93 protein-coding genes, 4 tRNA genes and 1 pseudogene (2 of these 98 only partly in view) are annotated in these 115,343 nt (G+C 70.0%); 55 read left to right on the top strand and 43 right to left on the bottom strand.

The features are described from left to right. Positions 1 to 58, bottom strand: the 5' end (the start) of a protein-coding gene (locus BN1701_RS34295) for a glutamate mutase L (protein ID WP_231949855.1). 251 nt of this gene lie to the left of the window's left edge; only the first 58 of its 309 coding nucleotides appear in the window; the start codon lies at positions 56 to 58; the stop codon falls past the left edge of the window. A 57-nt stretch (positions 59 to 115) separates the two neighbouring features. Here BN1701_RS34295 and BN1701_RS14900 point away from each other — a divergent pair, with 57 nt between their 5' ends. The 3 genes from BN1701_RS14900 to BN1701_RS36445 all read left to right on the top strand — a co-directional run bounded on the left by BN1701_RS14900 (position 116) and on the right by BN1701_RS36445 (position 6,101). Further along, positions 116 to 3,934, top strand: coding sequence for an RHS repeat-associated core domain-containing protein (locus BN1701_RS14900; protein ID WP_054049313.1), 3,819 nt, complete (start codon positions 116 to 118; stop codon positions 3,932 to 3,934). After that, positions 3,931 to 4,785 (top strand): hypothetical protein, encoded by an 855-nt coding sequence (locus BN1701_RS14895; protein ID WP_054049311.1) that lies wholly within the window; start codon positions 3,931 to 3,933, stop codon positions 4,783 to 4,785. Before BN1701_RS14900 ends, BN1701_RS14895 begins: the two co-directional genes overlap by 4 nt. Before the next feature lie 1,040 nt (positions 4,786 to 5,825). Next, entirely contained in the window at positions 5,826 to 6,101 is a 276-nt protein-coding gene (locus BN1701_RS36445) for a pentapeptide repeat-containing protein (RefSeq protein ID WP_172803413.1), read from the top strand. Positions 6,102 to 6,191: 90 nt separating this feature from the next. On the opposite strand, the gene BN1701_RS14880 is transcribed toward BN1701_RS36445, so the two are convergent. Together BN1701_RS14880 and BN1701_RS14875 are read right to left on the bottom strand one after the other, a co-directional pair. Further along, positions 6,192 to 6,992, bottom strand: a complete 801-nt coding sequence (locus tag BN1701_RS14880) for a class I SAM-dependent methyltransferase (protein WP_054049305.1) — start codon at positions 6,990 to 6,992, stop codon at positions 6,192 to 6,194. A 321-nt stretch (positions 6,993 to 7,313) separates the two neighbouring features. Continuing rightward, entirely contained in the window at positions 7,314 to 8,264 is a 951-nt protein-coding gene (locus BN1701_RS14875) for a helicase C-terminal domain-containing protein (RefSeq protein WP_197672094.1), read from the bottom strand. Here BN1701_RS14875 and BN1701_RS35555 point away from each other — a divergent pair. Continuing rightward, positions 8,257 to 8,445: a hypothetical protein gene (locus BN1701_RS35555; protein ID WP_054049301.1), complete on the top strand. Its 189-nt coding sequence runs from the start codon at positions 8,257 to 8,259 to the stop codon at positions 8,443 to 8,445. The two genes, BN1701_RS14875 and BN1701_RS35555, sit on opposite strands and share 8 nt — an antisense overlap. A 230-nt stretch (positions 8,446 to 8,675) precedes the next feature. Here the strand turns inward: BN1701_RS35555 and BN1701_RS14865 are convergent, their stop codons facing one another. Beyond that, entirely contained in the window at positions 8,676 to 9,116 is a 441-nt protein-coding gene (locus BN1701_RS14865; RefSeq protein ID WP_054049299.1) for a hypothetical protein, read from the bottom strand. Between the two features lie 171 nt (positions 9,117 to 9,287). Between BN1701_RS14865 and BN1701_RS14860 the strand changes: the two genes are divergently transcribed. Beyond that, positions 9,288 to 9,689 (top strand): tyrosine-type recombinase/integrase, encoded by a 402-nt coding sequence (locus BN1701_RS14860; protein WP_172803254.1) that lies wholly within the window; start codon positions 9,288 to 9,290, stop codon positions 9,687 to 9,689. 253 nt (positions 9,690 to 9,942) lie between these two features. Here the strand turns inward: BN1701_RS14860 and BN1701_RS14855 are convergent. Beyond that, positions 9,943 to 10,014: transfer RNA gene (locus BN1701_RS14855), tRNA-Val, on the bottom strand. A gap of 49 nt (positions 10,015 to 10,063) precedes the next feature. After that, positions 10,064 to 10,474: a TIGR02611 family protein gene (locus tag BN1701_RS14850; RefSeq protein WP_054049295.1), complete on the bottom strand. Its 411-nt coding sequence runs from the start codon at positions 10,472 to 10,474 to the stop codon at positions 10,064 to 10,066. A 378-nt stretch (positions 10,475 to 10,852) separates the two neighbouring features. Here BN1701_RS14850 and BN1701_RS14845 point away from each other — a divergent pair, with 378 nt between their 5' ends. The 4 genes from BN1701_RS14845 to BN1701_RS14830 all read left to right on the top strand — a co-directional run bounded on the left by BN1701_RS14845 (position 10,853) and on the right by BN1701_RS14830 (position 11,705). Further along, positions 10,853 to 11,278 carry an SsgA family sporulation/cell division regulator gene (locus tag BN1701_RS14845; RefSeq protein WP_018687187.1) on the top strand — a complete coding sequence of 142 codons (426 nt, stop codon included), beginning with the start codon at positions 10,853 to 10,855 and terminating at the stop codon, positions 11,276 to 11,278. A 126-nt stretch (positions 11,279 to 11,404) separates the two neighbouring features. After that, positions 11,405 to 11,477: transfer RNA gene (locus BN1701_RS14840), tRNA-Gly, on the top strand. Between the two features lie 80 nt (positions 11,478 to 11,557). Then, a tRNA-Cys gene (locus BN1701_RS14835) sits at positions 11,558 to 11,629 on the top strand. 1 nt (position 11,630) lies between these two features. Next, a tRNA-Val gene (locus BN1701_RS14830) sits at positions 11,631 to 11,705 on the top strand. A 14-nt stretch (positions 11,706 to 11,719) separates the two neighbouring features. Here the strand turns inward: BN1701_RS14830 and BN1701_RS35550 are convergent. Continuing rightward, on the bottom strand, positions 11,720 to 11,971 hold the full coding sequence (locus tag BN1701_RS35550; RefSeq protein ID WP_157367987.1) for a hypothetical protein: 252 nt from the start codon (positions 11,969 to 11,971) through the stop codon (positions 11,720 to 11,722). Between the two features lie 44 nt (positions 11,972 to 12,015). After that, positions 12,016 to 12,372 carry a hypothetical protein gene (locus BN1701_RS14825; RefSeq protein ID WP_054049293.1) on the bottom strand — a complete coding sequence of 119 codons (357 nt, stop codon included), beginning with the start codon at positions 12,370 to 12,372 and terminating at the stop codon, positions 12,016 to 12,018. Between the two features lie 302 nt (positions 12,373 to 12,674). On the opposite strand from BN1701_RS14825, the gene BN1701_RS14820 reads away from it, so the two are divergent. Continuing rightward, positions 12,675 to 12,962 (top strand): hypothetical protein, encoded by a 288-nt coding sequence (locus BN1701_RS14820; RefSeq protein WP_054049291.1) that lies wholly within the window; start codon positions 12,675 to 12,677, stop codon positions 12,960 to 12,962. Between the two features lie 26 nt (positions 12,963 to 12,988). Beyond that, on the top strand, positions 12,989 to 13,822 hold the full coding sequence (locus BN1701_RS14815) for an MBL fold metallo-hydrolase (protein WP_054049289.1): 834 nt from the start codon (positions 12,989 to 12,991) through the stop codon (positions 13,820 to 13,822). A 27-nt stretch (positions 13,823 to 13,849) separates the two neighbouring features. Here BN1701_RS14815 and BN1701_RS14810 read toward each other — a convergent pair whose 3' ends face one another. From BN1701_RS14810 to BN1701_RS14775, 8 genes are all read right to left on the bottom strand, one after another. After that, positions 13,850 to 15,124 carry a YrhB domain-containing protein gene (locus BN1701_RS14810; protein ID WP_067520728.1) on the bottom strand — a complete coding sequence of 425 codons (1,275 nt, stop codon included), beginning with the start codon at positions 15,122 to 15,124 and terminating at the stop codon, positions 13,850 to 13,852. Continuing rightward, positions 15,121 to 16,452: a toxin glutamine deamidase domain-containing protein gene (locus tag BN1701_RS14805; protein ID WP_054049287.1), complete on the bottom strand. Its 1,332-nt coding sequence runs from the start codon at positions 16,450 to 16,452 to the stop codon at positions 15,121 to 15,123. Before BN1701_RS14805 ends, BN1701_RS14810 begins: the two co-directional genes overlap by 4 nt. Next, entirely contained in the window at positions 16,449 to 16,766 is a 318-nt protein-coding gene (locus BN1701_RS14800; protein WP_054049285.1) for a hypothetical protein, read from the bottom strand. The genes BN1701_RS14805 and BN1701_RS14800 overlap by 4 nt, the downstream gene beginning before the upstream one ends. After that, complete coding sequence (locus BN1701_RS14795) at positions 16,766 to 17,275, bottom strand: YbaB/EbfC family nucleoid-associated protein (RefSeq protein ID WP_054049283.1); 510 nt, start codon at positions 17,273 to 17,275, stop codon at positions 16,766 to 16,768. Before BN1701_RS14795 ends, BN1701_RS14800 begins: the two co-directional genes overlap by 1 nt. A gap of 150 nt (positions 17,276 to 17,425) precedes the next feature. Then, complete coding sequence (locus BN1701_RS14790) at positions 17,426 to 18,388, bottom strand: NAD(P)-dependent alcohol dehydrogenase (protein ID WP_054049281.1); 963 nt, start codon at positions 18,386 to 18,388, stop codon at positions 17,426 to 17,428. Beyond that, positions 18,385 to 18,609: a helix-turn-helix transcriptional regulator gene (locus BN1701_RS14785; RefSeq protein ID WP_054049279.1), complete on the bottom strand. Its 225-nt coding sequence runs from the start codon at positions 18,607 to 18,609 to the stop codon at positions 18,385 to 18,387. The genes BN1701_RS14790 and BN1701_RS14785 overlap by 4 nt, the downstream gene beginning before the upstream one ends. Beyond that, positions 18,603 to 19,031, bottom strand: a complete 429-nt coding sequence (locus tag BN1701_RS14780) for a hypothetical protein (protein WP_172803253.1) — start codon at positions 19,029 to 19,031, stop codon at positions 18,603 to 18,605. Before BN1701_RS14780 ends, BN1701_RS14785 begins: the two co-directional genes overlap by 7 nt. Positions 19,032 to 19,191: 160 nt before the next feature. Further along, on the bottom strand, positions 19,192 to 20,670 hold the full coding sequence (locus tag BN1701_RS14775) for a PLP-dependent aminotransferase family protein (RefSeq protein ID WP_369800544.1): 1,479 nt from the start codon (positions 20,668 to 20,670) through the stop codon (positions 19,192 to 19,194). A gap of 220 nt (positions 20,671 to 20,890) precedes the next feature. Here BN1701_RS14775 and BN1701_RS14770 point away from each other — a divergent pair, with 220 nt between their 5' ends. The 4 genes from BN1701_RS14770 to BN1701_RS14755 all read left to right on the top strand — a co-directional run bounded on the left by BN1701_RS14770 (position 20,891) and on the right by BN1701_RS14755 (position 39,161). After that, the gene (locus tag BN1701_RS14770; RefSeq protein WP_157367986.1) at positions 20,891 to 22,405 is read left to right on the top strand and encodes a M28 family peptidase; all 1,515 of its coding nucleotides are present in this window, start codon (positions 20,891 to 20,893) and stop codon (positions 22,403 to 22,405) included. Beyond that, on the top strand, positions 22,402 to 23,886 hold the full coding sequence (locus BN1701_RS14765) for a M28 family peptidase (RefSeq protein ID WP_054049273.1): 1,485 nt from the start codon (positions 22,402 to 22,404) through the stop codon (positions 23,884 to 23,886). The genes BN1701_RS14770 and BN1701_RS14765 overlap by 4 nt, the downstream gene beginning before the upstream one ends. 236 nt (positions 23,887 to 24,122) lie before the next feature. Further along, positions 24,123 to 37,595 carry a non-ribosomal peptide synthetase gene (locus tag BN1701_RS14760; RefSeq protein ID WP_082859857.1) on the top strand — a complete coding sequence of 4,491 codons (13,473 nt, stop codon included), beginning with the start codon at positions 24,123 to 24,125 and terminating at the stop codon, positions 37,593 to 37,595. A 132-nt stretch (positions 37,596 to 37,727) separates the two neighbouring features. Then, the gene (locus BN1701_RS14755) at positions 37,728 to 39,161 is read left to right on the top strand and encodes an MFS transporter (RefSeq protein ID WP_054049268.1); all 1,434 of its coding nucleotides are present in this window, start codon (positions 37,728 to 37,730) and stop codon (positions 39,159 to 39,161) included. Positions 39,162 to 39,377: 216 nt separating this feature from the next. On the opposite strand, the gene BN1701_RS14750 is transcribed toward BN1701_RS14755, so the two are convergent. The 12 genes from BN1701_RS14750 to BN1701_RS14695 are packed head-to-tail and all read right to left on the bottom strand — an operon-like array spanning position 39,378 to position 50,051. Continuing rightward, positions 39,378 to 39,953 (bottom strand): UbiX family flavin prenyltransferase, encoded by a 576-nt coding sequence (locus BN1701_RS14750; RefSeq protein ID WP_054049266.1) that lies wholly within the window; start codon positions 39,951 to 39,953, stop codon positions 39,378 to 39,380. Beyond that, positions 39,950 to 41,437, bottom strand: coding sequence for a UbiD family decarboxylase (locus BN1701_RS14745; RefSeq protein WP_054049264.1), 1,488 nt, complete (start codon positions 41,435 to 41,437; stop codon positions 39,950 to 39,952). The genes BN1701_RS14750 and BN1701_RS14745 overlap by 4 nt, the downstream gene beginning before the upstream one ends. After that, on the bottom strand, positions 41,437 to 42,132 hold the full coding sequence (locus BN1701_RS14740) for an indole-3-glycerol-phosphate synthase (RefSeq protein WP_054049261.1): 696 nt from the start codon (positions 42,130 to 42,132) through the stop codon (positions 41,437 to 41,439). Before BN1701_RS14740 ends, BN1701_RS14745 begins: the two co-directional genes overlap by 1 nt. Next, the gene (locus BN1701_RS14735) at positions 42,129 to 42,869 is read right to left on the bottom strand and encodes a hypothetical protein (RefSeq protein WP_067520726.1); all 741 of its coding nucleotides are present in this window, start codon (positions 42,867 to 42,869) and stop codon (positions 42,129 to 42,131) included. The genes BN1701_RS14740 and BN1701_RS14735 overlap by 4 nt, the downstream gene beginning before the upstream one ends. An 18-nt stretch (positions 42,870 to 42,887) precedes the next feature. Further along, on the bottom strand, positions 42,888 to 44,252 hold the full coding sequence (locus BN1701_RS14730) for a TrpB-like pyridoxal phosphate-dependent enzyme (RefSeq protein WP_054055865.1): 1,365 nt from the start codon (positions 44,250 to 44,252) through the stop codon (positions 42,888 to 42,890). A 19-nt stretch (positions 44,253 to 44,271) separates the two neighbouring features. Continuing rightward, positions 44,272 to 44,940, bottom strand: a complete 669-nt coding sequence (locus BN1701_RS14725) for a transglutaminase family protein (protein ID WP_054049259.1) — start codon at positions 44,938 to 44,940, stop codon at positions 44,272 to 44,274. Continuing rightward, complete coding sequence (locus BN1701_RS14720) at positions 44,937 to 46,082, bottom strand: acyl-CoA dehydrogenase family protein (RefSeq protein WP_054049257.1); 1,146 nt, start codon at positions 46,080 to 46,082, stop codon at positions 44,937 to 44,939. Before BN1701_RS14720 ends, BN1701_RS14725 begins: the two co-directional genes overlap by 4 nt. 14 nt (positions 46,083 to 46,096) lie before the next feature. Then, positions 46,097 to 46,471 carry an ectoine synthase gene (locus tag BN1701_RS14715; RefSeq protein ID WP_054049255.1) on the bottom strand — a complete coding sequence of 125 codons (375 nt, stop codon included), beginning with the start codon at positions 46,469 to 46,471 and terminating at the stop codon, positions 46,097 to 46,099. Next, complete coding sequence (gene trpA / locus BN1701_RS14710) at positions 46,468 to 47,292, bottom strand: tryptophan synthase subunit alpha (protein WP_054049253.1); 825 nt, start codon at positions 47,290 to 47,292, stop codon at positions 46,468 to 46,470. The genes BN1701_RS14715 and trpA overlap by 4 nt, the downstream gene beginning before the upstream one ends. Then, positions 47,285 to 48,301, bottom strand: coding sequence for an anthranilate phosphoribosyltransferase (locus tag BN1701_RS14705; RefSeq protein ID WP_067520723.1), 1,017 nt, complete (start codon positions 48,299 to 48,301; stop codon positions 47,285 to 47,287). Before BN1701_RS14705 ends, trpA begins: the two co-directional genes overlap by 8 nt. After that, a complete protein-coding gene (locus tag BN1701_RS14700) occupies positions 48,298 to 48,561 on the bottom strand; it encodes a phosphopantetheine-binding protein (RefSeq protein WP_054049251.1) in 264 nt (87 codons plus the stop codon). Before BN1701_RS14700 ends, BN1701_RS14705 begins: the two co-directional genes overlap by 4 nt. Continuing rightward, the gene (locus BN1701_RS14695) at positions 48,558 to 50,051 is read right to left on the bottom strand and encodes an AMP-binding protein (protein ID WP_197672093.1); all 1,494 of its coding nucleotides are present in this window, start codon (positions 50,049 to 50,051) and stop codon (positions 48,558 to 48,560) included. The genes BN1701_RS14700 and BN1701_RS14695 overlap by 4 nt, the downstream gene beginning before the upstream one ends. Positions 50,052 to 50,382: 331 nt before the next feature. Between BN1701_RS14695 and BN1701_RS14690 the strand changes: the two genes are divergently transcribed. From BN1701_RS14690 to BN1701_RS14670, 5 genes are all read left to right on the top strand, one after another. Beyond that, positions 50,383 to 53,466 (top strand): type 2 lanthipeptide synthetase LanM family protein, encoded by a 3,084-nt coding sequence (locus BN1701_RS14690; protein ID WP_054049247.1) that lies wholly within the window; start codon positions 50,383 to 50,385, stop codon positions 53,464 to 53,466. Between the two features lie 34 nt (positions 53,467 to 53,500). After that, positions 53,501 to 53,761 (top strand): hypothetical protein, encoded by a 261-nt coding sequence (locus BN1701_RS14685; protein ID WP_157367985.1) that lies wholly within the window; start codon positions 53,501 to 53,503, stop codon positions 53,759 to 53,761. Between the two features lie 122 nt (positions 53,762 to 53,883). Then, positions 53,884 to 56,787: an AAA family ATPase gene (locus BN1701_RS14680; RefSeq protein ID WP_197672092.1), complete on the top strand. Its 2,904-nt coding sequence runs from the start codon at positions 53,884 to 53,886 to the stop codon at positions 56,785 to 56,787. Between the two features lie 128 nt (positions 56,788 to 56,915). Beyond that, positions 56,916 to 57,113: an MbtH family protein gene (locus tag BN1701_RS14675; RefSeq protein WP_054049240.1), complete on the top strand. Its 198-nt coding sequence runs from the start codon at positions 56,916 to 56,918 to the stop codon at positions 57,111 to 57,113. Positions 57,114 to 57,145: 32 nt separating this feature from the next. After that, the gene (locus BN1701_RS14670) at positions 57,146 to 57,874 is read left to right on the top strand and encodes a hypothetical protein (RefSeq protein WP_054049238.1); all 729 of its coding nucleotides are present in this window, start codon (positions 57,146 to 57,148) and stop codon (positions 57,872 to 57,874) included. 44 nt (positions 57,875 to 57,918) lie between these two features. Here the strand turns inward: BN1701_RS14670 and BN1701_RS14665 are convergent, their stop codons facing one another. Continuing rightward, the gene (locus BN1701_RS14665) at positions 57,919 to 59,349 is read right to left on the bottom strand and encodes an LVIVD repeat-containing protein (RefSeq protein WP_054049236.1); all 1,431 of its coding nucleotides are present in this window, start codon (positions 59,347 to 59,349) and stop codon (positions 57,919 to 57,921) included. 169 nt (positions 59,350 to 59,518) lie between these two features. Between BN1701_RS14665 and BN1701_RS14660 the strand changes: the two genes are divergently transcribed. The 3 genes and pseudogenes from BN1701_RS14660 (at position 59,519) to thrS (ending at position 62,403) form a co-directional block, all read left to right on the top strand. Further along, the gene (locus tag BN1701_RS14660; protein WP_054049235.1) at positions 59,519 to 60,154 is read left to right on the top strand and encodes a DUF305 domain-containing protein; all 636 of its coding nucleotides are present in this window, start codon (positions 59,519 to 59,521) and stop codon (positions 60,152 to 60,154) included. A 12-nt stretch (positions 60,155 to 60,166) separates the two neighbouring features. Further along, a pseudogene (locus BN1701_RS38205) lies at positions 60,167 to 60,239 on the top strand (DUF3090 domain-containing protein); the annotation flags it as partial. A gap of 148 nt (positions 60,240 to 60,387) precedes the next feature. Next, entirely contained in the window at positions 60,388 to 62,403 is a 2,016-nt protein-coding gene (gene thrS, locus BN1701_RS14655) for a threonine--tRNA ligase (RefSeq protein ID WP_054055863.1), read from the top strand. 266 nt (positions 62,404 to 62,669) lie between these two features. On the opposite strand, the gene BN1701_RS14650 is transcribed toward thrS, so the two are convergent. Further along, positions 62,670 to 63,113: a cupin domain-containing protein gene (locus BN1701_RS14650; RefSeq protein ID WP_082859856.1), complete on the bottom strand. Its 444-nt coding sequence runs from the start codon at positions 63,111 to 63,113 to the stop codon at positions 62,670 to 62,672. Positions 63,114 to 63,198: 85 nt separating this feature from the next. Between BN1701_RS14650 and BN1701_RS14645 the strand changes: the two genes are divergently transcribed. Next, entirely contained in the window at positions 63,199 to 63,753 is a 555-nt protein-coding gene (locus BN1701_RS14645; RefSeq protein ID WP_054049231.1) for an HIT domain-containing protein, read from the top strand. Here the strand turns inward: BN1701_RS14645 and BN1701_RS14640 are convergent. After that, the gene (locus tag BN1701_RS14640) at positions 63,750 to 64,313 is read right to left on the bottom strand and encodes a YceI family protein (RefSeq protein WP_054049229.1); all 564 of its coding nucleotides are present in this window, start codon (positions 64,311 to 64,313) and stop codon (positions 63,750 to 63,752) included. The genes BN1701_RS14645 and BN1701_RS14640 overlap by 4 nt on opposite strands. 99 nt (positions 64,314 to 64,412) lie before the next feature. On the opposite strand from BN1701_RS14640, the gene BN1701_RS14635 reads away from it, so the two are divergent. The 5 genes from BN1701_RS14635 (at position 64,413) to BN1701_RS14615 (ending at position 68,774) form a co-directional block, all read left to right on the top strand. Beyond that, positions 64,413 to 64,892, top strand: a complete 480-nt coding sequence (locus BN1701_RS14635) for a MarR family winged helix-turn-helix transcriptional regulator (RefSeq protein WP_054049227.1) — start codon at positions 64,413 to 64,415, stop codon at positions 64,890 to 64,892. Between the two features lie 246 nt (positions 64,893 to 65,138). Then, entirely contained in the window at positions 65,139 to 65,750 is a 612-nt protein-coding gene (pgsA, locus tag BN1701_RS14630; protein WP_054049225.1) for a phosphatidylinositol phosphate synthase, read from the top strand. Beyond that, a complete protein-coding gene (locus tag BN1701_RS14625) occupies positions 65,747 to 66,679 on the top strand; it encodes a phosphatidylinositol mannoside acyltransferase (protein WP_054049223.1) in 933 nt (310 codons plus the stop codon). Before pgsA ends, BN1701_RS14625 begins: the two co-directional genes overlap by 4 nt. Beyond that, positions 66,676 to 67,800 (top strand): glycosyltransferase family 4 protein, encoded by a 1,125-nt coding sequence (locus BN1701_RS14620; protein ID WP_054049221.1) that lies wholly within the window; start codon positions 66,676 to 66,678, stop codon positions 67,798 to 67,800. Before BN1701_RS14625 ends, BN1701_RS14620 begins: the two co-directional genes overlap by 4 nt. Then, positions 67,797 to 68,774, top strand: coding sequence for an NUDIX hydrolase (locus BN1701_RS14615; protein WP_054049219.1), 978 nt, complete (start codon positions 67,797 to 67,799; stop codon positions 68,772 to 68,774). Before BN1701_RS14620 ends, BN1701_RS14615 begins: the two co-directional genes overlap by 4 nt. Positions 68,775 to 69,049: 275 nt before the next feature. On the opposite strand, the gene BN1701_RS14610 is transcribed toward BN1701_RS14615, so the two are convergent. Then, entirely contained in the window at positions 69,050 to 71,164 is a 2,115-nt protein-coding gene (locus BN1701_RS14610) for an elongation factor G-like protein EF-G2 (RefSeq protein ID WP_172803251.1), read from the bottom strand. 223 nt (positions 71,165 to 71,387) lie between these two features. Here BN1701_RS14610 and pdxS point away from each other — a divergent pair, with 223 nt between their 5' ends. After that, a complete protein-coding gene (pdxS, locus tag BN1701_RS14605; protein WP_054049216.1) occupies positions 71,388 to 72,299 on the top strand; it encodes a pyridoxal 5'-phosphate synthase lyase subunit PdxS in 912 nt (303 codons plus the stop codon). 34 nt (positions 72,300 to 72,333) lie between these two features. On the opposite strand, the gene BN1701_RS14600 is transcribed toward pdxS, so the two are convergent. From BN1701_RS14600 to BN1701_RS14595, 3 genes are all read right to left on the bottom strand, one after another. Then, positions 72,334 to 72,738, bottom strand: a complete 405-nt coding sequence (locus BN1701_RS14600; RefSeq protein ID WP_054049214.1) for a type II toxin-antitoxin system VapC family toxin — start codon at positions 72,736 to 72,738, stop codon at positions 72,334 to 72,336. Further along, positions 72,735 to 72,878 (bottom strand): hypothetical protein, encoded by a 144-nt coding sequence (locus BN1701_RS35540; RefSeq protein WP_157367983.1) that lies wholly within the window; start codon positions 72,876 to 72,878, stop codon positions 72,735 to 72,737. Before BN1701_RS35540 ends, BN1701_RS14600 begins: the two co-directional genes overlap by 4 nt. A 141-nt stretch (positions 72,879 to 73,019) precedes the next feature. Next, on the bottom strand, positions 73,020 to 73,571 hold the full coding sequence (locus tag BN1701_RS14595) for a helix-turn-helix domain-containing protein (protein ID WP_157367982.1): 552 nt from the start codon (positions 73,569 to 73,571) through the stop codon (positions 73,020 to 73,022). Positions 73,572 to 73,646: 75 nt separating this feature from the next. Between BN1701_RS14595 and BN1701_RS14590 the strand changes: the two genes are divergently transcribed. The 15 genes from BN1701_RS14590 (at position 73,647) to BN1701_RS14520 (ending at position 88,417) form a co-directional block, all read left to right on the top strand. Continuing rightward, complete coding sequence (locus BN1701_RS14590) at positions 73,647 to 74,327, top strand: AzlC family ABC transporter permease (protein WP_054049210.1); 681 nt, start codon at positions 73,647 to 73,649, stop codon at positions 74,325 to 74,327. Next, positions 74,324 to 74,632 (top strand): AzlD domain-containing protein, encoded by a 309-nt coding sequence (locus tag BN1701_RS14585; protein WP_054049208.1) that lies wholly within the window; start codon positions 74,324 to 74,326, stop codon positions 74,630 to 74,632. The genes BN1701_RS14590 and BN1701_RS14585 overlap by 4 nt, the downstream gene beginning before the upstream one ends. Positions 74,633 to 74,664: 32 nt before the next feature. Next, the gene (gene pdxT, locus BN1701_RS14580) at positions 74,665 to 75,285 is read left to right on the top strand and encodes a pyridoxal 5'-phosphate synthase glutaminase subunit PdxT (protein WP_054049206.1); all 621 of its coding nucleotides are present in this window, start codon (positions 74,665 to 74,667) and stop codon (positions 75,283 to 75,285) included. Between the two features lie 10 nt (positions 75,286 to 75,295). Beyond that, a complete protein-coding gene (locus BN1701_RS14575) occupies positions 75,296 to 76,048 on the top strand; it encodes a YebC/PmpR family DNA-binding transcriptional regulator (protein WP_054049204.1) in 753 nt (250 codons plus the stop codon). Positions 76,049 to 76,115: 67 nt separating this feature from the next. Continuing rightward, the gene (locus tag BN1701_RS14570; protein WP_054049202.1) at positions 76,116 to 76,628 is read left to right on the top strand and encodes a DUF4262 domain-containing protein; all 513 of its coding nucleotides are present in this window, start codon (positions 76,116 to 76,118) and stop codon (positions 76,626 to 76,628) included. Continuing rightward, positions 76,625 to 78,358: a metallophosphoesterase gene (locus BN1701_RS14565; protein ID WP_157367981.1), complete on the top strand. Its 1,734-nt coding sequence runs from the start codon at positions 76,625 to 76,627 to the stop codon at positions 78,356 to 78,358. Before BN1701_RS14570 ends, BN1701_RS14565 begins: the two co-directional genes overlap by 4 nt. A 74-nt stretch (positions 78,359 to 78,432) precedes the next feature. Then, positions 78,433 to 79,023, top strand: a complete 591-nt coding sequence (gene ruvC, locus BN1701_RS14560; protein ID WP_054049198.1) for a crossover junction endodeoxyribonuclease RuvC — start codon at positions 78,433 to 78,435, stop codon at positions 79,021 to 79,023. Between the two features lie 176 nt (positions 79,024 to 79,199). After that, the gene (ruvA, locus tag BN1701_RS14555) at positions 79,200 to 79,790 is read left to right on the top strand and encodes a Holliday junction branch migration protein RuvA (RefSeq protein ID WP_054049196.1); all 591 of its coding nucleotides are present in this window, start codon (positions 79,200 to 79,202) and stop codon (positions 79,788 to 79,790) included. Then, positions 79,790 to 80,839: a Holliday junction branch migration DNA helicase RuvB gene (gene ruvB / locus BN1701_RS14550; RefSeq protein ID WP_054049194.1), complete on the top strand. Its 1,050-nt coding sequence runs from the start codon at positions 79,790 to 79,792 to the stop codon at positions 80,837 to 80,839. The genes ruvA and ruvB overlap by 1 nt, the downstream gene beginning before the upstream one ends. Before the next feature lie 114 nt (positions 80,840 to 80,953). Continuing rightward, positions 80,954 to 81,307 carry a preprotein translocase subunit YajC gene (gene yajC / locus BN1701_RS14545; protein WP_054049192.1) on the top strand — a complete coding sequence of 118 codons (354 nt, stop codon included), beginning with the start codon at positions 80,954 to 80,956 and terminating at the stop codon, positions 81,305 to 81,307. Between the two features lie 189 nt (positions 81,308 to 81,496). Beyond that, complete coding sequence (gene secD / locus BN1701_RS14540) at positions 81,497 to 83,338, top strand: protein translocase subunit SecD (RefSeq protein WP_054049190.1); 1,842 nt, start codon at positions 81,497 to 81,499, stop codon at positions 83,336 to 83,338. Position 83,339: 1 nt separating this feature from the next. Beyond that, positions 83,340 to 84,557: a protein translocase subunit SecF gene (gene secF, locus BN1701_RS14535; RefSeq protein WP_054049188.1), complete on the top strand. Its 1,218-nt coding sequence runs from the start codon at positions 83,340 to 83,342 to the stop codon at positions 84,555 to 84,557. Positions 84,558 to 84,561: 4 nt separating this feature from the next. Continuing rightward, positions 84,562 to 85,080: an adenine phosphoribosyltransferase gene (locus tag BN1701_RS14530; RefSeq protein ID WP_054049186.1), complete on the top strand. Its 519-nt coding sequence runs from the start codon at positions 84,562 to 84,564 to the stop codon at positions 85,078 to 85,080. A gap of 104 nt (positions 85,081 to 85,184) precedes the next feature. Continuing rightward, positions 85,185 to 87,491: a bifunctional (p)ppGpp synthetase/guanosine-3',5'-bis(diphosphate) 3'-pyrophosphohydrolase gene (locus BN1701_RS14525; protein WP_054049184.1), complete on the top strand. Its 2,307-nt coding sequence runs from the start codon at positions 85,185 to 85,187 to the stop codon at positions 87,489 to 87,491. Between the two features lie 50 nt (positions 87,492 to 87,541). Next, positions 87,542 to 88,417, top strand: coding sequence for a hypothetical protein (locus BN1701_RS14520; RefSeq protein ID WP_054055862.1), 876 nt, complete (start codon positions 87,542 to 87,544; stop codon positions 88,415 to 88,417). Here the strand turns inward: BN1701_RS14520 and BN1701_RS14515 are convergent. Continuing rightward, on the bottom strand, positions 88,380 to 89,060 hold the full coding sequence (locus BN1701_RS14515; protein ID WP_067521202.1) for an AraC family transcriptional regulator: 681 nt from the start codon (positions 89,058 to 89,060) through the stop codon (positions 88,380 to 88,382). The genes BN1701_RS14520 and BN1701_RS14515 overlap by 38 nt on opposite strands. A 237-nt stretch (positions 89,061 to 89,297) precedes the next feature. Here BN1701_RS14515 and BN1701_RS37295 point away from each other — a divergent pair, with 237 nt between their 5' ends. Continuing rightward, positions 89,298 to 90,098 (top strand): SpvB/TcaC N-terminal domain-containing protein, encoded by an 801-nt coding sequence (locus BN1701_RS37295; protein ID WP_054049182.1) that lies wholly within the window; start codon positions 89,298 to 89,300, stop codon positions 90,096 to 90,098. After that, positions 90,095 to 97,471 carry a toxin TcdB middle/N-terminal domain-containing protein gene (locus tag BN1701_RS14505; RefSeq protein WP_054049180.1) on the top strand — a complete coding sequence of 2,459 codons (7,377 nt, stop codon included), beginning with the start codon at positions 90,095 to 90,097 and terminating at the stop codon, positions 97,469 to 97,471. Before BN1701_RS37295 ends, BN1701_RS14505 begins: the two co-directional genes overlap by 4 nt. A gap of 276 nt (positions 97,472 to 97,747) precedes the next feature. Here BN1701_RS14505 and BN1701_RS14500 read toward each other — a convergent pair whose 3' ends face one another. Then, positions 97,748 to 98,530, bottom strand: coding sequence for a peptidylprolyl isomerase (locus BN1701_RS14500; RefSeq protein ID WP_054049178.1), 783 nt, complete (start codon positions 98,528 to 98,530; stop codon positions 97,748 to 97,750). A 2-nt stretch (positions 98,531 to 98,532) separates the two neighbouring features. After that, on the bottom strand, positions 98,533 to 99,414 hold the full coding sequence (locus BN1701_RS14495) for a peptidylprolyl isomerase (RefSeq protein ID WP_054049176.1): 882 nt from the start codon (positions 99,412 to 99,414) through the stop codon (positions 98,533 to 98,535). Between the two features lie 130 nt (positions 99,415 to 99,544). Between BN1701_RS14495 and BN1701_RS14490 the strand changes: the two genes are divergently transcribed. Beyond that, positions 99,545 to 100,255 carry an MBL fold metallo-hydrolase gene (locus tag BN1701_RS14490; protein ID WP_054049174.1) on the top strand — a complete coding sequence of 237 codons (711 nt, stop codon included), beginning with the start codon at positions 99,545 to 99,547 and terminating at the stop codon, positions 100,253 to 100,255. Positions 100,256 to 100,257: 2 nt separating this feature from the next. Beyond that, complete coding sequence (locus tag BN1701_RS14485) at positions 100,258 to 100,899, top strand: hypothetical protein (protein WP_157367980.1); 642 nt, start codon at positions 100,258 to 100,260, stop codon at positions 100,897 to 100,899. Here the strand turns inward: BN1701_RS14485 and BN1701_RS14480 are convergent. The 4 genes from BN1701_RS14480 to BN1701_RS14465 all read right to left on the bottom strand — a co-directional run bounded on the left by BN1701_RS14480 (position 100,896) and on the right by BN1701_RS14465 (position 106,035). Continuing rightward, on the bottom strand, positions 100,896 to 102,641 hold the full coding sequence (locus BN1701_RS14480; protein ID WP_054049169.1) for a gamma-glutamyltransferase family protein: 1,746 nt from the start codon (positions 102,639 to 102,641) through the stop codon (positions 100,896 to 100,898). The two genes, BN1701_RS14485 and BN1701_RS14480, sit on opposite strands and share 4 nt — an antisense overlap. Positions 102,642 to 102,643: 2 nt before the next feature. Next, complete coding sequence (locus tag BN1701_RS14475) at positions 102,644 to 103,861, bottom strand: YibE/F family protein (RefSeq protein ID WP_172803250.1); 1,218 nt, start codon at positions 103,859 to 103,861, stop codon at positions 102,644 to 102,646. A gap of 26 nt (positions 103,862 to 103,887) precedes the next feature. After that, complete coding sequence (locus BN1701_RS14470) at positions 103,888 to 104,472, bottom strand: TetR/AcrR family transcriptional regulator (protein WP_157367979.1); 585 nt, start codon at positions 104,470 to 104,472, stop codon at positions 103,888 to 103,890. 96 nt (positions 104,473 to 104,568) lie between these two features. Beyond that, positions 104,569 to 106,035, bottom strand: a complete 1,467-nt coding sequence (locus BN1701_RS14465; RefSeq protein ID WP_054049163.1) for a fatty acid desaturase — start codon at positions 106,033 to 106,035, stop codon at positions 104,569 to 104,571. A 223-nt stretch (positions 106,036 to 106,258) separates the two neighbouring features. Between BN1701_RS14465 and BN1701_RS14460 the strand changes: the two genes are divergently transcribed. Both BN1701_RS14460 and BN1701_RS14455 read left to right on the top strand, forming a co-directional pair. Continuing rightward, complete coding sequence (locus BN1701_RS14460) at positions 106,259 to 108,169, top strand: intein-containing Rv2578c family radical SAM protein (RefSeq protein ID WP_231949603.1); 1,911 nt, start codon at positions 106,259 to 106,261, stop codon at positions 108,167 to 108,169. Between the two features lie 99 nt (positions 108,170 to 108,268). Further along, a complete protein-coding gene (locus BN1701_RS14455) occupies positions 108,269 to 108,910 on the top strand; it encodes a hypothetical protein (RefSeq protein ID WP_054049159.1) in 642 nt (213 codons plus the stop codon). A 42-nt stretch (positions 108,911 to 108,952) separates the two neighbouring features. Here BN1701_RS14455 and BN1701_RS14450 read toward each other — a convergent pair whose 3' ends face one another. Beyond that, positions 108,953 to 109,939 (bottom strand): hypothetical protein, encoded by a 987-nt coding sequence (locus BN1701_RS14450; RefSeq protein ID WP_231949602.1) that lies wholly within the window; start codon positions 109,937 to 109,939, stop codon positions 108,953 to 108,955. Positions 109,940 to 110,290: 351 nt separating this feature from the next. Here BN1701_RS14450 and aspS point away from each other — a divergent pair, with 351 nt between their 5' ends. From aspS to BN1701_RS14430, 4 genes are all read left to right on the top strand, one after another. After that, complete coding sequence (aspS, locus tag BN1701_RS14445) at positions 110,291 to 112,081, top strand: aspartate--tRNA ligase (RefSeq protein ID WP_054049156.1); 1,791 nt, start codon at positions 110,291 to 110,293, stop codon at positions 112,079 to 112,081. Then, on the top strand, positions 112,082 to 113,023 hold the full coding sequence (locus BN1701_RS14440; RefSeq protein ID WP_054049154.1) for a DUF389 domain-containing protein: 942 nt from the start codon (positions 112,082 to 112,084) through the stop codon (positions 113,021 to 113,023). Between the two features lie 150 nt (positions 113,024 to 113,173). Beyond that, on the top strand, positions 113,174 to 114,388 hold the full coding sequence (locus tag BN1701_RS14435) for a hypothetical protein (RefSeq protein WP_054049152.1): 1,215 nt from the start codon (positions 113,174 to 113,176) through the stop codon (positions 114,386 to 114,388). Positions 114,389 to 114,610: 222 nt separating this feature from the next. Then, positions 114,611 to 115,343, top strand: partial view of an SGNH/GDSL hydrolase family protein gene (locus tag BN1701_RS14430; protein ID WP_082859854.1) — the 5' portion only. Its footprint extends 104 nt past the window's final position; the window shows 733 of its 837 coding nt (coding positions 1-733); the start codon lies at positions 114,611 to 114,613; its stop codon lies off the right edge, out of view.

Genomic DNA, 115,343 nt, shown 5'->3' with positions numbered 1-115,343 from the left:
CGGTCCGCACGAGCGAGCGGAAGCGGGGGCCGCGCGACAGGCCCTTGCCGCCGATCACGTGGCTGAGGAACACCGACCGGATCGCCGCGCGAGCCGGGCCGGGCGCCAGCTCCCCATGACCCTCTACACCCGGGACCCGGAAGGCCGCATCACCGAGGAAAAAACTGTCGACCAGCAGTGGGCCACCGGCTCCCACCGATGGGTGAAGCGCACGTACGACGCCGACGACAACATCACCTCGCTGGTCCAGAAGTCACCGCAGGGCGTCACCGAACGGCAGATCGACTACACCTACGACCCACTGGGCCGCGAGCTCACCTCGACCCAGCACGACGGCGCCGCCCGCCACCTCACCCGCACGACGCGAGACCAGCGGGGCCTGGCACTGAGCACAACCGACGCCAGGGGCAACGTCACCACCTACCGCTACGACGCGACCGGACAGCGCACCAAGGTCACCCAGCCGCAGGTTCAGGTCGAGACCAACGGCGCCGCAGCGACCGCCGCAGCCCCGACGATGTCCATCGGGTTCAACACCTTCGGGGAACTGACCGAGTCCGTCGACGCCAACGGCAACCGCACCACCACCGCACTCGACAAGCTGGGGCGGACTGCATCGGTCACACAACCTGCCTACACCCGTCCCGACACCGGCGCCGCGGTCGGCGGGCAGATCCAGTTCGCCTACGACGGCATGGGGCGAGTTCTCGAGTGGACCGACGCGGCGGGCGCCAAGACGACATTCGGCTACGACCAACTCGGCAACCAGACCCGACGTACCGATCCTCTTCTGCCCGGAAACAGCCAGCCGGGAGTGTGGACGGCCACCTACGACCCGCTGGGTGAGCAGCTGACCACCATCGACCCGACCGGTGCCACCAAGGCCTTCACCTACGACGAACTCGGCCGCAAGATCACCGAAACCGTCGTCGAGCGTATTCCGGCCCCGACCAGGAACCTCACGACCCGCTACCGCTACAACGACTTCGGTGGTCTGGCGGCCGTCACCACCCCGGACAACCGGGTCACGACCTTCGACAACGACGGCCTCGGCAGGCCGCTGACCACCATCGACGCCGCCGGCAAGAGCACCAAGTTCACCTACGACGGCTTCGACCGCATCACCTCGTCCATCGACCCCCTCGGCAACAAGGTCACCTACGGATACGACGGAGCCGGAAGAGTCAAGACCCGCACCGAACTAAACCCCGCCGGTCAAACCCAGCGGACGCGGTCGGTCACCTACGACCCGGTCGGCAACCAGCTCACCGCCACCGACGGAGCCGGTGTCACCACGACGAACACCTACGACGCGCTCAACCGACTGCGCTCGGTGAGCCAGCCGATCGCCGCGGGCCAGGCCATCACCACAAGCTGGGGATACGACCCGGCCGGGCACGTCACCCGCGTGACCGACGGCAACGGCAACCGCACCACCTACACCATCAACAGCCGCGGCCGCACCGAGTCCACCGTCGAGCCCTCGACCGCGGCGACCTCAGCGTTGTCCAACCGCACCTACACCGCGTCCTACGACGCCGAAGGCAGGCTGGTCACGATGGCCAAGCCCGCCGGCGTAACCGTGACCAGCAGCTACGACCCGCTGGGCAACATGGTGCGCCAGACCGGCAGCGGCACCGTCGCCCCGACCGCGGACCGCGTGTTCGGCCGCGACCTGCTGGGCAGGCTGGTGTCCGCCTCCGCCCCCACGGGCACCAACACCTACACCTACGACGACCGCGGCCACCTGGTCAACGCCAACGGCCCCGGCGGAACCTCGGCCTTCGCCTTCGGCGGAGACGGCCAGAAATCCTCGGCGACCACCACCGCGGGCACCACCACCTACACCTACGACACCGCGGGCAGGCTCGCCACCGCGATCGACCCCCTCAGCGGCACCACATCGACATACGGATACGACGACGCCAGCCGACTCACCAGCATCGGCTACGGCGCGGGCAAGGCCACCCGCACCTACGGCTACGACGACCTCAACCGCCTCGCCGCCGACACCACCAAGGACCCCGCCGGCGCCGTCACCGCCTCAATCGCCTACACCTACGACACCGCCGACCGGCTGACCGGCAAGACCGTCACCGGCCTGGCCGGAGCCGCCGTCAATACCTACGGCTACGACCAGGCAGGTCGGCTGACGTCGTGGAACAACGGCACCACCACCACCGACTACGGCTGGGACGGCGCGGGCAACCGCACCCGCGACGGACCGACCACCTCCACCTACGACGAACGCAACCGCCTACTCGCCCGCGGCGACACCACATACACCTACAAGTCGCGCGGCGTGCTCGCCTCCAGCACAACAAACGGAACCACCACCGCGCTCGCGTTCAACGCCTTCGACGAACTCGCCAGCGAGGCAACAGCCACCTACCAATACGACGGCCTCGGACGGCTCGCCACCCGCACCGGCACCGCCCTCACCTACGCCGGAGCCAGCCAAGACATCACCGGCGACGGCACCGGCACCTACACCTACCTGCCCAACGGCACCCCGCTCGGCGTTCGCCAAGGCAGCCTCACCGGCCTAGCCCTCACCGACCGGCACACCGACCTCGTCGGCGTCGTCGACCCCGCAACGGGAGCGCCCGCCGCGTCGCGCGCATACGACCCGTTCGGCCAGCAGATCGCCACCACCGGAACACAACCCGCACTCGGCTTCCAACACCAATACACCGACCCCACAACGGGCTCGGTCAACATGGGAGCCCGCTGGTACCGGCCCACCAACGGCGGCTTCGGCTCACGCGACACCGCGATGCTCGACCCGCGAGACCTGGCCAACGCCAACCGCCACGGCTACGCGGGCGGTGATCCGCTTGGACGGACCGACCCGACAGGTCACTACGCGTGCGCTGTGGCACTGGCCGGAGGCCCAGCCGCCCCGGCTTTGGCTGGCGCCTGCGTCGCTGGACACCTGATCGCTTTCGGATTGACCTTCATCGCGCAGGAGGCCGCGCAGGAGGCGATGACCGGTGGCAGCCTCAGGGGACAGCGGACACCGTGGCCCCGTCCAGATGCGAAGTCCAATCCCCGAGATGATGGGCCGTCGTGCCGCACCGACTGTTGGCGACCGCCTGCCCCGCCGAACACCCCGCCGAACCCGCCTGGCCCGTGGACCCCGCCAGGGCCTGCGCCGGGCAAGCGCAAACCGGCGTCCGGCGGTGGTGGCTCCGGTGGCGGTGGCGGTCATCGCACCGTGCAGGCGGACGAGAACAAGCTGCGGGCAATCCTCAACGCGCTCACCCCGCACACCAAGCCGGGCGCGACGATGTCGATTGCCGAATCGGTCGCTGACGGGATCGCGGACATTGAGGATGAAGTGCTGGTCGCTCTGGGTCTCCTCGACCCGACACCGACAGAGATCTTCGATCCCCAGGAAGAAGCCGAGTCGGCTGGACGCCCCCGATTCGATGTCGACCAGCGCAAACAGACCAGCCACTGCGAGTCCGACGCCAACGGCGAATACTTCAACAACGGCCGGGAATGCTTCTACCGAGCGATGAGCGCCAAAGAATTCTCCCGCCTCCTAGGCAACGGCAGACTTCAGCTGCAGGAAAATAGGACCGAGCTGTTCACCACCCGTAATCAGGAGTATTCGGCTGGATATCTCGGTTCCGGCTCCGCGGGGAAGAAGTACACGGTTCTGGTGGAGTTCGAGCTACACGGTGGTTCCACCAAGGCCATGTATGACCCCAATGTGGCCCGGCGTGGCGATATCCCGGACGGGCCGCGACGTGGATGGCACGACGAATACTTGGGCCTTGGGTCGGTTGCCGGCGCTGATGGACGTTCCGACATACTGCATGTCAAGGCAGAGAACCCCGCGGTGTCGTACGGTTTCCGTAAGCTTACGATCGACCAGTACTTCAATTCGAATGTCGTGAGTGCACGTGTGATTGGAGGCGTTGGGTGAGTAATCCGAGCGGGGAGTTGGACGAGATCTTCCGCGCCACCCATTTCCTCGTCGATGCAGCGGAGTCAATCCGGGCGGTCATGGGAGCTGAGCCAGCCATTGTCGCTCGCCTCGTTGAGGCATGGAATGCCAACGACTGGCGGACCTTCGAGCGCTACACGTATGCCGCCATTGTGCGCCCGTCGGAGGGGGTGGTCGAGGTGCTATGTGAGGCTTTGCTGGCCTATCGGTCGGGCATCGATGAATCACCATATTCACACACGTTGGTTACCGAGGCGTTGGGTGCTACTCGTTCCCCCGCTGCCGTGTCTGCCCTGGCGGATGCCCTGTGGTTGGGATGGCCCACGTGGGATGAGTGGGCCGTCGCCGGGTACGCGACGGCTCTGTGCTTGATCGACGATGATGCTGCTAGAACGCATCTCACCCGGGCGGCAGTGCTACATAGATCACTGGTGCGCGAGATCGCCGTCGCACATTTCGGCATCGAGCCATATTGGGACTATGTAGACGATCTGCCGGGCAGGTACGGTCCCGCCGAGTTCCCGGCGCTTGTCTTGAACGGTATCGGCCCCCATCCGGAACTGGCCGAGATGCAGAGGAAGATCGCGCGGGTGCCCGGGAACACGGGATCGCGGCTGCGGGTCGACCTTGTCGTGTCCGCCGCGGACGGATGGACGAGCCCTATCGCTGAGCCGACGCTCGGGGTCGACTTGATCGACGGAGAGCACCGTCTGCTGGTCATCGCGTTCCCGCCATCGCCGAACGAGCCCCTGCTCGACCAGATCCGCGAGACGTTGAGGTCTCTCGGCAGTTTTGATACGCAACTGGAAGTTCTCGCGCACCTGGGATGAGTTGAGATGGAGAGGACGCGGCAGGAAGGATCGGCTGCGGTGCCTCGCGCTGGACCTCCACCGCCTGTCAGCGGAGGTCGGCGACGCGGGCGCATTACAGGCTCCCCACCACTCCCAGGTTGGTGGCGAAGAGCCGGTAAACCGGCGAAGTCCCGTATTCGAGGGTGATGAGTTCGACCCGAACCGGGTCGGCCCGACATGGCATGAAGCGCCGGGGCCAGGTGCGCGATGCTTGATCGCATGACGATCGAGCCACGGAACCCGACGGGGTCCAAGGACGGCGAGCAGCAGCCGGTGCGGTACACCGTGCTCTCGCCGAGGGCGATCGCCGGCTGGGCGGTGTCGATCGTGGCGGTCGGCGTCGGGGTGGCGGTGTGGCTGCTGTTGGCCTACACCGGCGGCGACACCGAGGCGAACCGGGTACAGCTGGACGCCATCCGCACCGCGGGCACCATCGTGGTCGGCACCGGCGGCGCGGCGGCGCTGCTGCTGGCCGCCCGACGCCAGCGCACCGCGGAGATCGCACTCAAACAGAAGGACCGCGACCTAGCCGACGTCGCCCGCGCCTACGCCTTGCAGGAACGCATCGCCTTGGTCAGCGAGCACGATGCGGAAGCCCGCCGGATCACCGACATGTATGCCAAAGCCGTCGAGCAGCTCGGCTCGGACAAGGCGCCGGTCCGCCTCGGCGGTCTCTATGCCCTGGAGCGCTTGGCCCAAGGCAACGAGTCGCAGCGGCAGACCATCGTCAACGTGCTGTGCTCCTACCTGCGCATGCCATTTACGCTGCCGGGCGATCCGCCCGCAGCCGATGCTGATCCCGAGCAGCGCAGAGACTACCGCGACCTTGTCCAGGACCGCGAGGTTCGCCTTGCCGCGCAACGCATCCTGACGCACCACCTACGTCCCGGCGGCAACCGCGACCACACGGTCGATACGTTCTGGACCGATATCGATCTTGAACTCTCCAGCGCCGCTCTCATCCACTTTCCCTTGCTGGGTGCGCCGTTCGCGCTGCCTTCTTCGGCGAGGCCACCTTCATCGGCGACGCCCAGTTCGACGGGGCTGCCTTCACCGGCGACGCCTGGTTCCGCAAGACCGTGTTCACCGGTAACACTTGGTTCGGCGACGCCACCTTCACCGACGCCGCCCGATTCGATGGGGCAACTTTCCCGAGCACCCGCTGGGTCGACCGCACGACGTCGTCGCCGTGGACGACCTTCGCAGGCGCGCGATTCGAAGGGGGTGTGCCGCCGAAGGTGGCCCAGTTCGCGTCGCCATCGGCGAATGAGGCCGAGTCGCCCGCCGGAGACTGATCAACTGGTGAGGTCACGTATTCAACTGTCGCGAGTTTGCACGCGGTGCCGGTCTATGAGGACTGTGCCGATGTCTCGCCCTCGATGCCGTCAGCGCGGAGCCGCGCCGGTGATGAACCAGGCGTTGAGGCGCATCGGGTAGCCCTCGGACGTCTTCAGTGCCGCCATCTCCCGGAACGCGGCGGCGCGGAGGGTGGCCACGGCTCGCTCGTCGAGCTGTTCCAGGATTCCCCGCAGGCTGAACGACCAATGCCAGTCCCACCACTGCTGTTCGCTGGCGAAGACGATGTCGCTCTCGTCGTGGTGGGAACGCAGGTCGGCGAAACCGGCGTCGGCGAACAGCTCGATCACGTCTTCGGCCCGGTCGAATGGCCTGCGCAATGGCCTGCGCCGCGGTGTCCCGGCGGCGGCGAACAGTTCGTCCTCCCACGTCCACCTGTCGTCGTCTTCCGCCCAGGTGGACACCGCGAGACGACCGCCCGGCCGCAGCACTCGGCGGAACTCGGCCGCGGCGCGGTCGGGATGGGGCAGGAAGAAGAGCACGAAGGCTGCGGTCAGCGCGTCGAAACTCGCGTCGGGGAACGCGAGCCGCTCGCCGTCCATGACCAGCAGCTGAAACCCGTCGACACCGGCCGCGCGAAGCTCCGCCGAGGCGAGCTCGATCATGGCAGGGGAAAGGTCGATCCCGGTCAATGGCCCCGCCGTCTCCGCGGCCGCGAGCATCACCGCGCCCCGACCGCAGGCGACGTCGAGCAGCCGGGATCCTGGCGCGATACCGGCCAGTTCCACCAGCCGTCGCGCGAAACGCTCGTGGTAGGCGCCGCCGACCCGGTCGTAGGTGGGTGAGGCACGGTCGAACACCCCGGCCAGCCAGGACTTGTGCTCGTCCACGCGACAAGGTTACGACCGTGACAACCGCGAGGGACGAGTCAGATCGAGACCGCGGTGCTCGGCGGCCTGACAGACCGATCCCGCGATGGCGGGCGAATCGTGCGTCGGACGCACGAAAGCTAACCGAGCCTCAGGTCCCCGGCCTGCCGGCAGCCGTCACGCGATCAGGCACACCTGGATCGGGGGAGTCGTCGCGGGCAGCCCCACCTGCAGGCCGGAGCGGGAATACCTCGGCTGTGATGAGTTGTCGCGTCCAACGCAACTCATCACGTTTACCGGGTGATAATCCGCTGTATCACCCGGTCCAGTCGGTGCCCGCCGCTACCGTGCCCGGCATGATCGACGAGACCGCGCGCCCGCACCCGCTCGCCCCATTCCCACTTTGGCCGAGCGCGAGTCCGGGCTGCTGCCGCCGCCGGAGTACTTCGTCGACGTTCCCCGGCACATGGAGCGCCCGCTCGCGCAGTGGGTCAACCTGATCGCGCTTAACCACGGCGGCCTAGCCCAGCGGGTGCTGTCGAACTTGCTGCGCTGCACCCACTGCGGACCTCGGTCCAGGCAGAACGTCAGCGCGGCGCGGATGCCGTCCAGGCCTGCGACCTGCAGTTGAAGCGCGACGTCGCGGCTGAGCCGCAGCTGGGCGCGGGTGGCTGGGGAGAACAGTCCCAACCAGGTGTCGTCGTGCACGGCCAGACCGAGCCCGGCGCCCATCAGCAGCACCGCACAGTGGTCGTTGACGTCGCGCACGCCGCGGCCCATGCCCTGCTCGATGCGCTGCACGTCGCGGGCTCGTCGGGTAGGGCTGTCGTGGAGAGCGGACGCTTCTCGGCGCTCGACGGCGTCCAGCGGCCGCGGGATGCCGTCGATCACCAGCAGTTCACACGCGGTGCCGGGGAGGTCGACGCCGTCGTACTTGTTGACCAGCACGACCAGGCCGACATGCCCGGCGACGAGTTCGGCGACGCCCTTCTCCAGGTCCTTCACGTAGTGCACGCGATCAGCCAGGGGGCGCCAGAGGTTGGCCTTGGCAGTGCTGGGGACGAGCACGACCACGTTGACGCGCCGGGCGTCCATGACGCCGTCGGCGTCGCGGTCGCCGAGCGAGAAGTCTTTGGCCAGCTTGCGCACGGCCTGGTCGTCGAGTTTCGAGTTGATCTCGACCGGCGCTAGCACAAGGCGGTCGCCGAGGTCGGCCGCGCTGCCTGGAGCAGCAGGCTGCCACGCGCTGCTAGGTCTGCCCGACGGGACATCCGAGCAAGCCGTCGTGACCACCGCGCCGACCATGGGCGTCCGAGTCAACGGACTCGCCCACTACCGGTTCCCGCAAGCCGGCGCGGAAACCGAGCCGCAACCGCCCGCCCTCGTACTCGGATTCGGCAACGTCAACGAACCCCAGATCCGGAACGGTATCCGCACCATCGCCAAAGCCGTCCGACACCAGACCACACCCTGACAACGACATCGCCCCGCCGCATCGTCACCCTCCTCGCATGCTCCGAGGACCGCGCAACGAGCGCGAGCGATCACCACCGACCCGCACCACCACTCACCCGTGGTGCCACGGCGCGATCTAGGTACATCTGGCAACGCCCCAACACCCGCCATCCGATCATCGGCTACTTGAGCGTGCGTTCGGTCGCGCGGTCAGCGGCGTGTGCTTGGCCGCAGGTGTGCCGATCCCGGTCAGCGGCGGCCGGTGGCCAGGATGACGAGGAACTGGCCGCCACCCGCCTCGATGGCGGCGGTCACCGGCAGCCCCGGTACCAGTCGGGAAAACCGGTCCACCAGCCAATCCGCCGCCTCTTGGGCGTCCTGCTTGGTCGGACAACGGGCCACCATCTCCCGGCCCCCCTTGCGCTCCAGCCTCCCGGCAACAGTGATCAGCGGCGCGGGCTCGACCACGTGCAGGCGATCCGGCCAGGCGATGACCACCTTGACCGCGCCCTTGCGCGTATTGCACCCCCGGTGCGCGAGCCGCTCGGCGACTTTGGCCTTCCGGTCGGCGGTCCGACTGTCGACACTGGGCCCTCGCGGGTCGTTCACCGACATGTCTGGGTCGACCGGCTCGTCACACACCCAGCACCGCCAACCATCGCGCTCGGCCACATCATCAAGGACACTCACCCAGGCAACCTAACCTGCCCGGCCGCCGCCCCGAGCACCCCACCCGTCGGGTGATCCCAACGATCTCACGCTCACGCGTGATCCGCTCGACCGCTTGTGGTCATCGCGGGTAAGTCCGTCCGCGACGGTGGTGGAAAGAGCAAGCGAAGCCGCCGTCAGATAGCGCACGACGTGTTCACGGTCGCGGTTCTGCGAGAGCACCTGGCACGACTCGACCAGCAGAAGCGCGACTTTGGGGACGGATATCACGACGATGGCCTGGTCTTCTCCGGGGAGGACGGTCGACCGATCTACCCGGACACGATCAGCGAGAGGTTCAACCGCCTGGTGGACAAGGCGGGACTGCCGCTGATCACGCTGCACGGCCTTCGACACAGCTACGCCACCATCGCTCTTCGCTCTGGCGTCCATCCGAAGATCGTCAGTTCCCGACTGGGCCATGCCACGGTGGCGTTCATTCTGGACACCTACTCCGAGGACGTGCCCGACCTCGACCGCGACCCGGCGGAGAGCATCAGCGGGCTCTTCGTGTCGCCGCCGCCAGATGATCAGACGGTCCCTGGATCGCCCTGATAGCTACAGCTCTAGCTACCAGCAGCCCGTTGTGGGCTTACTCGCCATGCTCCGAAAACGCCACAAAGCCCTGACCGTGCTGGTCAGGGCTTTGTGGCGTTCTGTGGACCTTGTCACGGCTTATCACAACTTCGGGACCACGCTGGATCGCGAGTTGCCGCACCGTGGGGGTCTGGGGGGGCTCGGCCCCCCCCAGAGATGACGACGGGCGAGCCGGTTCACGCTTTCCGTGAACACGACTCGCCCGAGTCTGTGGGCGATACTGGGATCGAACCAGTGACCCCTTCGGTGTGAACGAAGTGCTCTCCCGCTGAGCTAATCGCCCGTCGCGGCCGGGGCCGCGTCGTTGGGGGAACTCTACAGGGTGGGTCCGATCATGTGAAAATCGGGGATCGCAGCCAGGGCCAGTCGATCCCGAACCAGCCCGCGATCAGGCCGAATCCGTTCAGCAGCCAGATGGTGGCCACGACGATCACCGCGGTCAGCAGCAGGATGAGGATGCGGACGGCGAGGTGTTGGCGGCCCAGCCAGTCGGTCCAGGCGTCGTATTTGCCGCGGGCGTAGCGCAGGAGGCGGTGGGCCCAGGTGAACTCGACGGCGAGGATGGCCAGGCCCGCGAAGACGACGAGCCAGCCGGGGCCGGGGTAGGGGATCATCACGATGCCCGCGGCGAGCACGATGCCGCCGACGACGCCCACCCCGACCCTCCAGATCATTCGGGTGGTGGCGTTGCGGTCGGCCCAATCGGGGCGCATGGCGCCGTTCTCGCGGGTGTCACTGGTCACGGGGACCGCCCTTCGCCCATTTGCACCATTGTGCTGCGCCCGTCGCCGGTTGGCATGGTGACGGCCGTGACCTGCGTCAACGTGGTTCTTGCCACAGTGTTTCGGTCAGCCGCAGGTCAGCCTCACATTTCCAATCTGGGAAATGTCAGCACGCCAACAATCAGGTGTCGGCCGCTACCAGGTTGGCCGAAAACCAGCCACTATGGAGGAGCCTCGCGATAGTTCGTGACAGAACGAAGCGGCATGACTGCCCAGCGCGCACGGGAGTGGCCCAGACGGGTGAAGAAAGTCCGTCAGGCGTCCTAATCGGCGAGTTGGGGCGTCACATTGTGCGGGACTCAGTCGTTCGACTGGGAAGGGAGCAGAAGGGTAGCGACGATGCGAAACGATCACGTCACGCTGCGGTCGACGGCGGTGTTCGACCTCTTGGCACCGAGGACCCCCGCGGTCCCGGTGAAGGTCGAACTGCGCTACGACACCCGTGACCCGTACGCCGTCGTCGCCGCGTTCCGGACCGGCCGGGCCGGGTGGGTCGAGTGGGTGTTCGCCCGCGATCTGCTCGCCGACGGCCTCATCGCCGAGGCGGGCGACGGCGATGTCCGCATCCGCCCCGCCGTGGACGACCCCGAGGTCGTCGTGATCGAGCTGAGCTCCCCCTCCGGCCACGCCGTGTTCGAGGCGTCCGCGCAGGAGCTCGCCGACTTCCTCGACCGCACCTACGACGTCGTCGTCCCGGGCAACGAACACCTCTGGGTCGACGTCGACGAGGCGCTCACGCACTTGATCTCCACCGACCTGACCTGAGGGAACAGGCCTAAGGGGACCCCCGATTTGGAGCGTCGGACGGGGGTCGGATAGAGTTCCTCTCGTACCACAGCGGAGGGAAACGAGGCGCCAACAAGGGCCTAGGACTCCCGAAACTCTGGGACTGCGGACGTAGCGCAGCTGGTAGCGCATCACCTTGCCAAGGTGAGGGTCGCGAGTTCGAATCTCGTCGTCCGCTCGGAAGTCGATCGGCCTCTGTGCCGGCCTCGAGTTTCTATTCGAGAAGTGACGGAGCGCCGAGCCTCGGAATTCTGTCATGGCGGAGTGGCCGAGTGGCTTAGGCAAGGGCCTGCAAAGCCCTGTACACGGGTTCGATTCCCGTCTCCGCCTCGGGCGATTAGCTCAGTGGGAGAGCACTACCTTGACACGGTAGGGGTCACTGGTTCAATCCCAGTATCGCCCACCACGCGTTTACGCTGGTCAGACGGCCTGTCGGTGATCTTCACCGGCGGGCCGTTCGGCATTTCTGGGAGCAATTTGGGAGCAGACGATCTTGACCACATCTCGGTTTGGGTAGAGGTCGCGCCCGGCTTGCTCCCACCGCTGCTGGAGTGCGGCGAGAAGGGTAGTGGTCATCACGTCGGTGACGTGGGAGTAGATCCCGCGAACCCCTTGTTTGCTGTGGCCAAGTCGGGCGTCTTGGAGGACGTCAGGGATGTTGTCTTCGATCATCCATGTCTTGTGGCTGTGGCGTAGGTCGTGAAAGTGCAGCCCGGTCAGGATCGGGTCCCACCCACGCAGGTGGTCACCGCCGACGGCGGGCAGCCAGGCGCGACGCCGAAGTTGCAGCGTCGGTGGTAGCCGCCGTCCGGGGACGGAAACACCGTCGGCCCGTGCCGCTGTTCCCGCCACGCGCGGAGCAGGTCAACGAGAAACGGTGGCAGGTGGATGGGCCGGACGCTTGCCGGTGTCTTCGGCGTACCGAGCGTCAGGCTCCCGCCGACCTCGTGCAATGCGCCCTGCTTCGGGTCGACCTTGATGAGTGGGGTGGGGGCGTCGAGGAGGACGTGCTTCCAGGCCAGCCCTGCCAGTTCGCCCCACCGCATGCCGGTATAGGCGGCGGTGACGGCCATCAGCCCATCACAGGCCCGCATCCTGCCCGCGATGGCCAGGACTTGGGCCGGGGTGGCGTGACTACTTCTGCCAGATCTTTGGGACTGGCGTTGAGGTTGGTCACCAGCACGCTGTCGTCGGACAGGGTTGCGGTCAGGTAGACACGGCCCGAGCGGGCCTGCGCCGCGGTCCAGCACCACCAGGAGGTCGGGGCCACCGCGTGCCCAGTCCACCGTCATGCCACCAGTACACCAAATGGTCTGCTCCACAGGTCCCTCACTGGACCTTCCGACTGGACCGCATCGGCCCCAAGGTCGATGCCGTGAACCTCGGAATCCTCCTGGCGCTCTCGTCAGCTCTCGCGTATGGCGCGGCGGACTACATCGGCGGCGTCGGCTCGCGCAGGCACTCCTCGTGGCAGATCGTCCTGGCTGGCTGGTCTGGATCGGAGTGCTCGCCGCACTTCCGGGATCTGGCTGGTCTCCCGCGAGACCACGTCGGATCGACCGGCGCGGACGCGGGAAGCCTCATCGATGGCACCATCGCGGGCGTGGGATTCGGGGTTCTCTTCGTCGCACTCGTCCAAGTTGCCGCCATGGCTCTCGGCTGAGCCAGGACAAGAACAGAGGAGACTCCATGTTGACGCAGGTTGCTGAGGGTGTGCTGGTCCACCAGAGCGAGTTGCTCCGGAACAACGCCGTTGTCGTGCAAGGCCGGGCAGGCGTGTTGCTGATCGACCCCGGGATCCGGGGCGATGAAATGGTCTGCCTGGCGAATGACCTTCGTGAGCTTGGCCGTTCCGTAGTAGCAGGGTTCTCGACGCATCCTGATTGGGATCACGTGCTCTGGCATCCCGAACTCGGCGACGCGCCTCGGTACGGTACCGCCCGCTGTGCGGCTGCCATGCGAGATCTGCTGGCGAACGCGGACTGGAAGGCCCGCGTCTCCGCGGGGCTGCCGCCGGAGATCGCCGAGGAGACACCGCTGGACCTGTTCGGCCTCATCACCGGTCTGCCCGCCGGAACCACGCGGATTCCTTGGGATGGCCCCCAAGTGCGCATAATCGAGCATCCGGCGCATTCCCCCGGCCACGCGGCACTGCTGATCGAAGAACGCAGGGTCCTCGTCGCAGGCGACATGCTCTCCGATGTCTTCATCCCGATGCTCGACGACGTGAACAGCACCAACAACCCGATCGAGGACTACCTCGTGGGGCTGCGACTACTCGAAGCCGTCGCGGGCGACGTCGATGTCGTCATCCCGGGTCACGGATCCGTCGGCAGAGCCGATCAGCTAAGCGCACGGATCGAACAGGACCGCGCGTACGTACATGCCTTGCGCGACAGGGAAGTTCGCGACGACCCACGGATCTCATCGGCCGAGCCTGGCTGGGAATGGGTCAGCGACATTCACGAAGGGCAACGCCTGCGCTTCGCCCCGGCAAGCGGGCGCGACGAGACGCCCGGCTAACGAATCCCTTGAATGGCCAGGGGTGTGTTAGTGGTAGCGGATCACGTGGGTGGCCAGGACGTCGTCCACGTCCAGTTCGGCCGCCTGGCCCGTGATGCCGTCGACCAGCAGGAGGCCGGTGTCGGTGGAAGCGGCGTTGGCGAGCATGCCGACCGACTCGCGTCCGCGTCGGTCCCGTCGGCGCAGCCACAGCAGCGCCCGCGCGCCGACGGGGAGCATCGCCAGCTCGACTAGAGCGGACCGCACGTCCGGATGCGTCGACGCGGACAGCACGGGGCCGAGCTGTGGCATCGTCGCGGCGAACCAGCTCGCCTCGCCCGAGCCAGGGGACGGGACCGCGTCGCACTCGCCGTTGTCCCATCGCTCCAACCATTGCCACGGTCGGGCGTTGGGCAGGCCGAACGGCGCGCGAGCGTCCTTCGGGACCACCAGTGCCCCGTCCAGCGTCTGGTCGCGCCAGTCGCCCCGCTCGACGTACCGCGCGGCGGCGCACGCGAACAGCCAGCCACGGCGCGACTCGTCCTGCGGCGCCGGGTCGATCAGCACCAGGTCGTCGCCGGGCCGCAGGATCAGCCAGGCCCTGGCCTTGGCGACGGCCGACGGGAAGTCCGGGGCGGCCGCCCGCCACGGCGCGGGCGTGGCGGCCGGACGGGGACGGTGCGAGAGCGCAAGGACGAGGTCGCGCAGGTTCTCGGTCTCCAGTTCGGCGAGTCCGCCTCGTTGGCCGTCCAATATGACCACAGCCCCGTCAGCGACGTGCGCGTGCACCAGGTTGCCGGTGATCAGCTGCCCGCGCAGCTCCCGGCGCACCCAGATCGCGCCCCGCGCGTCGGGCCCGGCCGACGCCATCGCCCCGATCACGGTGTCCCAACTGTCGAATGTGGACACCGCGGAGGACGGGAAGTGCTTTTCCACCAAGCGGTCCCACCAGCCGGGTGACTCGTGGTCGGGGTGCCATGGGACGGCGGAGGCGGTGCCGCCGTCGATGGCGGCGTCCACCGCGACGAGGTAGCCGCGGGCGTTGGTGCGGCGCGCCTGGAGAGCGGGGGAGCGGGCGGCGAGGTCGTCGGCCAGGTCTGACCAGGGGTTCGCGGTGGCCGGGTGGAACGGGCTCGCCCCGGATCGGGGGACCGCGACTGCGGCGGTGAGCAGTGGGGTGGCTGCCGGGTCGAGCGGGTGGCAAGCGAACGCGACGGCACCGGCCGTCTCCGCCACCGGTTGCGGATCGGCCAGCCCGACCCGCCCGCCGTGCACGTGGTCGAGCCAGGCGATGGCGGCACGCACGGCGATGAGGTCGTTCACGGGTGGGTGACCATGAGGCTCAGCAGCCGAACGCCCGTTGGCTCCAACTCGGCCAGCGTGCCCAGCTGCGCGTCGACGTAGACGACACCGTCGCCGGTCCGCAAGACGTTGATGACGTGCGAGGTGCCGTCTGTGCGTTCGATGGAGACGATGCCGCGGCCGCCGACCGGCAACGCGTCCACCGTCGCGGTGATGGTGTTCCACCTGGTGCCTGCGTTCTGCCGCGGGGTGCCGATGACCTCCCAATCCCGGCCGTACAGCTGTGCGACGGTGTCCTCCTGGACCATGTTCGGGCGTCGCCTCGCGACCTCGGGCGTGCCCCGCCGCATCATGCGTTCGAAAGCGACCGCTGCGCGCGCGCAGTTGGTTCTTGCCCAGCGCAGGTTCTGCTGGTAGGCCTGTGCGTTGATCCCTTCCAGGTGGGGGAAGATCTTCCTGAGGTAGTCGGCGGCCGTTGCCTCAGGCATGGTCCCGGCGTGGATCGCCGGTGTGGTGCTCGGCGGTCTGGCGGTCGGCGGTCTTGCGGTCGGTCGGCGGGCGCCGAGGCGGGGCGAGGTCTTCTTTGGGGCGAGCTTGGCGATCACCTGGTCGTACACGTCGATCAGCGCGGGCACCTTGGCGCGCAGCGTCGCGAACGACCGGGAGAGCTTGGCGACCAGTTCGGAGATCACGCCGGTGACGCGGAAGATCTCCGCGATCGCGGTGCGGACCGCCTGGGTCGCACCGAACGGGCCGGTGAGGACCACCCACCCGATGGACTGCACGAGCCAGCTCACCAGGCCGGCGATCAGCTCGCGGACAGTGGCCCGAACCGCTCCGACGACGGCGGCGATCAGGGTGGCCTGCCCGCTCGCGGTGGCGCACAGCGTGGACGCCTCGCGCAGGCCGGTGACGTGCTCGGCGATCTGCGCCCGGTAGGTCGCGGCCGCGTCGCCGGTCCACTGCGCCAGGTCGGTGGAAACAGCCTTCTCGATGTCCTCGGCAGTGGAGGCCAGCAGGCCGGACACGTTCTTCCAGGTCGCCGCGTGCGCCTCGATGACCGGCGGGTTCCCGCCGAGCCAGTCGAGGAACCGCTTGGCCGGTTCGAGTCGCTCCATCAACCACGACGCCGCCCACCGGATGACCGTGCCGATCGGGTCGAACCAGGTGGAGACCGCCTCGGCGGCCAGACCGACCGTGCCCAGGCCGGTCTGGACCCAGCTGCCGTTGTCGAACCCCTCGGCGATCGTGTCCAGTGCCTCGATGGGACCGATGCCGGTGAACCACGACACCCCGGCGTCAGGCTGGGCGACCAGCGGGTTCGGCGCCGGGGGGATGGGGGCCGTCACGGCTGGATCCGGTTGAACGCCTCGGCGCGGCGGTCCTCGACCGCCGCGTACTGCTCGTCGACCTCGGTCAGGATCGCGCGAATCTCCTCCACCCGGGCGATCGCGTTGCGCACCGCGCTGATCCCGCGCTCATGCACGGAGCCGGTGAACCAGCCGGGCAACCCGACCTGGCTCGCGAGCACCCCGAACGCGTCCTCCGGAACGCCCTGGGCGTTGGCCGCGTCCTGGGCCGCGTCCAGCTTGCCGCAAATGGCGCGCACCTTGTCCGCGTGCGCGCGCAGGGTGTCCTCGGTGACGCTGTACCCGTCGGCCATCAGAGGTGTTCCCACCGGATCGGGCCGTCACCGGGATCGTCGGGGGGATCGGGTCGGGTGCCCCGCGATCGCGGCTGCGGGGCCTCGGTGCCGCCCGTTTCACCCTCCGCGTCGTCGGGGCGGGCGAACTGGGCACGGAACTGCTCGGCCAGGCCGCGGCTCATCGGGTCGTCGCCCATGGTTTCCGCCGCGGTTTCGGCGAGCCGGTCGGCCAATGTCTGCTGCGCGCGGCGGATGCAGGCCAGCACAGCGGGCCCGATCTGATCGGTGCGCAGGGTTTCGAGGCGGTCGTTGGTGATGATCTCGACGACCTGGCCCACGGCGTCGCAGGTGACTTTGAGCCCGCCGTCGGCGGCGGTCTCGGTGACCCGGAGCGCGGCCGCGGCCTGCTGCATCCGGTCGAATTTCGCGGCGTGGTCGGCGAGTTCACGCTGCCAGCGTTCGAGGCCGTCGGCCACCTGGTCGGGATCGCCGAGCCGCAGAATGCGGCTCACGTCGTCGCTGAACACCGGCTGCCCCCAAATCCCCGTCGAAGCCGATCTTCATCTGATCCTAGCTGTGGAGGGCCGGATGAAGATCGCCTTGACGGATGGTTCGACTAGGCCGGATGGCAGGGGAGATGCGGCCGACGGACCGCAACTTGCCCATGACTGTGCGATTTAGATGGTGATGACGACCTTGCCCCGGGCGCGGCCTTCCTCCAGGTAGCGGACGGCCTGGGCGGCGTCGGCGAGCGGGAAGGTGCGGTCGATGACCGGGGTGAGTTTGCCTGCCTCGATCAGCGTGCGTAGTTCCTCGATGTCCTCGCCGCGCTCCACGGAGATCACGCCGCCCAGGCGCTGGCTCACGAAAGGGGACAGCAGGATCGCTCGGAGCAGGCGGTCCATTCCGCCGAGCCATCGGCCGCCGCCCTCGCCGCCGACGATGATCAGCCTGCCCTTCGGGGTGAGGGCGCGGCGCAGGTGGGACAGTCGCCGCATCCCGGCGATGTCGATGATCAGGTCCCAGTGCCGTGTCCCGTCGGCGAAGTCCGTTTGGGTGTAGTCGACGACGTCGTCCGCGCCGATCGAGCGGACCAGGTCGATCTTGCCGGTGCTGCACACGCCGGTCACGGAGGCGCCGTAGGCCTTCGCGAGTTGCACCGCGAACGTGCCCACCCCGCCGCCCGCGCCGATGATCAGGACCTTGTCGCCGGTCTTGACGTTGTCGCGCAGGCTGTGCAGCGCGGTGAGGCCCGAGACCGGGACCGCGGCCGCCTGTTCGAGGGTCAGGTTCGCGGGCTTCGGCACGCATCGCGCCGCGGGCACGCACGCGTACTCGGCGAACGAGCCTGCGCAAGTGCCGAACACCTCGTCGCCGACCCGGAACTTCGTCACGTTGGCGCCGAGCGCCTCGACCGTTCCCGCGACATCCCGGCCCAGGATGGGGTTCCTGGGTGCGCGCAAGCCGAGGGCCGCGCGGGCCGGGAGCGGCAGCCCGGTCATGAGGTGCCACACCCCGTAGTCCACCCCGGCCGCGTGGACCCGCACGAGTACCTCGTCATCGCCGGGCTTCGGTGTGTCCATGTCGGCGAGCCGTAACACGTCCGCCGGGCCATATCTGTCGTACACGATCGCTTTCACGATTTCTCCCCTGGGTACTGAAAAACGTCATCGAGTGGAACCTTGAAGACCCGCGCGATCTGAAATGCCATCTCCAGCGACGGCGAATAACGCCCCTGCTCGACGGCGATGATGGTTTGCCTGGTCACGCCGATCCGTTCCGCGAGCGCCGCCTGGGTCATCTCGCCGTTGGCGAACCGCAGTGCCCGGATCGAGTTCGTGACCTTGGTCGACTTCACCACGACTGAAATCCCCGACGGTAGGCGGATATCTTGGCCATGGAAGCGATTAGGCCGGACAGCGCGAACGCGAGGTAGATCGCGTTGGCGATCCAGAAGTGGTCGACCTCGGCCATGGCCATGGCCAGCGTCGATACCCCGCCGATGGCGGTGAACGAGTAGCCGGTGTACTCACCGAACCGCTCGATCCCTCGGTCCCGCTCGTCCTTTTTCCGGGAGTCCTTCGGCGTGGTGATCTCGGCGGCGATGCTGAGCACGATCGTCACGACGATCGCCACACCAATGGTCCACAATAGAGCCGCGACATAGGGCGTCTCAGTCAGCGGCCCGTCGCCTGCGCGGCTCAGGATGATGACGAGGTAGGTCAGATACGTGCAGGCGGTGACCAGCCCCATGATCCACGCGCGCTTCTCTTCGAGTGCCACGCCGACCCCCAATGTAAAACAACTTTGACATCGTCGAATGTAAGGTGTCGCGGACACCATGTCAAGAGTCTTTGACTCCGATGTTTGGTCAAAGGCGGCTGCGTTGACGAGAGTCGCGTCGACCGCGGGCCGTTCCTCGCGCAGAGGTTCTCACGCCTCGTCAGAAAAGGGTCTGCATCGGATCCGTTGTCGGGCCGTGCCTGCGCAACTCGATCCACGCGCGGCGGAGGCGGGTCACGGTCTCGGTCAGCACCTGCACCGGGAAGGTGTAGGGGAGCCGGATGAAGGTGTCGTGGTCGCCCGACGGGTCCGTGGCCGAGCCGGGGACGATCTCCACGCCGTGGCGCAAGGCGACCTGGGCGAAGACCTGGGCGTCGGTGTCTGGCAGCTCGATCCACAGCGCCGACCCGCCGTCGGGGACCCGCCAGCGCCACTGGGGGAGTTGGTCGGTCAGCAGGTGGCACAGGTGGTCCAGCCGGGGGCGCAGCCGGTGGGCGCGGTCGCCCGCGATGTCGACGATCTTGGGCAGCAGGCTCACCGCGATGGCCTGGTCGAGGACCGGGCTGGCCAGGTCGGCCCGGACCTTGTGCCGGGCCAGGCGCTCGATGACCTCACCTGGCCCGCGGATCCAGCCGATCCGCAGCCCGCCCCACACGGCCTTGGCGAGTGAGCCGACGGTGAGCACCTCGGCGGTGCCGCCTGCGAAGGCGGCGATGGCGGGCGGGTGTGGCCTGCCGTCAGTGGTGGCGAAGGCGCTGTAGGCGTTGTCCTCGACGATCGGGACGTCGAAGCGGGCGGCCAACTCGGCGATCTGCCTGCGCCGATCGGCGGACATCAGCGTGCCGGTCGGGTTGTGGTAGGTCGGCATGAGGTAGGCCAGCGCGGGAGCGTCGGCGAAGGCATGGCTCAGGCCGTCGGTGCGCACGCCCTCCTCGTCCAAGGGCACGCCGACCAGCTTCGCCCCCGCCGCCCGGAACACGTCCAGGCAGCCGGGCCAGCTCGGCGACTCGACCACGACCGTGGCGCCGGGGCGCAGGTACATCTGGGCGATCAGGCCGATGGCCTGCTGGGCGCCCGTGGTGACCAGGACCTGGTCGGGGACGGTGGGCAGGCGGTGCTGGGTGAGGTGTTCGGAGATCGCCTCCAGCAGCGGCGGGTAGCCGCGCGGGTGGTAGCCCGAGTCCGACATCAGCTCGGGCAGCCCGTGCCGGACCAGCTCGGCCAGCGCGTCGCCGACCTCGTCGGCGGCGGGCTCACCCGCGAACGCCAGGGAGATCAGCTCGCTGGGGCCGTCGACCATCCGCTGGAAGATGGACGTGGCTCGGCCGCCGGGCACCCGCCCGTCGGCGGCGGCCGACCTCGGCCGCACCTTCGCGATCACCCTGGTCCCGCTGCCGCGCAGGCTCTCGATGAGACCGGCGCCGCGCAGCTCGTCGTAGGCCGCCACGACGGTCGCGCGGCTCACCGCGAGCGTCTTGGCCAGATCGCGCTCGGACGGCAGCCGGTCGCCCGTGCGCAGCACGCCCTCGCGGATCAGCAGGCTCAAGGCCTCGGACAGCTTGCGGTAGAGCGGCCCCTTCCGCGCCGCCCAGTCGCCGATCAGGCCGGCGAGAGCGCCGGCGTCGCTCGACCGGTCCACTTCGCGCTCCATTGGCATGGTCGTTGCCCTCTCGTGGATCGCAGACGCTAGCGCACAGCGCCGCGACCGTGAAGCACACGACGGTGGATTCCCTGATGTGGCCCGATTCCGATCCACCTTGGTCCGAAATGGCACGGGATCGCACCCGGTCCACCCGGCAGGCTGCGGCACGTGACCACCCGCGCCGCGGGCTCGCGGTACCGATTGTGAGGGAGTTCCCGTGTCCCCATCCACGCCACGTCCGAACCGAAACTGGCGGCGCCGCTGCGCCGTGGCCGTCGCGATCGCGGGCACCGTGCTCGCCACGACGCCCGCCGCCCACGCCGCGCCCGCCGACCCCGCCGCGCTGGGCACCAAGCTCGCCAAAGCGGTGACCGCCGACAACATCAACCGCCACCTCATCGCCCTGCAGCGCATCGCCGACACCAACGGCGGCACCCGCGCGGCGCACACGCCGGGCTACCAGAAGAGCCTGGACTACGTCGCGGGCAGGCTGCGCGCGGCGGGCTTCGACGTCAGCACGCCGGAGTTCACCTACAACCGCATCGTCGTGGACGCGGCCACTGTCACGGCGGGCTCGGTCCGCGCCGTTCCCTTGCAGATGACCGACTCGGTGAGCACCCCCGTCGGCGGGCTCACCGGTCCGCTCGTGGCCGTCCCCGTCGACGCCAACCCCGGCTGCCAGATCGAGGACTACGCGGGCATCAACGCCACGGGCGCGATCGCGCTGATCAAGCGCGGCGGCTGCTCCTTCACCCAGAAGCAGCTGGTGGCCGCGCAGGCGGGCGCTGTCGCCGCGCTGGTCTACAACCACGTCGAAGGCCCCGGCTACGGCGGAGTCGACCCGGCCCAGTCCAAGATCCCCACCGCGGGCCTGACCACCGCCGAGGGTCTCGCGCTCACCGCGGTCGCGGGTACGCAGACCACTGTGGACATTCGCACGCACCGGGAGATGACCACCAGCCGCTACCTGGTCACCCAGACCCGCACGGGCCGCACCGACAACGTGGTCATGACCGGCGCGCAGCTCGACAGCATCCCGACCAGCGCGGGCATCAACGACACCGGCACCAGTTCGGCGGCCCTGCTGGAGATCGCGCTGAAGCTGGGCCCGGCCCCGCGGGTCAACAACGCCGTGCGTTTCGCCTGGTGGGGCGCGGAGGACGTGGACAAGACCGCCGCAGGGTTCTACCTGAAGTCGCTGACCTTCGAGCAGCAGCTCGACATCGCGATGTACCTGAACTCGAACTCGATCGGGTCGAGGAACGCGGGCTACTTCGTCTACGACGGCGACAACTCGACCGGCTCGGTGGGTCCGATGCCGTACGGCTCCGCGCAGATCGAGCAGGCGTTCGTGCGCTACCTGGCGGGACGCGAGATCCAGGCCGATGGCAGCAACTTCGACCGCCAGTGGGACCACAGCCAGTTCATCATGGCCGCGATCCCGACCGGCGGCCTCTACGCGGGGTCCTACCGCCAGAAGACCCCGGCGCAGGCCACCAAGTGGGGCGGCACCGCGGGTGTGTCCTTCGACCGCTGCCACCAGCAGGCGTGCGACAACCTCGGCAACGTCGACCGTGCCGTGCTCGACCGCAACGCCGACGCGCTGGCGTTCGTGCTCGGTGGCTACGCCACCAGCACCGAGGACGTCAACGGCGTTCCCGCGCGGGAACAGCGGGCGCAGGCCCGCGCCGCCGTCGCGCTGAAGGCGACCACCTTAGGCGGTGCCGAGTGAGCCGCGGCCGCGGTGCGCTCGCCTTGGCAGTCCTCGTCCTGGCGGCACTGCCGGTGGCCACCGCGCACGCGGCGCCGCAGGCCAGGCCGACCCTGGCGGAACGGCTCGTCGAGCGGGTGACCCTCGACGGCGTCAACCGGCACTTGATCGCCTTCCAGCGCATCGCCGACCGCAACGGCGGCCACCGCGCCGACCCGAGCCCCGGCTACACGAAGACGCAGGACTACATCACCGACTCGCTGCGCACGGCCGGGTTCGACGTCACCTCGCACGAGTTCACCTATGACCGCGTGGTCATCGACCGGGCCGTGGTGGCCGCCGGGGCCACCAGCCTGGCGCCGAACCCGCTGATCGGGTCGCCGGACACCGCGGTCGGCGGCGTCACCGGCCCGCTCGCGGTCGTGCCCGCCGACGCCGACTCCGGCTGTCAGGCCGCCGACTACGCGGGCCTGACCACCTCCGGCGCCGTGGCGCTGGTCAAGCGCGGCGGGTGTCCCTACACCCAGAAGCTGTTGGTGGCGACCGGTTTGGGTGCCGTCGCGGTCGTGTTCTACAACCACTCCGTCGGAGCCGTGGGCGGCGTGGTCGACCCGGCGCAGGCCCGGATCCCGGCGGTCATGCTCGGGTCGGCCGACGGCGCGAGGCTCACCGGGCTGGGTGGGGTGTCGACGAACGTCGAGGTGCGCAGGCACGTCGAGGCGACCGTGTCGCACAACGTCATCGCCCAGACCCGCACCGGGCGCAAGGACAACGTCATCCTGCTCGGCACCCACTCCGACAGCGTCACCACGTCGCCCGGCGTCAACGACAACGGGTCGAACGGGGCGGCGACGCTGGAGTTGGCGCGCAAGCTCGGCGGCTCCCCGCGGATCAACAACGCGGTGCGCTTCGCCTTCTGGGGCGCCGATGTGCCGCACTCGGGCGCGGCGCCGTACCTGAACTCGCTGAACGACGAACAGCGGCTCGACATCGCGATGTACCTCGACGTGGGCCCGCTCGGCTCGCCCAACGGCGGCCACTTCGTCTTCGACGGCGACAACTCCGCGGGGCAGGCAGGGCCGATGCCCTATGGGTCGGCGCAGATCGAGAAGACCTTTGTGGACTTCATGACCGGGATCGGGGTGCAGACCGAACCCGCTCCCGTTGTCGGCCAGGGCAACTACGCGACCTTCATCGCCGCGGGCATCCCCACCGGCGGGCCGTTCGCGGGCATCCCGCACATCAAGTCGCCCGCGCAGGCGGCGAAGTGGGGCGGTACGGCCGGAATCGCCTTCGACCCGTGCAACCTCGCGCCGTGCGACAACCTGGGCAACATCAACCGGGAGATCCTGTCCCGCAACGCCGACGCGCTGGCCTTCGCCACCGGCACCTACGCGATGTCCACCGAGGACGTCAACGGGGTGCCGCCACGGGACCGCCGGGCGTCGTCGCGGGTCGTGTGGGCGGCGGTAACGGCCACAGTGGACGGTGAGCGCGCGTGAGGGCGCCGTCGTAGCGGTCAAGCGACGACCATGGGCGTGTGGGAGTAGCGGGACCCGTTTGGCCGGGCCGGGTGGGGCGATCACGCCCCACCCGGCCCTGCGCGTTCACCGGCACGGGCCAAAACGATCCATTCGCGGACGCTTTGGCTCGGGTGGTGGCCGGGGCGCGCGGCCAGAGTGGATACCGGTGACCCGCGTCGATCGGGCGGGCGGACCAGACTCGCGGAGGCCAGCACATGTCGCAATCCCCAGCGTCGTACCGGCCGCGGTTCCCCGGCGGGGACACCGCGCCCATGCCTGAGCTGTTCGAGGCGGCGTGCGCGGCCGACCCCGGCGCGATCGCGGTGGTGCACGGCGGGACCGAACTGACCTACGCGGAGCTGGACGCGCGGGCGAACCGGCTGGCGTGGCGGCTGATCGACGGGGGCGTGGGGCCGGGTGACCTGGTCGGGCTGGCGGTGCCGCGCTCGCCGGAGATGATCGTGGCCTGGCTCGGGGTGCTCAAGTCGGGTGCGGCGTACCTGCCCATCGACCCCGGGTACCCGGCCGACCGCATCGCCCTCATCCTCGGCGACGCCCGGCCCGCCGTGGTCGTCACGACCGAGGCGGTGGCGGCGACCCTCGACGCCGACGTACTGCTCATCGACGACGCCACCGCCGACATCGGCCCGACCGACGCCGACCGGACCCGGCCGCTGTCGCTGGACGACGCCGCGTACGTCATCTTCACCTCGGGGTCCACCGGCACGCCCAAGGGCGTCGTGGTGACCCACCGGGGTGTCGGCGGCATGGCCGCCGAGCACATCGACCGGCTGCTGATCGGGCCGGGGAGCCGGTTCCTGCTCGCGGTGTCGATCAGCTTCGACGTCTCGATGGCTGACATCGCAATGACCCTGTTCGCCGGTGCGACCCTGGTCGTGCCCGGTCCCGACGAGCAGATGGCGGGCGACGTGCTCGCCGATGTGATCGAGCGGCACGGGGTGACCCACACCGACCTGGTGGCCGCGATGCTGGCGTCGCTGCCCGACCGCCCGCTGCCCACCATGACCAGCGTCATCGTCGGCGGGGAGGCGTGCTCGCGCGAACTGGCCGCGCGGTGGGCGCCGGGCAGGCGGCTGGTGCACGTCTACGGGCCGACCGAGTCCACTGTGGTCGCCACGATGAGCGAGCCCGCCACCGGGGACGCCGCGCCGCCGATGGGCAGGCCGATCCGGGGCGTCGCCGCGCACGTGCTCGACGCGGCGCTGCGGCCGGTGCCCGACGGTGAGCCGGGGGAGCTGTACCTGGCGGGCGCGGGGCTGGCTCGGGGCTACCTCAACCGCCCCGCGCTCACCGCCGAGCGGTTCGTGGCCAACCCGTTCGACGCGCCGGGCACCCGGATGTACCGCACGGGCGACCTGGTCAAGCGGCTGCCGAGCGGGGACCTCGTCTTCGTCGGTCGGGCCGACAATCAGGTGAAAGTACGCGGGTTCCGCATCGAACTGGGCGAGATCGAGGCCACGATCAGCGGGCACCCGGCGGTCCGGTCGGCCGCCGTGGTGGTCAACGAGGACGCCGCGCAGAAGCGGCTGGTCGCCTATGTCGTGCCGGACGGGCGCCCGGTGGATCCGGCCGAGGTGCGTGCCCACGCCGCCGAGACGCTGCCCGAGTACATGGTGCCCGCCGCGGTCGTGGTGCTGGACGAGTTCCCGTTGACCCCCAACGGAAAGCTGGACCGCAAGGCGTTGCCCGCGCCGGACTTCGCAGCCGTGGCCTCGCACCGTGGCCCGCGCACGCCGCGTGAGGAAGCACTGTGCGGTCTGTTCGCCGATGTGCTCGGCCTGCCGCGCATCGGCATCGACGACAGTTTCTTCGACCTCGGCGGCGACAGCATCGTCTCCATCCAACTGGTGAGCCGGGCGCGGCGGGCGGGCATCGACTTCACCCCGCACGAGGTGTTCACCCACCGCACCATCGAGCGGCTCGCCGCGGTGGCCAGGGACACCGGGGCGGTCGAGGTGGAGGCGCCCGGCGCCGGGATCGGGGCGGTCCCGCTGACGCCGATCATGCACTGGCTTCGGGACCGGGGTGGGCCCATTGACGCCTTCCACCAGTCGATGCTGGTGCAGGTGCCCGCCGACCTCGGCCTGGAGCGGCTGACCGCCGCGCTTCGCGCGGTCATCGATCGGCACGACATGCTCCGCTCCCGGCTCGGCCGTGACGGTACACAGTGGACACTGGAGGTCCAGGACGTCGGTGCGGTCACCGATTGTCTGACTCGGGTCGACGTGAGCGGGCTGGGCGACGATGAACTCGCCCGCGTGGTCGCCGAAGAGTCCGAGCGCGCGGTAGCCGACCTTGACCCGGAGCGGGGCGTCATGCTTCGCGCGGTGTGGTTCGACCGCGGCCCGCTGCGGCAGGGACGGCTGCTGCTTTGTCTGCAACACCTGGTGGTCGACGGGGTGACCTGGCGGATCCTGGTGCCCGACCTGGCCGAGGCGTGGGCCGACCTGGGCACCCCGCCGGAGCTGGTCGCCACGTCGTTCCGGCGCTGGGCCCAGCATCAGGCCGAACGTGCCCACGATCCCGCCGTCGTCGCGGAAACCGAGCGCTGGCAACAGATCCTGGCCACCCCCGACCCGCTGCTGTCGAGCAGGCCGCTCGACCCCGCGCGCGATGTCGTCGGCACCGAGCGCTCGGTGACCATGACGCTGCCAGAGGAGCAGACAGCCGCGCTGCTGACAGCGGCGCCTGCCGCCTTCCACGCGGGCGTCGAGGACATCCTGGTCACCGCGCTCGGCCTCGCGGTCGCCGCGTGGCGGCGCGACCGCGGGCTCTCCGATTCGACCCAGGTCGTGCTGGACCTGGAAGGCCACGGCAGGCGCGAGGAGGACGCCGCGGGCATGGACCTCTCGCGCACCATCGGCTGGTTCACCTCGATCCGGCCGGTGCGGCTCGACCTCGGCGCCGTGGACTGGGCGTCGGTGTGGTCCGGCGGGGCCGCGGTCGCGGGCGTCGTCAAGCGGGTGAAAGAACAGCTCCGCGCGGGCTCGACCGGCCAGACCTTCGGGTTGCTGCGCCATCTCAACGACGACACCGCGCCCGCGCTCGCCGCGCTGGGCACCCCGCAGATCGAGTTCAACTACCTGGGCCGCTTCGGCGTCCCGGCCGAGGGCACCGACTGGGCCGCCGCGCCCGAGACCGCCGCGCTCGGCGAGGGGGAGGACCCCGGCATCCCGTTCGCGCACCTGCTGGAGATCAACGCCATCACCGAGGACCAGCCGACCGGGCCCCGGCTGAGCGTGACCTGGGCGTGGCCGGGCGAGCTGCTCGCCGAGGGCGACGTGCGGCGACTGGGTGAGCTGTGGTTCCGTGCGCTGACCGCGATCGCCACGCACACCGGGAAGCCCGCGGCGGGCGGCCACACGCCGTCGGACTTCCCGCTCGCGTCGGTCACCCAGTCCGACATCGATCGGCTGGAGGCCGCCCACCCCGACCTGGCCGACGTGTGGCCGGTGACGCCGTTGCAGGACGGTCTGCTGTTCCACTCGCTCTATGAGGACAGCGCCGACGTCTACCTCACCCAGCTCGTCGTCGGACTGGACGGGCCGCTGGACACCGACCGGCTGCGGGCCGCGGCGGACGCGGTGCTGCGCGACCATCCGCAGCTGCGGGTCGCCTACCGGCACGAGGGGCTGTCCGCCCCGCTGGCCGTCGTCCCCGCCCGGGTGTCGGCGCCGTTCGAGGTCGTCGACCTGACGGCGGGGGACGCCGCGGCAGGCATGGCGCGGCTGCTCGCGGCTGACCGCGCGCGGCGGTTCGACCTCGCCGAGCCGCCGCTGGTCCGGTTCACCGTGGTCCGGGTGGGTGAGGCCGCGCGCCAGCTGGTGATCACCAGCCACCACCTGATGCTCGACGGCTGGTCGATGCCGGTGCTGCTGCGCGAACTGCTCGACCGCTACACCGGGGCCGCCATCGTGCCCGCGACCCCGTACCCGGCTTACCTGGCCTGGTTGGACCGCCAGGACCGGGCCGCGGCCGAACGCGCGTGGCGCGACCTGCTGGCCGGGGTAGACGAGCCGACCTTGGTCGCCGCTGCCGCGCAGGGGACGCGGAGCGTGCGTTCGCAGGACCTGGTCGTGGAGGTGCCCGAGGAGCTGACCGCCGCGCTCGTCGCCACCGCCCGCGGCTGCCAGCTGACCATGAACACCGTCGTGCAGGGCGCGTGGGCGATGCTGGTCGGCTCGCTGACCGGCCGGTCCGACGTGCTGTTCGGCACCTCCGTTGGCGGGCGCCCGGCCGAGGTCGTGGGTATGGACTCGATGCTGGGCATGTTCGTGGGCACCATGCCAGTGCGGGTGCGCCTTGACCCGGCGCGGTCGGTGGCCGCGGTCCTCGCCGACCTGCAGGACCAGCTGTCGGCGATGACCCCGCACGCCTACGTCGGCTTGGCCGAACCGCAGCGGGCCGCCGGGATCGGCGAGCTGTTCGACACCCTGACCGTGTTCGCCAGCTACGCCGACCACGCCGACCTGTCGGCGGACGGCCTGCGGGTGACCGGGATCGAGGAACTCGACGCCATCCACTACCCGCTAGGCTTGGCCGCCACGCCGGGTCCCCGGCTGCGCCTGCGGCTGTGCTACCGGCCCGACGTCTACTCCACAGTGGACGCCGAGGCGATCGTGGCGCGGCTGGTCCGGCTGCTGGAGTCCTTCGCCGCCGATCCGACCGTGCCGCTGAGCCGCGTCGACGTGCTCACCGCGGGGGAACGTGCCCTCGTCCTGGACGGGTGGAACGACACCGGGACCGCCGCCACCCCGGCGACCCTGCCCGCCTTGGTCGAGGCGCAGGTCCGGCGCACCCCGCACGGCGACGCGGTGGTGTTCGGCGACACCGTGTTCAGCTACGCCCAAGTCAACGCCGCGGCCAACCGGCTGGCCCACCACCTGATCGGCCGGGGCGTCGGTCCGGAGACGCGGGTGGCGCTGGCGCTGCCGCGGTCGGCGGAGCTGATCGTGGCCTGGCTGGCGGTGCTCAAGACCGGCGCGGCCTACGTGCCGGTCGACCCCGGCTACCCGGCCGAGCGGATCGAGTTCATGCTCGCCGACGCCACTCCCGCGGTCGTGCTCACAACCACCGAACAGGCCGACTCCAAGATCGGCACCGCGCTGATCGAGGAAGACGACCGCCGCGCCGCGCCGGTGATCACCCTCGACACACTGGACCTCGACGGCGCCCCCGAGACCGATCCGACCGACGCCGACCGGGTGCGCCCGCTGTCGGTGCGCCACCCCGCCTACGTCATCTACACCTCCGGGTCGACCGGCACCCCGAAGGGCGTCGTGGTCACCCACCACGGGGTCGCCGACGTCGCCGCGGTCCACATCGATCGGATGCGGCTGGACGAGACCAGCCGGTTCCTGCTCGCGGTGTCGATCAGCTTCGACGTGTCGATGGCCGACATCGCGATGACCCTGTCCTGCGGCGCGGCCCTGGTGCTGCCGCCGCCGGGCAGCACCCTGGCCGGGGCCGAACTGGCCGCGCTGGTCGACGACCACAAGGTCACCCACACCGACCTCGTGGCGCCGATGCTCGCCTCGCTGCCCGACGGGGACCTGCCGACCTTGCGCGGATTCGTCGTCGGCGGTGAGGCCTGCCCCGGCGAACTCGTCGCCCGCTGGTCGCCGGGCAGGCGGATGATGCACGTGTACGGGCCCACCGAGTCCACTGTGGTCGCCACCATGTCGGACCCGCTCAGCGGCGCCGACGCCCCGCCCATCGGCAGGCCGATCCCCGGCACCAGCGCGTACGTGCTCGACGCGGCGCTGCGGCCGGTCGCCCCTGGCGTGGTCGGTGAGCTGTATCTCGCGGGCGCGGGGCTGGCCAGGGGATACCTCGCCCGGCCCGGTCTGACCTCGGAGCGGTTCGTCGCCAACCCCTTCGCGTTGGACGGTGCGCGGATGTACCGGACCGGTGACCTGGTGCGCTGGACGGCGACCGGGAACATCGAGTTCGTCGGCCGCGCTGACCACCAGGTCAAGATCCGCGGCTTCCGAATCGAGCTGGGTGAGGTCGAGGCCGCCGTCGCGGCCTGCCCCGGTGTCCGGCAGGCCGCGGTCGCCGCCATCGCGGGCCGGGGTGGGGCCAAGAGCCTGGTGGCCTACGTCGTGGCCGAGCCGGGAGAGACCGTCGACCCGGTGGCGCTGCGCGCCCTGCTCGGCACCCGGCTGCCCGAGCACATGGTGCCCGCCGCCGTGGTCGGCTTGGCCGCGTTCCCGCTGACCGCCAGCGGCAAGCTCGACCGCCGCGCGCTGCCCGCGCCGGACCTGGCGGCGTCGGCCGCGGTGTCCCGCCCGCCGAGGACACCGCGCGAGGAGATCCTCTGCGACCTGTTCGCCGAGGTGCTCGGGGTGGCCACGATCGGCGTGGACGACAACTTCTTCGACCTCGGCGGGCACTCGCTGCTGGCCACCAGGGTCGTCGGCCGGGTCCGGTCGGTGTTCGGCACCGACCTCACCATCGGCGCGCTGTTCGCCGCGCCGACCGTGGGCGGTCTGGCCGAGGCGATCGACACGACGGCCGCGGTCGCCGCGCCGCTGCGGCCGGTCGCGCGACCCGAGACCGTGCCGCTGTCGTTCGCCCAGCAGCGGCTGTGGTTCCTCAACCGGTTCGAGGACGCGGGCGCGCTCTACAACGTGCCCACCGCGCTGCGGCTGTCCGGTCCACTCGACGTGGCCGCGCTGGGCGCCGCGCTGGGTGACGTGGTCGCCCGGCATGAGGTCCTGCGCACCGTGCTGCCCGAGCGGGACGGCACCGCGCACCAAGTCGTGCTCGACCCGCCGTCGTTCCGGCTGGACCCGCACGATGTCGAGCCGTCCGCGCTGGCCGCGCGCGTGCAGGTCGCCGCTGACACCGGGTTCGACCTTACCGTCGACCTGCCGGTGCGGGCGACGCTGTTCCGCACGGCGCCGACCGAGCATGTTCTTCTGCTGGTGCTGCACCACGTCGCGGGTGACGAGGGCTCGCTGGCTCCGCTGCTGCGCGACCTCGGCACGGCGTACACCGCCCGCGCGGCGGGTGGCGTGCCGCAGTGGGCTTCGCTGCCGGTGCAGTACGCCGACTATTCCTTGTGGCAACGGGAAGTCCTCGGCGAAGAGTCCGATTCGGACAGTCCACTCGCCGCGCAGCTGCGGTTCTGGCGGCAGGAGCTGACCGGCCTGCCCGACCAGATCGACCTGCCCCTCGACCGGCCGCGGCCCGCGGTCGCGTCGAACCGCGCGGGCGAGGTCGCCTTCGGGATCGACGCCCGGCTGCACGCCGCGCTCGTGGAACTGGCCAGGGCCAACCAGTGCAGCGTCTTCATGGTCGTGCACGCCGCCCTGGCCGCGCTGCTGACCAGGCTCGGCGCGGGCACCGACATCCCGATCGGCTCGCCCATCACCGGCCGGTCCGACGAGGCGCTCGACGAGTTGGTCGGTTTCTTCGTCAACACGCTCGTCCTGCGCGCCGACACGTCCGGCGACCTGACCTTCGCCGAGCTGCTCGGCCGGGTCCGGCGGGCCGACCTGGAGGCCTACGCCAACGCTGACGTGCCCTTCGAGCGGCTCGTCGAGGCGGTCAACCCGGTGCGGTCGCTGTCGCGGCACCCGCTGTTCCAGGTGATGCTCGCCGCGGTCACCGAGGGTCCCGGCGGATTCGAGGTGCCGGACCTCGTGGTCGAGCCGGGGCCGGTCACGGCGGCGACCGCCAAGTTCGACCTGACGCTGCACTACAGCGCGCGGCGTGCCGAGGACGGCGGCTCGGCGGGCATGGACTTCCTGCTCGTGTACGCGGCCGACCTGTTCGACCACCCCACCGCACGGGCATTGGGTGACAGGCTGGTCACGGTGCTGGAGCAGGTCGCCGCCGACTCGGCGGTGCGCGTCCAGGCGCTGGAGGTCGTCGGCCGGGGCGAGCGGCACATGCTCGTCACCGGGGTCAACGACACCGCCGTCGAGATCCCCGACCTGCGCGTGCACGAAGTGATCGAACGGCACGCCCGGCAGACCCCGGACGCCGTCGCGCTGGTGTTCCGCGACACCGAGATCACCTACGCGGAGCTGAACGCCTCGGCCAACCAGCTCGCCCGGTGGCTGTGCGCGGCCGGGGTGGGCGATGGTGACCTTGTCGGCCTGTGCGTCGACCGGGGGCCGGACATGGTCGTGGCATTGCTCGCGGTTCTCAAGGCGGGTGCGGGCTATGTCCCGATCGACCCGGAGCACCCGGTGGGCCGGGTGCGCGCGATCGTCGCCGAGGCGGAGTTGACCTGGGTCGTCACCCAGCCCGCGTCCGCCGGGATGTTCGACGGCGTCGACCATGTCCTGCTCATCGATGAGCAGATCGACGGCGCCGCGGCCGAGAGCCGCGAGGACCTGATCGTGCCCGGTGGGCCGCGGTCCACCGCGTGCGTGCTGTTCACCTCGGGATCGACGGGCAGGCCCAAGGGTGTCGTCTCGTCGCACCGCGCGATCACCAGGACATTCCTCGGGCAGGGCTATCTCGACTTCGGGCCCGACCAGGTCTGGGTGCAGGCCGCGCCGGTGTCGTGGGACGGCGCCGTCCTCGAACTCTTCGGCGCCCTGCTGCCCGGCGGAACCATTGTGCTGCAGCCGGGTCAGAGCCCGGAGCCCGCCGAGATCGCCCGACTCGTGGCCCGCCACGGTGTCACCACGCTGTTCCTGTCCGCCGGGCTGCTCGCGGTGATGGTCGACGTGCACCCGGAGGCGTTCGACGCGGTCGCCCAGGTGATCACCGGCGGCGACGTGCCCTCGGCCCACCACATCGCCGAACTGCTGCGCAGGCGTCCCGAGCTGCCGGTGGTGAACGCCTACGGGCCGGTCGAGGGCATGGTCCTGGCCACCAGTCACCGGATCCGCGCCGAGGACACCGAGCGCGCGCCGCTGCCGATCGGGCTGCCCGTGGCGAACTCCAGCGTGTACCTGCTCGACGCCGAACTGCGGCTGGTGCCACCCGGTGTGGCAGGCGAGTTGTACATCGGCGGCGCGGGCCTGGCCGACGGCTACCGGGGTGAGCCTGGCATGACCGCGACCCGGTTCGTGGCCCACCCCTTCGGCACGCCGGGCGAACGGCTCTACCGCACCGGTGACCTCGCCCGGTGGCGGCCGGACGGGATGCTGGAGTTCCTCGGCCGCGCCGACCACCAGGTCAAGATCCGGGGCTTTCGGATCGAGCTGGGGGAGGTCGAGGCGGCGGTCGTCGCGCATCCGGCGGTCTCGGCCGCGGCGGTGCTGGCCAGGGAGGATCGCCCCGGCGACAAGCGGCTGGTCGCCTATGTGGTGGGCGCGGCGCTGGACACCGAGGCGGTGTCGGACGGGGAGGATCGGCCCGGCGACATGCGGCTGGTCGCCGATGTGGTGGGTGCGGTATTGGACACCGAGGCGATACGGGAGCGCGTCGCTCGGACGCTGCCCGACTTCATGGTGCCGTCGGCGTGGGTCGAGCTGGCCGAACTTCCCTTGACCGGCAACGGAAAGCTCGACCGGGCCGCGCTGCCCGCGCCGGACTGGCGGCAGGCGCCCAGCCGTCGGCCCGCCACCCCGACCGAGTCTGTCCTGTGTGGACTTTTCGCCGAGTTGACCGGGCTGCCCGAGGTGGGGGCGGACGACAACTTCTTCGCCATCGGCGGCCACTCTCTGCTCGCCACCCGCCTGGTCGGCCGCATCCGGTCGGCGCTCGGCGTGGAGATGGGCATCCGGGCCGTCTTCGAGGCGCCGACCGCGGCCGCGCTGGCGCTGCGGCTGGCGGACGCGACGACGTCGAGCCGCGTCGCCCTGCGGCCGATGTCCCGACCAGACCGTGTCCCGCTGTCGTTCGCCCAGCGCAGGCTGTGGTTCGTCAACCAGTTCGACACCGCGGCGGCGATGTCCAACGTGCCGTTGGCGCTGCGGCTGCGCGGCGACCTCGACGTCGCGGCGCTGCGGCTGGCCATCGCCGACGTGACCGAGCGGCACGAGCCGCTGCGGACGATCTTCCCCGTGGTCGACGACGAGCCGTACCAAGAGGTGCTGGCGGCGGCGTCGGTCGACCTGCCGGTGTGTGATCTCGCCGAGGCGGATCTGGCCGTGACCGTGGCCGCCGCGGCGTCGACCGGATTCGACCTGGCCGTCGAACCGCCGCTGCGCGCGGAGCTGTTCCGGTTGGGCGAGCGCGACCATGTCCTGCTCATCGTGATGCACCACATCGCCACCGACGGGTGGTCCCTGGCGCCGTTCACCGCCGACTTGGGTGCCGCCTACGCGGCCCGGGTCCAAAAAGACCGGCCACAGTGGACTCCGCTGCCCGTCCAGTATGCCGACTTCACGTTGTGGCAGCTGGAACTGCTCGGCGGCGAGACGGACGCCGACAGCCCTGCGGGCAAGTCGCTGGCGCACTGGCGGTCCGCCCTCGCGGGTGTGCCGGATCGGCTGGACCTGCCCGCCGACCACACCCGCCCCGCCCTCGCCCGACACCGCGGCGACGCGGTCGACTTCACTGTCGACCCTGGCCTGCACGAGCGGATCCTCGGGTTGGCCGCGGACACTGGGACCAGCGTGTTCATGGTCCTGCACGCCGCGCTCGCGGCGCTGCTGACCCGGCTCGGCGCGGGCACGGACATCCCGATCGGGTCGCCGATCGCGGGCCGGACCGACGCGGCGCTCGACGATCTCGTCGGGTTCTTCGTCAACACCCTGGTCCTGCGGGTGGACACCGGGGGGCAGCCGACGTTCCGGGAGTTGCTGGACCGGGTCCGCGAGGTCGACCTGACCGCCTACGCCCACCAGGACGTGCCGTTCGAGCGGATCGTGGAGGCGGTCAGCCCCACCCGGTCGCTGTCGCACCACCCGCTGTTCCAGGTGCTGCTCGCCTTGCAGAACACCGAGTCCGGCGCGGTCGAGCTGCCGGGCCTCGACGTGGCCGAGCAGGAGATCCCGGTGGAGACGGCCAAGTACGACCTGAGCTTCATGCTCGCCGAACGGCCCGATTTGGGCATCGACGGGTCGCTGACCTACGACGTCGACCTGTTCGACCGCGCCACCGCGCGGACGCTGGCCGACCGATTGGTGTGCCTGCTCGACGCCGCCGTCGCCGCGCCGGACGAGCGCGTCGGCGCGTTGGACATCCTGACGCCGCACGAACGCGCTCGGCTGGTGGAACGCGCCGGTACGCCCGCGGCGGAGACCACACTGCCCGATCTTGTCGCAGGCCAGGCCGCACGCACTCCGAACCGCCCTGCCGTCCGCGTCGACGGCGTCGAACTGTCCTATCGGGACCTCAACGAGCGGGCGAACCGGCTGGCGGGCAGGCTCGCCGAGTTGGGGGCCGGGCCGGAGCGGATCGTCGCGGTCGTGCTGCCTCGCTCGGCCGACCTGGTCGTGACGCTGCTCGCGGTGCTCAAGTCGGGCGCGGCGTACCTGCCGATCGACCCGGACTACCCGACGGCGCGCGTCGGATACATGCTGGCCGACGCCAAGCCCACGCTGGTGGTGACCACCGCGGCGCTCGCCGCCGACTTCGCGGGCTTCGCTGTGTTCGTGCCCGACGCCGACGACATCGCGCGGCACTCGCCACAGGATCCGCTCGTGCCCGGCAGGCGCGGCACGGATCCGGCGTACGTGATCTACACCTCCGGGTCGACCGGACGGCCGAAGGGCGTCGTCATCGAGCACCGGGCGCTGGCGGCGTACCTTGGCTGGGCCGGGGTCGGCTACCCGGACGCGGCGGGGGTGGCGCTGGTGCACTCGCCGGTGGCGTTCGACCTCACCGTGACCGTGCTGTGGGGGCCGCTGATCACCGGCGGGTGCGTGCACCTGGCCGCGTTGGACGACACCGGCGGCACGGTCGAATCACTGCGGCGCGCGCCCGTCACGATGCTCAAAGGCACGCCGAGTCACCTGCCGCTGCTGTCCGCGCTGCCCGACGAGTTCGCCCCCAGCGGCACGCTCATCGTCGCGGGCGAAGCCCTGCACGGCGCCCAGATCGAGCCGTGGCGGGCCCGGCACTCGGACGTCACCGTGATCAACTCCTACGGTCCGACGGAGATCACGGTGAGCTGTATGGAGTACCGGGTCGAGCCGGGCGACCCACTGCCCGCCGGGCCGGTCCCCATCGGCACGCCGTTCGACCATGTCCGGCTGTACGTGCTCGACGCGGGGTTGATGCCCGTGCCCGACCAGGTGGTCGGCGAGCTGTACATCGGCGGCGCCGGGCTGGCGCGGGGCTACCTGAACCGGCCCGCGCTGACCGCGGAACGGTTCGTGGCCAACCCGTTCGTCCCCGGCGCCCGCCTCTACCGCACCGGCGACCTGGTCCGCAGGCGCGCGGACGGGACAATGGTGTTCGTCGGGCGCGTCGACCACCAGGTGAAGGTCCGCGGGTTCCGGATCGAACTCGGCGAGATCGAGTCCCGGCTGGTCGCGCACGAGGACGTTCGCCGCGCCACGGTGATCGTGCGCGAGGACCGGCCGGGCGACCAGCGGATCGTCGCCTATGTCGTCGGTCCGGTCGACAGCCTGGCCGCCCACGTCGCCGCCGCACTGCCCGAGGCCATGGTGCCGTCGGCGTTCGTCGAGGTGGACGAGATTCCGTTGACCCCCAACGGAAAGGTCGACCGCGCGGCCCTCCCGGCGCCGGACGCGCCGACCACGACCGGCCGCGCGCCGAGCACGGCGGTCGAGCGCGCCCTGTGCGAGGTGTTCGCCGACGTGCTGGGCGTGCCGGAGGTCGGGTTGGACGACGGGTTCTTCGACCTCGGCGGGCATTCGCTGCTCACCACCAGGGTGATCAGCCGGGTCCACGCGGTGCTGGGGGTGCGGCTGGGCCTGCGGGCGCTGTTCGAGACGCCCACCGTCGCCGGGCTCGCCTCCAGGATCGCCGAGGGCGCCCCGACCGGCGGGGACGCACTCGACGTGCTCCTGCCACTGCGCGCGGGCGGGGACCTGCCGCCGCTGTTCTGCGTGCACCCGGCCGCGGGCATCAGCTGGGTGTACTCGGGCCTGCTGCGCCACCTCGACCCGCGCCGACCGGTGTACGGCTTGCAGGCCCGCGGTCTGACCGAGCCGGTGACGGCGGACGTGGCCGACATGGCTCGGGACTATGTCGCCGCGATCCGTCGGGTGCGGCCGACGGGCCCGTACCACCTGCTTGGCTGGTCGTTCGGTGGCCTGGTGGCGCACGAGATGGCTTCGGTGCTGCGGTCCGCGGGGGAGGAGGTGGCCTTCCTCGGCCTGATGGACTCCTACCCGGCCTCCGCGCGTGGCACGGACTACCCGGACCCGCCTGTTGACGTGTCCGCGGCACTGTGCGGCGTGCTCGACTCACTCGGCTTCCCCCAGGCCGAGGGCCCGCTGACGGTGGCCGACGCGTTGGCCGAGCTGCGCGCGGCGGACAGCCCACTGGCAGAACTGGGCGAGTCCGGCATCGCGGCCGTGGCAGGCGTGTTCGCCGCGACCGTCGAGGCCAGTGCCCGGCACACCCCGGCGACCTTCGACGGCGACGTGCTGTTCTTCGCCGCGACCGCCTGCCGGGCACCGGGTCTGACCGCGCAGGCGTGGCGGCCGTACGTGGCCGGGCACGTGGAAGAACTACCGATCGACTGCACCCATGGCGCGATGACCCAGCCGCGCCCCCTGGCCGAGATCGGCAAGGCCATCGCCGCCCGCCTCGACCCCGCGACCGACGAAGGACAGCCATGACGACCCGCGAAGCCAGGTGCTTGTCCGGTATGGCGGCTGATGGAGGACGGCGATGAGGATCTGTGACCGCAGGCCGGGGTCGGGCGAGGCGTCATGGCGCTTGCTCGGCGTGGCCGCTGATGGAGGACGGCGATGACGACGACCCGCAATCCCTGGACCGTGCTGTTCGCGCTCTGTGTCGGACAGTCCCTCGGCCTGCTCAACTCCACCGTGGTCAACGTCGCCCTCCCGGCGATCGGGGACGACCTCGGCGCCACCCTCGAACAGCTGCTCTGGGTGGTCAACGTCTACATCCTGGTGCTCACCGCGCTGACCATGGTCGGTGCCCGGTTCGGCGACTTGTTCTCGCCGAAGCGCATGTACCTGATCGGGCTGGGCGTTTTCACCGCCGCATCTGTCCTGTGTGGACTGGCGATGAGTCCTGGCCAGCTCATCGCGGCGCGGGTGGCACAGGCGGTCGGGGGCGCGCTGATGTCGCCGCAGACGCTGTCGATCATCACCAAGATCTTCCCCGCTGACCGGCGGGGCGCGGCGATCGGCGTGTGGGGGTCGTTCGCGGGGGTCTCGGTCGCGGCGGCGCCGACCGTCGGTGGACTGCTGGTGTCGGTGTTCGACTGGCGGTGGGTGTTCTTCGTCAACGTGCCCATCGGGGTGGCCGGGTTCGTGCTGGCACTGCTGGTGGTGCCGGATGTCAAGGCATCGGCCACCCGCAAGCTGGACCTGGTCGGCATCGGCCTGGTCACCGCCGGTCTGTTCCTGATCACCTATGCGCTACTCGAAGGCGAGCCGCACCACTGGGGTCGCGTGTGGGGACCGGTCACCGCGCCGATGCTGCTGGTGGCGGGACTGGCCGCGCTGGTGGGTTTCGTCGTGGTCGAGCGTGGACGGCAGCACCGTGACCCGCTGCTGCCCTTCGCCGTGGTGCGTGACCGCAACTTCGTGCTGATGTCGGCGGTCACGGCGACGATCGCCTGTGGGATCGGCTGCGTCTTCCTGCTGGTGTTCCTGCACCTGCAGAGCGGCGCGGGCATGAGCGCGCTGGCCTCGGGTCTGGCGGTGGCCGCGGCGCCGTTCGTCTCGATCTTCTTCTCGCCGATCTCCGGGCGGCTGACCGACCGCTTCGGCGGCAAGTGGGTGCTGGTCGGCGGCCTGGTGCTGGCCGCGGCTGGCGTCGGGATGCTGGCGCTGGCGACGCGGACGGACACCACCTGGTCGGCGCTGCTGCCCGCGCTCATCGTGCTCGGCATCGGCATGGGGGTGATCTTCTCCCCTGGTGGGGCGATCGCTATGCGCGACATCGAACCGGAATACTCCGGCGCGGCGTCAGGGTTGCTGAGTCTGAGCAGGTTGACCGGCAGCGCGATCGGCTCAGCTGTTGTCGGGGCGCTGCTTCAGGCCAAGGTCGCTTCGGCGGGCCGGGATCTGTCGGACTTGCCGCCGCAGGTACTGACCGACGCGGTGCGGTTCGCTTATCTGGTGCCGATCGGCGTTCTCGTCGTCGGGATCGCTTTGACCATGGCCGCTCGCACCGCTAGCCCCAAGTCCGAACCGGCGGCGGTGAGGTGACCTGGCGCCGTCGGTCTCGCGAGGTGGCGTTGTGGGTGCCTGTTCGGGTGGTTTGCCTTGATTTGGGGCCCCTCGAATGGGCCTGTGCGGGTCAAAAGGCGAGCTCAAGGAACCTCACCCGCACCGCGAGTTTAGGCCCATTCACCCCAAATCAAGGCAAACCACCCGAACAGGCCGTTCGGGCTGGCGTGCGCGTGTGGCAGGTGTGTGCGTTTGTCAGGCGTGCGCGCGGCGCGGTGGGCCGGTCCAGCGGGTCGCGTTGGGGAGGTCCAAGTCGAACTGGTCTAGCACGCGTGCGCAGATGTGGGTGACTAGGTCGTCGATGGTCTGCGGGCGGTTGTAGAAGGCGGGCATGGGCGCGGCCATCACCGCGCCCATCCGGGTCAGCGCGAGCATGTTCTCCAGGTGGATCTCCGACAGCGGCAGCTCGCGGGGCACGAGCACCAACCGCCTGCGCTCCTTGAGGGTGACATCGGCGGCGCGGGGGATGAGGCCCTCGCCGTAGCCGGTGCGGATCGCCGCGAGTGTCTTCATGCTGCACGGGGCGATGATCATCCCGTCGGTGCGGAACGACCCGCTGGCGATCGGGGCGGAGTGGTCGCCCGGGCCGTGGCTGTGGTCGGCCAGCGCCTGCACATCGGCGGCGGTCAGGTCGGTCTCCATCTCCAGGGTCGCCCGGCCCCACCGGCTCAGCACCAGGTGGGTCTCGACGCCGAGGTCGCGCAGCGCGGTGAGGATGCGCACGCCGATGACCGCGCCGGTCGCCCCGGTGATCCCCACGACCAGCCTCATGGTTGCCCGCCGAAGCTGCGGAAGACGTTGTGCCGCAACGAGAATGGTGTGGTCGCGTCGACAAACGAGCGGTCGGACCTGCCTTCCCTCCACGTCGCGCTGTGTGAAGGGTCCACTGGCAGTGGGCCGAACCCGGAGATGGTCCCGGTGTCGGTGCCGAGATTGGTCCGGGTGGTCATCGCCCAGAGCACGTCCTCGGGGGCGCGGATGTCGACGTCGGGGTCGGTGAACACGACCAGCTTGACGAAGAAGTGCTGCCGGAGGATCCGCTCGGCGAGGTCGGCCAGCGCGCCATCGTCGTCGGCGCTGGTCTTGCGCACCGCGGCGACCAGCAGCAGCATGCCGCCGCCCGCCGCGCTGAAGTGCAGGTCGTGCAGGAGGTGACCGTGCGGCCCGGTGTCTGACAGCGCGACCGACACCGCCCCCGCCAGGCCGAGGATCACCGACTGCTCCCGGCCGGGGCCGATCACCGCGTGGAAGAGGGGGTCCCGTCGGGTGGTCACGGCGGTCACGGTGATGACCGGAAGGCCGGTCCGCGCTTCACCGTCGTAGCCGAGGAACTCGGGCAAGGACACGCCGGGCGGTCCGTCGAGGGTCTCGTCGGCGACGGTGTCGTCCAGGTATCCCTCGATCACGATCTCCGAGTCGGCCAGCACGGGAACGGCCTGACTGACGCCAGTGGCGATCCGCGCCGGCGCGCCCGCGAGCGCACCGGCCATCGAGAGCTTGTCGACCCCGGCGGGCAGGAACGCCGTGCCGAGAGCCGAGGCGACCATCGCGGCGGGCGGGGCGCCGATGTTCACCGACACGGCCAGCCTGCCAGTGGACTCGTGCAGCCGCCGCAGCGCGCGCCCGGGAACCATCCAGATCGCCAACCGGGTGGCGTCGAGCACGAGCATCCGGTGCACCGACATCGCGACATCCCCCGCCATCACGATGCCCGTCGTCAAGTAGGGCCCCGCGTCGCGCGGCGTGGCGGTGAGAGCGGGAAGCGCGGTGAGGTCGCCCGGCATGGAAACGACCTGCGCGCACACCGGATCGGCGACGGTCACCGGCGCGATAGCCGCCGCGGCGAGTCGGTGTGCGGCGGCGCGGTCGGTGCGGTCGGGAAGACCGGGCAACCAGTCGCGCACCCGCCGCTCCGCGCCGTACGCGCCCAGCAGCACCGGCATGGCCGAGCCGGGAACCTGATAGGTCACCGCCGGTTCGTCCCTGGTGAGCGGCGTGGCCGGAATCCCGGCGAAGTGCTCGGCGAAGTGCCGCGCGATCTCGTCGGCGGGCAACACGACATCCATCGCCACCGGATCCACCGCATCGCGCAGCGACAGCGCGGCGCCCAGTCGCACCGGATCCACGGTGTTGCGCGGGGACGGCGCGGCGTCCGTTCGCGCCGAATCCGCCGCAGGCACCGCGACGCCGGGGATGGGTTGGTCGAGGGGGCGCGGGTCGGTCTTCTGGCCTGGCTCACGGAGGATGTCGGTCATTACCCGGCCTCGTTCAGATGCGTGGCGAGGGTGCCGAACCACTCGGCTGGGTCGGTCGCGCGCAGCAGGCCGGTGCCGACCAGCAGGCCCCGGTAGCCCGCCGCGAGCAGCGAGGCCGCCTGTGCGGGGTGCTCGATCCCGCTGGCGCTGACCGGGTACGGCGTCCCGGTCGCCTGGACCGTCGCCAGTAGGTCCGCGCCGCGGCGGAGGTCGGCGGGGGTGCGTTCGCGGGTGCTGATGTCCTTGTTGTTCACCGCGATCACGCACTCGGCGGCTCGGGGCACGATGGCGATCTCGGCCTCGTCTGTCACCTCCACGAACGGCGTGATCCCGTGCCCGATGGCCGCGTCCACCAGCCGTCGCATCGAGGTGGCCGTCAGCAGCTTCACCGTCAGCAGGACCGCGGCGGCCCCGCAGTCCGCCGCGGTCTCGATGTGGGCGTCTCGGGTGATGAAATCCTTCTGCAGCACCGGAAGCGGGCTCGCGGCGGTGACCTCGCGCAGCAGGTCGACGGTGCCGCCGAACCAGCGGCCGGTCACCACCGACAGGCAGGCCGCGCCCGCGTCGGCGTAGGCCGCGGCGATCGCGGTGGGGGTGCGGCCGCGCAGGAGGTCCTCCCCGTCGGCGGTGCGGGGCTTGATCTCGGCGATCACCGGCGGACTGCCCGCCGCCAGCGCCTCGGTGAACCGGGTCATGGCACCTCCTCATCCGTGACAACCTCGGCGTCGCCAGAGCGCGTGTTCCGATCAACGCTTGGGTTCGACCCGATCTTTGAAAACTCCTGAGCTGTCCAGCCGCGCTTGATCGCGGCCACCTTGGCCGGGTCGATCCGGCCCGTGTCGTCGCGGGCCCCGGTGTCCACGTCGATCCCGGCCAGCCGCGGATGGGTCAGCAGCGACCGGAACTGGTCGGCGTTGTCGGCGGTGAGCCCGCCCGCGAGCATGACCGGCACCGTGGTGGCCGCCAGGACCTCGGCGACGGCGGACGGGTCGACCCGCACCGCGGTGCTGCCGATCCGCCCGTCCGCGGCGAGGGTGTCGACCAGGAACATCCGCACGCCCGCCCGTTCGTAGGCCCGGATCAGTCCGCGCTCGACGCACTCGCCGCCGCGCACGTGCAGCACCTTGATCACGTCGACCTCGGCGGCCATGGCCCGCACCATCGCGGGCGGCTGGTACCCGTGCAGCTGCACCCAGCCCACCCCGGACCGCTCGACCGCCGCCCGCACCGCGGCCACCCCGGAGTCCAGGGTGACCAGCACGGGCGCCGGTCCGGCGAGGGTGGCCGCGGCGGCCAGCGAGCCGAGCGCGTCCGCGCTCAGCTCGGCGTGGCCGCCGCGCACCCCGTGCCACAGGCCGATGAAGTCGACGCCCGCCGCGGCGAGCACCTCGATGTCGGCGACGCCGGCGGCGCCGCAGATCTTCACCAGCACCGGAGACCCGCCGTTCGGTCAGGCATCGGGGACGGTCGGCAGCTCGGCGAGGGCCTTGTCGGCCATCGCCGGGTCGTAGTCCTCGTCGCGCAGCTCGCCCGCGAGGTACGCCCCGTAGGAGCCGAGGTCGAAATGCCCGTGCCCGGACAGGCCGAACACGATCGTCTCGGCCTTGCCCTCGTCGCGGCAGCGCATCGCCTCGCTGATGGCCACCGAGATGGCGTGGGTCGACTCCGGCGCGGGCACGATGCCCTCGGACCGGGCGAAGGTCAGGCCCGCCTCGAAGCAGCGCGTCTGCGCCTCGGCCCGCGCCTCGACCAGGCCGCGGTCGACGACGGCGCTGACCAGCGGCGACATGCCGTGGTAGCGCAGCCCGCCCGCGTGCACCGGCGGCGGGATGAAGCCGTGGCCGAGGGTGTGCATCTTCAGCAGCGGGGTGAGCCCGGCGGTGTCGCCGAAGTCGTAGGCCAGCTTGCCCTGGGTGATCGTGGGGCAGGCGGCGGGCTCGGCGGCGATGACCCGCACGTCCCGGCCGCCGCGCAGCTTCTCGCCGAGGAACGGGAAGGCCAGGCCGCCGAAGTTGCTGCCGCCGCCGGTGCAGCCGATCACGATGTCCGGGTAGTCCTCGGCGAGCGCGAACTGGGCGATCGCCTCCTGGCCGATCACGCTCTGGTGGAGCAGCACGTGGTTGAGCACGCTGCCGCCCGCGTAGTTGGTCGTCGGGTCGTTGACCACGAGTTCCAGCGCCTCGGAGGTGGCGATGCCGAGGCTGCCGGGGCAGTCGGGGTCGGCGGCGAGGATGTTGCGGCCGACCTCGGTCTCCTGGCTGGGACTGGGCGTGCAGCGCGCGCCGTAGGTCTCCATCAGCAGCCGCCGGTACGGCTTCTGGCCGTAGCTCACCTTGACCATGAACACCTGGACTTCGATGTCGAACAGCGCGCCCGCCAGCGCCAGCGACGAGCCCCACTGGCCCGCGCCGGTCTCGGTGGCCAGCCTGGTGATCCCGGCTTCCTTGTTGTAATACGCCTGCGCGATAGCCGTGTTCGGCTTGTGGCTGCCCGCCGGGCTGACACCCTCGTACTTGTAGTAGATCCGCGCCGGGGTGCCCAGCGCGCGCTCCAGCCTGCGGGCCCGGAACAGCGGGGCCGGGCGGTACTGGCCGTAGATCTGGCGGACCGGCTCCGGGATCTCGATCTCCCGCTCCCGCGACAGCTCCTGGACCGCCAGCGCCTCCGGCATGATCGGCAGCAGGTCCTCGACGGTGATCGGCGCGCCGGTTCCCGGGTGCAGCAGCGGTTCCAGGCCGGGCAGGTCGGCGGCGATGTTGTACCAGGTGCGCGGGATCTGGTCCTCGCCGAGCTGGTACTTGATCTGTTCGTACACGGTGTTCCCCAATCGTGGGTCAGTGGGTGGTGGCCGAGTAGGTGTCCGCGACGAGCGACCCGGCGGTGAACCGGTCCGGCTCGTCGAACAGCTTCGGGTGCGCGGCGCGCAGACCGGCGATGACGCTTTCGTAGGGCAGGTCAGCGAACTCGCCGTGGACGCGGACGAACTCCATGTGCTGTCGGCCCTGGGTGTCGAACGGGTGGTAGACGCTGTCCGCGGTGCCGTCGAACTCCAGCGGCGCCATGCGGTAGAGCCGACAGAGCGTCTTGTTGAACACCGGGGTCGCCTTGAGCCAGCGGCCGTCCAGATTCAGCGAGACAAGGCAGTGATAGGTGAACATGTCGCCGCCGACGAGCTCGCGGAGTCGGTCGGAGGCAAGGTGGTTGCGCACGTCGGTGAGCAGCAGCCTGCTCGGCACACCGACCGCGCGCAGCGCCGCCGCGTACACCACCGACTTGTGCAGGCACATGCCCGATCCCGTGCGCAGCACCGCGCTCGCGCGCAGCCCGGTCCTGGACAGGTCGGCGCCGTAGACCTCGTAGCGCACCCGGTCGCGGACGGCGTAGTAGAGCGCGACCGCCCGCGCGACGGTCGACATCGACGGATCGGACACCTTGTCGACCAGGGCCCGCACCTCGTCGGACTCGTGGTCGAGGAACTCGGTGGCCGCCAGTTCCGCGATCACTTGGTCACCCCCAGCATCGCCGCGACGCGGTTGCGCTGGATCTCCGAGGTGCCCGAGTAGATCGTCCCCGCCACCGCGTTGCGCAGGTCCTTCTCGACGCCGTACTCGGCCATGTAGCCGTTGCCGCCGTGGATCTGCACCGCCGCGAGCGCGGAGGCCAGGTTGTGCTCGCTGGCGACCAGTTTGGTGATGGCCAGGTCCGTGGTGATGCTCTCGCCCGCCGCGAACTTGGCAGCGGTGTCGTAGATCCACTTCGCGGTGGTCTCCACGCCGACCTTCATGTCGGCGATCTTGTGGGAGATCGCCTGGTAGGAGCCGATGGGCTGACCGAACTGGACCCGCTCGCGCGCGTAGTCGACGCACTGGTCGAGCCGGTGGCGCATCTCGCCGAGGGTGATGGCGAAGGAGCAGAGGATCTCCCACTTCATCACGTAGTCCAGCACCAGGAAGCCGGTTCCCACCTTGCCGACCACGTTGGCCGCCGGGACCCGGCACCCGTCGAGGAACACCTCACACAGCGGCGAAGTGCGCAGACCCATCTTGGCGATGGAGTTGCCCACGTGCAGCCCCGGCGTGTCCCGCTCGACCAGGAACGCCGTGATGCCAAGGGGTCCGCCCTTGGGATGGGTGCGGGCGTAGATCATGAACAGGCCCGCGACCGGACCGTTGCTCACGAAGGTCTTGCTCCCGTCGAGCACGAAGTCCGCGCCGTCCCTGGTGGCCTTCGTCCGCATCCGCAGTGCGTCGGACCCGCCGTCCGGCTCGGTGATCGCGTGCGCGCCGATGGCGTCGCCGGAGACGATTCTCGGCAGGTGAGCGCGTTTGAGCGCAGCGGCGCCGAACCGCTGCAGCGGGACGCCGACGCTGACCATGTGGGTCGACAGCGAGAAGCTCAGCCCGCTGTCGCGGCAGCCGCGGCCCAGCCCTTCCAGGACGTAGAGCGTGGTCAGCAGGTCACGGCCGAGGCCGTCGTACTCCTCGTCGAACGGCAGGCCCGCGATACCGCTCTCCTGGACCATTTTCCACTTGTGCCAGGGGAACTCCGCCGCCGCGTCGAGTTCGACGTGGTCGGCGGACAGCCCCGCGCACCACTGGTCGATCCCGGCCCGCAGGTCCCGCTGCTCCTGAGTCCACTCGATCACGTTGGTCAGCCCGCTCAGTAGTGGGAGAACTCTGCCGAGTCGAGCCGGTGGATCTCGTCGCCCTTGAGCGCCGGGCTGAACACGCACACCAGGCGCAAGTCCGAGTCCGGCGCGGCGACGAGGAAGTGGGCGTCGTGTTGGTCGAGGGCGTATAACGTGCCCGGCTCTATGGGGTGGGAGTTGCCGTCGGCGTCGACGACCTCGCCCGCGCCCTCGATGCAATAGCAGGCCTCCAGGTGGCGGCGGTACTCCAGCCGGGACTTGGTGCCCGCGCGGACGACCGTGTCGGTGACGGTGTAGCCCATCCCGTCGGATTCCAGCAGGAACCGGCGGCTCAGGCCGTTGCCCCATTCGACAGTGGCCACTTCGGACAGTTTGCGGACGATCACTTCGCACTCCTTGGGGTTGTCGGGTTGATGGACTTGAGCATGGCGACGAACTCGGCGAGGTCGGCGACGACGTCGCGGCGGTCCTCGGCCGCACGCTCGACGACGGCGACGGCCGCGCTGCCGACCACCGCGGCGTCGGCTCCCGCGCGGGCGAGGGCGGCGACCTCGCTGGGTCCCCGCACGCCGAAGCCGACCGCGATGGGCGCGCTCGTGCGGGTCCGCAGGTCGTCGATCACCGCGCCGAGTTGGGCGAACCCGTCCGGCGGCGCGGAGCCGGTGCGCCCGTAGTGGGCGACCAGGTACAGGTAGGCCGACGCGGTGGCCGCCGACTCGGCGAGCACGGCCTGCGCCGACTTCGGATAGCAGGTGGCCACGATCGGCATCCCGGCCGCGGCCGCCGCCTCGCGGTAGGCCCACCGCACGCGGGGCGGGAGCCCATGCACCAGCAGGCCGTCGACCGCGGCGTCGGCGGCCGTGGCGACGAACTCCGCGAGCCCTAGGGGGCGGACCGTGTGACTCCAGTCGGCGAGCAGCGCGATCTTGGTGTGCCGGAGTTCGCCGCGCACCGTGTCCAGGCACTTGAGCACCTCGGCGAGGTCGGTCCCGTCGGCCAGGGCCCGGTCGGCCGAGCGGCGGATCACCGGCCCGTCGGTGATCGAGTCCGGGAACGGCACCGCCAGCTCCACGCAGTCCACTTCGGACTCGTCGAGCGCGCGCAGCAGGTCGGGCAGCACGGACAGCGGGGGATCGCCCGCGTTGAGGAACAGGGCGAGGCCGATCTCACCCGGCCGCCGGTCGGCGAAGAAGGCGTTCTCAGGCATGGACGGCCGCCGGATCGGTCGAGCGCACCCGCGCCAGCAGGTCGGTCGCCGCGCCGCCGCGCACGGCGTCGCGGGCCGCGGCGAACGCGTCGGCCCAGTCGGTGAACCGGCCGCCCAGCACGCCAAGCGCGGCGGCGTTGAGGCACACGGTGTGCACGGCGGTCGCGGGCCCGGTCCCGGCCAGCACGGCGTGGAACTGCTCGACCGGGTTCGGCCACGGCCGCAGGTCCTCGATCGTGCCCTCGCTGGGCGCGGGCGACCCCGCGGCCAGGGTGAATGTCTCGCCGTCATCGGGATGCACGACGTTGTCGGTGCAGCTGATCAGCTCGTCGGCGCCGAAGTCGTTGCCGCACAACCACACCCGCTTGTTCGGGTCGCGGCGGGCGAGCAGCCGCAGCGCGGGCAGCATCCGCTCGTCGGAGAACCCGGTGAGCTGGGCGCCGACCGGCATCGCGGCCAGGAACGGGCCGACCCGGTTGACGAACGTGCCCACCGTGCGCAGGTCGAGCGGGACGATCTGGCTCGCCAGCCGGGCGATCTCGGCCGGGTAGACGAACTGGCCGGCGAACGCCACCCCCAGCCGGTCGAGGCGCTCGGCGGTGTCCGCGAAGTCCTCGGTCAGCCCGACGCCGAGGGCTTCGAGCAGGTCGAACGAGCCGTACTTGCTGGTGTAGGCGCGCGACCCGGTCTTGATCACCCGCACGCCGATCGCCGCGGCGACGACGGCCGCGGCCGTGGAGACGTTGAAGGTGCGCGGCCCGCCGCCGGTCCCGACGATGTTCACCGCGTCCGGGAAAGCCACACCGGGGTCGCCGCGCCGCTCGTCGAGGCTGTCGAACAGCGCGTGGAGCGTGTCGTCGTCGGGCATCGCGGTGGACAGCGACGCGAGCAGGGCGGCGCCCTCGCCGCGGCGCAGGTCGCCATCGGCCAGCCGGTCGAAGAACCCGTGCCAGTCGGCGCGGTCGATGGGGCCGTCCCTGGCGACCAGCCTGGTGAGCAGCGCGGTCACCGGGTGCTCGCGGGAGCCGTCCGCGCCTTGGCGACGAACTCGCCGATCGCGGTGACACTGCGCAGGCTGTCCGGGTCGAGTTCGATGTCGTCGACGGGCAGGGCGAAGCGGTCCTCCAGCCAGGCGAGCAGCTTGAGCAGGCCGAGGCTGTCGATCACGCCGTTCTCGATCAGGTCGAGGTCGTCGGCCAGTTCGCTCTCCGGCACGTCCGGCAGGAACTCGGCGAGCACGAACCGCTTGATCACCTGTGTGTCACTCATGATCGGGCCTCCAGATAGGTGCGCTTGATGCGCGTTCGGTCGGGTTTTCCGGTCGAGGTGGCGGGAAGCGGCTGGTCGACCAGGTGGATCACACCTGGCACGGCGGCCTTGGGCAGCAGGCGCGCGCAGTGCCGGCGGACGGCGAGGCTGTGCGGGCCGTCCGGCGAACGGCGTCGGACCACCGCGTGCAGCACCGTTCCGCCGAGCGGGTCGCCCCCGGCGAGCACGACGGCCTCGGCGACTCCCGGATGGGCCAGCAGCGCCCGCTCGACCTGCTGGGTGTTGACCTGCACGCCGCGCACCTTGACGTGGAAGTCCTTGCGGCCTGCCAGGGTCAGCGTGCCGTCGGTGTGCCGCTCGACGATGTCGCCGGAGCGGAAGTACCGGCGGTCGTCGGCGCCGGTCGGGTGCGGTCCGAACGCGAGCCGAGCCTGGTCGGGGTCGAGATACCCGGGGCTGGCGAACGGTGTGCTGACATACAGCTCGCCGGTCCCCGCCCCGGTCACCGCCGCGCCGTCGGCGTCGATGATCACCGTGCGCACCCCGTCGATGGGCTTGCCGATCGGGATGGTCGACGCGGTGTCGTCGACGACCTCGTGCAGGAAGCTGTCGTTGGTTTCCGTGCAGCCGTAGAGGTTGTAGAGGCGCGCGGCGGGGAACCGCGCGCGCAGCGGCGGCAGGCAGCGCACGGGGAGCGCGTCCCCGGTGAAGATCACCTGGTCGGCTCGGTAGGAGCCGCCGTGCTCGGCGAGGAGCTGGTAGAGCATCGGGACGGCCTGCACCACGTCGACCTGGTGGGCGGTGAGCAGGTCGGCCAGGTACGGGGCCAGCGTGGCTTTCGCCGGGTCGACCAGCACGACCCGGCCGCCCGCGCCGAGCGTGGTCCAGATGTCGAGCAGGCAGAGGTCGAAGTTGAGCGGCGCGTAGTTGAGCACCGTGCGGCCGGGGGCGATGTGGAACGCGGCCGCCGCCCAGTCGGCGAACGCGGCCACCGCGCCGCCGGTCAGCGGGACGATCTTCGGCACCCCGGTCGAGCCGGACGTGGTGAGCATGAAGCCGACCGAGTCGGGGGTCGCCACGGTGCGCAGTTCGCCCGTGGCCTGCTCGACGGCGATGACGTGGTCGATGAGACCGGCCGCCTGGTCAGGTCTGGTGGACAGGACGGCCGCGCAGTCGGCGGCGGTGAACAGGGCGGCGAGGGTCGCGTGGGGGAGTGTGGCCGAGGGCAGCAGGAACGCCCGGCCCGCGCCAAGCAGGGCCAGGATCAGCGCGATGGCGCGCGGATTCTTGTCCAGCACAAGGCCAACCGGCCTGTCCGCGGGAAGGTCGAGCCGGTCCACCTCCCGCTGGGCACCGCGGGCCAGCGCGTGCAGTTCGCCGTAGGTGATCTCCTGATCGGCCCAGATCAGGGCCACCGCCTGGGGTGCGCGGTCGGCCTGGTGGACGAAATGTTCAGCGAGGTTCCCGGATTTCCCGGCAATTGGTCCCAACGTCCATCCCCTGCGCCCGTAGTTCCCGGTCCAATTGCGCCCGAATGACGGCGGAAGAGTCGCAGCACTCCCATGCCGCGCACATGGGAGTCACGCACCCAATTTTCTTGCCGGGTAAGCCTTTCGGCCGTGACCGGAAGCAACCCTAGGGGGCGGTCAGGCCGGGCGAAGGGCTTGCGCCACTTGATCGTGTTCACTTACGGTAGTTGAACGAACGCAAGGCGCTGTCCCTGTTGTCGCCGCCGGACCTGCGTGGAGAGCGGCAAAAGGGGGTGATTTTCACCCATGACACCGGTCGGATGCCGTGACAGCGTGTGGCTTTGTGAGTTCGATGGCGACGCTCGCGGCAGGCGGTGGCCGCCGATGGCTCGATGCCTACCTGCCACCGGGTTGGTGGGCGCCCGGTTTGGCCCTGCACGAACGGATCCGGACGCCGGTCACACCCGGCGACGGCCCGTCGGACCCCCGACTCGACGCCTGGCGAGCGGTCCATGGGCCGGACGGCGCGGCGCGGTTCGCCGCCCGGTTGGCCGAACAAGGACTTGATGAACAGCGATTGGCCTGGTTGCTCGCCGAGCCGCCGTCGGCGCTCGCCGCCCGGGTGCCGCGGCCCGCGTGGGCCGACACCGTTGAACGCGCCCTGATCGCGGCGGTGGACGAGCCGGTCGACGTGCCCGAGGCGTGGCGGGACGCCTTCGCCGTCGTGCTGCGCCCGTTCGTCGCCGACGCGGGCGACCGGCTCACCACCGCGCTGGTCGGGATGGTCGGCATCGATCGACTCGCCGTCGTCCTGGACGCCCGCGCCCACTTGAGTCGCAGGCTGGTCGGCATCGCGACCAGGATCCTGGTCCGGGAACTGGGCGCCCGCCGCGCGGCCGGGGTTCTGACCGGGGTCACGTCTTCGGACCGGTTCGCCGACTTCGTCCGCCAACTGGCCCGGCCCGTGGAGCTGGCAGCCGCGTTGGGCCGGTACCCGGTGCTGGCCCGGCTGATCGCCCAGGCGTGCGACGCGGCCGTGACGGCCTGCGCGGAGCTGCTCGACCGGTTCGTCCGCGACCGTGCGGACATCGTGCGGGACCTGCTCGGCGGCGTGGACCCCGGCCTTGTCGTCGGCGTCGACCTCGGCCAAGGAGATCCGCATCGAGGCGGGCGCGCGGTCGCGGTGCTGCGGTTCGACGACGGGCGCCGAGTGGTCTACCGGCCCAGGGACATCGAGGCCCACCTGCGGTTCGGCGCGATGATCGACTGGATGAACCGGCTGGCTCCCGGACTCGGCCTGCGCGCGGTCGCGGCGATCGCCCGGTCAGGGTACGGCTGGCTGGAGTTCATCGACCGGGCCCCGTTGCCCGACGCCGCCGGGGCGGATCGCTTCTACCGCAAGCTAGGCGCACTGCTCGCCATCGTGCACGTGGTCCACGCGGGCGACCTGCACTACCAGAACCTGATCGCCGCGGGCGACACACCGGTGCTCGTCGACTTGGAGACGCTGTTCCACCCCCGGCTCGCGGCCCCCCGCGCGGCAGGCGACGACCCCGCCGCCGACGCGCTCGCCGACTCGGTCTACCGGACCTCCCTGCTGCCGGTGATGGTCGTCGGCGACCACGGCGCGGTGGACTGCTCCGGCCTCGGCGGCGACGCGGGGCCGCTGGAGCCCGACAGCGTGCTGGACTGGGCCGACCCCGCGACCGACCTGATGCGGCCGGTCCTCTGGCCGCGGCCGTTCCGGCCCGCGGGGAATCGGCCCAGGCTGGACGGCCGCGAGATCGAGCCCGGCGACCACGAATCCGCGCTGCTCAACGGTTTCCGGCTCGGCTACGACGCGCTGGTCCGGCACCGCGACGACTTCGCCGTGCTGCTGCGCGCCTGCGTGGACACCGAGGTTCGGGTCGTGGCCCGGCCGACTCGGGGGTACGCGGCGCTGCTGGCCGAGGCCACCGATCCCGAGGTGCTGGCCGACGGGCTCGACCGGGACCGGATGTTCGAGGTGCTGTGGACCTCGGCGGCGGCCGACCCGGTCCGGTGGCGGCTGTGTCCGGCCGAGACGGCCGACCTGTGGGCGGGCGACGTGCCGCTGTTCGCGGGCCGCCCCGGTGGCACCGACCTCTGGACCTCGACCGGCGCCCGGGGGCCGCGGCTGCTGGACCGCGCTGGGCTCGCGGTCGCCATGGGCAAACTCGCCGCGCTGGGCGAGATCGACCGCCGCGACCAGGAGTGGATCATCGCGGCGACCCTGGCCACCCGCCGCCCAGCGCGTCCGCACCGCGCGCCAAGACCGATGCCCGGGTCGATCGCGGGCACGTCCGCGCCCGCCGAGCGGCTACTGGTCGCGGCCTGCGCGGTCGGCGACCAGATCGTCGCCAGGGGGATCGCCGACGGCGGCGCGGTGAGCTGGATCGGGCTGGAACTCGTCGACGAGCGGCAGTGGCTGGTGCTGCCGATGGGGGTGGGCCTGGCCAACGGGACCCTCGGGGTCGCCCTGTTCCTGGCTCAGCTGGCCGAGTTGAGCGGCATCGACCGCTACACCGACGTGGCCGGTCGGACGCTGCGCGGCACCGCGGCCCTGATCGAGCGGTTCGCCGACGCGCCAGAGTCGGCGCCTGCCGTGGGGTCCGGTGGGCTGCACGGATTCGGCGGCATCGCCTACGCCTTGGCCCGCATCGCCCGCCTTCTCGACGACGGCGACCTCCGGCGGCTGGCCGCGACCTCGGTCGATCTCGCGGCCGCCGCCGCGGACGGCGCTCCCGGCTGGGCCACCGGCGGCGCGGGCTGCCTGGCGGCCATGGGCGCGGTGCACGCGGAGTTGGACCTTCCCGCCGCCGGGACGCTGGCCCGGTCCTGCGCGGACGGGCTCGTCCAGCTGGTCGCCGATCCCGGTGACGATCCGCCCAGCGGGTTCGCCGACGGGGTGGCCGGGGTGGCGTGGGCACTGTCCCGCTACGCCGAGTCGGTCGCCGAGCCCGGCTACGCCGAGGCCGCGCGGCGGGCGGCGGCCCTGGTGGCCGAGGACCCGGGACAGCCGCCGGGGTGGTGCGCGGGTACGGCGGGTCTGCTGCTGGGACGAAGCTGTGCGGCCGACGGCGGTGGTCCCCGGATGGCCGACCAGGTCCGGGACCTGGCCTGGCGGCCGGTCCTGAGCGACCTGAGTCTGTGCTGCGGCGAACTCGGCGTCATCGACACCGTGACCGCTCTGACCGCGCGCGTTCCGGGTGTCGCCGACACCCGCCGCCGGTCGGCCGGGCTCGTGCTGGACGCGATCACCCGCCACGGCGCGCGGTGCGGCACCCCAGGTCAGGTGCCCACGCCGGGGCTGCTGAATGGCCTGGCCGGAATCGGCTATGGATTGCTTCGGCTCGGTTTCGCTAATCGGGTCCCATCGGCGCTGTTGCTCGAATCGATCCAGCATGATGCCAATTGACGCGCTACGGCGCGAGTGTGAAAGGAAGAAACCGATGAGTGGAGAACGCATGTCCGAGATCGCGGCGACCCCGCAAAAACTCGAAGTGGTCGAATTTTCAAGAATCGGCACCCTGGGCAGAAGATGGCAGGCACCCGCGGTCGCCTTCGGGATGAGAGCGGCCGCGCTGGCCGGTATCGCCGTAGCCGTCGGCACCGGCGGGGTCGACGCGCTCAACGGTATCTTCGCGGGCCCGGACGCGGTGGCCTCCTACAGTTGGCCCATGGGCTCGACCTGCTGCATCGAGGACGTCTGACCGCGATAAGGCGATTGGGACTGGGCCGGTCGCCCGATTGGCCCGGTCCTTGTCGGCCCAATTTGGAGGGCCGAATGCCGCAATGGGGACCAGGGGCTCACCGAATCGGTACTGTTCGGCATGTGGGAAATCGCTCGTCGGTCATCGTGGGGCGCGATGACGAACTGACGGCCCTCGACACCGCGCTGAGTTCGGTTCGCGCCGGTCGCGGTGGGGCGCTATTTCTGGTCGGTGAAAGCGGCATTGGTAAATCGCGTTTGGCGGCCGCCGCCGCCGAACGCGGTTTCGCCGCAGACATGCGGCTGCTGCGCGGCCGGGCCAGCGCGCTGGGCCCGATGGTGCCGTTCCGGTCGCTGACCGAGGCCATGTTGTCGCTGGTCCGGCTGGGCGAGCCGATCGATGTGAGCGCGCTGGGCCCGTACCGCCCGATCCTCGCCAAGCTGATCCCCGACTGGGGCGAGCCGCCCGGCGAGCAGGAGGGCGCGTCGCTGGTCATCCTGGCCGAGGCCGTGCTCCGACTCACCGCGCTCGCGGGCCGCGACCACGGCTGCGTGGTCACCCTCGACGACCTGCACAACGCCGACCCCGAGACTCTGGCCGTGGTCGAGTACCTGATCGACAACCTGGCCGACCAGCCGACCCTGCTCGTGTGCGGCATCTGCGACGAGGAGCCGTCCCCGGCGCTGCGGCTGGCCCGGTCGGCGGGCCAGCGACGCGACTGCACGGTGCTCGACCTCGGCCACCTCGCCCGCGCCGACCTGCCCACGATGGTGGGCTCCTACGTCGGCGTGCGCGCCGACCGGGTTCCCGAGCCGGTGATCGACCTGATCTGGGCGGGCAGCGACGGCAACCCGTTCCGGGTGGAGGAACTGCTCGACGGGATGCTCGACAGCGGCGTGCTCGTGGTGGACGGCGACAACTGCGCGCTGACCGCGCGCCTGGAGACGAACCTGCCGGTCACCTTCGTGCGGAGCGTGACCCGGCGCATGGATCTGCTCGACACCCAGGAACGGCAGGTCCTGTCGGTCGCCGCGACGCTGGGCCGCCGGTTCCCGCTCGCGGTCGTGCGGCGCGTCGTCGGACTGGACTACCGCGACCTGCTCAGCCACCTGCACTGCGACGCCGTGGCGCGGATGGTCGGCCAGGACGAGCAGACCCCAGACTGGTACGCCTTCCGGCACTCGCTGATCACCGAGGCGCTGCTGGCCGCCTTCACCCCGGCGCAGCGGGCGCAACTGGCCGGGCAGGTCGCTGACGCCGTCGAGGAGATCTACCCCGGCCTGCCCGGCGAGTGGTGCCAGGTGAGCGCGGCCCTGCGGCTCGACGCGGGCCAGCAGCCGCGGGCGGGCCTGCTTTTCGCCGAGGCGGGCAGACGGGCCCTGGCGCTCGGCGCGGCGCACACCGCGGTCGTCCTGCTCGACAAGGCCGCCGACCTGCTCACCAACGCCGCGGCCCGCGCCGACGTGCTGGAGGCCCGGCTCGACGCGCTGGCCGAGGCCGGACTCATCGACCGGGCCCTGGCCACCGCCGAGGTGCTCGACCAGTTCGGCGGCCAGGTCGACCACCGGCGCCGGGCCCGGCTGCACGCGCGGCTGGCCTGGGTGGCCAACCTCGACGGCCGCACGGTGGAGGGTCTGGGCCAGGTGGAGACCGCGCGGGCGCTGCTGGGGCCCGACGCCGAGCCGCAGGACGTCGCCCCGCTCGACGTCGTCGCCGCGTACCTGCGGCTGGATCTGCCGGGGCCCGGCCGGATGGCCGAGGCCGAGGCCATGGCGCGGCGCGCGGCCGAGGTCGCCGAGCGGGTGCCGCTGCCGGTCGTGGCGTGCCAGGCCTGGCAGCTGCTGGGCGCCCTGGTCCGGCCGCGTGACCCGAAGGAGGCCGCGCACTTCCTGGAGCGCAGCCGGTCCATCGCGGTCCGCCACGACCTGCCGATCTGGGAGATCCACGCGCTGGTCCGGCTGGGACTCAACGACGCGCTGCAGGACGCTGGCATCGAGCGACTGGAACAGGCGCGGCAGAAGGCATCCCGCATCGGCGCGGTGACCGCCCGCTACCAGGCGGAGGTCAACATCGCGCTGCAACTGGTGCTGCGCGGGGACTTCGCCGCCGCCCAAGCGGTCATCGACCAGGTGCTGGCGGCCACGACCCGGCTCAAGCTGATGGAGATCACCCAGTTCATGCTGCTCAACCGGGCGGTGCTGGCCGCCCACCGAGGGCGGCGCAGGGACATGGACCGCGCGCTCGCCGAACTGCGCAAGTGGGACGTCGAGCCCGGCCAGCACCTGTCCAGGGTGCACGGGCTGGCCAAGGCGTTCTGCGCGCTGCTGGAGGAGGACCGGGCCGCCGCCCGCCATGAGCTGTGCCTCGCGCTCGACGCCGAGACCCGCAACCCCACCCCGTTCCGCCTGGCCGGGCGTAACGGGCTCAACTTGCTGCTGGCCGCGCTGGAGATGGAACTGGACCCGTCTGACTTGCGCTCGGTCACCGAGGCCCCGGGCGGCCAACTGCGCTGGGACCGGCAGTTCGCGCTGTTCGCCGAGGCCGTGCTGGCCGGCCGCGACGGCCGCGCGGACGCCGCCGCCGCGCTGGTCGCAGACGCGCTGCGGGTCGGCGAGCCCTACGCCATGGGCCGACACCTCGGCCTGCGCCTGGTCGCCGAGGCCGCCCTCGCCGACGGGTGGGGCACCCCACTGGACTGGCTGCGCGAGGCCGAGTCCTACTTCCACGACACCGACGTCGCCGCCGTCGCGGGCGCCTGCCGCTCCCTGATGCGCCGCGCGGGCCACCGGGTCACCCAGCGCCGGGCCGGGGTCGCCGACATCCCGCCGTCGCTGCGCGCGGCCGGGATCACCGCGCGGGAGTACCAGGTGCTGCGGCTGCTGGTGGGCAGGCTGGGCAACCAGGAGATCGCCAAGACCCTGCACCTGTCGCTGCGCACGGTCGAGAAGCACGTGTCGAGCCTGATGTCCAAGACCGGCCAGCCGAACCGGGTCGCCCTGGGCAAGTTCGCCGTCGCGGACGAGTGAGTCCAATCCCTGCCAATCCTGCCAATCTTGCCAATCCAGTCCACTCGCCTCGGCAATGGCTCTGGGGCGGCGCGCGGGCGCGAGCAAGGCTGGTCGGGCAACGATCTCGCAGCGACGGAAGGACTGCCGTGACCAACCCGTTCGAAGACGCCGACGGCCGCTACCTGGTGCTGGTCAACGAGGAGGGCCAGCACTCGCTGTGGCCCGCCTACCTCGCCGTCCCGGCGGGCTGGACCCAGGTGTTCGGCGACGCGCCCCGGCAGGAGTGCCTGGACTACACCAACGAGCACTGGACCGACCTGCGCCCCAAGAGTCTCGTCGATTAGCGGGCCGTCCGAGGTCAACTTAGGCTGCCGGAATGCGGACGCGGGTTTCCTTCGTGCTGGCGGGAATCGATGCGGCCATTGTGGACATCGTGCCCCTGCTGGTGCGGCGGTGGCGGGAGCTGGCGTTCGCCGACGACGGTGTGCTGGTAGTGGACGGTGGTCGGCGCGAAGGGCTCGCCGTCGAGGCGGGAACGCACCCGGCCGCCGGGACGCGCTACAGCCTCGTGACGGTGGGGGAGCGGGCCGGGCACTTCGACATCGAGTTGGTCGAGGACGGCGACTCCGTCTTCGCCGCGCGCATCGAGCAACGTGGTGACGTGCCGATCGAGTTCGAGTTGACCAAGCCCGCGCGGCGTGCCGTGCTCCGGTTCGCGGGTGAGGTGGATGGCCCGTGGCCGATCGGCGGGCATGTCAGTGGGGACGCGCGGATCGACCTCGACAGGTTGCCAGGAGACGGCGACCCGCCAGTCGTGATGTCGATCGAGCACCCGCGGCTGGTGGGTGACCTGCGGGCGTTCGTGCGGGCCGTGGACGGCGGCTGGCAGGTCGACGTCGACGTTCACCTGCGGGGCAACGGGATACACCGGGTCGTGCTCGCGCCGGTGATCATGTTCGTGGGTCGACGGGCGGTCCGCGACCTCATCGACAAGGTCGCGGGCGAACTCGACGCCGTTGTCCAGGGGCTTGATCCAGTGAAGGCGGCCGACCGGGTGGCGCGGAGGTTCTTGGACTCCGTTGCGCGGTACCGGATCCAGACATGAAAGAGAGGGGCCCGCGTGGACCCCTCTCTTCCGTTGCCTAGCGCTTACTTCTTGAAGTGGTACTGAGTCTGGACGTTCAGCTCAGACCACTTGTGGCCACGCGCGACGTTGGTGCGGGCGTCGTTGATGTCGATGACATCGAAGCCCTTGCCGATGTCGGAGGCGTAGATATAGCCGTTGTAGTAGTACGCGGACCAGAAGCCACCGGACTCGCTCGGGTTGGCCGCGGGGCCGCGCTCGAAGAAGCCGATCTCCACCGGGTTGGCCGAGTTGGTGAAGTCGATGACCTGCAGACCGCCCATGTACCAGGCCTGGACCATGATGTCGCGGCCAGGGATCGGGAGCAGTGAGCCGTTGTGCGCGACGCAGTTCTCCGAGTCGGTCTGCGTGCGGTTGATCTTGTAGAAGCTGCGGAACTCCAGCTTCCGGTTGTCGCCGCGGCCGGTGATGTCGTAGATGCCGTCGGCACCCCGGGTCGCACCGATCTTCGGGTTGCAGGTCGCCGCGCCGCCGCCGCCGAGCTCGTCGGTGAAGACGACCTTGGTGCCCTCGTTGTTGAAGGTCGCGGAGTGCCAGAACGCGAAGTGCGCGTCGTCCTGGACGGTGGTGATCACCCGTGGCTTGGCCCGGTCGGAGATGTCGAGCAGCACGCCGTCACCCATGCACGCGCCCGCGGCCAGGTCCTTGGCCGGGTAGACGGTGATGTCGTGGCAGCCGCTGGTCGGCACGACGTAGCCGGTGTCGACGTTGCCCGGCTTGCCGGGGTTGCCGCCGTTGGGGAACAGGTTCGGCGTCGCGACGATGGCCGCGGCGGCCGGGTTGTTCAGCGGAACCTTGATGATCGAGATCTTGTCGTGCGGCGGCTTGCACTTCGACAGCGACGCCGCCGGGCTGTAGGACGAGACGTAGAGGTAGACGTCCTTGCCGCGCTTGTCCGGCACCAGCGTGTGCGTGTGCGACCCGCAGTCGGTCTCGACCGCGGTGATGTACCTCGGGTTGGTCTTGTCGCTGATGTCGAAGATCTTCATGCCCTCCCAGTACGGCTTGGTGCCGTCGGGCTGGGCGACCGAGTTGCAGGAGTTGTCGCTGCGGCGCGAGTCGGTGGACACGAACAGCAGATCCCCGCTCACGGAGACGTCGTTCTGGGAGCCGGGGCAGAGGACCTGGCTGGTGATCGTCGGCTTCTTCGGGTGCTTGATGTTGTAGATCGTGAAGCCGAGGTAATTGCCCGCGATGGCGTAGTCGCCGGTGAACGCCAGGTCGGTACCCACCGAGCCTGCACCGGCCAGCGGCGCGGTCGCGGGGATGTTGGCGATATGGCTGATGTTGGGACTGGTGACGATTTCGTCCGGCGCTGGGAATTCGCCCTGCGCGGACGCAGCGGGCAGGCCCAGCAACGTCGATGCCAGGATCGTCGCAGCTCCGATGATCGCCGCGGGCGCGGTGCGGCGCCGGTCGCGTCGGGGTGATGGCACGCGTGTACCCCTCTCGTGGAGTCGGGAACCGCAGTATGGCCCGTCTGTCATCTCCTAACCAGCTTTATTTGTCGCGTTTCTTCGTCATTTGGGAATGGTTTGTTGTGTGGCGGATCGGCGGGGTAAGTTCCCTCGGGCTCAATGCGGATGCCGGTAAGGGGATGTCCAGATGAAGTCGTTGCGCCATTTGGTCGTCAGTGTCCTCGCGGCGGTGATCGCCCTCGGGATCTCCGGCTGTGGTGACGATGTCGCGCGACCGGACAACCCGGTGCTGCAACCGGGGAAGCCGGGGGAAGATAACAAGACGCTGTCGCCGGACGAGGCGGTCTCGGCCATCCCGACCTACAAGCCGAACGAAGCAGACATCACCTATGTCCGCGACATGATCGTCCACCACCGGCAGGCGGTGGAGATGACCGCGCTGGTGCCCCAGCGTGGGCGCAACGAGCAGGTCAAGGGTTTGGCCTCAAGGATCTCCGACGCCCAGCAGCCCGAGATCGAGGCGATGAACCGCTGGCTGAGCACCAACTTCCAGCCGCCGGTCGACCCCGGCCACGGCCATGTGCCCGCCGACATGCCGGGCATGGCCACCCCGGAGCAGCTCGCCGCCCTCAAGCAGGCCTCGGGCGCCGAATTCGACAAGCTGTTCCTGCAGCTGATGATCAAGCACCACGAGGGCGCCATCGCGATGGCCAACAAGGCACAGCAGTCCGGCGCGGACGTGAAGGTGCAGGAGATGGCCGACCACGTGGTCGCCGAGCAGGGCGACGAGATCCGCCGCATGCAGACGATGCTCGCGGGCTGACCCGGAGTTACCGAGGTCGACGAGTCGGTGGTCTTGGACGACACCGAGGAGGGCCCGGACGCGGTGCGGGTGTTTCCTGTCCCCCGGTTATCCACAGGCAGACGAAACCGGGCGGCGGCCTGCCCGGGCGGCTCGATAACATCCTCCTGTCGAGGTCACAAGACCGTGATCGCGCGAGAACCCGAGGAGTCATCGTGTCCGAGCAGCCCGCATCCGTCGCACCCGCCACGAGCGTGGTGGTGTCGGCGGGCACTACCGCGGGCGCGGCGGTCCGTGAGGCCGGGCTGCCCGGCAAGGGGCCGGACGCGATCGTGGTCGTGCGCGACCAAGAAGGCAGGCTGCGCGACCTCTCGTGGAGCCCCGACGCCGACGTGACGGTCGAGCCCGTCGCCGCCGACACCGACGACGGCCGCGCGGTGATCCGCCACTCCTGTGCCCATGTGCTGGCCCAGGCCGTGCAGCAGCAGTTCCCGGCGGCCAAGCTCGGCATCGGCCCGCCGGTGCGCGACGGCTTCTACTACGACTTCGCCGTCGACAAGCCGTTCACCCCGGAGGACCTGCAGGCGCTGGAGAAGCGCATGAAGGCGATCATCAAGGGCTCGCAGCGGTTCTCCCGGCGCGTGCTCGAGTCGGTCGAGGCCGCCAAGCAGGAACTGGCCACCGAGCCGTTCAAGCTCGAGCTCGTCGACATCAAAAGTGATGTGGACGACCCAGAGGTGATGGAGGTCGGCGGCGGCGAGCTGACGATCTACGACAACCTCGACCCGCGCAGCGGCGACCAGGTCTGGGGCGACCTGTGCCGCGGCCCGCACGTGCCGACGACCAAGCACATCCCCGCGTTCAAGCTGACCAGGGTCGCCGCGGCCTACTGGCGGGGCAACGACAAGAACCCGCAGCTGCAGCGCGTCTACGGCACGGCATGGGAGTCGCAGGAGGCGCTCGACGCCCACCTGGTGCTGCTGGCCGAGGCCGAGCGCCGCGACCACCGCAAGCTGGGCGTGGAGCTGGACCTGTTCAGCTTCCCCGACGAGATCGGCTCCGGCCTGGCGGTGTTCCACCCCAAGGGCGGGATCATCCGCAAGGCGATGGAGGACTACTCGCGCTCCAGGCACGAGCAGGAGGACTACGAGTTCGTCTACTCGCCACACATCACCAAGGGCACGCTGTTCCAGACCTCCGGCCACCTCGACTGGTACAAGGACGGCATGTACCCGGCGATGCACCTCGACGCCGAGCACGACGAAGAGGGCAAGGTCCGCAAGCCCGGCCAGGACTACTACCTCAAGCCGATGAACTGCCCGTTCCACAACCTGATCTTCCGCTCGCGCGGCCGGTCCTACCGCGAGCTGCCGCTGCGCATGTTCGAGTTCGGCTCGGTCTACCGCTACGAGAAGTCCGGTGTGGTCCACGGCCTCACCCGCGTGCGCGGCATGACGCAGGACGACGCCCACATCTTCTGCACCCCCGAGCAGCTGCAGGACGAGCTGAAGTCCCTGCTCTCGTTCGTGCTTGGCCTGTTGCGAGACTACGGCCTCGACGACTTCTACTTGGAACTGTCGACCCGCAACGAGGAGAAGTACGTCGGCACCGACGAGGCCTGGGCGGTCGCGACCGACGCGCTGCGCGAGGCCGCGGAGTCCTCGGGGCTGGACCTGGTTCCGGACCCGGGCGGCGCGGCCTTCTACGGCCCCAAGATCTCCGTGCAGGCCAAGGACGCGCTGGGCCGGACCTGGCAGATGTCGACCATCCAGGTCGACTTCCAGCTGCCGGAGCGCTTCGAACTGGAGTACACCGGCTCGGACGGCAACCGTCAGCGCCCGGTCATGATCCACCGCGCGCTGTTCGGCTCGATCGAACGCTTCTTCGGCGTCCTGACCGAGCACTACGCGGGCGCCTTCCCGGCGTGGCTGTCCCCGGTCCAGGTCATGGGCATCCCGGTCGCCGAGGATCACGTCGAACACCTGCTGCAGGTGTCGAAGGCGTTGCGGGCCAAGGGAATCCGGGTTGAGGTCGACGCCTCGGACGACCGGATGCAGAAGAAGATCCGCAACCACACACTGCAGAAGGTGCCCTTCCTGCTGCTGGCAGGGGCGAAGGACGTGGAGTCGGGTTCGGTGTCATTCCGCTTCCGCGACGGAACCCAGGTCAACGGCGTCGCGGTAGACCAGGCAGTCGCCGCCATCGAGGGCTGGATCGCCCGCAGGGTGAACGAGTCCCCAACCGCGGAGACCTTCTCGCCCGCCGAGTGAGTCGTGGGGGAGCGGCCGACCAGGTCGCTCCCTCCTTAGGATCAGCACCCACAGAACGCAAGCGGCCTGGGCCGTGGGCACCTGATTGGGTGGTTCGCCTTGATTTGGGGCCCCTCGAATGGGCCTGCGCGGGCTAAAAAGGTGGGCGAGGTGAAGCCCACCCGCGCCGAAAGTTTAGGCCCATTCACCCCAAATCAAGGCGAACCACCCAATCAGGCCGCTGGGTTCGGCCCGTTGCGTTTCGTGGGGGCTGGTGGTGGACCTGCCTACACAGACTCGGTCGCGAACCGTGCCCGCAGCTCTGTCAGCGTCTCGGCGTCCGGCGTAGTCCCGGCCCTCATCAACTCATCGATGAGCCGGAAGTAATCCTCGTAGCCCGCTGGGGTGAAGGTTACGATGCACGCCGCAGGCTTGTCCGACACGTTGCGGAACCCGTGTGCCTCCCCTCGCGGAACCGACACCACCCCACCCGCCGGAACCAGCACCGCCGACTCGCCCGTGTCGAACGTGATCTCACCCTCAGTCACCACAAAGTCCTCCTCATGCCCATGGTGAACATGCGGCGCCGCGCCGATCGCGCCGGGAGGAAGGATCTGTTCGACGATGGCCAGACGGCCGCCCGTGTCCTTGCCGGAAAGCAGCACCCGATACTCACCCGCCACGGCTTGAAGACGGTCGACATCGGCGGGGGATTTGATCAGCAGGCTCACACCGGGAGCCTACGAACCGCTGGTGGCGGGCAACATGGCCAATCCACGACAACTGGCCGCACCCGGCAGGCCCTAGGATCGGTGCATGGCCGCCGCACACGAACCGGAGCTCGTCGCCCAGGACGGGGTTGGGGTTCCTGATGCCCTGCAACGGCTCTGGACGCCGCACCGGATGGCCTATATCCGCGGTGAGAACAAGCCCGAGCACGATGAGCAGGACGGGTGTCCGTTCTGTGGGCTGATCGCCCTGGACGACGCCGACGCGCTGATCATCGCGCGCGGGGAGCTCGTCTACGCGGTGCTCAACCTCTACCCGTACAACCCCGGCCACCTCATGCTGCTGCCCTACCGGCACGTGGCCGACTACACCGAGCTGACGCGGGCCGAGACCGTCGAACTGGCGGAGTTCACCCAGCGGGCGATGGTGGTCGAGCGCAAGGTGGCCGCTCCGCACGGCTTCAACATCGGGATGAACCAGGGCGTCGTCGCGGGCGCGGGCATCGCCGCGCACCTGCATCAGCATGTCGTTCCCCGGTGGGGCGGCGACTCGAACTTCATGCCGGTCGTCGGCCACACCAAGGTGCTGCCACAGCTGCTCAGCGAGACCCGCGCTCTACTCGCGAACGCCTGGACTGCTTAAGCGTCCTGGCGGAGGACGGCCTCCAGCTCGATGTGGATGTTGATCTTGTCGGACACCACGGCGATGCCGTTCTGGACGCCCTCGAAGTTCACGTTGAAGTCCTTGCGGTTGATCTCGGCGTCGCCCGAGAAGCCGATGCGGGTGCCGCCCCACGGGTCGGGGCTGAAGCCGTTGAGCTCGAAGGTCAGCGGCACGGTCTTGGTGATGCCTTTGAGGGTCAGTTCGCCGTCGAGGACGTAGCGGTCACCCTGCGCGCGCACGCCGGTGCCGCGGTAGGTCAGCGCCGGGTAGGTGTCGACCTCGAAGAAGTCGGCCGACTTGAGGTGGCCGTCGCGCTGCTCGTTGTGGGTGTTGATGGTGCTCAGGTCGATGACGACCTCGACGCTGGAGGTCGCGAGGTCATCGGTGGTGACCAGGTGGCCGGACACGCCGTCGAAGCGGCCACGGACCTTGGTGACCACCAGGTGCCGCACGGTGAAGCCGACGTCGGAGTGCGAGGCGTCGATGTCCCAGGTGCCAGCGAGGAAGCCGGGGATCTCGGTCAGCGTGGGGGTGCTCATGGAGTCTCCTTGGATAGTTGAACGCTTAGTGGTTGAGCGCTCAACAGAGACTCTAGCGCACATCCGTTGAGAGCTCAACTATGGGTTAGAATGTGAGACATGGCAGACACCCGATGGCTCTCCGACGGCGAACAGGAGATATGGCGCGCGTTCGTCACCATGCTCAGCGCGCTCAACGACCAGCTGGATCGCCAACTACAGCGCGACTCGACGATGCCCTACACCTACTACGAGATCCTGGTCGTGCTGTCCCACGCCCCGGGCAGGCAGATGCGGATGAGTGAGCTGGCGGGCCTACGCGGCTCGTCGCGCAGCAGGCTGTCGCACGCGGTCTCGCGGCTGGAGGAGGCGGGCTGGGTCGAGCGCCGCGAATGCCCGACCGACAAGCGCGGCTCGCTGGCCGTGCTCACCGACACCGGCTTCGCCGCACTCGCCGCCGCCGCGCCCGGCCATGTCACCGAGGTCCGCGAGAAGCTGTTCGACCGGCTGACCCCCGAACAGGTGCGGGTGCTCGGCGAGATCAGTGTCGCCGTGCTCGACGGCCTCGACCCGGACAGGTTGCTGCTGGGCCGCGGGTAAACCTGCTGATCGGCCGAGGGATCGAGGCGGTTAGGGCGTGTCCTGTGGATCTTGGTGGGTGGGATTCGTGATCCGCTTGGTTCCTGGGCGTGCCGCGGGGGCGGTCGCGTACTGGTTGTCCGTGGCCGTTCCCGCGGTGCGGTCAGGGGTCAAGCGGGCGCGGATAGCGCCCGCCATGATCCGCAGGACATGCCCTAGGCTGCCCGGGCCAGTTGGTCTCACCGGATAGGTGCACTCGACGCCCCCATGCTGAATATCTTCGCTCGTGCCTCGGTCAACCGCGTCACCGATCCGATCGGTGCGTCGCTGGTGCGGATCGGCTTCACCCCGAACGTGGTGACGGTCGTCGGCACCGTCGGCGCCGTGGTGGCTTCGCTCTGGCTGTTCCCGACCGGGCACCTGTTCGTGGGCACCGTCGCGGTCACCGCCTTCGCGCTGTTCGACCTGATCGACGGCGCCATGGCGCGCGCGCAGGGCGGCGGCACCCGCTACGGCGCGGTGCTCGACGCCAGTTGCGACCGGATCGCCGACGGCGCGCTGTCCAGCGCCATCGTCTGGTACTGCTTCGCCGTGGCCGACAACCGGACGCTCGCCGCGGCCGCGCTGATCTGCCTGGTCGCGGGCCAGGTGATCTCCTATGTGAAGGCCCGCGCCGAGGCGGCGGGCCTCAGCGCCGACGGCGGCGTGGTCGAACGCGCCGAGCGGCTGATCATCACCCTGGTCGGGACCGGACTCAGCGGCCTTGGCGTCCCCTACGCGCTGCACGTCGCGCTGTGGGTGCTGGCCGCGGGCTCGGTCGTGACCGTCACGCAGCGGCTGCTCGCGGTGCGGCGAGCGGCCAAGGAGGAGAGCGCATGAACTTCGGCGAACGCCTCGCCGGCCTGGGCTACGCGGCCGGGTGGCGGCTGGTCAGGGTGCTGCCCGAGAGCGTGGCCAAGGCCGTGTTCGGCTTCGGGGCCGACCTCGCCGCGCGCCGCCAGGGCCCGGGCGCCAAGCAGCTGCGGGCCAACCTCGCCCGCGTCGTCCCGCAGGCGGGCGAGGACGAACTGGACGAACTCGTCCGCCAAGCCCTGCGGTCCTACGCGCGGTACTGGATGGAGGCCTTCCGCCTGCCATCGATGGACCACGACGCCGTCCACCGCTCCATCAACGCCGAGGCCACCGGCCATGAGAACCTCGACGCCGCGCTCGCCGAGGGCAACGGCGTGATCCTCGCGCTGCCCCACTCGGGCAACTGGGACGCGGCCGGGGTGTGGATGGTGGGCCTGCACGGCAAGTTCGCCACCGTCGCCGAGCGGCTCAAGCCGGAGTCGCTCTACCGCCGGTTCGTCGACTACCGCGAGTCCCTGGGCTTCGAGATCCTCGCGGCCAGCGGCGACGAGCGGTCCCCGTCGGAGGTGCTGGCCGAGCGGCTGCGCGCCAACGGCATCGTCTGCCTGCTCGCCGACCGCGACCTGACCCCGTCCGGGATCCCGGTGACGTTCTTCGGCGCCGAGACGCGCATGCCCGCGGGCCCGGCCTACCTCGCGGCGAAGACCGGTGCGGCGCTGCTGCCGGTCGGGCTCTGGTTCACCGAGGACGGCTGGGGCCTGCGGCTGCACCCGCGGATCCGGGTGACCGGCATCGACGGCGTCCAGGCCGCCACCCAGGCGCTCGCCGACGTGCTGGCCGGTGACATAGCCGCGCACCCGGCAGACTGGCACATGCTGCAGAAGCTGTGGGTCGAGGACTTGTCCGCCGACCGCCAGAAAGCGCTCGCCGCGCGGGAGGAACCCCGGCAGCCGTGAGGATCGGGATTGTGTGCCCCTACTCCTTCGAGGTCCCCGGAGGAGTGCAGGCCCACGTGCTCGACCTGGCCAGGGCGCTGCGGGCGCAGGGCCACGAGGTCGACGTGCTCGCCCCGGCCGACGAGGACGCCGAGCTGCCCGACTTCGTCCACCCCGCCGGGCGCGCGGTCGGCATCCCGTACAACGGGTCGGTGGCCCGGCTGTCCTTCGGCCCGGTGTCCTACGCGCGGGTCCGCCGCTGGATCCGCGACCACGACTTCGACGTGCTGCACCTGCACGAGCCGACCGCGCCGAGCCTGTCGATGCTGGCACTGATGATCGCCGACGGGCCGATCGTGGCGACCTTCCACACCTCGACACCGCGCTCGCGCACGCTGAGCGCGCTCCAGGGCGTGCTGCAGCCGTTCCTGGAGAAGGTGACCGCCCGCATCGCGGTGTCGGCGCTGGCCCGGCGGGTGCAGGTGGAACACCTGGGCGGCGACGCGGTGGAGATCCCCAACGGCGTCGACGTCGGCTTCTTCCGCGACGTGCCGCCGCTGGCGGGCTACCCGCGAGCGACGGGCACGATCGGCTTCGTCGGCCGCTACACCGAACCCCGCAAGGGCATGCCGGTCCTGCTCGACGCCATGCGGCGGCTGGACCTGCCGGACGTGCGCCTGCTGGTCGTCGGCCGCGGCGACGCCAACGAGCTGCGTCAGCTGGCCGGTCCGGAGCTGGCGGGCCGACTCGACCTGCTCGGCCAGGTCGACGACAAGACCAAGGCACGGGCGCTGCGCAGCGTCGACGTCTACTGCGCGCCGAACACCGGCGGCGAGAGCTTCGGCATCATCCTCACCGAGGCGATGTCCGCGGGAGCCGCCGTCGTCGCCAGCGACCTCGACGCCTTCCGCCGCGTCTTGGACGACGGCCGCGCCGGGGTGCTCACCGCGGTCAACGACTCCGACGCCCTAGCCGCAGGCCTGCGCTCGGTCCTGACCGACCCGGCCCGCCGCGCCAACCTGATCGCCGAGGGGGAGCGGCGCGTGGCAGCCTTCGACTGGTCGGTCGTGGCGAACCAGGTCCTGCGGGTCTACGAACAGGCGGTCGCAGCCGACCCGCGCGGGGTGGGTGAGGTGCCGTGACCGGCCTTGAGATCACCCTCCTCGTCGTCGTCCTGGCGCTGGTCGTCGTCATCGGCGTCTGGCTCGTCGGCACCGCCAACCGCCTCGACCGCCTCCACATCAGAACCGACGCCGCCTGGGCCGCCCTGGAGGCAGCCCTCGCCCGCCGAGCCGTCGTCGCCAGGGCCGTCTCCGGCGTCCTCGACCACGACCGATCCGACCCCCTCCGTGCGGTGTCGGAACGAGCCGAGCGGGCCGCCCGCCCCGACCGCGAGGCCGCCGAGAACGAACTCACCCGCCACCTCGCCGCCGTCGACCGCCAATCCCTCCCCCTCACCCTGGCCGCCGAACTGATCGACGCCGAACACCGAGTCGTCATCGCCCGCCGCGTCCACGGCGACGCAGTCCGCGACACCCTGTCCCAGCGACGGCGCCGGTTCGTCCGCTGGTTCAAACTCGCGGGCACGGCCCCGGAACCGCAGTACCTGGAGATCGCCGAACCCGAACTGGGCGAAGAAGTCCCCCGCCCAAGACCCGCCGCCCGCGTGGTCCTCCTCGACGCCGACGACCGCGTGCTCCTGTTCCACGGCCACGACCCCGTCCGCGCCGAGGACACCTACTGGTTCACCGCGGGCGGCGGCGTAGAGCCGGGCGAAGACCTCAGAACAGCCGCCTCCCGAGAACTGGCCGAGGAAACCGGCGTGGAACTCCCCCCGGAAGCGCTAAAAGGCCCCCTATGGCGTCGACGCGTCGCCTTCAGTTTCGAGGGCCGAAATTACGACGGCGAGGAATGGTTCTTCCTCGGTCACCTCCCCGACGGCGTCACAATCGACACCACCGGATTCACCACCTTGGAATCCCAAACGATCGCCGAACACCGCTGGTGGACCACCACCGAACTCCGCCAGACCACCGACACCGTCTATCCCGTACAACTCGCCGACTTGATGACCTCAGTCCGCGACTGGGACGGCACCGTAAAAGCAGTCCGCTAACCAACCCAGACCAAGCCAGACCAGGCCGCACGGAAGAAGCGGAAGAAGCGGAAGAAGCGGAAGAAGCGGAAGAAAGAGCCGACTCCCACAGAACGCAAGGGGCACAACAGAACGGCCTGTTTGGGTGGTTCGCCTTGATTTGGGGGAAATGGGCCTAAAATCGCGGTGCGGGTGAGGTTCCTTGAGCTCGCCTTTTGACCCGCACAGGCCCATTTCGAGGGGCCCCAAATCAAGGCGAACCACCCAAACAGGCGCCGCCGCGTAAAACGGCCGAACTACGCGAATTGCGCAGCAAGAGACTCCGGCAACGGATCGAACCGCGCAAACCCCCGACTGAACGTAGCCGACCCAGAAGTCATGGACCGCAACTCGATCAGATACCGGGGCAACGCCGTCGCAGGCACCTCAGCGAGGATCACCGTGTACCCATCACTATCCGACTCGGTCCCCAACACCCGCCCCCGCCGCGAAGAAAGATCCCCAAGCACCGTCCCCAAATGCTCATCCGGCAACCGCACCCGCACCGAGTCGATCGGCTCCAACAACGAGATCCGCCCGTGCCCGGCCGCGTCCTTCAATGCCAATGACCCGGCCGTCTGGAAAGCGGCGTCCGACGAGTCCACGCTGTGCGACTTCCCGTCGACCAGCGTCACGCGGATGTCCACCACCGGATGCCCACCATGCAACCCACGCTCCAACTGAGCCCGCACACCCTTCTCCACCGACGAGATGAACTGGTGCGGCACCGCCCCACCGACCACCTTGTCCACGAACTCGAACCCCGACCCGGTCGGCAGCGGCTCCACCTCGATATCGCACACCGCGTACTGCCCATGGCCGCCCGACTGCTTCACGTGCCGTCCGTGCCCGCGCGACGGCGCCGCGAACGTCTCTCGCAGCGACACCTTCACCGGCTCGGTCTCCACGTCCGCCCCGCCCGCGCGCAGGCGGGCGAGCACGACGTCGGCGTGGGCCTCGCCCATGCACCAAAGGACCAACTGGTGGGTCTCGGGATTGCGGTCCATCCGTAGCGTCGGGTCGCCCGCGACCAGCCGGGACAGGTTGCGCGCCAAGGTGTCCTCATCGCTGCGGGTCTTGGCGACCACGGCGACCGGGAGCAGCGGCTCGGGCATCTGCCACGGCGCCATCAGGATCGGGTCCTCCGGCGCGGACACGGTGTCCCCGGTCTCGGCCGAGCCGACCTTCGTCAGGGCACAGAGGTCGCCCGCCACGCAGTAGGGCACCTCGCGCAGGTTCGCGCCGAGCGGTGAGTAGATGTGGGCGACGCGCTCGTCGACGTCGTGGTCCTCGTGGCCGCGGTCGGCGAGCCCGTGGCCGGAGACGTGCACCGACCGCTCGGGGCGCAGGGTGCCGGAGAACACCCGGACCAGCGACACCCGCCCGACGTAGGAGTCGACCGCCGTGCGCACCACCTCGGCGGCCAGCGGACCGTTCGGGTCGGCGCTCAGCGCGGCGTGCGGTTTGCCGTACGGGTCGGTGACCATCGGCAGCGGGTGTTCGAGTGGGGACGGGAAGGCCCTGGTCAACGCCTCCTGCAGCGCGGACAAGCCGACGCCGGTCTGCGCGCACACGGGGATCACCGGATGGAACGAGCCCCGGGCGACCGCGGTCTCCAGGTCGGCGATGATCGTCTCGGTGTCGATCTCCTCGCCCGCCAGGTAGCGGTCCATGAGGGTCTCGTCCTCGCTCTCGGCGATGATGCCTTCGAGCAGTTCGTCCCGCGCCTCGGCGACCCTGGCCAACTCGCCCTTGTCCGGCTCACGCACGGTCGGCGGATGTCCGGCGGAGTGGTCGAAGTGGCGTTGGGTGATCAGGCCGAGCAGACCGTCCTTGGTTGGCAGGTACAGCGGCAGCACCCCCGCGCCGAACGCCGCCTGGCACTGGGCCAACTCGCCCGCGAAGTCGGCGCGCGGATGGTCGAGCCGGGCGATCACCAGCGCGCGCGGCATCCCGACGGCGGCGCACTCGTTCCACAGGGTGATCGTCGCGGAGTCCACGCCTTCGGCCGCGCACACCACGAACAGGGCGGCGTCGGCGGCACGAAGACCCGCGCGCAGCTCGCCGACGAAGTCCGCGTAGCCGGGGGTGTCGATGAGATTGACCTTGATCCCGTCGTGCATGAACGGCGCCACGGCGAGTCCGACCGACCGCTGTTGGCGCACCGCGGCCGGGTCGTGGTCGCACACCGTCGTCCCCTCGGTGACCGACCCCGCGCGCGGCAGCACGCCCGCCGCCGTCAGCAGCGCCTCGACCAGGGTGGTCTTGCCTGAGCCGGAAGGCCCGACGAGGACGATGTTGCGCACCTTGCTGGGGTCGTCCGCCGCGACACCGGACTCGGCCAGGCCGTTGTCGGAGTGCTTGCTACCCATGTCGCCCACCTCCCACTAGTCGGAGAGCCGCCGGGGCTCCCATCGGCAGTTGTGTCCGATCTCACACCCGTTCGACGGCGGGGACAACCCCGGCCAGCCATGCGGGGCAAAGTGGCCTTCGAGAGTCGTCTCGGATTGGCATGCCAGAGCGGGCCACCTGCGACGTACGCTGTGGTCAGCGGCGCCGCTGCTGCCCCCATCGCCAAGCTCGAAAGGTCCCATCGTGTCCGACGCACAGACCACCGCTCCCGTCCCCGAGACCGGCACCGTCCGGGTCAAGCGCGGCATGGCGGAGATGCTCAAGGGCGGCGTGATCATGGACGTGGTCGACGCCGAGCAGGCCAAGATCGCCGAGGACGCGGGCGCGGTGGCCGTCATGGCCCTCGAGCGCGTCCCCGCCGACATCCGCGCCCAGGGCGGCGTGGCCCGGATGAGCGACCCCGACCTGATCGACGGCATCATCGAGGCCGTCTCCATCCCCGTGATGGCCAAGGCCCGCATCGGCCACTTCGTCGAGGCCCGCGTCCTGCAGTCCCTCGGCGTCGACTACATCGACGAGTCCGAGGTCCTGACCCCGGCCGACTACACCAACCACATCGACAAGTGGCAGTTCACCGTGCCGTTCGTCTGCGGCGCCACCAACCTCGGCGAGGCTCTGCGCCGCATCACCGAGGGCGCGGCGATGATCCGCTCCAAGGGTGAGGCGGGCACCGGCGACGTCTCCAACGCCACCACCCACATGCGCAAGATCCTCGGCGAGATCCGCCGCCTGCAGAACCTGGCCGAGGACGAGCTGTACGTCGCGGCCAAGGAACTCCAGGCGCCGTACGAGCTGGTCCGTGAGGTCGCCCGGGCAGGCAAGCTGCCGGTCGTGCTGTTCACCGCGGGCGGCATCGCCACCCCGGCCGACGCGGCGATGATGATGCAGCTCGGCGCCGAGGGCGTGTTCGTCGGCTCCGGCATCTTCAAGTCCGGCAACCCGGCCCAGCGCGCCGAGGCCATCGTCAAGGCCACCACGTTCCACGACGACCCGGACGTCATCGCCAAGGTCTCGCGCGGCCTGGGTGAGGCCATGGTCGGCATCAACGTCGAGGACGTCCCCGAACCCCACCGCCTGGCCGACCGCGGCTGGTGATCTCGGCTGATGGGTGGCCCTTCCGGGCCACCCATCAGGACGGCGGGTAAAGCTCGATCGTCGCGTTGTGGCTGTTAGAGCCTGCCAACTTCGCGTCACAGGTCACCAGGGGCGCGTCCAGTTCCTCGGCGAGGGCGATGTAGGCGGCGTCATAGACGCTGATCGAATGTCGGAGCTCCCAGATGCGCGTCATGAATGGCTCATGGCTGGAGCGCGCCACCGGGAGGTTCGAGAGTCGGGAAACGGCGCGGCCGGCTGTTTCCAAGTCCATCTCGCCTCGGCGGACGTGTTTGGCGAAGGCGCTCAACGTCTCCAGGATGAGGACCTCGGGAGCGAACAGCCTGCTCGTGAGAATCCGATGGATCAGAGGTTGGTGCGGGTTCGCGGAGCCGAGCGCTTCGACAAGGGCGGACGCGTCGATGACTATGTCGTTGGTCAACGGTCACGGTCCTCGCGAATCGCCGCGGCGATCTGTTCGCGGGGGACACCGCCGGAACGGTACCTGTCGGCGTCCGCCAGGATCTCGGCCATCGTCGGCCCCTCGAACTCGGCGTGCCAGCGTTCCAAGTTCTCTCGCACGCTGAACGGCCGACTGATCGACGCAGGACGTCCGCCGGTCGAGTTCGCCGGAGGCCGAGCGGGCCGGCCAACAGGTTCATCGTGGGCGTGTTCTGTCATGACTCAAGGTTAGACCCGATCACCGACAGTTCCAGTCCCATTTCACACGTGTTCGGACACCATGCAAGCCGTAGTGCCAGGTTGGAGGGCCTCGAACACATGAGGCAGGTCACCCGGGTAGGCGACGTAGTCGCCGGGACCGATCTCGATCGGATCGTCGGCCAGCCCGAGCAGTGCGCGGCCCGAGACCAGCACCACGTGCTCCACCACCCCCGGCATGTGCGGCGCGGACTCACGGCGGCTGCCCGGTTCGGCGGTGATCAGGTAGATGTCGCGGCGGGCGTGCGGTGGGCAGGAGGCCAGCAGGGTGGCCACGTAGTCCGCGCGCTCGGAGTAGATGGCCGGGCCCTCACCGGCGCGGATCAATTGAACTCGCGGGCGCGGTGGCTCGACCAGGCGGCTGAACGGCACGTTCAGGGCGACGCCGAGGGCCCACAGGGTCTCCACACTCGGGTTGCCCGATGCCGACTCCAGTTGCGACAGGGTCGACTTGGCGATGCCCGCGCGTTTGGCCAGTTCGGACAGCGACAGTCCGATCCGCTCGCGCTCGCGGCGCAGCGAGTGGGCGATCACTTCCAGGGGCGCGCCGCTCATGGCTCTCCCGTTCGATATGGCGTACGCGACGTTCGCCTTGACGAACGTCGCCCTGGGCGTTCAGGATATGAAACCATGCGTTCGATCTGGCGAACACTCGATGCCGAGCTGTGGCGCGGCGTGCTGGCCATCGCCGTCGCGGCGGTGGTCAACGGCCTGTCCTTCGGTGCGATCTCGGTCGCGGCGGGTACCCCGGTGTGGGTGCCGGTCGTGATGTCCCTGCTCGTCTTCGCGGGCGGCTCCCAATATCTGGCAGTCGGCGTGGTCGCCGCGGGCGGCAGTCCGGTGGCCGCGGTGCTCGGCGGGCTCATCCTCAACGCCCGCCACCTGCCGTTCGGGTTGGCGGTCGGGCAGGTGATCGGCACGTCCTGGCCCGCGCGGCTGGTCGGCAGTCACCTTTTGATCGACGAGTCGGTCGCCTTCGCGATGGCCGAACCGGACCCGCGCCGCGCGCGGGCCTCGTTCTGGCTGTGCGGCGCGGCGCTGTTCGCGGCGTGGAACCTCGGTGTGCTCGGCGGCGCGCTGACCGGGCAGTTGGTCAGCGACCCGGCGGTGTTGGGGCTGGACGCGGTGTTCCCCGCGATCATGCTGGCGCTCGTGCTGCCGTCGCTGACCGACTCGGCCAAGCTGCGGCCCGCGCTGCTCGGCGCGGCGGTCGCGCTGGCCACCACGCCGTTCCTGCCCGCTGGTGTCCCGGTGTTGTTGTCGCTGGTCGGCCTGCTCGCCGTGCCGCGTCGGGTGAAGGAGGCGGTGTGACTCTCGTTCCCATCCTCGTGCTCGCGCTGGGGACTTTCGCCTTCCGGTTCGGCGGGGTGCTGCTGCGGGAGCGGGTCGAGTTCCCCGACCACGTCCGGGAACTGCTCTCGACCGCCGCCATCGTGCTGCTCGTCGCCCTGGTGGCCACATCGTCGCTGGTCAAGGGGCAGTCCTTCGCCGGGTGGGCGCTGCCCGCAGGCGTGTTGGTCGGCGGAGTCCTGGCCTGGCGCAAGGCGCCGTTCGTCGTCGTCGTGGCCGCCGCGGCGGCCACCGCGGCACTGCTCCGGCTCGCCGGGGTGGCCTGAGTAGGCTGGTTGAACCATATGGAGGGGTCGAAGTGTCCGCAGATCGTCCGCTGATCGGTGTCCTCGCGTTGCAGGGCGACGTCCGGGAGCACACCGCCGCGCTCGTCGCGGGCGGCGCCAGGGTCATCCCGGTGCGCCGGGCCGGTGAGCTGTCCCAAGTGGACGGACTGGTGCTGCCCGGCGGCGAGTCGACCACGATCTCCCGGCTGCTGGAGACCTTCGAGCTGCTGGAGCCGCTGCGCGCGCGCATCGCCGACGGCATGCCGACCTACGGCTCGTGCGCGGGCATGATCCTGCTCGCCGAGAAGGTCCTCGACGGCAGGCCCGACCAGAACCAGCTCGGCGGCCTGGACATGATCGTGCGCCGCAACGCCTTCGGCAGGCAGGTCGACTCCTTCGAGGAGGACCTCGACATCGAGGGAATCGACGGCGGACCGACACACGCCGTGTTCATCCGCGCGCCTTGGGTAGAGTCGGCGTCCCCGGCTGTTCAGGTCTTGGCCACCGTGCCCGAGACACCAGCCGCGGGCGCCGCCGCCGGTAGGATCGTCGCCGTTCGGCAGCGCAACGTGCTGGCCACGGCGTTCCACCCGGAACTGACCGGCGACCACCGGGTGCACCAGCTGTTCGTGAACATGGTCGAAGAGTCATGACGGAGGAGAGATGAGCGGCCACTCCAAGTGGGCGACAACCAAGCACAAGAAGGCCGCCCTCGACGCCAAGCGTGGCAAGCTCTTCGCGAAGCTGATCAAGAACATCGAGGTCGCGGCCCGCACCGGCGGCGGTGACCCCAGCGGCAACCCGACGCTGTTCGACGCCATCCAGAAGGCGCGGAAGAACTCCGTGCCTGCTGACAATGTGGAGCGCGCGCGCAAGCGCGGCGCGGGCGAGGAGGCGGGCGGCGCCGACTGGCAGACGATCATGTACGAGGGCTACGGCCCCAACGGCGTCGCTGTGCTGATCGAGTGTCTGACCGACAACCGCAACCGCGCCGCGGGCGAGGTGCGCACGGCGATGACCCGCAACGGCGGCACCATGGCCGACCCGGGCTCGGTCTCGTACATGTTCAACCGCAAGGGCGTCATCATCCTGCCCAAGAACGGCCTGTCGGAGGACGACGTCCTCATGGCCGTCCTGGAGGCCGGCGCCGAGGAGGTCAACGACCTCGGCGACAGTTACGAGATCGTCTCCGAGCCGACTGACCTGGTGGCGGTCCGCACGGCCCTGCAGAACTCGGGCTACGACTACGAGTCGGCCGACGCCAACTTCGTGCCGTCGGTGACGGTGCAGCTGGAGGCCGAGGGCGCCCGCAAGATCTTCAAGCTGATCGACGCCCTCGAAGACTCGGACGACGTGCAGAACGTCTTCGCCAACTTCGACATTTCCGATGAGGTCATGGCGGTTGTCGATGCTTAGAGAAACGTCTTCGCGCTGTGTCATCTTCCACATTTCCGATGAGGTCATGGCGGAGGTCGACTGACCTGTGGCCCTGAACGGCATCACCGCCGAAGACGAGAACCTGCGCCAGTGGCTGCTGCGCACCGCTGACGAGGACGGCCACGCCGTTGTCGAGATCGCGGGCGACAACGACGGCGCTCCCTACGCGTTCTCCGTCGGCGCGTGGCGTCGGTTCGGGGCCCCGGAGGCGGTGGTCATCGGCCTGCCGGTCGACCTGGCCCGGCCGCTGATCGACCTGTACGTGCGGAGGGCGAGCGCGGGGGAGCGGTTCTTCCCCGGCTTGCCCTACCTCGACTTCTTCGACGGCGTTCCAGTCGTGGTCGAACGCGTCCACAAGGGCCACTACCCGGAATTCCTCGGCAGCGCCTTCCTGCTCTACCCCTCCGGCGAGTTCCCGGCCCTGCAGCTGATCGTCGCGACGCCCCAGGGCAAGTGGCCGTGGAGTCCCGACGCGCCGAAGGGTTTCGACATCTGGCAGCCGGTTCTCACGAATAGCGGATTTCCGGAAAGCTGGCGGCCCGGTATAGACGGTCCATGACCACTCCAGCGCCGCGCCCTCGGCCACGGGACATGACCGAGGGCGAACTCGGTTTCGTGCCCAAGCCCGCTGTCCGCTGGCTGGCGCCCAAGGTGCTCATCAGTACCGGGATCCAGTCGGTGATCGCGACGATCTTCGGGTCCTACGCCGACAAGCGCGAACTCCAGGGCAGCCTCCCGGCCAAGATCCACCGCTACGACGACGATGACGAGCTCTGGATCGACTTCGTCGCCGACGTCGGGGACGGGTTCGATCCCACCTACTCGGTGGCCACCCTCCTGGCCGCGGACAAAATCGACATCGAGGGGCACGGCGAGCTGCCGCGCGGCAGGCTGCTGATCATGGGCGGCGACCAGGTCTATCCCTCCGCGTCCACTCAGAACTACGAGGACCGCACCAAAGGCGTCTACCGGGCCGCCTTCCCCGCGGCCGAAGGTGATCCGCCGACGCTGTTCGCGCTGCCCGGCAACCACGACTGGTACGACGGGCTCACCTCGTTCCTGCGCGTCTTCGCCCAACAGCGCGGCTTCGGCGGGTGGGAGACCGCGCAGGCCCGGTCGTACTTCGCCATCGAGCTGCCGCACCGCTGGTGGCTGTTCGCCATCGACACCCAGTTCGACGACTACGTCGACGCCCCGCAGCTGGAGTACTTCCGCAAGGCCTCCGCCGAGCTGCGGCCCGGCGACGGCGTCATCCTGTGCACGTCCGCGCCGGTGTGGGTGGACGCGGGCTCCGGTGGACACACCAAGAGCTACGACACCGTCGAGTTCTTCGACCGCGAGATCGTCCGCTCCCAGGGCGCCGAGATCCGGGTGATGCTGTCGGGGGACCGCCACCACTACGTCCGCTACGTCGAGCGCGGCGGCACCGGCCAGCGGATCACCTGCGGCCTCGGCGGCGCCTACCTCGCGGCCACCCATGAGCTGCCCGATGCGCTGACGCTGCCGCCGCGGACCTCGCGGGTGCGCGAGCCCGCGACACCGGTCGACTACGACATCGCCGAGCGCTACCCGGACCGGCCGACGTCGCGGCGGTTCGCAGGCGGGATCTTCCGGCTGCCGTGGCGCAATCCCGGGTTCTGGGCGCTCACCGGTGTGTTCCAGACCCTGATGAGCCTGGCCGTCCTCTATGGACTCGTGCAGGTCCTCGGCAGCCACGGCCCGTCGGGCTTCTTCGGGCTGGTCGCGAGCTGGACGCCCGCCATCCTGGTCGGCTTCGGACTGGTCCTCGGCGCGCTCGCCTTCGCCCGACTGGAGGACCCACGCCGCGGCCCCGCGGCGACCGTCGCGGGCATCCTGCACGCGGCCGCGCACATAGCCCTCAGCACGGGGTGGGCGTTCGCCGTCATCTGGCTCTACACCTCGGTTCTGCCCGACGGGCCGATCGGCGACTGGGCGACCCTGGTGATCGTCATGGTCGGCACCCCGCTGCTGATCGGGTTCCTCGACGCCGAGTTGGTCGCCGTGTACCTGATGATCGCCAGCCGGTTCGGCATCAACCTCAACGAGGTCATGGCCGGTCAGAGCATCGAGGACTTCAAGGGATTCCTGCGGCTGCGCGTCGACGACCAGGGCGGGCTGACGATCTTTCCGGTCAAGCTGGAGTCGGCCTGCCGGTCCTGGACCCCCGCCCCGGACGCCGCCGCGCACACCCCTTGGCTGGTCCCCGACGGCGAGCCGCTGCGGCCGGAACTCATCGAGGACCCGATCAAGGTGCCCCGCGCGCGGTGACCCGGCGTGTCCCCCGGGCAGGCGGCGCCGACCTGGGTACTCTCTCGAACGAGTGTTCAAGGTGGAGGAGAGTCGTGCGCGTGCTGGGAGTCGACCCAGGGCTGACCCGCTGTGGTATCGCGGTGGTCGACGGCGGGGTCGGGCGCCAGGTGCGCGCCGTGGCGGTCGATGTGATCCGGACCCCGGCGGACGACGAGCTGTCGGTCCGGCTGCTCAAGGTCGCCGACGCCGTCGAGCTGTGGTTCGACGAGCATCACCCCGAGGTGGTCGCCATCGAGCGGGTGTTCAGCCAGGTCAACGTCCGCACCGCCATGGGTACCGCCCAGGCCGCCGCGGTCGTCGCGCTGGCCGCGGCCCGGCGGGGCCTGCCGGTCATGTTCCACACCCCCAGTGAGGTCAAGGCGGCCGTCACCGGCTCCGGCCGGGCCGACAAAGCCCAGGTCACGACCATGGTCACCCGCCTGCTCGGCCTGACCGTCGCGCCCAAGCCCGCCGACGCCGCCGATGCCTTGGCCCTGGCCATCTGCCACCTCTGGCGGGCCCCGATGCGCAACCGCCTCGCCGAGGCCGAGGCGAAGGCGGCCGAGATCGCCCGCACCCACCGGGCGCGATTGACCGCGGCCGCCGTCTCCGCGCGCAAAGAGAACTCCCGAAAAGGGAAATAGTGGATGGGGCGTTCACGGTCGCAGGACGCCCAGTTCGCGGCCGCTTCGGTGCCGTCAAGCACGCCTTGAGGCAGAGCTCTGGGCGGCCGGAATCGGCCCCGGAGTGTCTCGGGTCGACGCCGAAGTGGATCCCCTAAGCTCGAACTAGTGTTCTCGACGACAAGGCAGGTACAGCGGTGATCTCCTCGGTGCGCGGCACGGTGGCGGCGGTCTCGCTCGACCACGCGGTGGTCGAGGTCGGCGGTGTCGGGTTCGCCGTGCAGGCCACGCCGCACACGCTGGCCACGCTGCGCCGGGGGGAAGAGGCGGCGCTGGCCACCGCGCTGGTGGTGCGGGAGGACTCACTGACCCTGTTCGGCTTCGCCGACACCGAGGCGCGGGATCTGTTCCGGCTGTTGCAGACCGTCTCCGGGATCGGGCCCCGGCTCGCCCTGGCGACGCTGGCCGTGCTGGAGCCCGACCAGCTGCGCGCCGCGTTGGCCGACGGCAACATCACCATCCTCACCCAGGTGCCCGGCATCGGCCGCAAGGGCGCCGAGCGGCTGATCATCGAGCTGCGCGACAAGGTCGGTGCCGTCACCTCGGGCGCCGAGCCCGCCGCGCCGGTCGGGCACGTGCGCGGGTCGGTCGTGGAGGCACTGGTCGGGCTCGGGTTCGCGGTCAAGCAGGCCGAGCAGGCCGTCGACGGCGTGCTCGCCCGCAACGGCGTCAGCGACACCTCCGCCGTGCTGCGTGAAGCGCTGACCACCCTCGGGCGCAAGCGCTGATGGACCCCGAGGAGTGGGAGTCCCAGCTCTCCCCGGTCGCCGAGCTCGGTGAACAGGACGACGAGACGACCCTGCGGCCGCGGCGGCTCGACGAGTTCGTCGGCCAGCCGCGGGTGCGCGAACAGCTCGACCTGGTTCTCCAAGGCGCGACCCGCCGCGGCTCCCCACCTGATCATGTGCTGCTCTCCGGTCCGCCCGGGCTGGGCAAGACCAGCCTCGCGATGATCATCGCCGCCGAACTGGGTCGCCCACTCCGGATCACCTCCGGTCCCGCCCTCGAACGCGCGGGCGACCTCGCCGCGATGCTGTCGAACCTCAGCGAGGGCGAGGTCATGTTCATCGACGAGATCCACCGCATCGCCCGCCCCGCCGAGGAGATGCTGTACCTGGCGATGGAGGACTTCCGGGTCGACGTCGTCGTCGGCAAGGGCCCCGGCGCCACCAGCATCCCGTTGGAGATCGCCCCGTTCACCCTGGTCGGGGCCACCACCCGCTCCGGCGCGCTCACCGGTCCGCTGCGCGACCGCTTCGGCTTCACCGCCCACATGGAGTTCTACGAGCCGCACGAACTGCGGCGAATCCTGCGGCGAAGCGCCACGATCCTGGGCGTCGATCTGTATGAGGACGGCGCCGAGGAGATCGCGGGCCGCTCGCGCGGCACACCCCGCATCGCCAACCGGCTGTTGCGCCGAGTGCGTGACTTCGCCGAGGTCCGCGGCGACGGCACAGTCACCCGCGACGTGGCCAAGGCCGCCTTGCAGGTCTACGACGTCGACGAACTCGGGCTCGACCGGCTCGACCGCGCGGTGCTCGGCGCCCTGGTCAAGTCCTTCGGCGGCGGCCCGGTGGGCGTGTCGACGCTCGCGGTGGCCGTCGGTGAGGAACCGACCACCGTGGAGGAGGTGTGCGAGCCGTATCTGGTCCGGGCCGGGATGCTCGCGCGCACCCCGCGCGGCCGGGTCGCGACCGCCGCGGCGTGGACTCACCTGGGTCTGCCCGCCCCGATCGAAGCCTTTGGGCAGGCTGGGCCTACTCTGTTCGATGAGTGACCGACCGCGTGTGGGTCGTGTTCGCACCGCTCACACCTGGCACACTCGGGTGATACAACCCGAACAATCGGACTTTTCCCGCGCTCGCCGGGATGGGTTCCCGAACGGAGAGAAATGAATCAGGCTTTGCTCCCTCTGCTCCTCGTCGCTGTGCTCGCGATCCCGCTGATCCTGGGGTCCCGCAGGCAGAAGAAGGCGATGGCGCAGCAGCAGGAGCTGCAGGACTCGCTCGCCGTCGGCGACCGTGTCATGACGACCTCCGGCATGTACGGCACCGTCTCCGACACCTCGGACTCGGCCACCATCAGCCTCGAGATCGCCCCGGGCGTCGAGACCGAGTGGCTGCGTCAGGCGATCCGGGAGAAGGTCGGCCCGGACGAGCACGAGGACGATGACGACGAAGCCACCGACACCGCGGACACCGACTCGACCGCCCAGGTCGCGCCCCCGCTGGACCACGGCAAGTAGTCCGTAAACAGTTATCCGCGGGGTGACCCAGGCAACACTGGGTTCACTTCGCAAGAGGTACGCTGCGCCCTCACCCACACGTGTGACTCGGGTGTGGGCGCAGCGTCATGACCGCCAAGTGCTGGTCGACCGCGCCCGCGCGGGAGACATGCGTGCACATCCGAAGCTAGCCGAGGAGACGGACCGACCGTGGCACCACCGGCCGGGCAGATCCGCCCAGGACGCTATCTGGCGTTCTTCGTAGCAATTGTCGCTGTCCTGTACTCCCTGGTGTTCTTCACCGGGGACGGCCTGGCGAAGCCCAAGTTGGGCATCGACCTGCAGGGCGGTACCCGGGTCGTGCTCACCGCGCGGACCGAGAGCGGCGATCCGACGAAGGAATCGCTCAACCTGGCGCGAGAGATCATCGAGACGCGGGTCAACGGCAGCGGTGTCAGCGGCGCCGAGGTCATCCTCGACGGCCAGAACATCGTCATCACCGTCCCCGGCGAGAGCGGCGAGAAGGCCAAGGACCTGGCCCAGCCCGCCCAGCTGCGGTTCCGCCCGGTCATCCAGGCGATCCCGGCAGGCCCGCTGGAGCAGACCACGACCCCGCCGACCAGTGGTGCGCCGACCTCGGGCGCCCCGACCTCGGGCGCGCCCACCTCTGGTGCGCCGACTTCGGCCGCGCCGCCTACGGCCGGTGCTCCGACCTCGGCCGCGCCGCAGGGCCGCCCGGCTCCCGCCCAGGCACAGCAGCCGGCGCCGACGACCACGGCGGCCCAGCCGCCCGCGTCGGACCCGGCCGCGCCGCCCGCCCCGATGCCGACGACCGAGGCGTGCACGAAGTACGCCGACATCCTGAAGGACCCCAAGGCTGAGGACGGCGCGCAGATCACCGCCGCCAAGGCCTGCCGTCAGGACCCGAAGCTGGCTCCGAGCAAGGGCGCTGACGGCGCCGAGGTCCCGGCCGACCAGTCGGTGCAGCTGGCGGCGCTGACCACCCTGGACTGCACGCCCGGCAAGCAGGACCCGCTGGTCGGCAACGACGACCCGACCCTGCCCGTGGCCGCGTGCGACCAGGATGGCAACGAGAAGTTCATCCTCGGCCCGTCGTTCCTGGAGGGCAAGGAGATCAGCGGCGCGATCGCGCAGGTCGACACGAGCGGCGTCGGCTATGTGGTCAGCTTGAGCTTCACCAACACGGGCACCGAGATCTGGTCGAAGTACACGGCCGCGCACGTGCAGGAGCGCGCCGCGTTCGTGCTCGACACCGCGGTCGTGTCCGCCCCGACCATCCAGGGCGTCATCAACGGCGACACCCAGATCACCGGCGGCGAGGGCGGCTTCAAGTCGGCGGAGGCCACGAAGCTGGCCAACGTGCTGAAGTTCGGTTCGCTGCCGATCTCGTTCGAGCCGTCGGAGGCCGAGACCGTGTCGGCGACGCTGGGCCTGTCGTCGATGAAGGCCGGTCTGCTCGCCGGTGGTATCGGCCTGCTGCTGGTGTTCGTGTACTGCCTGTTCTACTACCGCCTGCTGGGCGTGCTGATGATCCTGTCGCTCGTGCTCTCCGGCATCGTGGTCTTCGCGGTGCTGGTGCTGCTGGGCCGCTGGATCGGGTTCACTCTCGACCTCGCCGGTATCGCCGGATTCATCGTGGCGATCGGTATCACCGCGGACTCGTTCGTCATCTTCTTCGAACGGTTGAAGGACGAGATACGCGAGGGCCGGACATTCCGGTCCGCGGTGCCCAAGGCGTGGATCCGGTCGCGGCGGACGATCCTGTCCGCCGACGCGGTCCAGTTCCTGGCCGCCGCGGTCCTCTACGTGCTGGCGGTGGGGCAGGTGCGCGGGTTCGCGTTCACCCTGGGCATGTCGACCGTGCTCGACCTGGTCGTGGTGTTCCTGGTGACCCACCCGCTGCTGGCGATCGCCTCGAAGTCGAAGTTGCTGTCCAACTCGAAGCTGTCGGGCCTCGGCGCTGTCCAGCGGCCGACCGCGCGCCCCGCGGCGCGGGTCGGCGCGGGTTCCGCCGCCGCGAAGGAAGTGTGACGTGTCCAGCAAGGAAAGCGTGTTCACCCGCCTCTATGTGGGCAACGGCGCGTTCGACATCGTCGGCAAGCGCAAGCGCTGGTATGTGATCTTCGGCGGGATCGTGCTGATCTGTCTGCTGTCGATCACCTTCCGGTGGTTCAACCTCGGCATCGACTTCGAGGGCGGCACGAAGATCTCGATGCCCGCGGCGAGCGCCTCGGGCCCGATCTCCACCGAGCGGGTGGAGTCGGTGTTCCGCGAGGCGGCGGGCAAGGACCCGTCGGCGGTGCAGCAGGTCGGCACCGGTGGCTCCGCAAGCATCCAGATCAAGTCCGAGGCCCTGTCGGTCGCCGAGGTCAGCAAGATCAAGAACGCGCTGTTCGAGCAGCTCAAGCCGCAGGGGTCGGGCGGCGAGTCCAGCGTCGCGCAGATCAGCGACAGCGCGGTGTCGGGTAGCTGGGGCGGGGAGATCAGCAGGCAGGCGCTCATCGCGCTGGCCGTGTTCCTCGTGCTGGTGACGATCTTCCTCGCGCTGTACTTCGAGCGGCTGATGGCGATCGCGGCGATGCTGTCGCTGCTGCACGACATCGTGGTGACCGCCGGTATCTACTCGATCATCGGCTTCGAGGTCACCCCCGCGACGGTGATCGGTCTGCTGACCATCCTCGGCTTCTCCCTCTATGACACCGTCGTCGTGTTCGACAAGGTCAAGGAGAACACCCGGGGCCTACTCGGGCTGACCCGCCGCAGCTACGCCGAGGCGGCCAACCTCGCGCTGAACCAGACCCTGCTGCGGTCGATCAACACCGCCCTGATCGCGCTGCTGCCGGTCATCGGCCTGCTCGTGGTCGGTGTCGGTGTGCTCGGTGTCGGCACGCTGCAGGACTTGGCGCTCGTGCAGGCCACCGGCATGCTCGCCGCCGTGCTGTCCTCGATCTACCTGGCCACCCCGCTGCTGGTCGACCTCAAGATGCGCGACGCGAAGTACAAGCAGCAGGCCGAGCGGGTCGCCCAGCGCAAGGCCAACCAGGCCCGCAAGGCCGAGCTGGGCAGCAGCCTCGATGCCGCCGAGAAGGCCGAGTCCGAGCTGGACCTCGACGACGACGAGGCGGTCAACGCCGAGGTGCGCCGCGAGAAGGCCATGGCCATCGCGGCCGGGGTCCCGTCGCGCACGCCCAAGGCCAGCGACGCCAAGCGCAAGCCAGGCGGAAGGCCCTCGGGCAAGCGGAAGCGCTGACCGCGTGCTCCTGGAGAACGCGCTCGCCCTGGTTCGGGAAGTCCCTGACTTCCCGAACCAGGGCGTTCTCTTTCGCGACCTGACCCCGCTGCTGGCCGACGGCGACGCGTTCCGTGCGGTTGTCGACGCCCTGGCCAAGGACATTCCGGCCGAGGTGACCACGGTCGTGGCCCTGGAGGCCCGCGGTTTCCTGTTCGGCGCCGCGCTGGCGGTCGTGCGCGGCTACGGCGTGGTCCCGGTGCGCAAACCGGGCAAGCTGCCCGCCGTGGCCGACCGGATCACCTACGACCTCGAATACGGCTCGGCCACTTTCGAGCTGCCAGAAGGCGCGCTGCGCGCCGGGGAACAGGTCGTGGTGGTGGACGACGTTTTGGCCACCGGCGGCACTCTGGAAGCCGCCATGGGGCTGGTGGACCGGGCCGGAGCGAAGGTCGCGTCGGTGGCCGTCGTCCTGGAAATCGGAGCGCTGGGCGGTCGGCGTCGACTAGGCGCCGCGAACCTGACAGCGCTTCTGACCGTCTGACTAGGTCACTTAGGCGCCCCAGCGGACGTTCGACACCAGTTCCGGAGTTATCCTCGGTACCCGGGCCACACCAGTGACCCGGCGACCGACTGCCGGGAGCCTGGGTGACCCACGACGTTGACAGCGCGGCGACGGGGGCCGGTGAGCCGCTCACGCCCGCAGGCCGCGAGCCCTCCGCGACTCGTCGCGTTCGCGCCCGCCTGGCCCGCAGGATCACCGCGCAGCGCGCGGCCCCGGTCAAGCAGGTACTCGAACCCCTCGCCGCCGTCCACCGGGAGCTGCACCCGAAGGCCGACCTGGCCCTGCTGCAGCACGCCTACGACGTGGCCGAGGAGGCGCACCGCGAGCAGCGGCGCAAGTCCGGCGACCCGTACATCACTCACCCGCTCGCCGTGGCCACCATCCTGGCCGAGCTGGGCATGGACACCACGACGCTGGTCGCGGCGCTGCTGCACGACACCGTCGAGGACACCGACTACTCCATCGACCGGCTGCGCGCCGACTTCGGCGACGAGGTCGCCCACCTGGTCGACGGCGTCACCAAGCTGGACAAAGTGCAACTCGGGTCCGCAGCCGAGGCCGAGACCATCCGCAAGATGGTCATCGCCATGGCCCGCGACCCCCGCGTGCTGGTCATCAAGCTGGCCGACCGGTTGCACAACATGCGCACCATGAGGTTCCTGCCGCCGGAGAAGCAGGCCAAGAAGGCCCGCGAGACCCTGGAGGTGCTGGCCCCACTGGCCCACCGGCTCGGCATGGCGACGGTCAAATGGGAGCTGGAGGACCTGGCCTTCGCCATCCTGCAGCCCAAGAAGTACGACGAGATCGTGCGCCTGGTGGCCAACCGCGCGCCCTCGCGCGACACCTACCTGCGCACCGTGGTCGACCAGCTCGGCGCCGACCTCGGCGGCTCGCGGATCACCGCGAAGGTCGAGGGCAGGCCCAAGCACTACTACTCGATCCACCAGAAGATGATCGTCCGCGGCCGCGACTTCGACGACATCCACGACCTGGTCGGCGTGCGGATCCTGGTCGACGACGTGCGCGACTGCTACGCGGCCATGGGCGTGGTGCACGCGCTGTGGCAGCCGATGCCCGGCCGCTTCAAGGACTACATCGCCCAGCCCCGCTTCGGCGTCTACCAGTCGCTGCACACCACGGTGATCGGGCCGGACGGCAAGCCGCTGGAAGTGCAGATCCGCACGCACGAGATGCACCGCACCGCCGAGTACGGCATCGCCGCGCACTGGCGCTACAAGGAGACCAGGGGCACCCACAGCGGCGCCGATGTCGACGAGATGGCGTGGATGCGCCAGCTGCTCGACTGGCAGCGGGAGGCGGCCGACCCCGGCGAGTTCCTGGAGTCGCTGCGCTACGACCTGGCCGCGCGGGAGATCTTCGTCTTCACGCCCAAGGGCGACGTGGTCACGCTGCCCGCCGGGTCGACGCCGGTCGACTTCGCCTACGCGGTGCACACCGAGGTCGGCCACCGCTGCATCGGCGCGCGGGTCAACGGCAGGCTCGTCGCCCTCGAGCGCAAGCTGGAGAACGGCGAGGTCATCGAGATCTTCACCTCGAAGGCCGAGGGCGCGGGGCCGTCGCGCGACTGGCTGGCCTTCGCCGGGTCGCCGCGGGCGCGGGCGAAGATCAAGCAGTGGTTCGCCAAGGAGCGCAAGGAAGAGGCGATCGAGGCCGGTAAGGACGCGATCACCAAGGAGGTCCGCCGCGTCGGCCTGCCCATGCAGCGTTTGGTGTCCGCCGAGTCGGTCAACGCCCTGGCCCGCGAGCTGCGCTATCCCGAGGTCAGCGCGCTCTACGCGGCGGTGGGGGAGGGCCACACCTCCGCCCGCCACGTCGTGCAGCGGCTCGTGGCCCTGCTGGGCGGGGTCGAGCACGCCGAGGACGAACTGGCCGAGCGGTCCACCCCGTCGACCATCACCCGGCGCCGCAGCTCGGGCGACGCGGGCGTCATCGTCAAGGGCGCCAGCGACATCTGGGTCAAGCTGGCCCGCTGCTGCACCCCGGTCCCCGGCGACGACATCCTCGGCTTCGTCACCCGCGGCGGCGGTGTCTCGGTGCACCGCACCGACTGCACCAACGCCGACGACCTGATGGACTCGCCGGAGCGGCTGCTGGAGGTCGAGTGGGCGCCGTCGGAGACGTCGGTGTTCCTGGTGGCCATCCAGGTCGAGGCGCTCGACCGGCACCGGCTGCTGTCGGACGTGACGAAGGTGCTGGCCGACGAGAAGGTCAACATCCTGTCGGCCACGGTGACCACGTCGCGTGACCGGGTGGCGGTGTCGCGCTTCTCGTTCGAGATGGGCGACCCGAAGCACCTGGGGCACGTGCTCAAGGCGGTGCGCGGCATCGAGGGCGTCTACGACGTCTACCGGGTGACATCGGCGTCCTGACGTCCGTTTCGTTCAAGACGCGCGGGTTGGGCCGGGCCTACGTTGGCCTGGTGACTTCCTTTTCGCGCGCTTCAGACTTCATCCTGCGGACCGCCCGCCTGCTCGACCGCCGCCGCTTCGACTTCCTGTTCGGCGCGGGCTCACCCGACGCGGTCCTGGCGGCACTGGCCCCCTACCGCAACCCGGACGGCGGCTACGGCAACGCCTTGGAACCCGATGGCCGCGGCCCGGGCAGTCAACCGGTGACGGTTTTGGCGGCCTTGAACATCCTGCACGAGGTCGGCGCGGCCCCGGACGGCGTCGCCGACTACCTGGAGTCGGTCAAGGCCCCGGGCGGCGGTGTCCCTTTTGTCCATCCAAACGCGACGGACTTCCCGCGCGCGCCTTGGTGGGTAGTGCCCGCGGTCTATGAGGGTTCGCTGCTGCCCACGGCGAACCTGGTGGGTGCGCTGTGGCAGGCGGGCGCGACCCACCCGTGGATCGACGGCGCGGCGGAGTTCTGCTGGCACCGCATCGAGTCGCTGACCAACACCCACCCGTACGAAGCGTTGGCGTGTATCGAATTCCTGGACCACGCCCCGGACCGCGACCGGGCTTCCCGTGCCGCCGCGTCGATCGGCTCGATCGTGCGGTCCCGCGGCCTGGCCCGGATCAACGGGGTCGCGACCGTGCCGGACGGCTACGCCGAGGGCGAGTTGCACGATCCCCACGACTACGCGCCTTCCCCGGACAGCCTCGCCTACGAGTGGTTCAGCGCGGCCGAGATGTCGGCCAGTCTGGACGCGCTGGCGTCGGCTCAGGGCCAGGACGGTGGCTGGCGGGTGCGGTGGCCCGCGTGGACCCCGGTGACGGAGTTCGAGTGGGCGGGCTGGATGACCGTGCACGCGCTCAAGACGCTGCGCGCCCACGGCCGAGAAGTTCGGTGAGTGTTGTGCCCGCGAGGGCTTTGACCTCGCGGGCAAGGTGGGCCTGGTCGGCGAACCCGCACTCGTAGGCGACGGCTCCGGCCGGTCGGCCCGCCCGGACGGCGTTGAGCGCGCGGTCGAACCGCAGGACCCGGTGCAGAACCTTGGGCCCGTACCCGAACGCGGCAGCGCTGCGCCGAAGCAGTTGCCGCTCGCTGAGCCCGATGGTGTCGGCGATGTCGCGCACCTTCCCGGTTCGGCAGGCCAGCCCCCGAATCGCGGCGACCGTCGGGTCGGGCCGGACGGGGAAGGCGTCGAGCAGGAGCCGGTGCGGATCGGGGGAGTGGGCGAGTCGGTCGGCCAGCTCACCGGCGTCGGCCCGGAAGTCGGCGAGATCGACCCGCCCGTCCCGGATCGCGTCCGCTGGTACCCCCACCGCCGCCGCTCCAGGCAGGAACCGCAATCCGATCAGCGTCCCGGGTTCCCCGATGCCCACCTGGGCTGTGGTGTCGGGGCCCGCGACGAACAGCCGCCCGCTCTCGCGGTGCCAGATCACGTCCGCGCACCCGTCCGGCACGACCCGGTGCTCGACGGGCACGTCAAGCGTCCGCGACCACAGACAGGCGATCCCCGGCCGTCCCGCCGAAGTCTCCCGATACCCCATGTTCGGCACGATGCCACGCCCCACCGACAAGGCCCGTTCGCAGGCTTCGTGAGGCGGCTCACTTGTCCGCAATCTTTGTGAACATGTACGTTCATCAAGCGGTCGCCTGGGTGGTTCAACGGCCGCGACTCCTCGGGCAACGCCTTGCCCGAGGTCGGGTTCGGTTCTCTGGAGGGGGTCGGGGACATGACTGTCCTCGCGTCTGCTCGTGCGCGCGGAAGAAGCCTGGTTCTGGTCTTGATCGTCGCGTTGGCGGCGCTGGGGGTGGTGCCGCCGGGGTGGATCGCGGTGTCGGGCCCGGCGGCCGGTGGCGCGGATGGGGCGGTGACGGCCCCTGAGCATCCGGAGGGCACGTCGTTCAACCCGAACCAGATCAAGGACATCAAGGCCGCCGATCCGGGCACCGGGGTGAACCTGGTCGAAGCCCCCTCGGCGAACAACAGCGGTGACGCGCGGATGTCGTATCCGCTGGAGGTGCCGAAGGGCCGCGCGGGCCTGGAGCCGAAGCTCGCCGTCGGCTACAGCTCCTCGGGGGCGAACGGGTGGCTCGGCGTCGGGTGGGACGTCAGCACGCCGATGGTCACGGTCGACACGCGGTGGGGTGTGCCGCGATACGACGCAGGCCTGGAGACCGAGACCTACCTGCTCAACGGTGAGCAGCTGACCCCGGTCGCGCACCGGAGCGAATTGCGGGCTCGGTCAGCGGAGAAGGTGTTCCACAGCCGGGTGGAGGGCCGGTTCGACCGGATCGTGCGCCACGGCGACAACCCCACGAACTACTGGTGGGAGGTCACCGACAAGCAGGGCGTCCGCACCTTCTTCGGCGGCGCGGCCGACAGCACGCTGGCCGACGGCACGGGTCGCATCGCCACGTGGGCGGCGCGGGAGATCCGCGACGGCAACGACAACGTCATGCGCTACCGCTACGCCAAGGTGGCCGACGGCGGCTCGGCGGGCTCGGCGGTGCCGGGCAGCAACCTGTACCCGCAGAAGATCACCTACACCGGCCGGGGGACACCGACGGCAGGTACTCGGTGACGTTCATCCGCGACCGTGAGCGCGGCGAGGCCCGACGCGGCGACGTGCAGATCGACGCCAGGAACGGGTTCAAGAAGGTCACCGCCGACCTGCTGCGGCGGGTCGAGGTCAAGCTCGATGACCAGCTGATCCGCGCGTACGAGCTGAACTACCGCACCGGCGCGTACGCGAAGACGCTGCTGGCGTCGGTGTCGCAGTTCGGCGAGGACAACCAGGTCTTCAATACGCACACGTTCGACTACTTCGACGATGTCCGCGATCAGGCGGGCAACTACAACGCCTTCAACGACGCCGCGGGCTGGTCGGTGCCCGATGACGACCTCGGTGTGAACATCCGCGAAGGCGAGGCCAGCGCGATCTCGGCGAACACGTCGGTCGGTTTTGGTGCGCATCTGTTCGCCGGCTACAACGTGCAGGGGCTGCCGACCAAGGAGGGCAGCGTCGGGTTGAAGGTCGGGTTCAGCGCGGGCCAGTCCGACGGCCTGTCGACGTTGGCCGATGTGAACGGCGACAACCTGCCGGACAAGGTGTTCCGCAAGAACAACGAGGTGTTCTACCGGCCCAACCTGGCCAAGCCCGGTGGTGAGCCGAAGTTCGGCGACACCCCGGTCAAGCTGACCAACCTGCCGGGTATCTCGACCGAGCGCACGTTGTCCGGAACCATCGGCATCGAGTCGTACGTCCTGACCACGTCGGCCCAGCTGGATTTCGTGGGCACCACGACCACGTCGGACCGGTTCCTCCACGACGTCAACGGTGACGGCATCACCGACCTGGTGAACAACGGCGGCGTGCTGTTCGGCTACCTGGACGCCAATGGGCAACCCGCCTACAGCGCCGACTCCGCGCGCACTCCGGCACCGGTCGGGGGCGGTGCGGTGACCGGCGAGATCGTCGGCGACCAGACCGCACAGTTCAACCAGCAGGTGGACAACTCGCCGCTGCTGGACTCGGTGCGCCGCTGGGTCGCGCCGTTCGACGGCAACGTCCGCGTCGACGGCCGCGTGCAGCTGACCCAGGACCCCTCCCCGGCGCGGGCCGCCTACACCAAGGCCGACGGTGTTCGGGTCACCATTCAGCACAAGGACGCCGAGCTCTGGGCGCAGCGGATCGGCCCGGAGGACCACACCGCGTTCACCCCGGCCAATGTGGCGTCGATTCCGGTGAAGAAGGGCGAAGCCCTCTACTTCCGCTCGCAGTCCATTTTGGACGGCAAGTACGACACGGTGGCGTGGGACCCGACGATCACCTACACCAACATGCCGACCAGCACGGACGTGAACGGCCTGCAGAACACCGTGTTCCGCGCGTCGTCCGACTTCACCTTCGGTGGCAGGCCGTCGCTGGTGACGGTGCCGGTGAACGGCACGCTGCGGCTGACCGGTGATGTGCTCAAGAACAAGGCGACCTCGGACGACGTGACCGTCGTGATCGAGAAGGGCAACGGCGTCCACGCGGGCACGGAGGTGTTCCGCAAGGTCCTGCCCGCCGCGTCGACCGGTACTTCCGCGATCGACGTGAGCATTCCGGTCAGCATGTTCGAGAAGATGTCGTGGAAGTTGAAGACCGACTCCCCGATCGACGCTTCTGCGGTGAGCTGGGCGCCGAAGGCGCACTACACCGCGGCGCAGGGTGTCGAGTCGCTCGTCGATGCCGCGGGCAACCCCACGCTGGTGATCACCCCGCCGTACGACCTGGACATGTACCCGGCGAACACCCTCACCACCCCGCAGCAGTCCTACAAGGCGACCAAAACCGGCCAGGTGAAGGTGCGTCCGAAGGTCGCGTTGCAGTTCGGCACCATCAACGGGAACGGCAAGATCGCGTTCACGGTGAAGAACCGCCAAGGGCAGCTGCTCGCCAAACGGATCGTCGAGATCACCAACGGCCAGTACGGCAAACCGGGCGAGAAGTTGGACCTGACCGTGCCCGTCACCGTCGGCGACGAGCTGTTCTTCGACCACTCCACGACCGACCCCAATCTGCTCGGCAGGATCGCCGAACAGTCGGCGGGGGTCACCTACGACCTGACCTCGTACTTCCCGACGTTCACGCCTGCGCCGAGCGCGATGCACGGCTCCGTCGCGCAGGGCGCGTTCGCACAGCCCTACCGTGGCTGGGGCGTGATCGGCTACCAGGGCAACCGCGACCGCGCCACCCAACCGCTCAAGCAGCTTGAACTCACGCTGGACCAGAGCTTCAAGGACGCGCTTCCCAAGGAGCCCAAGGAAGCCGACGTTCCGGGATTCACCGCGAACCCCCGACTGAACATGCCCCGACTGGCGGTGTTCGCCCCCAACCCGACCAAGGGCGGCTGGGCCGCGCAGGACGAGTCCTCCTGGATCACCGCCGCGATGGCGACCAGTTCCCGCCTCGGCGCGGACACCATCGACATCGTCACCGACGCCGACGTGGCGGGCGACCGCGCGGTGATGCGCCGGGGTGTCACCGGCCAGGTGTCGGCCACCCTCGCCGCGGGCCCGTTCGGTGGCACCGTGGTCGGCGGGATCACCGCGGGCTCGGTCGACTACCTCGACCTCAACGGTGACCGCTTCCCGGACGTCGTCGGCGCCAAGGAAATCCAGTTCTCCGACTCGACCGGCGCGCTCGGCGCCACGCGCGGCACCCTCGGCGGCAACGTCCGCGAGTCGGCCAACGTCTCCGGCAACGTGTCGTACTCCGCCGGTAGCGAGTCCGCCACCATCGCCAGCGCACTGGGCATGGCCGCGCCCGACGCGGGCACCAGCGCCAATACCGCCTCCACCGGCTCGGTCCAACCGTCTCTCGGCATCGGCGGCAGCCTCGGCGGCGGCGAGTCCGACACCAGTCTCGAACTGATGGACATCAACGGCGACGGCCTGCCGGACAAGGTGTTCGGCAACGGCGACGCCCAGCTGAACCTCGGCTACTCCTTCGCCGCACGCGAACCCTGGGCGGCCGGAGCGATCAACGACGCGTCCACCCGCAATGTCGGCGTCAACCTCGGATTCAACGTCGACCGCTACGGCTTCGCGGGCGGCCTGTCCGCCGAGCTGGGAACGTCGTTCACCAACGTGAGCATGATGGACGTCAACGGAGACGGCCTCACCGACCGCGTGTTCACCGACGGCGCGAACCCGATCAAGGTCGCGATCAACACCGGCACCTCCTTCGCCGCGCCGACTCCCTTCCGCGGCAGCTTCGCCGACATCGCCGTCGACAAGAACGCCAGTCTCGGCGCGGGCGTCTACTTCACCGTCGGCCTGCCCACCCCCGTCGGCGTCTTCGTCTTCAACCCCGGCGTCAACGCCTCCACCGGCATCAGCCGAGCCGAAACCATCCTGCGCGACGTCAACGGCGACGGCCTCGCCGACCATGTCAAGTCCACTCGCGACAACGAGTTGTTGGTCGCGGTCAACAAGACTGGCCGCACCAACCTGCTCCGGGCCGTCTCCCGGCCGATGGGCGCGCGCATCGATCTCGACTACACCCGCACCGGCAACACCTACGACCTGCCCGACTCGAAGTGGGTCCTGTCCCGCACCTCGGTGTTCGACGGCCACACCGGCGACGGTGTCGACAACCAGGTCTCCACATATCGCTACGAGAACGGCAAGTACGACCGGGGCGAGCGCGAGTTCCTCGGATTCGGCAAGGTCATCTCGGAGGTCCGCGACCCCGGCGCCGGAGATGCCGTCTACCGCGCCGTGACCGACGACTACCGCACCGACGGCTACTACACCCGTGGCCTGCTCACTCGCACCCGCACCACCGATGGCGCTGGGAAGCCGTTCGTGGAGACGGTCAACACCTACCGGCTCCACGACACCGCCACTGGCACAACGGCTGATCCGGTAAGCCCCACCGCGACCGTGTTCCCCCAGTTGACCCGCGCGGACAAGAAGTTCTATGAGGGCGCGCAGGAACCCGCGAAGACCACGCACACGGTGATGGCCTACGACGAGTACGGCAACCTGACGGGTTCGTTCGACGCCGGGGATGAAGGCATCGAGGACGACGTCCAGACCGACTTCGGGTACACCACGTCCGACCAGGCGTGTCGGGACCGCAACCTGGTCGGGTTGGCCAGATCCGTGTCCCAGCGCGCGACCGCCACAGACACCCCGCTGCGGTACCGCGAGTCCACGGTGGACTGTGCGACCGGGGAGACCCGGCAGATCCGGGCATTCGTGACCCAGACCGACATCGCGGTGACGGACCTGGAATACCACCCGGACGGCAATCTCAGGAGTGTTACCCGCCCGGCGAACAAGGCTGGTCAGCGGTACAAGCTGGAGTACGGCTACGACACCGTCGTCGGCGTGCACGTCGAGTCCGTTGTGGATAGCCTCGGCTACCGATCGACGGCCACGCACAACATCAAATACGGTCTTCCGGACCGCACCGTCGACCAGAACAATCAGCAGCTTCTGCGCTCCTACGACACGGTCGGCCGCATCGACACCATCACGAGCCCGTACGAGATCGGAACGGGCCGACCGACCATCGACTTCGACTACCACCCCGAAGCCGCTGTCCCATACGCGGTGACCCGCCACACCGACCGCTCAGCGGCAGGCCTGCGCACCGACACCATCGACACCGTCACGTTCACCGACGGCGTCCAACGCGTCGTGCAGGTCAAGAAGGACGCCACCGTCGCCACCAACCCCGGCGACACCCAGGCCGCGGTGATGACCGTCTCCGGTCGCACCAAGGTCGACGTCCTCGGGCGCGTGGTGGCCGCCTACCAGCCGATCACCGAACCGATCGGCGCGGCCAACACCACGCTCAACCCGACGTTCGACTCGGTGGCACCGACCCGCACGACATTCGACGTCCTGGACCGCGCGGTCACCTCTACGTTGCCCGATGACACCGTCTCCAAGACGGAGTACGGCTTCGGCCCCGACCGTGCGGGCATCACCAGGTTCCAAACGACCGTCACGGACGCCAATGGCAAGCAGCGCCGCACTTACACCGACGTACGTGAGCTGACCACCGCGGTCAAGGAGTCCAACCCCTCCGGTGGCCAACAGGTCATCTGGACCAGCTACGCCCACGACCCGGTCAAGCAACTCACCGCCGTCGTCGACGACCAGAACAACACCACCCGCGCCGAATACGACGGCCTCGGCCGCCGAACAGTGCTCGACAACCCCGACACCGGCCGCGTGGAAAGCCGATTCGACCTGGCGGGCAACGTCATCGCGAAGATCACCCCCAACCTCCGCACGGCCGCGAAGCAGGTCGAGTTCGACTACGAATTCACCCGCCTCCGCGCCGTCCGCTACCCGACCTTCCCGGCCAACGACGTCACCTACGGCTATGGAGCCCCCGGTGCCACCGACAACACCGCCAACCGCATCGCGGAGGTCCGCGACGGCGCAGGCACCGCCACCCGCGGCTACGGCCCGCTCGGCGAACTGACCCGCGAAACCCGCACAGTCAGCTTGCCCAACCAGGCCGCGAAGCAGTTCACCACCCGCTGGGCGTACGACTCGTTCAACCGGGTCCTGCACATGACCTACCCCGACGGTGAACAGCTGACCTACGACTACGACACCGCCGGACTCGTCTCGACGGCGACCGGTGTCAAAGCCGGAACCAGCTACACGTACCTGGCTCGCACGGACTACGACAAGTTCGGCCAGCGCCTGATGCAGGAAACCGGCAACGGAGTCCGATCCACCTACACCTACGACCCCGCCAAGCGCCACCTCGCCACCCTGAAGTCCAAACTGGCCGACGGCACCGCGTTTCAGGACATCACCTACACCCGCGACAACGTCGGCAACATCACCAGGCTCACCAACGCGGCGCCCGCGTCCGGCGGAATCGGCGGCCCGAGCACCCAGAACTACGGCTACGACGATCTCTACCGCCTCACCTCGGCGGGCGGTGAGTATGTCGGCGCCGACGCCAAGTCGAACCGCTACACGCTGTCGATGTCGTACGACTCGATCGACAACGCCACGTCGAAGGTCCAGGCCCACACCATTGTCGGCAGCGAGTCCCAATTCACTCTGGCCGCCTACGACCAGGGCCAGCCCCTAGGCCCGATCGAGCCCGTCGAGGACTCGTCGAACCCGCTGGATGTCCAGGACAAGACCACCTACTCCTACGACTACGCCTACAGCGGAAGCCACCCTCACGCCCCCAACCGGGTCGGCCCGATCACCCAGGCATACGACGCCAACGGCAACCTCACCGACACCGTCAACACCGCCATCACCCCGGCCAAACGCCGCCAGTACGTCTGGGACGAAGACAACCGCCTGGCCTGCAACGAAGACCACGCGACCACCGCCGTCGCCCAGGACCCGACCGGCTGCGCGAACGCCACCGTCAAGTACCTGTATGACGCCAGGGGCGACCGGGTCGCCAAACTCGGCAGCGCCACGTCGATCTACCCGAACAACACCTACAGCGAACGCGACGGCACCGGCTTCAAACACATCTTCATCGGCGACGCCCGCCTTACCACCAAAACCGTCAAGACCGACGCCACCGCCGAAAACGACCAGTCCTACTACCACGCGGACCACATCGGTTCCGCCGGATATGTCACCAACGACCGCGGCGAACTGGTTCAGCACCTCGAATACTTCCCCTTTGGTGAACGCTGGGTCGAGGAACAGGTCGCAGGCGCCACTCCCACTCCCTACAAGTACACCGGCAAGGAAGCGGACGAGGAAACCGGCCTCAACTACCACGGCGCCCGTTACTACAACCCCAGAACGCAACTCTGGGCATCACCCGACCCCGCCATCCCCGATTTCATGTCCGGCTACACGGCCGCGGGCGGGATTCAGAACCCCCGCAACCTCGCCGCCTTCACCTACACCCACAACAACCCGATTCAGCTCACTGACCCAACGGGCAGGGAGCCCCGGCAGGATCCCACCGAATGGTTGCTGGCCACAGCTCTGGGCGAACTCGGTCAGGGTGCGGGCGCGCCGGACGGCGACACGAAGTACGGCCGGTGGTATGAGCCGAATGCTCCAGCCGCGGCCTGGTGCGCGCGATTCGTCTCCTGGGTCTTCTGGAAGGCCGGTCAACCGCTGCCCGACATGCAAGAGGGCGATTCGAGCGACACTGGATTCCAATACACCGTAGCGGGTGTGGAGTGGGCGAAGGAGAATGGCGCCTGGCACGACGGTGTCGACGGTATTCAGCCAGGAGACATCGTGATGTTCGGCTGGAACAATGGTGGTGATGAAGTGGATCACACCGGTATCGCCATGACCGGCGTCAATGAAGACGGAAAGGTCGTCACCATCGAGGGCAACGGATCCGAAGTCGAAGTCAGCATCTATAATCGCGGCCCCAATGTGATCGTGGGCTACATCCGACCGCGCGACGAGTCTCCCTCGGCTCGTCACCTCGAGTGACTCGCCGTGTGACATAGCGATCGCGTTCGGCGTTGATCTGTACCGGAAGTTCGGGGAGGAGAGTTTGCAAATTGAGAAACCTCAACCTACATATCCGGAACAACTTGGAGTGGCTGGGCCGTAATGGGAGCGAGCTGATCAAAGAACGGCCGAAGTAGCGATCCGGTGGTGGTCGGGTCAGGCGCCCGACCACCACGTGGCCGTGAACATTCGTACAGATCACCGATGCCCGCCCCTCGTCAGAGGGGCGGGCATCAGTGATCGTCGATGTGGAAGCTATCCGTCGGTCTTGGCGGTCTGGATCTTGACGGGGACGGTCGGGGCGCCGTCCTGCTCGCCGCGCTGGGGGGTGATGCCGCCGTTGGCGACCTTGTCCAAAACCGCAAGACCGGCGTCGTCGATCGTGCCGAAAACGGCGTAGGTCGGCGGGAGCATCGAGTCGGCGTAGACCAGGAAGAACTGGCTGCCGCCGCTGTTGGGCCTGCCCGTGTTGGCCATGGCGACCGTGCCGCGCGGGTAGATCACCGCCTCGGCGACGCCGGAGGGCTTCAAGGTGCCGGGGTTCTCGTCCGGGACCGTATAACCGGGGCCGCCGATGCCCTTGCCGGTCGGGTCGCCGCACTGCAGGACCTTGAGGCTGTCGGCCGACGTGAGTCGGTGGCACGGGGTGTCGTCGTAGAACTTCTTCGACGACAGGTGCAGGAAGCTCCGGGCGGTGCAGGGCGCGGTGTCGGTGGCCAAGGTGATGCCGACGGCGCCTAGGTTCGTGGTCAGGGTGACCTTCGCCGGGGCGTCCTTGGCTCGTTCCGCGGGCTTGCCCACGTCGCGGCCATCAGGTGCGGGTTGGCCGGTCGCGGTGGCGTAGCGGCACGCCTTGCCGTCGCCTGCCGAAGTCTTGCTGGTCGAACCCGAACTCGAACCCGAAGCCGAACTGGCGGCAGCAGCGGTGGTGGTCGTGCTGCCATCCGTCGAGTCCGCGCCGACCGGGTTGCCGCTGGTGGCCGTCGAACAGCCTGCGAGGGCCACCAGCAGCACTCCGGTCAGCGCGGTACGGGACATGCTCAGGCCACCGTCACGGTCTTGATCGCGACGGGGTTCTTCGGGGAGCCGTCGCCGGGAGCGCCCTGGCTGACGGTGCCCGTCTTGGCGATCTCGTCGATCTTCTTGAGGCTCTCGGCCTCGACCGTGCCGAACACGGTGTAGTTCGGCGGCAGTTCGGCGTTGCCGTAGACGATGAAGAACTGGCTGCCGTTGGTGCCCTTGTTGGTCTGCGGGTTCTTGCCCGCGTTCGCCATCGCCAGGATGCCGCGGCCGTACTTGATCTCCGGGAAGACCTCGTCGTCGAAGCTGTAGCCGGGGCCGCCGCTGCCCTTGGCGGTCGGGTCGCCGCACTGCAGGACCTGGATGCCCTCGGTGGTGAGGCGGTGGCAGGTGGTGTCGTTGAAGTAGCCCTGCTTGGCCAGGCTCACGAAGCTGTTGACCGTGCACGGCGCCAAGGCGCGGTCCAGGGTGATCTTGACGTCGCCCACGGACATGCCGATGGTGGCCGCGATGGTGCCCTCGGCCGAGACGTTGTCGGTCGGCGGGGCCTGCGCGGGCTTCGAGGCGGGCTTGCCCTCCTCGACCGGGTAGGCGCAGGTGGCCTTCGCGGGCAGCGCGGTGGGCCGCTTGGGCACCGCGGCGAGCTCGGTCGGGATGTTCGCCGGGGTGGCGACCTGGTCCGGCGCGGGCTCGGTGGTCGGGGCGGTGCTGGCCGCGGGGTCGATCGTGTCGTCGCCGCTGCGGTTGGCCAGCCAGTAGATCAGACCCACCACCAGCACGACGCCCGCGACGGTGCCCACGACACCGAAGATCCGGCGCTTGCGCGCACGTTCGGCCCGGTTCGCCAGCTGACGTTCCAGCTTGCGCTTGGCCGCCTCTCTGCGCTGCTCGTTGCTCGGCACCTGGCATCCTCCCTGACCTACACGTTCCTGGCAGGCGCGCAGTCTATTGGTGACCCCGGTAAGAACCGTGTGGTGGTACCGCCCACTAGGCTGAGAAGCAGCCAAGAATTCCGTCGACCGGAGGTTCGCCGTGCTCGTCGTCGGGTTCCCGACCGGGGCCTTCCAGGCCAACTGCTTCCTCGTGGCCCCCGCGAACGGTGGCCCGTGCGTGATCATCGACCCTGGTCAGGACGCCGAGGAGCCCATCGCCGACGCCCTGCGCGAGCACAAGCTCTCGCCGGTCGCGGTCCTGCTGACCCACGGGCACCTCGACCACGTCTTCTCCGTCACCCCGGTCTGCGACGGCAACGACGTGCCCGCGTGGATCCACCCCGACGACCGCTACATGCTCAGCGACCCCCTGCGCGGCCTGAGCCGCGAGACGGCGGCCTTCTTCGGCGGCCTGCAGCTGCGCGAGCCCCGCGAGGTCCGCGAGATGACCGACGGCGTGGAACTCGACCTCGCCGGTCTGAAGATGACCGTCGACCACACGCCCGGCCACACCGAGGGCTCCGTGGTGTTCCGCTCGGCCACCGAGGAGGGCGGCCAGCTGCTGTTCGCGGGCGACACCCTGTTCGCGGGCTCGATCGGCCGCACCGACCTGCCCGGCGGCTCCATGGACCGGATGACCGAGTCGCTGCGCACCAAGATCCTCACGCTGGACGACGAGACCGTCGTGCTCCCCGGCCACGGCGGCGCCACCACCATCGGCCGCGAGCGCGTCAGCAACCCGTTCCTGACCGGCATGGTCGACCTCAGTGACCCGTCGTCGGCCCACCGTGGCCGGGGCCGGGGCATCTGAGCATGACCGAGCCGATCGCCACCCCCGAGCCGGAGCGCCTCCCGCTCACCCTGGCCGACACCTCCCGCCGCCGAGGCTGCGCCGCGGCCGCGATCTCCGTGATCCTCGGCGCCGCGGTCGGCGGTGTCGTCGGCCTCATCGGCGGCCGGATCCCTGGTCTGATCACCGCCGCCGTGGTCGCCGGGGTCCTCGGCCTGCTGACCTGGGCCACGGCCCGCCGCAAGATCTGGCTGGCCGGCCATCGCGTGGTCGCCAGGACGATCGGCAGCAAGAGCGTCGACCTCCACGCCGCCGACCGTCTGGAGCTGATCGTCACCGACGTGCGCGGAGTCCGCACCGTCGGCCTGCTCGTCGCCGAGAAGCGCAAGACGATCAACCTGTCCTTGGCGGTCTACTCCGGCACCGGCGGCCGTGAGCTGGGCATCCTCGCGCTGCGGAAGCTCGCCGACGCGCTGGCGGGCAGTTCGAACACCGCGGGCCTGGTGTTCTCCCAGCTGCTCGTCGCTCAACTGCGGGCCGAGGCCAGAGGCGAGGCGGCGCCGGACCGGCCGCTGTTCCAGTTGGCGTCCGTGGCTCCGTCGGGCAAGCTCGCGCAGCGGCTCAAGGCCGAGGCCGTGACGAAGTTCGTCGCCAACCTCCCCTAACGGCCCACGGCGTACCCCTGCATTCCGCGTGGGTTCGCCGCTGCCCGCAGCAGCCCCCGATCCCGGCCGACCGCGCACATCCGCCCCAGCGACCACGGGCCCGCGTCGACCACCAGGTGTCCGCGCCGCCTCAGGTCGTCCAATGCCGTCGCCCCGACGCGTGACTCGACATACGCCTCGCCCGGGTTGGACGCGCGTGGATAGAACGAGCTGGGGAACGCCGTGGAATGCCAAGTCGGCGCGTCGATCGCGGCCTGCAGGTTCAGCCCGCCCAGCATGTGGGCCAGCCAGAAGCACAGCTGCCACTGGTCCTGGCCGTCCCCGCCCGGGGTGCCGAACGCCAACGCGGGTTCGCCGTCGCGCAGTGCCAGGGTCGGGGTGAGCGTGATCCGCGGCCGTTTGCCGCCCGCCAGCGAGTTGGGCAGCCCCTCGGTCAGCCAGAACATCTCGGCGCGGGAGTTCAGACAGAACCCGAGTGCCGGGATGGTCGGCGACGACTGCAGCCAGCCGCCCGACGGGGTCGCGGAGATCATGTTGCCGTGCCGGTCAACGACGTCGACGTGCACGGTGTCGCCCCTGGTCCGGCCGTCGCGGCTGATGACGTGCTCGCCGACCTCGACCGACCGGAGCACCTCGCGCGGGGCGGGCGGCTCTGGCAGCCGGGGGACGCGGCCGCCGGGCGATCCTGGACGCAGCTCAAACGACGCCCTGTCGCCGACCAGCGCTCGCCGTTCATCGGCGTAGGCCGGTGCGAGCAGGCCGTCCAGTGGGACCTCGGTGTCGCCGTACCAGGCCTCCCGGTCGGCGAACGCGAGCTTGGCGCATTCCAGGACAGTGTGGACGGTCGCCGCCGTGGGTATTCCATCCACATAGGACAGATCGAACCCGTCGAGCAGGCGGAGCTGTTGCAGGAGAACAGGTCCTTGGGTCCACGGGCCGCACTTCGCCACGGTCCACTCGCCCTGGTCGATCGAGACCGCGTCCTCGTAGGTCGCCGACCACCCCGCCAGGTCCTGGCCGGTCAGCAGGCCCGCGTGCGCACGGCCCGAGCTGTCGCGGACCGCCGTGCGGCAGAACGCGTCGATCGCCTCGGCCACGAAACCCTGCGACCACGCGGCTCGGGCGGCATCGATGCGCGCCTCCCTGGTCGGCCCCACCGCCTCGCTCAGCAGCCGCTCCCAGGTGCCCGCGAGGACAGGGTTGGCATGACGGTCGCCGGTCACGCCGAGCCAGTGCGCGGAGGTCGGCCAGTGGTCGGTGAACAGCTCCCGCACCTGGTCGATGACCGCGCGGATGTTCGGCACCAGGGGGAACCCGTCGCGGGCGTAGGAGATCGCGTACCGGAGCACGTCGGGCAGTTCCTTCGTGCCGTGGTCGCGCAGCAGCAGGAGCCACGCGTCCCACGAGCCCGGCACGGTCGCGGCGAGCAGGCCGGTGCCCGGGACCAGGTCGAGCCCGAGGTCGCGGTAGCGCTGGACGCTCGCGGCGGCGGGCGCGACGCCTTGGCCGCAGAGCACGCGCGGGGTCGGGTCGGCGGCCGTGGTGAACAGCGCGGGCACCTCGCCGCCAGGGCCGTTCAGGTGCGGTTCGACCACCTGCAGCACGAATCCGGTGGCGACGGCCGCGTCGAATGCGTTGCCGCCGTCCTCCAGCACCGCCATCCCCGCAGCCGAGGCCAGCCAGTGCGTCGAGGACACCATCCCGAACGTGCCGACCAGCTCCGGGCGAGTGGTGAAGCGCATCTCTACTCCTCGTGGATCGCCACCCAGGCGGCGATCGCGGTGGTGACGGGGACGGCGGCGACCAGCCCGATGCTGCCGACCAGTGTCCGCACGATTTCCTGGGCGATCGACTGCGAGCCCAGGATCGTGCCCAGGCCGACCCCCGAGATCGACGAGTAGAGCAACACCGGCAGCGCGGCGCCCGCGTAGGCCATGACCAGCGTGTTCACCGCCGACGACACGTGGTCGCGGCCGATGCGCCCGCCCGCGGCGTAGAGCTCGCGGAAGCCCAGCGCCGGATTCGCCGCGCGCAGTTCCCAGACCGCGCTCGTCTGGGTGATCGTGACGTCGTCGAGGACACCGAGCGCGCCGATGACGATGCCCGCGAGCAGCAGGCCGCGGGTGTCGATCGGGGTGCCGAGCGAACCGACGAGGTTCGCGGTCTCCTCGTCCAGTCCGGTCAGCTTGGCCGCCGCCGCGAACGCCGCGCTGAGTACTCCGATGAGCGCCAGGCTGACCATCGTGCCCAGGACCGCGGTCGTCGTCCGCGCGGACAGCCCATGGGTCAGATAGAGCACCACGAACATGATCACGCCCGCGCCCGCGACGGCCACGAGCAACGGGTTCTCCCCGCGCAGGATGGCCGGGAGGATGAACAGCAGCAGCACCGCGAACGTCGCGCCGAGCGACACGAGCGCCTTGAGGCCCTGCCAGCGGCCCAGCGCCAGCACCGCGGCGGCGAACAGCGCGGCCAGCACCGCCAGCGGCACGCCCCGCTGGAAGTCCACGAGCTGGTAGGAGCCGCCGCTGAGCGGGTCGCCGCCGCTGTAGGCGAGCACCACGTCGTCGCCGACGGCGAAGCGCGGGGTGCTGGGCTCCACGGGGACGGTGGTGCGGATGTCGCTGCCCGCGGCCTTCCCGTCGGACATCAGCACGGTGACGATCAGGCACTGCTTGTCGTCGCCGCCCTCACCGCAGGGACCGGCCTGCGCGGCGGTGACGGACCCGAGGACGGGCTGTTGGCCTACGTCGGCCGGACCGTCGCCGGTGGGGAAGAGCAGCGCGACCCCCGCGACCGCGGCGAGCGCGAACGGCGCCACCAGGGCGATGAGCAGCTTGCGCACCCGCGCGGAGACCGGGGTGGCGGGCCCGTGGCCGTGCCCATGTCCGTGCCCTGATCCAGGGGAAGGTTCCGCGGCGGCCGGGACCCGCGGGATCGGCTGCGTGTCCCAGTCATCCACCGCGCAATCCTATGGACCGCGCGCCGTCACCCGGCCAGGACTCGCCCGGCGATCCACGCGATGTCGTCGGCGGTCTGCGCTGGTGTCGCCGAGGGCTGCATGACGTGGCTGAGGACGAGCCGCACGACCATGTCGATCACCACTTCGAGTTCGTGTTCATCGAGCGCCAGGTCGAATGGCCGCAGCCGGTCGGCCACCACGGCCTTCGCGGTGCTCAGCAGCGACCCGGCGTGGGTGGTCAGCAGCGGCAGCAGTTCGGTGTCGGCACCGTGGGTGGCCGAGACGACGGCGTGCAGCAAGGTGTTGCCCTGGGCCAGCTCCAGCGCGCCGCGCACGGCCTCGGTGATCGCGGGGATGAGGTCGCCGGGATGGTGTTCGAACGCCTTGTCGACCACCGCGAGGAACCGGGCCAGCTCGTCGAGCACCATGGCCTCGGCGAGGGCGGGCTTGGAGCCGATCTCGTTGTAGACGGTCTGGCGGCTCACCCCGACGATCTCGGCCAGCCGCGACATCGTCACCGACGCCCACCCCGACGTCACGGTCAGCTCAGCCGCCGCGGCGATGATGCGCTGCCGGTGCGGGCCCACCTCGTCCGAACCGACCGCCGTCATGACTGCCACCTTAGATAGCTGTAATCACGCCACTCCCACCCGCTTGGCCGCGGTGACGTTTCGGGTGCGTGAACGCGCCGACGAAGTCTGGCGTGTTCACGTGCCCGAAACGTCACCTTGAGGCGGCCAAGCGCGCGTCCCCGAAGGGGGCGCCAAAGGGGCCGCCAAAGGCAAAAAGTCCACTTTGTCGCGCACGCCGCAGTCGGGACAGGACCAGGTGTCCGGGACCGTGCTCCACGGCGTCCCGGCCGGGAAGCCTTCGCGTGGGTCGCCCACCGTCTCGTCGTAGACGTAGCCGCAGCCGGGGCACTCGCCCGCGTGGCAGGCGGCCACCTCGGTCACCCGGGAGACGCGCGGGTCGGCGGGCTCGGCGCGGTGGGCGGGGGCGTCGTACTCGGCCAGGATCCTGGCCCGCTTGCGCGGGGAGATGTTGGCCCGGCTCATGTCGCCGTCGAAGTGCGACAGCACGCGGTAGTCCATCACCCGGCGCCACAGCGGTGGGATCAGCGCCAGCACGATCATGCCCGCGTACCCGGTCGGCAGCACCGGCGACTCCTCGAAGTCGCGCAGCGTCTGGTAGCGGCGGGTCGGGTTGGCGTGGTGGTCGCTGTGCCGCTGCAGGTGGTAGAGCAGCACGTTGGTGGCGATGTTGTTGGAGTTCCAGCTGTGGCTGGGCTGCACCCGCTGGTAGCGGCGCTTGTCGGGGTCGCCGACCTTCTGGCGCAGCATGCCGTAGTGCTCCATGTAGTTGACGACCTCGAGCAGCGAGAAGCCGACAACGGCCTGGATCACCAGGTACGGCAGGATCTCGACGCCGAACGCGATGGTCATGCCGGTCCACAGCACCGCCGACATCAGCCAGGCGTTGAGGACGTCGTTGCCGATCCGGAACGGGTGCTGGTCGCGGCGGGCGTAGCGCTTCTCCTCCAGCCGCCACGCGCTCTTGAGCGAGCCGATGACGGTGCGCGGCCAGAACTGGTAGAAGTTCTCGCCCACCCGGCTGCTGGCCGGGTCCTCCGGGGTGGCGACGCGGACGTGGTGGCCGCGGTTGTGCTCGATGTAGAAGTGGCCGTAGAAGCTCTGGGCCAGCGCCACCTTGGACAGCCAGCGCTCGTGGCTCTCCTTCTTGTGGCCCAGCTCGTGCGCGGTGTTGATCCCGATGCCGCCGATACAGCCGATCGAGATCGCCAGGCCGATCTTGGCGAACGTCGACATCTCCGTCGTGCCGATCATCCAGAACGCGGCGATGAAGCCCGCGTACTGGATCGGCAGGAACGCGTAGGTGATCCAGCGGTAGTACTTGTCGTTCTCCAGCGTCTCGAGCATGTCGTCGGGCGGGTTGGTCCGGTCGAGGCCCGCGATCAGGTCGATGGCGGGGACGACGCCCAGGATCACCACGGGGCCCAGCCACAGCCAGATGGCCCAGTCGGTGGCGAAGTACAGGCCGATCGCCACGAAGGCCAGCGAGGGCACCACCAGGCCGATCAGCCACAGGTAGCGCTTGCCGTCCCGCCACGCCTCGGTGGAGCCCCGCGGGATGGTTCCTGACGTCTCCGTCGACATGGTCCTCGCCTCCCGGCTGTCGTTGACAAAACCATAAGGTTTGTAAACAGCGTTTGACAAGAGGGAGACTTTTGTAAAGGGCGAAGGTGAATTCGCTTCGGATCGCCGCGTCGCACGCGCGGACCGCCCGCCGGAGTCGGTGCTCGTGGTGGGCGCGCACGCGTCGGCGTAGAGGCCGTCTCCGTTCGTTGACACCGGTTCGAACATGTGTTCGACTGGTGTCGTGCGATGGGACGGGCAGTTGGCGGCGGGTGGTGAGCAGGCACTGCCTGGTCTGCCCGGACTGGTGCGCAGCGTACGTACCCCGGAGTTCTCGGGCATGGTCTTTCACGAGGTGCTCGCCAAGTCCGTGCTCAACAAGGTGGCGGGCGGCTCGTCGCTGCCGTTCGGCTGGACGGTCAACCCGTATCGGGGCTGCTCCCACGCGTGCAGCTACTGCCTGCACGGCGACACTCCGATCCTCATGGCGGACGGCACCACCAAGCCGATCTCCGCGCTGCGCGTCGGCGACCGGGTCTACGGCACCGAGCGTCGCGGCAGCTACCGGCACTACGTGACGACGGAGGTGCGTGACCATTGGTCCACCGTCAAACCCGCCTACCGCGTCACGCTCGAGGACGGCACCGTCCTCATCGCCAGCGGCGACCACCGCTTCCTCACCGAGCGCGGCTGGAAACACGTCACCGGGGCGGTGGCGGGCCCGGACCGCAGGCCACACCTCACCGTCGGCAACAAGCTGATGGGCACGGGAAAGTTCGCCCCGCCGCCCAAGGACACCGCCGAGTACCGCCGGGGCTATCTGTGCGGCGTCGCCAGGGGCGACGGTGGCGCCGCGCCCGCCGAGCAGGTCCAGGCCAGGGTCTCGGCCTATCTGCTCGACGACCTCGGCCTGAGCCTGCCGGTCGAGTGGCCGGACACGCCAACCGACGAGTGGCGCAAAGGCTTGCTCGCGGGCGTGTTCGACACCGACGGCGGCTACGCCCACCGCATCGTCCGCTTCGCCAACCTGAGCGAGCGCACGGCCACGGCGGTCCTGGAAGCCTTGGCGCGCTTCGGCTTCCAGTCAGCGGTGGAGGAACGGAGGGTCCCCGGCGGGCGGTGCTGCGTGCGCGTCGACGGTGGCCTGGCCGAACACCTGCGGCTGTTCCACACGGTGGGTCCCGCCGTCACCGCCAAGCGCACGATCACCGACGCGGCGATCAAGTCGGCGGCGCGGCTGGGCGTGCTGGAGATCCGCCCGTTGGGCCTGTCGCTGCCGCTGTTCGACATCACCACCGGCACCGGCGACTTCATCGCCAACGGCGTGGTGAGCCACAACTGCTTCGCCCGCAATACCCACACCTACCTGGATCTCGACGCGGGCCACGACTTCGACAGCCAGATCGTGGTCAAGGTCAACGCCCCGGAGGTCCTCGCCCGCCAGCTGCGCGCGAAGAGCTGGACCCGCGAACACGTCGCGATGGGCACCAACACCGACCCATACCAGCGCGCCGAGGGCCGCTACCAGCTGATGCCGGGCATCATCCGCGCGCTGGCCGACTCCGGCACCCCGTTCTCCATCCTGACCAAGGGCACGGTCCTGTTCCGCGACCTGCCGCTGCTCACCTCGGTCAGCGCGGACGTCCCCGTCGGGCTGGGCGTCTCCATCGCCCTGCTCGACCGCGATGTCCAGCGCCGCCTGGAGCCGGGCACGGCCAGCCCGCAGGCGCGGCTGGAACTGGTCCGCCGGGCCAGGGAGGCGGGCCTGCCCTGCGCGGTCATGGTCGCCCCGGTCCTGCCCGGCCTCACCGACTCCCGCGAACAACTCGACGCGCTGCTCGCCCAGATCGCCCGGGCGGGCGCGACCGGGGTGACAGTGCTGCCCTTGCACCTGAGACCAGGCGCGAGGGAGTGGTTCGCCGCCTGGCTCGCGCGCGACCACCCCGCGCTGGTCCCGCTCTATCGCCGGATCTACGGCACCGGAACCAACGCCGACATCCGCTACCGACGCGCGTTGGGCACCCGGGTCGGGCCCTTGTTGCGCAGACACGGATTCGCCGGGCCCGACATTCCCGAACCACGATGGCCGCGCGGCAGCCTTCCCCACGGCGCACCGGATGTGCCCGTTGCGCAGGACCAGTTGACATTGCTCTAAACGCCGAATTGGCCGGAATCCGTACCCATACCTGTCGAAATACGGATTGTTTGGCGGTCGCGCGCCCGTGAAGGTGATCTCTTCCGTGTGAGGAGATCCGTGTTCGAGTCCCGTGTCCGCTCGGGCGACTTCGCCGTGTCCGCCGAGCCGCTGTCGGTGCGCTTGGGCGCCGACAACGACGCCACCGTGGTGGTCCGCACCCGCTGCGGCGCGCGGCCGCAGTCGGTGGCGATGTCGGTGTCCGGCCTGCCGTCCGGTGTCGCCGCCCGCTTCGACCAGCCGTTGCTGACCGCGGGCGGGGTGACACGGTTGTCGCTGGCGTGCGCGGACCGCGCCTTCAGGGGAATCCACCCGGTCACAGTCACCGCGACCAACCCCGCGGGCGAGATCGCCAGTGGCTACTTCTCGCTGACCGTCGATCCCCGCGAAGACCAGGCAGGTGCGGCAAGGGTGTGGCTCAACCCGACGATCGAGACCGCCCAAGCCGGGTTCCTCGCCCAGACCAGAGTGACCGTCACCGGTGGCGGGGCGGTCCGGCTCGGCATCCGCGGCGAACCGCCCGGCGCGCGGGCGACGTTCAGCCCCACGGTGGTCTATGAGGGCGGGCAGGCGATCGTCTGGATCTTCACCGCACCGGACACCCCGCCGGGCCGGTACCCGGTGACGATCACGGCGACGGACGCCCGCGGCCGGGCGGGCGCGGCGGTCTTCACCCTGGCGGTGAACCGCTGGAAAGACTGAGCGGGTCGAGGGGAATCCCCTCGACCCGCTCAGTCGAAACCACTAGCTAGGCCATTCCCAGCGCACGCACAGGATTCCCGGACCGAAGTCCAGTGCCACCGTGTGCGCCTTGCCATCCGGCGAGATCTCCAGCTTGCGCCGGTTGGTCATCTGCTCCTCACCGTCCACTGTGTACTGCTCCAGATACGCGGGCAGTGCCAGCGGGTCGAAGCGCAGTTCGAGGACGAACTCGCGCACCGGCGTGGTGAACTTTCGGCAGTAGCTGTCGTCGCCGCGCGAGTACGGCGGGCCGGGGTGGCGCAGTTCGTAGTCCACGATGGCCGTCTCGCCCCGGCTCAGCGGCTGGGCGAGCAGGAACTCCGCGGCCACCAGACCCGCACCCGCGTCGTGCGCGGAGCGGCCCAGCGTGCAGTTCTCCCCAGCCACGATGGTCGGGAACGGGCGACCCGGACGTTCCAGGTCGTACACCATCACCGTCCGGTCCGCGCCATCGTGCTCGGCGCGGAAGACCTGGCGGATGTGGATGGACTTCTCGCCGCGGTCGGCGGCGATGACCATCCGGTCGTGCTGGCTGAGCTTGGTCATGGCCGCGTCGGTGGTGAAGTCGATGCGCTTGAGCAACTGCGAGACGGGCTCGCTGTTGCCCCACAGTGCCTCCACCGTCAACCGTGAGGACTCACGGTTGACCCGGCCGCGCGGCCGCGGCGGGCCGAGCAGTGCGATCAGCGACCCCGTCGGGACACACAGGACGTCCTCCAGGTGCCCGAGCGCCGCCAATGACTCGGCACGCTCCGGCCTGCGTCTTCCCGATTGCCAATAGCTCAGTGCCGTCACGCTGATCGAGACCCCGCGCGCCCTTAACCGGTACTGAATGCGGTCCAGGCTCAGGCCGCTGGCCTGAATGGCTGCTCTCAGCGCGGTCGGAAACGCGTCCGCCGCCATGGAGTCCGGCTCGGCCGTCATCGCATGGCGGACACTCCCGTTCTGGTGAAGTTCACGAACTGGCTCGCGGGTGATACCGCTACCCATGTTCACTCCCTGGGTTACCCCTTACGCCCTGGTGGTCACAGTACGTCTTGGACGACCCATTGGGTAGCGCCAATGTTAATTCGTGGGTAACCAATTCGCTGCCTTCAGTGACTAGATAGCCCGTAGGGACCTATTACTATGCACCCGAATGGTCCAAACTCTTGACACGGATGGCTGACTCCGATGGTCGTCGGCCATCGCGTCACACACTGTGCTAAGGCAGTCAAGTCGCAGGTGGAAACCTGGTCGACAGAAGCCGTGGGCCATTGGCTAGCCTGACCCGTACACCTGCCGTCTGGTCCATGACTCGCCATGACGGCGTCCCAAGATCTGGACAGGAGCACCGCACCCGTGATCCGCACGCACGAGGCCGGAACCCTCCGCGCCGAGCACGCTGGGCAGACCATCACCCTTACCGGCTGGGTGGCCCGCAGGCGCGATCACGGCGGCGTGATCTTCATCGATCTGCGCGACGCCTCCGGCGTTGCCCAGGTCGTCTTCCGCGAGGGTGAGATGGCCGAGCGCGCCCACCGGCTGCGCGCCGAGTTCTGCGTCAAGGTCGTCGGCGAGGTCGCCGCGCGCCCCGATGGCAACGAGAACCCGGAGATCCCGACCGGCGCCATCGAGGTCCTGGTCACCGAGCTCCAGGTGCTCAGCGAGTCCGCCCCGCTGCCCTTCCCGCTGGACGACCACATCACCGTCGGCGAGGAGATCCGCCTGCGTCACCGCTACCTCGACCTGCGCCGCAGCGGCCCGGCCAAGGCGATGCGGATGCGCAGCGAGGCCAACCGGATCGCCCGCACCGTGCTGCACGACGAACGCTTCGTCGAGGTCGAGACCCCGACGCTGACCAAGTCCACCCCCGAGGGCGCGCGCGACTTCCTGGTCCCGGCCCGGCTGGCGCCCGGCTCCTGGTACGCCCTGCCGCAGTCGCCACAGCTGTTCAAGCAGCTGCTCATGGTCGGCGGCCTGGAGCGGTACTACCAGATCGCCCGCTGCTACCGCGACGAAGACTTCCGCGCCGACCGGCAGCCCGAGTTCACCCAGCTCGACATCGAGATGTCCTTCGTCGAGCAGGACGACGTCATCGCCCTCGGCGAGCGCATCATCAGCGCGCTGTGGAAGGAGCTGGCGGACTACGAGATCCCCAAGCCCATCCAGCGCATCCCGTACCTGGAGGCGATGGCGCGCTACGGCAGCGACAAGCCGGACCTGCGTTTCGACCTCGAGCTCACCGAGCTGACCGAGTTCTTCGCCGACACCCCGTTCCGCGTGTTCCAGGCGCCCTACGTCGGCTGCGTGGTCATGCCGGGCGGAGCGGGCCAGCCGCGCAAGCAGCTCGACGCGTGGCAGGAGTGGGCCAAGCAGCGCGGCGCCCGTGGACTCGGATATGTGCTGGTCAACGAGGACGGCACCCTCGGCGGCCCGGTCGCCAAGAACCTGTCCGACGCCGAGCGCGAGGGCCTGGCCAAGGCAGCAGGCGCCGAGCCGGGCGACTGCATCTTCTTCGGCGCGGGCACCAAGTCCGAGGCGCGCGCGTTGCTCGGCGCCGCCCGCCTGGAAATCGGCAAGCGCTGCGGCCTGATCGACGAGTCGGCCTGGTCGTTCGTGTGGGTCGTCGACGCCCCGCTGTTCGAGGAGGCGTCCGCCGCGGTCAACGCGGGTGACGTGGCGGTCGGCTCCGGCCAGTGGACCGCGGTGCACCACGCGTTCACCTCGCCCAACCCGGAGTGGATCGACCGCTTCGAGGAGGACCCGGGCAACGCGCTGGCCTACGCCTACGACATGGTCTGCAACGGCAACGAGATCGGCGGCGGGTCGATCCGTATCCACAACAAGGACGTGCAGAAGCGCGTCTTCAAGCTGATGGGCATCGGCGAGGAGGACGCGCAGGAGAAGTTCGGGTTCCTGCTCGACGCCTTCGCCTACGGCCCGCCGCCGCACGGCGGCATCGCCTACGGCTGGGACCGCATCGTCGGCCTGCTGGCCGGTGAGCCGTCGATCCGCGAGGTCATCGCCTTCCCGAAGTCCGGCGGCGGGTTCGACCCGCTGACCAGCGCACCCGCGCCGATCACCCCGGAGCAGCGCAAGGAGGCGGGGGTCGACGCCAAGCCCGCCGCGAAGGCCGAGCCGAGCGCGTAAATGCTCCATCTGCGGATCGTCAGCCCTCCGGAGTCGACCGCCGACGTGCTCACGCTGCTGCGTGAGCACGTCGGCGCGACCCACTTGGTCCACTTCCCCGGCGCGGCCGTGCAGCCCGCGGGCGACGTGGTCGAGGCCGACGTCGCCCGGGAGGCGACCGACGAGATCCTCGCCGGGCTGTGCGCGATGGGCATCGACCACAGCGGCGGCATCACCCTCGAACAGATCGACACCGCGCTGTCCGACGCCGCCGACCTCGCCGAGGACCGCGCGCCAGGAGACGCCGCCGACGCGGTGGTGTGGGAGGAACTGGTCGCCCGCACCGGCGAGGAGTCCCGGCTCAACGCCACCTACCTGGCCTTCCTCACCATCGCGTGCCTGCTCGCCGCGGTCGGCGTCATCACCGACTCGCCGGTCACGATCGTGGGCGCGATGGTCGTCGGCCCGGAGTTCGGTCCGCTGGCCGCGGTCGCGGTCGGCCTGGTCCGGCGCCGCTTCGATCTGGTGAAGCGGGCGTCGGTGGCACTGGGTCTCGGCTTCCTTATCGCCATCGCGATCACCGCGGGCGGCACCTGGCTGGGCTCGCTGGCCGGGCTGTTCGACGCCAGTGTGATACTCGGCAATCACAACGTCGACTTCGTCTACCAGGTCGGCCCGTGGTCGCTGATCGTCGCCGTCCTGGCGGGCGCGGCCGGGATGCTGTCGATGACGTCGGCCAAGTCCGCGGCGCTCGTCGGCGTGTTCATCTCGGTCACCACCGTGCCCGCGGCGGGCTATATCGCCGTCGCCGCCATCCTCGGCGAATGGCAGCGGGTGCTGGAGTCGGCCGGTCAGCTGCTCGTCAATCTGGTCGGCATCGTGGTGGCCGCGGCCCTCGTGCTTCTGCTGCGTAACAAGAGGGCGGCCACCGACGACGCCCCCCGGCCACTTTCTCTCGGGTGAGTTTCACGGATTGGGAGTACAACACCTCCATTCCGGGTACACCGTTATTTCTTGACAGGCCCCTCCCGCGGGCTCCGCGGTACCACTACGGTCTCGGGGACAACCAAGCCCTGGGTCGGGGACCTACGATCGGGAGTAGGGTCAGAGGAGATGAGTGTGGAGATCACCGCCGACCCACCGGAGGCAGGCACGACCGCGCAGCCATCGGATCCGCGGCCGGAGGTCTTGGCCACCGTTGTCGCGGCGGAGTCGGTGCTGAGCAAGCGGTTCGGGGCGCGCATCCAGCTCGGTGAACCGGAAGACCTCGGCGGGAGCGACCGCTCGATCGTCCTGCGGGTGAAGGTCGCGTCCAGCCCGTTCTCTTTACCGCGCACGCTCGCGGTCAAGCGCTACATCCGCCCCGAGAGCACCACCCCGCACGACAGCTGGATCCGCGAGGCGGTCAGCTACCAGCTGTTCACCGCGCTCACCGCCGAAGACCGGATGTGCCCTGAGCTGTTCGCCCACGACAGCGACTCCCGCCTGCTGGTGATGGAGGACTTGGGCCGCGCGCCCACCCTGGCGGGCAAGCTGCACGGCTCCGACGCCCGCGCCGCCGAGGGCGCGCTGCTGTCCTGGGCCCGCTCGCTGGGCCGCCTGCACGCCACCACCGCGGGCCGTGAGGCCGACTTCGACGCACTGCTGCGTCGGCTGAGCCCACCCAGCGCCAAGGACCCACTGTCCGAACACGGCCCCACCGCGGTCGCCGCCCTGCCCGCGCTGCTGGCCGCCGAGTTCGGCGTCGCCACCTCGACCGACGCCGCCGACCACGCCCAGTCGACCCTGGCCATGCTCGACGCGACCCGACACCGCGCGTTCAGCCCGTCGGACTCGTGCCCGGACAACAACCTGATCACCAGCCGCGGCGTCCGGTTCCTCGACTTCGAGGGCGGCTGCGTCCGAAACATCATGTTCGACGCCGCTTACCTGACCGTGCCGTTCCCCTCCTGCTGGTGCGCCTACGGCCTGCCCCCCGGTATGACCGACGCGATGCTCGCGGCTTGGCGAGCCGAGGTCCGCGTCATGTGGGCCGACCTGGACGACGACGCGGTCCTGCTGCCGCGCCTGCTGGACGCCCAGGTGTTCTGGGTGTGGCTGACCACCTGGCAGTACCTGACCGTCCCCGACATCGAACAACTTGGCTCCGGCGGCGCGGTGGACACACCCCACCAGAGCGACGTACTGGTCGCCCGCTGGGCGGACCTGGCCAAAGCCGCCCGACGCGCCAAGGTCGAGGTGGTGGCCGAACACGCCGACGCCGTAGTCGCGGCCATGAAACGCGAGTTCGGATCGCGATCGCTGGCCCTGTACCCGGCGTTCCAATGACACTGGAGTCACGGCCAAGGAACGCGAATTCGGCTCCCAGTCCCGTGGCCTGTACCCCGGCGTTCCAATGACACCTTCGTGGGTCCGCGTTCGTCAGTGCTCCACCTGGTGTTCCTGTCGATCTTGACGCGCGTCCCCTGGCACCGATTCTTCGCTGACGTGTCCCTCGACGGACACCCTGATCTCACCCGATCGGCGCTGGCGGGCTCGATCGTTTAGCCCGTGACAGCGGTGGCGTATACCTCGGCCTGGACGGCGACGCGGCTCGCCGTGCTTGGGGATTCGACGACATTCGGTGTGGGGGATCCGCTGGCCAGGGGTGGCTGGCGCGGGGTGGGTCCACTGCTGGCGAACGCGCTCGACGCCGAGATCGACAACTTCTCCTTCACCGGCGCCCGGATCGGGTGTGTGCGGGAGCGGCAGCTCGCCCCCGCGCTGCTCGCGCGGCCGGACGCGGTGATCCTGATCGCGGGGATGAACGACACTCTTCGGTCCGACTTCGACCCCGACCAGATCCAGGCCGACCTGATGCACATTGTCACCACGCTCAACGCACAGGGCGCGGTGGTGCTCCTGGCCCGCTACCACGACCACGCCCGGGTCTTCCGCATCCCCGGTCCGCTGCGGCGCGCGCTGCAGGCCAGGATCACCCGGCTCAACCAGGTCATCGATGACGTCGTCGCCGCGACCGGGGCACCATGTCTCGACCTCGACCGGCTGCCCGGCGCCTACGAGACCAGTTCGTGGGCCGTCGACCGCCTGCACCCGTCGGAGCTGGGCCACCGGATGCTCGCCACCGGCTTCGCCGACCTGCTCGCGGGGACCGGCTGCGCGGTGCCGAACCCGGTGAGCATGGTGTGCGAGGGCGGCAGGCCCGCCAACAAGGCCGAGCACATCGCGTGGCTGATCATCAAGGGGATTCCGTGGCTGTGGCGGCGGGGGCGCGACCTGGTGC

The organism is Alloactinosynnema sp. L-07 (assembly GCF_900070365.1).
Lineage (GTDB): Bacteria > Actinomycetota > Actinomycetes > Mycobacteriales > Pseudonocardiaceae > Actinokineospora.
The sequence above is the reverse complement of the archived record's forward strand: the minus strand, read 5'-3'. Positions and strand labels throughout refer to the sequence as shown.

Excerpts from the sequence above, each read along its gene's own strand:
- BN1701_RS14760 (WP_082859857.1), top strand. The coding sequence starts at position 24,123 with ATGTCGCAATCCCCAGCGTCGTACCGGCCGCGGTTCCCCGGCGGGGAC.
- BN1701_RS14440 (WP_054049154.1), top strand. The coding sequence starts at position 112,082 with ATGCTCCATCTGCGGATCGTCAGCCCTCCGGAGTCGACCGCCGACGTG.
- yajC (WP_054049192.1), top strand. The coding sequence starts at position 80,954 with ATGAATCAGGCTTTGCTCCCTCTGCTCCTCGTCGCTGTGCTCGCGATC.
- pgsA (WP_054049225.1), top strand. The coding sequence starts at position 65,139 with ATGCTGAATATCTTCGCTCGTGCCTCGGTCAACCGCGTCACCGATCCG.
- BN1701_RS14740 (WP_054049261.1), bottom strand. The coding sequence starts at position 42,132 with ATGACCCGGTTCACCGAGGCGCTGGCGGCGGGCAGTCCGCCGGTGATC.
- BN1701_RS14590 (WP_054049210.1), top strand. The coding sequence starts at position 73,647 with ATGCGTTCGATCTGGCGAACACTCGATGCCGAGCTGTGGCGCGGCGTG.
- BN1701_RS14755 (WP_054049268.1), top strand. The coding sequence starts at position 37,728 with ATGACGACGACCCGCAATCCCTGGACCGTGCTGTTCGCGCTCTGTGTC.
- BN1701_RS35550 (WP_157367987.1), bottom strand. The coding sequence starts at position 11,971 with ATGATCGAAGACAACATCCCTGACGTCCTCCAAGACGCCCGACTTGGC.
- BN1701_RS14625 (WP_054049223.1), top strand. The coding sequence starts at position 65,747 with ATGAACTTCGGCGAACGCCTCGCCGGCCTGGGCTACGCGGCCGGGTGG.
- BN1701_RS14685 (WP_157367985.1), top strand. The coding sequence starts at position 53,501 with ATGAGTGGAGAACGCATGTCCGAGATCGCGGCGACCCCGCAAAAACTC.
- BN1701_RS14470 (WP_157367979.1), bottom strand. The coding sequence starts at position 104,472 with ATGACGGCGGTCGGTTCGGACGAGGTGGGCCCGCACCGGCAGCGCATC.
- BN1701_RS14690 (WP_054049247.1), top strand. The coding sequence starts at position 50,383 with ATGGCGACGCTCGCGGCAGGCGGTGGCCGCCGATGGCTCGATGCCTAC.
- BN1701_RS14670 (WP_054049238.1), top strand. The coding sequence starts at position 57,146 with ATGCGGACGCGGGTTTCCTTCGTGCTGGCGGGAATCGATGCGGCCATT.
- BN1701_RS14800 (WP_054049285.1), bottom strand. The coding sequence starts at position 16,766 with ATGGCCGACGGGTACAGCGTCACCGAGGACACCCTGCGCGCGCACGCG.
- ruvB (WP_054049194.1), top strand. The coding sequence starts at position 79,790 with ATGGACCCCGAGGAGTGGGAGTCCCAGCTCTCCCCGGTCGCCGAGCTC.
- BN1701_RS14815 (WP_054049289.1), top strand. The coding sequence starts at position 12,989 with ATGTTGACGCAGGTTGCTGAGGGTGTGCTGGTCCACCAGAGCGAGTTG.
- BN1701_RS14575 (WP_054049204.1), top strand. The coding sequence starts at position 75,296 with ATGAGCGGCCACTCCAAGTGGGCGACAACCAAGCACAAGAAGGCCGCC.
- trpA (WP_054049253.1), bottom strand. The coding sequence starts at position 47,292 with ATGCCTGAGAACGCCTTCTTCGCCGACCGGCGGCCGGGTGAGATCGGC.
- BN1701_RS14595 (WP_157367982.1), bottom strand. The coding sequence starts at position 73,571 with ATGAGCGGCGCGCCCCTGGAAGTGATCGCCCACTCGCTGCGCCGCGAG.
- BN1701_RS14750 (WP_054049266.1), bottom strand. The coding sequence starts at position 39,953 with ATGAGGCTGGTCGTGGGGATCACCGGGGCGACCGGCGCGGTCATCGGC.
- BN1701_RS14565 (WP_157367981.1), top strand. The coding sequence starts at position 76,625 with ATGACCACTCCAGCGCCGCGCCCTCGGCCACGGGACATGACCGAGGGC.
- BN1701_RS14610 (WP_172803251.1), bottom strand. The coding sequence starts at position 71,164 with ATGGGTAGCAAGCACTCCGACAACGGCCTGGCCGAGTCCGGTGTCGCG.
- BN1701_RS14900 (WP_054049313.1), top strand. The coding sequence starts at position 116 with ATGACCCTCTACACCCGGGACCCGGAAGGCCGCATCACCGAGGAAAAA.
- BN1701_RS14515 (WP_067521202.1), bottom strand. The coding sequence starts at position 89,060 with ATGGGGTATCGGGAGACTTCGGCGGGACGGCCGGGGATCGCCTGTCTG.
- BN1701_RS14645 (WP_054049231.1), top strand. The coding sequence starts at position 63,199 with ATGGCCGCCGCACACGAACCGGAGCTCGTCGCCCAGGACGGGGTTGGG.
- BN1701_RS14450 (WP_231949602.1), bottom strand. The coding sequence starts at position 109,939 with ATGGGTAGCGGTATCACCCGCGAGCCAGTTCGTGAACTTCACCAGAAC.
- BN1701_RS14640 (WP_054049229.1), bottom strand. The coding sequence starts at position 64,313 with ATGAGCACCCCCACGCTGACCGAGATCCCCGGCTTCCTCGCTGGCACC.
- BN1701_RS14435 (WP_054049152.1), top strand. The coding sequence starts at position 113,174 with ATGAGTGTGGAGATCACCGCCGACCCACCGGAGGCAGGCACGACCGCG.
- BN1701_RS14825 (WP_054049293.1), bottom strand. The coding sequence starts at position 12,372 with ATGGCCGTCACCGCCGCCTATACCGGCATGCGGTGGGGCGAACTGGCA.
- BN1701_RS14485 (WP_157367980.1), top strand. The coding sequence starts at position 100,258 with ATGACCGAGCCGATCGCCACCCCCGAGCCGGAGCGCCTCCCGCTCACC.
- BN1701_RS14700 (WP_054049251.1), bottom strand. The coding sequence starts at position 48,561 with ATGAGTGACACACAGGTGATCAAGCGGTTCGTGCTCGCCGAGTTCCTG.
- BN1701_RS14660 (WP_054049235.1), top strand. The coding sequence starts at position 59,519 with ATGAAGTCGTTGCGCCATTTGGTCGTCAGTGTCCTCGCGGCGGTGATC.
- BN1701_RS14845 (WP_018687187.1), top strand. The coding sequence starts at position 10,853 with ATGCGAAACGATCACGTCACGCTGCGGTCGACGGCGGTGTTCGACCTC.
- BN1701_RS14480 (WP_054049169.1), bottom strand. The coding sequence starts at position 102,641 with ATGCGCTTCACCACTCGCCCGGAGCTGGTCGGCACGTTCGGGATGGTG.
- BN1701_RS14500 (WP_054049178.1), bottom strand. The coding sequence starts at position 98,530 with ATGTCCCGTACCGCGCTGACCGGAGTGCTGCTGGTGGCCCTCGCAGGC.
- BN1701_RS14465 (WP_054049163.1), bottom strand. The coding sequence starts at position 106,035 with ATGTCGACGGAGACGTCAGGAACCATCCCGCGGGGCTCCACCGAGGCG.
- BN1701_RS14745 (WP_054049264.1), bottom strand. The coding sequence starts at position 41,437 with ATGACCGACATCCTCCGTGAGCCAGGCCAGAAGACCGACCCGCGCCCC.
- BN1701_RS14635 (WP_054049227.1), top strand. The coding sequence starts at position 64,413 with ATGGCAGACACCCGATGGCTCTCCGACGGCGAACAGGAGATATGGCGC.